Below are 111,931 nucleotides of genomic sequence, written 5' to 3'. Positions count from 1 at the left end.
GCCAGCTATGAAAAGAATGGTGAGACGCACCGGCCGGTGATGCATCTGCTGGCTGAACGCTACATGGGCGAAGAATACGCGCCCGAGGCGGTGGCGGAGCGGTGCGGCGTGAGTGCGCGGCGTATCCGGGCGATTGCGGCGGAGCTGGCAAGGGTCGCTTTCGAGGAAGAGATCGTGCTGGACCGCGAATGGACGGATTTCCGGGGCGTGACCCACAAGACTATGGTGGGTCGCCCGGTGAGCTTTCACGCGATGCGGGGGATCTCGGCGCATTCCAACGGGTTTCAGACCTGCCGGAGCCTGCACCTGTTGCAGATCCTGCTGGGCTCGGTCGAGGTTCCCGGGGGCTTCCGGTTCAAACCGCCTTATCCCAAGCCCGTCAGCATTCATCCGACGCCGCATTGCAAGGTGACGCCGGGCAAGCCGTTGGACGGGCCGCATCTGGGGTTCGTGCGCGGGCCGGAGGATCTGGCGCTGAAGGATGACGGGACACCGGCGCGGATCGACAAGGCGTTCACTTGGGAGAACCCGATGAGCGCGCACGGTATGATGCATATGGTCATCAGCAATGCCCATGCGGGAGACCCCTACAAGATCGACACGCTGTTCATGTACATGGCGAACATGGCGTGGAATTCCACGATGAATACGCGCGGCGTGATCGACATGCTGACCGACACCGACGAGAACGGCGAGTATGTCATTCCGCATATCATCTATTCGGATGCGTATAGTTCCGAGATGGTCGCCTATTCCGACCTGATCCTGCCCGACACGACCTACCTGGAGCGGCACGACTGCATCAGTCTGCTGGACCGCCCGATCTGCGAGGCGGATGCCGCCGCCGACGCGATCCGCTGGCCGGTGGTGGAACCGGACCGGGATGTGAAGGGGTTCCAGACGGCGCTGGTCCTGCTGGCCAACAAGATGGGGCTGCCGGGGTTCACCAACGAGGATGGCAGCGCCAAGTGGGTGGACTATGCCGATTACATCGTCAATCACGAGCGCAAACCGGGGATCGGCCCGCTGGCCGGGTGGCGCAAGGGCGAGGATGGGCTGACCCACGGGCGCGGCGCGCCGAACGAGGACCAGCTTGAGAAATATATCGAGAATGGCGGGTTCTTCGTGAACCATATCGCCGAGGAACACGCCTATATGAAGCCATGGAACATGGGCTATCAGGAGTGGGCGGTGGGTATGGGCCTGTATGACAGCCCGCAGCCTTATATCTTCGATCTTTATGCCGAGACGATGCGCAAGTTCCAGCTGGCCGCCGAGGGGCATGGGGAACAGCAACCACCCGAGCATTTGCGCGAGCGGATCAAGGCGACGCTGGACCCGCTGCCGGTGTGGTATCCGCCTTTCGAGGACGGGCATGTGGACCCGGTGGAATATCCCGTGCACGCGCTGACGCAGCGGCCGATGGCGATGTACCATTCCTGGGGGAGCCAGAACGCGTGGCTGCGGCAGATTCATGGGCGCAATCCGCTGTACCTGCCGACGAAGATCTGGGAGGCGGAGGGGTTTGCCGAGGGGGATTGGGCACGCGTCACGTCGGCCCATGGCGAGATCACGGTGCCGGTGGCGCATATGGCCGCGCTCAATGAGAATACCGTCTGGACGTGGAACGCGATCGGCAAGCGCAAGGGCGCCTGGGCGCTGGAAAAGGACGCGCCGGAGGCCACGAAGGGGTTCCTGCTGAACCACCTTATTCACGAGTTGTTGCCGCCCAAGGGCGACGGGCTGCGCTGGGCGAACAGCGACCCGGTGACGGGGCAGGCGGCGTGGTTCGACCTGCGCGTGAAGATCGAGAAGACGGCGGCGCCCGAAGAAGTGCATCCGACATTCGCGCCGATCCGGTCGCCGGTGGGGACCGGGCCGGACGAGCTGCGTTGGAAGGTAGGCAAATGAGCGCGGGAATTCTCGTGGAAGAAAATTGGCAAGACTTTTCGAAAAGTCTTGGCCGGAAAATGCGTATTTTCCGGCCCGTTTACCGCGCGGAAAATGGATGCGCGAGGATGAGACGATGAGCGGCAAGGGCCTGACACTGATCGTCATTCTGGCGTTCGTGATCTTTGTGGTCGTAACCTTCGTGTGGTTCATCGGCAAATGGAATTCGAGCGAGGACGTGAGCCGGAGCGGCGCCGTCCCGGCCAAGACAGAGGAGCGGCAAGCATGACGACGCTTCCCGAGACGACGCAGCGCAAGATGGGGCTGGTGATCGACCTGGATACCTGTGTGGGCTGTCACGCTTGCGTGGTCAGCTGCAAGGGATGGAACACCGAGAATTACGGAGCGCCGTTGAGCGATCAGGAGGCCTATGGGGCCGATCCTCGCGGGACGTACCTGAACCGGGTGCATTCCTACGAGGTGCAACCCCTGGCGGAAAGCGGCATGCCGCATCCGGCGGCGCAGCTCATTCACTTTCCAAAGTCGTGTCTGCATTGCGAGGACGCACCATGCGTCACCGTATGTCCGACTGGCGCCAGCTACAAGCGGGTTGAGGACGGGATCGTTCTGGTGAACGAGAGCGACTGCATCGGCTGTGGCTTGTGCGCCTGGGCCTGTCCCTATGGCGCGCGCGAGATGGACGCGGCCGAGGGCGTGATGAAGAAATGCACGCTGTGCGTCGACCGGATCTACAACGACAACTTGCCGGAGGTGGACCGGGTGCCGGCCTGCGTGCGGACATGCCCGGCAGGGGCACGGCATTTCGGAGATCTTGGCGATCCGGAGAGCGACGTGTCGAAGCTGGTCGAAGAGCGTGGCGGAATGGACCTGATGCCGGAACAGGGTACCAAGCCGGTGAACCAGTACCTGCCGCCGCGGCCCAAGGACCGCGTCATGGCGGCGCCGGATGAGCAGATCGACGTCCTGGCGCCGCTTTTGGCGCCCGTGGCCGAAGAACCCAAGGGTTTCATCGGCTGGCTCGACAAGGCTCTGGAGAAGATCTGATGCATCCTGCACCGTCCGTTATCGTATTCACCACGCTGTCGGGGCTTGGGTTCGGCCTGTTGTTCTGGCTGGGGCTTGGGGTTTTGGTGCCCACAGGCTGGGTCGCGTTTACCTTTTTCGTGATCGGCTACCTGCTGGCGGTGGGCGGGCTGACGGCCTCGACCTTTCACCTGGGCCACCCGGAGCGGGCGCTGAAGGCGTTCACGCAGTGGCGGTCTTCGTGGCTGAGCCGGGAAGGGGTTTCATCTGTCGCGGCGCTGATCGTGATGGCGATTTATGGCGCGGGACTGGTATTCTTCGATACGCAGTGGGTGCAGGTGGGGGTGATCGGGGCGGTTCTGTCGGCGGTGACGGTGTTCACCACCTCGATGATTTACACGCAGATGAAGACCGTGCCGCGGTGGAACACGCCGCTGACGCCGCTGCTTTACATGTCGACCTCGCTGGCGGGCGGCGCATTGCTGGCCGGGCAGGTGATGATCGCGCTGGTCATGCTACCCGTGGCGGCGGCGCTGCAGGTGTTGTACTGGCTGCGCGGGGACAACGCGCTGGAAAAGAGCGGCACGAACCTGGCGACGGCGACGGGGCTGGGGCATATCGGCAGCGTGCGGTCGTTCGAGCCGCCGCATACCGGCAACAACTACCTTTTGCGGGAGTTCGTCTACGTGGTGGGGCGCAAGCACGCGCAGAAACTGCGGATGATCGCGCTCTTGTTCGGATACACGGTGCCGTTCGTCCTGCTGCTGGTGCCGTTTTCGCATATCGCGGCGCTGGTGGCCGTGCTGGCACATCTGGGCGGGATCGCGGCGTCGCGCTGGCTGTTCTTTGCCGAGGCCGAGCACGTGGTGGGCCTCTATTACGGCAAGCGCTAGGGGTCTTTCCCGCCCTTACAGGCGGTCGCGGCCCGGTCGGGGGTCGGTCAGGCCCCATTCGTCTGTGACGGGATCAACCCGGCGTTCGCGGAAGCGCACCCATCGGGCGCGGATGGCCCAGACGAGGGCGGCCAGCAGCGTCAGGAAGATGATGTTGAACCACGGGATGATGGTGACGTTCGGGCCCTCGACGGGCTCGACCGAGATGGCGTTGGGGAAGATCGAGAAGAATTCGTTGCGCCAGCCGTAATGGGTGATCGAGACCCATTTGGGCGTCTCTGAGGTCGAGCGCAGGTCGGCCGCTTCGGCCTGAAGATTCGACGTGTCGAACTTGAAATAGGGCGGCCAGCCCCAGCCGGTATCCTCGTTGCGGTAGACCATGACGCCGCCGTCGGCGAGGCGGGTCTGGATGAAGAAGATATCGCGGTTGGCCGTGCCTTCGGCGTCGCCGGTGCCCACGTTGGACCAGAAGATCGAGTTTTCGCCGAAATCGATGCGCTTTTCATAGGTGTCGGTGACGCGCGCGATGTCGTGCTGGGGCAGGGTATAGTGCAGGAAGCCCGCGACCAGCAGCCAGAAGGCGGCGACGAAGATCCATTTGATGTAGTGCATGGCGACCCTCTTTGGCGTGTTGCCCTTATATCTAGGTTCGCAGGACTGAAGACAACAGCCAGAGGGACAGGGAGGCCCCGGCTCGGGGGCCGGGGCGGGGTTATGTCGTTTTGGAACGCGGGGTGTGTGACACTATGCCGACCACGTTGAACTCTGGCCCGTAGGGATAGCCGTTGATGTGCATCTAGGTGAGGACGGCGGCGGTGATGCCGTTTTTGACCATGATGCGGCGCGGCCGGCGAGGCGCTTTTCGCCGTTGTGGAAGCGGCAGAACGCGGGGCGGGTGCCCGTGACGTCGGTCTGGGTTTGGCAGGCAGTCATGGTGTGACCCTCCTAATCAAAGAAAGGTCCGGGCGTTCAGGATTGTTGAGATGTGAGACTCGTGGTTGGGGCGACGCCCTCGCCGGCGGGCCTGAGGCTGTTGTTGCAGAGCGGAATGGGTCTGGCAAGATGGTCTGCGACAGAATGAGGACTGGAACGGACCATGAGGGCAAGACCGGGAATGCGGAACCTGATCACGGATGTGCCGGGGATACTGGTGGGACAGGCCGAAGATGCGGCAGTGAAGACCGGGGTGAGCGTGGTGGTGGGCGATGCCCCGTTCACGGCGGGTGTGCACGTCATGGGCGGGGCGCCGGGCACGCGCGAGACGGATCTGCTGGCGCCGGACAGGGTGGTGGAGGAGGTCGATGCGCTGGTGCTGTCGGGCGGGTCGGTCTTTGGCCTGGATGCAGCGTCGGGCGTGGCGGACGGGTTGCGCGAGGCGGGGCGCGGCTTTGCCGTGGGCGGCCAGCGCGTGCCGATCGTGCCGGGGGCGATCCTGTTCGACTTGCTGAACGGCGGTGACAAGGACTGGGGGGAGAACCGGTACAAGCGGCTGGGGCGGGAGGCGCTGGCGGCAAGGGGCGAGGCTTTCGAGCTGGGCTCGTTTGGCGCCGGGACGGGTGCGGTGACGGCGGATTTCAAGGGCGGCGTGGGGTCGGCCTCGGTCGTGCTGGCGTCGGGTGTGACGGTGGGGGCGCTGGTGGCGGTGAATGCGCTGGGCTCGGCCGTGGCGGGCGAGCGCGGGGAGTTCTGGGCAGCGCCGTTCGAGATGGAGGGCGAGTTTGGCGGCTTGGGCGTGGCGCGGGATTTCGGGGATGTGCAGGAGCCTCGGACAAAGCTGGGGCAGCACGCGGCGACGACGATAGGGGCGGTTGCGACGGATGCAAAGCTGACCCAGGCGCAGTGCACGCGGATGGCGGTGTCGGCGCATGACGGGTTTGCCCGGGCGCTGCTGCCGTCGCACACGCCGATGGACGGGGATCTGATCTTTGCCGCGGCCACGGGGCACGGGGAGGCACCGGACGTGGCGGGGCAGTTGGCGCTGGGGCATGCGGTGGCGAGTTGCGTGGCGCGGGCGATTGCGCGGGCGGTTTACGCGGCAAGGCCTGCCGAGGGGGATGTGGTGCCGTGTTGGGTGGAGCGGTTCGGACAGGGATAAGACGCGGGGAGGCGCGGGTTTTCACCCACCCTACGCAGGGCCTTCGCGTCGGGCTCGTGGCGCGGCGGGTTGCGGCGAGAAAAAGCTGGGTGTGGGTCAACCGAGGATGTCTTGCATCAGCGGGCTGGCGGGGCCCTTGAGGGCGTCGATGATATCGAAATGATGGCGGCCTGCGTCGATGCGCAGAGGGCAGGACCAGGCGTCGGCCTGCCAGCGGGACTGGTCTAGGAAGACGGGGCGTTCCTCGGCGCCGACCCAGATGTGGGTGGGGATGGCGAGGCGGTCGGTCATGAGTGCGGGGCTTTCGGCAACGGCGGTGTCTTGTGTCAGTTGGAACCGGTCGTTCATCGACGTCTGCAGGAGCGGGCGCAGGTCGGAGACCGGCGAGATCGGGGTGATGGTGGTGATGCGGTCCGTGACATCGCCTGGCAGGAGGCCGGGCTGGGCCATGCGCGAGACGAGGTGGCCGCCGGCGGAGTGACCGGCAAGGGCGAGGGGGCCGGGTTCGGCGGCGGCGATCGTCTCTACCGCGCGGGCGATCTGGGTGGTGATGTCGGAGATGCGGACGTCGGGGCAAAGGTCGTAGGATGGCATGGCGACGGACCATCCCCGGGCCAGCGCGCCGGTGGCGAAGTGGGACCAGTAGCTGCGGTCGAAGCGGAGCCAGTAGCCGCCGTGGACGAAGATGAGGGTGCCTTTGGGTGTGACCTCGGGGCGGAAGATATCGTAGGCTTGGCGGGGTGTATCGCCGTAGGGCAGGTCGTGCTTGTCGCGCCCTGGCGTGCGCGCCTCGCGGAAAGCTGCCGCTTCCGCTGCCCAGCGCGGCGGGTAATCCTCGCCGCCGGGGATGTGGGGGACGTTGGCGTAGGCGTCGTCCAGTTTCATGATTTTCTCCTTTGGTCTGGCCCTAGACATTCCGTGCCCCAGATGCTTTGCCATGAGCAACAGTTTTTGCCGGAGGATGCGTCATGCTCGATACTGCCACCAATCTGAAATCGCTGCTGAAGGATCCCGACCTGCTGGCCGAGAAGGCTTATGCCGGGGGTGAGTGGATCGACGGCGCGGACGGCGCGACCTTCGAGGTTGTGAACCCGGCGCGACGGGACGTGATCGCCAACGTGGCGGACCTGGACCGCAAGCAGGTGGCTGATGTGATCGCGGGAGCCGCGAAGGCGCAGAAGGAATGGGCCAAGTGGACCGGCAAGGAGCGGGCCGCGGTGCTGCGCAAGTGGTTCGACTTGATGATGGAGCACCAGGAGGACCTGGGCACGATCCTGACCGCCGAGCAGGGCAAGCCACTGGCCGAGGCCAAGGGCGAGATCGCCTATGGCGCGTCGTTCATCGAGTTCTTTGGCGAGGAGGCCAAGCGGGTCTATGGCGAGATGATCCCGGGCCACCAGCGCGACAAGCGGATCATGGTGCTGAAGCAGCCCATCGGGGTGGCGGCATCCATCACGCCGTGGAATTTCCCGAACGCGATGATCACGCGCAAGGCCGCGCCCGCGCTGGCGGCGGGCTGTGCCTTCGTGGGTCGTCCGGCAGCGGAGACGCCCCTGTCGGCCACGGCGATGGGCGTGCTGGCCGAGCGGGCGGGGATCCCGGCGGGGGTGTTCAACATCGTGACCTCGTCGCGGTCCTCGGACATCGGCAAGGAGTTCTGCGAGAACCCGAACGTGCGCAAGCTGACCTTTACCGGGTCCACCGAAGTGGGGCGCATCCTGCTGCGGCAGGCTGCCGACCAGGTGATGAAATGCTCGATGGAGCTGGGGGGTAATGCGCCCTTCATCGTGTTCGACGATGCCGATGTGGATGCCGCCGTGGAAGGCGCCATCATGTGCAAGTTCCGCAACAATGGGCAGACCTGTGTCTGCGCTAACCGGATCTATGTGCAGGCGGGTGTGTATGATGCCTTTGCCGAGAAGCTGAAGGACCGGGTGAGCCAGATGAAGGTCGGCGACGGGCTGGAGGAGGGCACCGAGTTGGGGCCGCTGATCAACCCGGAAGCGTCCGAGAAGGTGGTGGAGCATATCGAGGATGCCAAGGCCAAGGGCGGCAATGTGATCCTTGGGGGTGCGGATGGCGAGATGGACGGCAACTTCTTCAAGCCGACGATCCTGACGGGCGTGACGCAGGACATGAAGGTGAGCCAGGAAGAGACGTTCGGGCCGCTGGCGCCGCTCTTCAAGTTCGAGGACGAGGATGACGTGATCGCCATGGCGAACGACACGATCTTTGGCCTTGCCAGCTATTTCTACGCCAAGGATTTGAGCCGGGTCTACAAGGTGGCCGAGGCGCTGGAATACGGGATCGTGGGGGTGAACACCGGCATCATCTCGACCGAGGTCGCGCCGTTCGGCGGCGTGAAGCAGTCGGGGCTGGGCCGGGAAGGCAGCCATCACGGGATCGAGGATTTCCTGGAGATGAAATACGTCTGCATGAGCGTGTGAGGCGCGGCATGGAGAACGGGTTTCACGGGGTCTTTCCCTACCTGGTGTCGCCGCTGAATGGCGAAGGCCGGGTCAACCGCGAGGTGCTGACGCGGCTTTGTGACGACCTGATCGAGGCGGGGGTGCACGGGCTGACGCCACTGGGGTCGACGGGAGAGTTCGCCTATCTCAGCTGGGCGCAGAAGCGCGATATCGTCGAGACGGTCGTGGCGGCCGCCAGAGGCCGGGTGCCGGTGGTGGCGGGTGTCGCGGCGACGACGACGCAAGAGGCCGTGCGGCAGGCGCGGGAATTCGCGGCGATGGGCTGTGATGGGATACTCGCTGTACTCGAGGCGTACTTCCCGGTGAGCGATGCGGGGATCAAGGACTATTTTACCGCCGTTGCGGCGGCGGTGGATCTGCCGATCGTGATCTACACCAATCCCAATTTCCAGCGCAGCGACTTGAGCGTGTCGCTGATCGCGGAGCTGGCGGAGGTGGAGAACATCCGTTGCCTGAAGGATGCGTCGAGCAACACCGGGCGGCTGTTGTCGATCATGGACCGGGTGGGTGACAAGCTCGATATCTTCGCCGCCTCGGCACATATCCCGGCCTGCGTGATGCTGATCGGGGGCAAGGGCTGGATGGCCGGGCCCGCGTGCATCGTGCCGAAGCAGAGTGTGAAACTGTATGAGCTGTGCAAGGTCGGGCAGTATCAGGCGGCGATGGAGTTGCAGCGCGAATTGTGGGCGCTGAACCAGGCGTTCGCGAAGTACAATCTTGCAGCCTGCGTGAAGGGTGGGCTGGAGTTGCAGGGGTATGCCGTGGGCGAACCGCTGCCGCCGCAGGACGGGTTGAGCGATGCGGGCCGGGCCGAGTTGAAGGCGGTGCTGGAACGGGTCGGGGCTCTGTAGACGGGATGACATCCTGCCGAGGGGGGATGGAAGCCCGTCAAGGTGGGATGAAATCCCACCCTACACCCGCTTTGAAGGCGTGAAATTTTTTCGCGCGTCGCCAAGAATTGACGCTTGGGCGGCGTCCTACAATCGTGATGCGCATGACAGTCAGCGACGAAACCCTGGCCCGAGCCGCCGCCGATGGCGATGCGGCGGCCTTCTCGACCTTGGTCGAGCGGCATTATGATGCCGTGTTCCGGCTGGCATTCCGACTGACAGGCGCGAGGGCGGAGGCGGAGGATTTGACGCAGGACGTGTGCGCGGCGCTGCCGGGAAAGCTGGGCGGCTTTCGTGGGGCGTCGAGGTACACCACCTGGCTGTGGCGAGTGGTGGTGAATGCGGCCCATGACCGGCGGCGCAGGGCGGCTGTGCGGGCGAGATACGCGGAAGGCTGGGGCGACTGGGAAGTGGACCGGCGGGCGGCGGAGGCGGAGGTGGCCGAGGCGGTGGGCTGGCTGACGCAAGCGATGCGGGCCCTGCCGGAGGAATTGCGGGACACGCTGGCGCTGGTGCTGGACGACATGAGCCATGCGGAAGCCGGCGAGGTGCTGGGCATCTCGGGCGGCACGGTGGGGTGGCGCGTTTCGGAGGCCAAGAAACATCTGCGCGCGATGCGCGCGCGAGAGGAGGACGCATGAGCGACGACCTCGACGATCTGAAGGCCATGATGCGGGCCGCGACGCCGAAGCCGGATGCCGACAGGAAGGCGGCGGATCTGGCCTTGGCGCGGAAAAATTTCGCCGATCTCCAAGAGGCGCGGGATGGTGCCCGTCAAACCTCTGATCGCCCGAGAAAGGGCCTTGTCAGAGGAGTGAGGGACATGTTGATGCGGATGAATACGCGCGGGGCGCTGACGGCAACGACGGCGCTGGTGGCGCTGGGGATGGTCGTGGTGGTGCCGGATTGGCAGAACGCGCCGGCGCTGCGGGGGCGCAGCCGGTGATGACCGAAGCGGATGACGGTCTGGCGGACATGGGCGTGCGCAGGGAAGCGCCTGCGCGGGAGGCGGCGGAGCAGATGGCGCTGGACGTCGCCCCGGCAGAGCCCGCGCCGGAGGTCGAGGCGCCACGGCCTGCGCCGGAGCCCCAGGTGGATCGACCGGAGTCAGGCGTTGCAAAGCAGAGGCAGATGGCCCCGCAGACGATGCAGTCGCAGGCCTTGTCCGATGCGGAGGGATATGCCGGGAGCGCGGCGAACACGACGCCGGTCGGACGGATCGCGCAGCCGGACGTGGATGGCGTGACGGACTTGTCCGAAAGCGATACCGAGGCGTTTCCCGAGGCGGAGCCGAACGCGCTGAAAATCACGAGTGAAGAGCCGGTTTCGACTTTCTCGATCGACGTGGATACGGCATCGTATGGTACGGTGCGGTCTTCCTTGCGAGCCGGTTTCCTGCCGCCGACGGAGGCGGTGCGGATCGAGGAAATGGTGAACTATTTCCCCTATGACTATGCCGCGCCCGAAGGCGAGGCGCCGTTCGAGCCGACGGTGAGCGTGACGGACACGCCGTGGAACCCGGACACGCAGCTGGTGCATATCGCGATCCAGGGCGAGGTGCCCCCGATGGCGGACCGCCCGCCGCTGAACCTTGTCTTCCTGATCGACACGAGCGGGTCGATGCAGGCGGCGAACAAGCTACCGCTGTTGAAGCAGTCCTTGGCGCTCATGCTGCCGCAGTTGAGCGAACGGGACAGCGTGGCGATTGTCACCTACGCGGGCAGTGCCGGGCAGGCGTTGGCGCCGACGGCGGCGACGGAGCGGGAGACGATATTGGGCGCGCTGGACCGGCTGGAGGCCGGAGGCTCGACCGCCGGGCAGGCGGGATTGCAGCAGGCCTATGCGCTGGCCGGAGAGATGGGCGCGGAGGGCGAGGTGTCGCGGGTGATCCTGGCGACGGACGGGGATTTCAACGTGGGGATCAGCGACCCGGAGGCCTTGAAGGACTATATCGCGGATCAGCGCGAGAGCGGTACCTACCTGTCGGTGATGGGGTTCGGGCGCGGCAACCTGGATGATGCGACGATGCAGGCGCTGGCGCAGAACGGGAACGGGCAGGCGGCCTATATCGACACGCTGAGCGAGGCGCAGAAGGTGATGGTGGATCAGGTGAGCGGGGCGCTTTACCCGATTGCCGATGACGTGAAGATCCAGGTGGAGTTCAACCCGGCGGCGGTGGTCGAGTACCGGCTGATCGGGTACGAGACACGCGCCTTGCGACGTGAGGATTTCAACAATGACCGGGTGGATGCGGGCGATATCGGGGCCGGGCACCAGGTGACGGCGCTTTACGAGATCACGCCGGTGGGCTCGCCCGCGCAGATGAGTGACCCGCTGCGCTATGGTGCGGCAGAGGCGGTGCGCGGGGATGCTGGCGAGCTTGGATATTTCAAGCTGCGGTACAAGGCGCCGGGCGAGGACGAGAGCCGGCTGATCGAGCAGGCCATCGTCGAGGAAGGCGAGGCCGGTGCGGATGCGCGGTTCGCTGCGGCGATTGCGGGGTTCGGTCAGTTGCTGCGCGGGGAGACGTACCTGGGAGACTGGGGCTATGCGGATGCGATTGCTCTGGCCAACGGCGCGAAGGGGGAAGACCCGTTCGGGTATCGGGCCGAGGCGGTGCAGCTGATGCGGCTGGCGGAGAGCCTGTCGCGGTAGGTGCAGCGCGGTATCGAGGCCGAAGGCCGCCGCGCTATCGTCATGCTGGAAGCATGCCTCCGGCATGACCCCACCCAGGGGGCGGCGATTTGGCTGCTCTTCGCCCTCGGTTCGACAGTCCGGCGGATTTGGCTGCGATAAAGTGCGTAGAAGGAATGACGGATCGCCACCCCGGGGGTCGACGACAGCGCGGCCCCAAACAAAAAACGCCCCGTGGAGGCCACGGGGCGTTTCTTATGAAATGAAGCGTCGCTTAGTTGACGGTCTCGGCGTCGACGACATCCTTGTGGGTGGATGTGCCGCTGGCGATCTCGATGCGGCGGGGCTTCAGCCGCTCGGGCACCTCGCGCACCAACTCGATATGCAGCATGCCGTCGGCATGGGTCGCGCCAGTGACCTTGACGTGGTCGGCCAGCTGGAACTTGCGTTCGAAGGCGCGGGTGGCGATGCCACGATGCAGGTAGGTGCGTTCGCCGTCCTCTTCGGCCTTGCGGGCCGAGACGATCAGGGCGCCTTCGCGCAGCTCGACGGACAGTTCGTCATCGCTGAAGCCGGCGACGGCGATTGAAATGCGGTAGGCATCGTCGGCCGTCTTTTCGATGTTGTAGGGGGATAGGTGGGGTGATTGACGTCACCGGCGAGGACGCGGTCCATCATGTCGGCAATCTGGTCAAACCCGATGGAAGCCCGGTAAAGCGGGGCAAGATCAAAGTTACGCATTGGAATCCTCCGTTGAGCGATACCTATGTGGATGCCTTCCCAACCGGGACAGGCGGTTTCCGCCGACCCGCGATGCGGCGTCGGACGACCGTTATCTGGGGAGGGAAAAAGCCGGTTTCAAGACCCCCGGCAAGGCTGAAATCACTGAAATTTCTCGAAGCGGGCGCCGGAGGCTTTGCCGCCACGGGTGATGTCGACCTTGCGAAAGCCGGTGCTGGCGGTCGCGGGGGTGCCGGACGCCTCCGCGCGCAGCTTGCGCTTGAGCGCCGCGACCGCGTCGGGCAGTTCCATGCCGTATGCGATGGTGGTGCCGTGCTCGGTCCTGTGGCCGCCGACGACGAGGCTGACGATACGGGCACGGTAGCCGCCGTCGGAGAAGACGGGCGCGCCGGAGGAACCGAAGGTCACGTTGCAGTTGAAGGAAATCAGGCCCTGCCCACGGCGCAGCACATCGCACTGACGTTCCCAGGACAAGGCGTCGTCGCGCTTGCGGCCGTAGGAGACCACGCTGACGTCGTCGCCCCGCGTGGGATTGTGGTGCAGCGCAAAGGGGCTGGCCGTGGCGGTGGGGATGGGGACGCTGAGCTCCAGCAAGGCAACGTCGCGGCGGACATTGGCGGCGGACATTCCGTCAGTGGGGCGATAGCCGTCGGCCACCACATAGCGGCTGACGTTCCGTGCGGCGATGGCCGCCCCGTCGCGCAGCCCGGCGCGGAAGACGATACGCTCGGGCAGGACCGGCGCGCCGCGATTGTCAAAGACGCAATGCGCCGCCGTCAGCACGAGGTTGTCGGCAATCAGGGTGCCGGTACAATAGCTGTCCTGGCCGAGGTCGATGCGGCCCACGGCCTCCCAACCCAGAAGGTCTTCGCGGTTGGTCAGGCGTATGAGATCGCTGGCGGGGGCCAGGCCGGGCAGTGCAAGCGTGAAGAGCAGAGTGAGGAGCGAAACCAGCCAGGCCATGGATCAATCCATGTCGGGCGAGGCGAATTTCGCCCCGGTGTCGCGGTTCTGGCCGGTCGAGAACATCTCGGACCGGGCCTGGTTTTCCAGGCGGGCGCCCCCTTCGAGCGCGTCGCGCATCATGGCGAGGGGGCGGTCGAGCGAGGCGCCGAGGGCGACCTTCTTGCCATGGATCTCGGCCATGGCGGAGACCACGGAGACGATGCGGGGGGCGCCGTCCTCGAAGGTGAAGACAGGGGCGCCGGACGCGCCGTAATCGACGTCGCAGGACATGACCAGCACGCCGCTGCGCTTTTCCAGAACCTGGCACATGTCCTGGAGCGAGGGCGCCTCGGAGCGTTCGCGGGCATAGCTGACCAGCCCGATACGTTCGTGCTTGCGCGGCTGCGTGTCGGTCAGGAACGGGGCGACGCCGGACTTGGCGATGGGATGGTGGAGTTCCAGCAGGGCGATGTCGTTGCGCACGCGGGCGGCGTCGATCCGATTGGAGAAATCGTAGTCAGGGTGCACCACGGCGCGACGGACCCAGCGATAGGCCGTGGCCCGGCCATTGCGCCAGCCGGCGAGGAACTCGATCTGCTGGGTGTCGACGGGCTTGCCGGTCGTGGCGTCGAACAGGCAGTGCGCGGCCGTCAGCACCAGATCGGGCGCGATCAGCGCGCCGGTGCAGAACCCGTTGCCGCCAATGTCGATACGGCCCACGGCCTGCCACTCGCGGCCGTCATCGGTGGTGTCCAGCCGCTGGAGCACCGCATTCTGCGCGGATGCGGACGACATGGACCAGAGCAGGGCAATGACCAGCCCTGTGAAACGCATGCTCTTGAACAAACCGGGTGCCTCGCTTGATTTGACAGCGTGCTACCGGCGCAATATGTCGAAAATAGGGCTGGCCCGGGGTTATTGCCGCAGCGCGGGCGGTTTCGGCCCGCCGGTGGCCCAGTCGAGCAGTTCGACGGTGTGCACCACGGGCACGCCGGTGCCCGAGCCGATCTGCATCATGCAGCCGATATTGCCGGCGGCGATGATGTCGGGCGACTTGGCCTCGAGCGTCTGAACCTTGCGTGTTTTCAACTGCTTGGAGATGGCGGGCTGCATCAGGTTGTAGGTGCCCGCCGAGCCGCAGCAAAGATGTGCGTCGGCCGGTTCGACCACCTCGAAACCCGCCTTTTTCAGCAGGGTCTTGGGATGGGTCTTGATCTGCTGGCCGTGCTGGAGCGAACAGGCGGCATGGTAGGCGACGCGGGTGTTCCTGGGCGTGCCCTCTGGCAGGTCGAGTTGCATCAGGAGTTCCGAGACGTCCATGGCGATGTCCGAGACGCGGGCGGCGTCCTCGGCCAGCGGCTCGGTGCGGAACATGTGGCCGTAATCCTTGACCGTCGTGCCGCAGCCGGAGGTGTTGATGACGATGGCATCCAGCCCGTCGCCGTCCATCTCGGCCGTCCAGGCGCGGATGTTGTGCGCGGCTGTCGCATGGCTTTCGCCAGTCTTGCCCATATGGTGCGTCAGCGCCCCGCAGCAGCCGGCGCCCTTGGCCACCACCACCTCGCAGCCCAGCCGGGTGAGCAGGCGGATGGTGGCGTCGTTGATGTCAGCGTTGAGCGCCTTTTGCGCGCAGCCGGTCATCAGGGCGACGCGTTTCACGGGTTTGTCCCTGGCCGGAAATGTTTGCGGGTCGTCATTGCGGCTGACCGGCGGGATGGTTTTGGGGGCCATTTCGATCATGGCGCGCAGGCGGGCGTCGGGCAGGGCCCATTTGAACGGTTTGGCGATCTTGGCGCCCAGCATGGCGACGCGGAACCGGTTTGGGTAGGGCAGGATGCGCGCGAGCGTCCAGCGCAGGGCACGCTCGAACATCGGGCGCTTGTAGCGGGCCTCGATATATTCGCGGGCGTGGTCGACGAGGTGCATGTAGTGCACGCCCGAGGGGCAGGTCGTCATGCAGGCGAGGCACGACAGGCAGCGGTCGATATGCTTCACGGTCTCGCGGTCCGGGTCGCGGTCGTTTTCCAGCATGTCCTTGATCAGGTAGATGCGGCCGCGGGGGCTGTCGAGCTCGTCGCCGAGGACCTGGTAGGTGGGGCAGGTGGCGGTGCAGAAACCGCAATGCACACAGGAGCGCAGGATCTCGTTCGAGCGCTGGATCGCGGGGGATTCGAGCTGTTCGGCGGTGAATTCGGTTTTCATACGGTTGGCAATCTACTCAGCGGTGCGAGGGCGGGGCGAAGGATGGGCGTGACCGTCACGCGGCGCGGCCCATCAGGCCGGGGTTGAGAATGCCGCGCGGGTCGAAGCGGGCGCGCAGCCCGTCCTGAAGCGCGGCGACAGGGGGCGAGAGCGGCTGGAACACGCCGCCGGCGGGGTTGCCGCGGATGAGCGTGGCGTGGCCGCCGGCGGCGTTCACGGCGGCGCGGATGGTGTCGCCCCGGGTGTCCTGCGGCACGCGCAGCCACACGAGCCCGCCGCCCCAGTCGTAAAGCGCCTCGGCCCCATCGACCTGGGCGACGATCCCGGGCGCGTCGGAGGGTTTGACGGACAGTCGCCAGACATCCCCCGGCCCGTCATGGAAACAGGCGACATCGCGGATGTCCTGCCAGAGGCTCGCGTTGGTGTCCGGGTCGGTTTCGATCTCGGCGGCACCGAGGTCGGCCAGAAGGGTCTGGATCCGGCCCGCACGGTAGGCGACGGATTTTTCGAAGCCTTCGATGCGCAGGCAGGTCTGCGGGCCGTTTTCGGTCTGGCGATGCGCGGCGCCGGTGATCTCGAAGGGCGAGCCGAGCGCGCGGGAGAGAGCGGCGACGGCGGTGGTGTCGTCGAGCCCGTCCAATGTGAGCGTGGCGGTAAGGTGGGACTTGGGCAGCACCTTGAGCGCCACCTCGGTCAGCACCCCGAGGGTGCCGTAACTGCCCGCCATGAGCTTGACCAGATCATAGCCGGTGACGTTCTTCATCACGCGACCGCCGTTGCGGGTGACCTGCCCCTGCCCGTCGACAAAGCGCACGCCCAGCAGGAAATCGCGCGCGGCGCCGGCCTGGATGCGGCGGGGGCCCGAGACGTTGGCGGCAAAGACGCCGCCGATGGTGGGCTCGCCGGTGGTGCCCAGAAGACCGCGATGGTCCATCGGCTCGAACGCGAGGCGCTGGCCTTCTGCGCCCAGGGTCTTGCGCACCTCTTCGACGGGAGTGCCTGCCTGGACCACCAGCGTCAGAGCGCCGGGTTCATAGAGGGTTACGCCCGAGAGGCCCGACGTTGTCAGCGGCTGGCCGTTGACCGGTACGCCGATGGGGCGTGTGCCGCCGCCCATGACTCGCAGGGGCTCGGAGGCGGAGGCGACCATCTCGGCCAGTTCGGCCTCGGAAGTGGGGGCAAGGGCTTTCATCGTTCCAAAAATACTCCGGGGTCCGGGGCAGCGCCCCGGGATGGTCATTCAGCCGCGATCCGGCGGGTGTCGGATGATGCGAGCGGGAACACCTTGGCCGGGTTCAGGAGCCACTTGGGATCGAACACGTCCTTGACCGCCATCTGGATTTCCAGATCGGGCGGGTCGTATTGATGCAGCATCAGGTCGCGCTTTTCGATGCCGACGCCGTGCTCGCCGGTGAGGCAGCCGCCGACTTCGACGCACAGTCTCAGGATATCGGCGCCCAGATCCTCGCAGAGTTCCAGGTCGCCTTCCTTGTTGGCGTCGAACAGGATCAACGGGTGCATGTTGCCGTCGCCCGCGTGAAAGACGTTGGCGACGTCGAGGCCGTATTCCCTGGACATCTCGCCGATGCGTTTCAGCACGTAGGGCAGTTCGTTGACCGGGATGGTGCCGTCGAGGCACATGTAGTCGTTGATCTTGCCCATCGCGCCGAAGGCGGACTTGCGGCCCAGCCAGATGCGTTTGCTTTCGTCGTCGGACGAGGATTGGCGCAGCTCCACGGGGTCGTGGCTGCGGGCGATCTCCATGATGGTTTCGAGTTGCTCGTCGATCTCGGCGTCGGAACCTTCGACCTCGACGATCAGAAGCGCCTCGCAATCGGGGTAGCCGGCGCCTGAGAAGGCCTCGGTCGCGCGGATGCAGGGGCGGTCCATGAACTCGATCGCCACGGGCAGGACGCCGGCCTTGATGATGTCCGACACGCACTGGCCCGCGACCTCGGAGGAATCGAAGCCCATCAGCACCGGGCGCGCGCCCTCGGGTTTGTGCAGGATGCGCAGGGTCGCCTCGGTGACGATGCCAAGCTGGCCTTCGGAGCCGCAGATGAGACCGAGAAGGTCCAGCCCGGCGGCATCGAGATATGCGCCGCCGATTTGGGTGACGGTGCCGTCCATCAGCACCATGGTGACGCCCATGAGGTTGTTGGTGGTGACGCCGTATTTCAGGCAATGCGCGCCGCCGGAGTTCATTGCTATGTTGCCCGCGATGGCGCAGGCCAGCTGGCTGGACGGGTCGGGGGCGTAGAAGAAGCCGTCCTCCTCGACCGCGCCGGTGACGGAAAGGTTGGTGCGCCCGGTCTGCACGCGGATGAAACGGTTGTCGTAGTCGGTTTCCAGCACCTCGGACATGCGGGCGACGCCGATGATGACGCTGTCCTCGGTCGGAAGCGCGCCGCCGGCGAGCGAGGTGCCGGCGCCGCGTGGTACCACGGGCACGCCCAGTTCATTGCAGACCTTGAGGGTCTCGGAAACCTCCCAGGTGGAGGCGGGCAGGACCACGGCCAGCGGCGGACATTTGTAGGCCGTCAAACCGTCGCATTCATAGGCGCGGGTCTCGGACGGATCGTGGATCAGGGCCTCGCGCGGGAGGAACGAGGCCAGCCGGTCGAGCAGTTGCGACTTGCGGGCAAGGATGGTCGGATTGGGCTTTGGCATATCCATGGCGTTCCTCCCGGAGAATTGGTAAGATAATATAACCAATTTCTGTTGCCCGCAAGTGCGGCATCCGTGACGCGGTCACAGGAACTGTTTGCACGGCACGCGGTTGTGAGTGCATGTGCTCTGCGGCTTGCGTATAATAACAGACATGAAGAGACTCGCTGCATTTTTCCTGGCCGCGCTGCTGGCCGCACCGGCCTTCGGCGACGAGCCGCAGGTTCTGGACGTGACCGTCGAAAAGGCGGGCATGGTGTGGAACATCCACGTGACGATTCGCCATCCGGACAGCGGTTGGGACCATTATGCCGATGGCTGGGAAGTCCTGGACGCGGCGGGCAACCGGCTGGGCTATCGAGAGCTGATGCATCCACACGTGAACGAGCAGCCGTTCACCCGGTCGCTGAGCGGTGTGGTGATCCCGGACGGGACGCGCGAGATTTTCGTGCGGGCGCGCTGTTCGGTCGACGGCTGGTCCGGATCGCAGAAACGCGTGGCGTTGCAACCCTGATAAAAGGGACGCGCCCTCGGGCGCGTACAGGTTTGTCTCGGGGTCGGACTTGCGTCCGACGCCTCGGCGGCCTGTGGCGGCGTGACGGGGTTATCCGGGCGTGTCGCGTGCGGCGAATGTGGGAGCCTCCGGCGGGGATATTTTGGGCCAGAGGAAGCGGAGCGGGATTACTGGCGGCCTTCGCGAAGCCAGCCGCCGACGATAAGGCTTGCTGCGAGGAGCAGGACCAGCCAGGCGGGCAGGAGTGGCGTCTGCGTGACCGAGCGGGTCTGGTAGGCGTCGCGGTCCAGAAGGCCGATCCAGCCCCGGCCCGACATGGCGCGGCCTTCGCGCACCGTGCGCAGGCGGGGCGGGCCGTCGGCCAGCGGGTGGATGCCGCCGCCGGTCTCGGTGATGTAAGGGTCCAGTGTTTCCGTGTCGGCAATCGTGTTCTCGAATTCCACCGGAGAGGCGGGGCCGAGACCGATGACCGCGCTGTGTTCGCCGTTTTCCAGCCGGTAGAGGCCGATGGTGGGGCCGTCGAAGAGGGCTTCGAACCGGCCGGGGGCGACTTCTTCGAGGTCCATCTCGATCTGTTCGCCGTCGGGTGTGGTGATGGTGACCGGGCCGACGGTGTCTTCGAGCGAGCGGCGGATAATGCGCATCTGCTGACCGGTGGCCTCGGCCCAGAGGGCCTCTTCTTCCAGTTCGGGTTCCTTCATCATCCAGTGGGCGAGACGGCGCAGGAGTTCCAGTTGCGGGCCGCCGCCCTCGAAACCGCGGTTCCAGAGCCAGGCGTGGTCGGAGGCCAAGAGCGCCACGCGGCCTTCGCCGACGCGGTCGAGGGTCAGGAGGGGCCGCTCGCCGACGCCGGTCATGACGGTGTCGCCGGAGGTTTCCTCGACCTCGATCTGGCGCATCCAGCGGCCCCATTCGCCGCCGAACTCCTGTTCCAGCCCCGAGGTGACGGGATGGCGCTGGCCCAGGTCGGTGATCGAGGGGCTGTAGCGTTCCTCGAGCACGCGGGCGGTGGGGCGGCCGGGCAGGATCGGCTCGAGCGGGGTGCGGTAGAGGCTGTCAGCGGCGGCATAATCCGGCCCTGCGGCGATCAGGACCGCGCCGCCGCCTTCGACGTAGTTGCGCACGTTATCGAGATAGAGCGAGGGCAGGATCCCGCGGCGTTTGTAGCGGTCGAAGATGATGAGGTCGAAATCGTCGATTTTTTCGAGGAAGAGCTCGCGGGTGGGAAAGGCGATAAGGGAAAGCTCGCGGACCGGCACGCCGTCCTGTTTTTCGGGCGGGCGCAGGATGGTGAAGTGGACGAGATCGACGGAACTGTCGGATTTCAGAAGGTTGCGCCAGGTGCGGCCGCCGGCGTGGGGTTCGCCCGACACCAGAAGCACGCTGAGACGGTCGCGGACGCCGTTGATCTGGACGAGCGCGGTGTTGTTGCGGTCGGTCAGTTCGCCCTCGACGGCGGGGGTGGAGAATTGCAGCACGTTGCGACCGCCATGGGGCAGGCGGAGGGGCAGGTCGATATCCTCGTTCAGGGGGACGTTGAAACGCTGCGGTTCCTCGCCATCGACCGAAACGTCGACGGGCACGGTTGTGGTGCCTTCGGGCGCGGCGCCGTCGTCGGTGATGCGCAGGGTCATCTGGATTTCCTCGCCCAGGATGGCGAAGGCCGGGGCGTTTTCGACCACCAGCTTGCGGTCCCAGTCCTCTTCGCGGCCGGTGTGCAGCAGGTGGAGGGGCGCGGGCATGTCGGGGGCGCGGTCGAGATCGTGCAGGCGGCCGTCCGACAGGACGATCGCGCCGGCGATCCGCGCGCGGGGTTCTTCGGCCAGCGCCTCGGACAGGGCCGTCATCAGTTGTGTGCCGGTGTTGTCGGCGCCGTCGGGGACGGTGATGCGGCGCAGTTCGGTGTTGTCGCGCGCGGCGATGTGAGCGGCAAGATCGTCGGCGGTTGTCCGGGTCAGGGCCGCGCGGTCGCCAAGCATCTGGCTGGCGCTTTCATCCTCGATCATCAGGACGATGTCGGTCAGCGGTTCGCGGTCCTCGGCCTGGTAGACGGGGTCCAGAAGGGCGGCGAGGACCACCAGCCCGGCCAGCGCGCGGAAAGGCCAGCCCGAGAGGCCGCGCCAGATGGCGAGCGCGGTTCCGGCCATCATCATGCCGGCCAGGGCTGCGATGAACCAGGGGTTCAGGAGGGGCTCGAAAACGATGCTGCCGGTCATTGGCCAAGCCTGTCGAGAAGGGCGGGCACGTGCACCTGGTCGGATTTGTAGTTTCCGGTCAGCACGTGCATCACGAGATTGACGCCGAAGCGGTAGGCCAGTTCGCGCTGGCGTTCCCCGGCAAAGCCGCGGCCCACGGGGAAGAGCGGATTGCCGCGTTCGTCCATGGCCCAGGCGGCGGCCCAGTCATTGCCGCCGATCACCACGGGCGTCACGTTGTCGTTGAGGTTGCGGAAGGGCATGCCCTCGACCTGTTCGGCGTCCGCTGGCGCGGATTCGACCCAGACGGAGCGGCCGGTGTGGCGGCCGGGGAAATCCTGCAGCAGGTAGAAGGTGCGGGTGAGCACGTGGTCCTCGGGGATGGGCTCAAGCGGGGGGATGTCGAGCGGGCGGGCGAGGCGTTGCAGCTTGCGGCCCGCCGGGGAGGAGGCGCCGAAGCCCGCAACATTTGCGTCGCGCGTGTCGAACAGGATCATGCCGCCGGTGCGCAGGTACTCGTTGAGCTTGACGTAGGCTTCTTCGGACGGGATCGGCTGATCGGGAGAGATGGGCCAGTAGAGGAACGGGTAGACCGAAAGCTCGTCGGTTTCGAGATTGACGCCGACCGGGTCTGCCGGTTCCACGGAGGTGCGGAAGAAGAGGGTTTCGCCAAGGCCGCGCAGGCCGGCCTGGGCGGCGTTGTCGAGACTACTGTCGCCGGTGATGATGTGGCCGAGCACGACCTCGGACGCGGCCATGAGGGCCTTTTCGTCGGCCTCGGTCATGGTGTCGTCCTGGGCGTCGGCCATCTGCGGGCTGAGCAGGAGCGCCAGAAGCAGCGCGGACAGAGTGGCGCGGGCGGGCATGAGGCGGCCCGAAAGCGCCAGCGAGGCGAGGATATCGGCCATCAGCAGCAACAGCGCCCCGGCCAGGAGCCAGCCGCCCAGGGCGGTTTCGGGCGGGCGCTCGAGACCGACGACAGTGAGGTCGGCGGGCCAGGTCACCGGGGTGAGCGTGGCGCCTGCGGGCAGGACGTTGAGCGCGAGGCGCCGGTCGGGACCGTCATAAAGGCCCGGGCGGAAATCTGGACCGGGAGCATCCTCGACAAAGCGGGTGCCGTCGACACCGGGCAGGTTGCCGGCGTCTTCAAGCACACCGAAGCCGGAGAGGACCTGCACCGGTTGCCAGGTGGTGCCTTCAAGCTCGGCCAGATCGGGCAGGGCGAGGCTGGAGGAGATGGCGAGGCGTTCGAGCATCTGCACGAAGAGGCCCGAGAGCGGGAGGGTGGACCATTCGGCATTGGCGGTGACGTGAAACAGCACGACCTGGCCCGCGCCGATGCGCTTGCGGGTCACCAGCGGCGTGCCGTCGCTGAGCTGGGCGATGACGCGCTCGGAGAGGGTCGGGTCGGGCTGGGCCATGACCTGTGCGGTGACGGTGACGTCGTCCGGCACGTCGAGGCCGAAAAAAGGGCTGGATTCGGGGAAAGACGCCAGTTGCTTGGGTTCGCCCCAGCTCATGGCGCCGCCGACGGAGCGGCCCCCCGGCGCGCAGGCGGACGGGCATCAGCGGGTCTTCGTCGCTGCGCGACACGTCCGAGGCGGCGAGGCGCGGGCCTGCGAACCGCAGGAGCATGCCGCCGCGGTCGGTCCAGTCGAGCAGGTCGGCCTGTTCGGCGCCCGAGAGCGTGGCGACATCGGCCAGCACGACCACATCGGGGTTGGCGGGCAGCACGTCGCTGAGGCTGCCGTCGAGCAGGTCGGCGGTGGGTTCGAGCGCCTGTTCGAGGTAGTGGAGCGGCGAGAGCAGTTCGAGGCCTTCGCGGTCTTCACGGCCGGCGATCAGGGCGACCTCGCGGCGCTTGAGGCTGTCGTCGGTCAGGGTGACGGCACCGGCATGGGACTGGCCGCCGATTTCGAACCGGGTGAGACGGGCGCGGAGTTCTGCGGGGAGGGAGAGGAGCGTGGTGGCTTCCTTGGTGCCTGCCTCGAAGGTCATGTCCTGTGTCGCCAGAAGGCGCTGGGCGCCGGAGGGATCGCGGCCATGCGCCTCGACCGTGATGTCGCGGGCGGGGCCGGGATTGGCGCGCGTGGCGGTGAGGCGCAGGGCCTCGTCCTCGACCACAGCCGGGGTCAGGGCGTAGATCGGCACGGCGCTTTCGTGGATGGTGACGGGGCCACGATCCTGAAGGGCGTCGAGCAGGGTCTGCCGGCCGTCGCGGGCAAGACCGTCGGAGAACCAGCGGGTTTCGAAATCCTCGTCGCCGAGCAGGTTGGCGGCGTCCTCGAAGGCGTCGGGCCGGGGCGACCACGCGGAAGGGGCCAGGCCGGTGAGGCGGGTCCGCCAGGAATCGGCGGACCTGAAGACCGGGGTTTCGGGGTCCGAAAGTTGCAGGATGCCGACGGGGCGGGCGTTGCGACCGGCCTCGGCAAGCAGGGAGTCGAGCAGGTCTTCCTGCGCGGGCCAGTCGCGGGCGCTGGCCCAGCTGGAATCGAGCACGATCAGCATGGGGCCGGTGCGATTGGCCTGGGCCTGGTCCTGCGGGTTGAGGATGGGACCGGCGAGGCCGATGATGACGGCGGCGACGGCCAGCATCCGCAGGAGCAGAAGCCACCAGGGCGTGCGGTCCGACACGCTGTCGTCGTCGCGCAGGCCCAGCAGAAGCGCCACGCCAGGGAAGCGGCGGCGGATGGGCGCGGGCGGCACGGCGCGCAGGATCAGCCACAGGATGGGCAGCGCGGCCAGCGCCACCAGAAGCCAGGGCGCGGCGAAACCGATGGGGCCGATCATCATCGTCCGTGCCCCCCGTCGAACGCGTTGTAGAGCCACAGGAGCGCGGATTGCGCGGAATCCGACGTGTGATGCGTACCGTAGAGCCAGCCGGTGGTGGCGCAGAGGTGGCGCAGGGCGTCTTTGCGGGCGGCGAGGCGTTCAAGGTAGCGGTCTCGTAGTTCCGACGCCTTGAGGGTTTCGTGCACCATGGTGCCGCCAACCGATTCGAAGATGGTGCGGCCGCGATAGGGAAAGCTTTCCTCGGCCGGGTCGAGGATCTGGTAGAGCACGCCGCGCACGCCGCGGTCGGCGGCGGCGGTCAGGGCGTTGCGCACCGGGTCGAGATCACCAAGGAAATCCGACAGGAAGAGCGCGCGACCGTGCGACAGCATCCCGGTCGTCTGGGGCGCGCCGTAGTCGTCGGGGCCGTCCTGACCAAGCGCCATGCCGAGGCGTTCGATCTGAGCGTCGCCGCGACGGGGGGGCAGGTCGGCGCCGGAAAGCCCGATGCGCTCGCCTGCGCGATTGAGAAGGATGGCGATGGCCAGAGACAGCAGGCGGGCGCGGTCGGCTTTTTGCGGCAGGCTGTCATCGGAGGCGAAGCGCATGGAGGCGGCGCCGTCGACCCAGAGGGTGACACTTTGGGCGATCTGCCATTCGCGCTGGCGCAGGAATTGCGTGTCCGAGCGGGCGGAGCGGCGCCAGTCGATATGGCGCAGTTCGTCCCCGGCCTGAACCGGGCGGTATTGCCAGAAATCGTCGCCCATGCCCGCGCGGCGGCGGCCGTGTTCGCCCAGCAGGACGGTCCCCGCCAGATGCTCTGCCCGCGCCAGAAGCGCGGGAAAGCGGGCGGCCTCGGCCTCGGACCGGGCGCGAAGAGGGGCGATCTGGGTCAAGCGGCGGCCTCGGTCCTCGTCACTTGGGCGACGGTGGCGGCGATGAGGTCGTCGAGGTTTTCACCGCGCGCACGGGCGGCGAAGTTGAGCGCCATGCGGTGGGTCAGGACGGGCTGCGCCATCGCCGCGATATCGTCGGCATCGGGGGCAAGGCGGCCCTGGATCATGGCGCGGGCGCGGACGGTCAGCATAAGCGCCTGCGCGGCACGGGGGCCGGGACCCCAGGCGACGTTTTCGCGCACCGTTTCGGAGGATGTGGCGTCGTCGGGTCGGAAGGCGCGGACAAGGTCGATGATCTGTTCCATTACCGCCTCGCCCACGGGCATCCGGCGCAGGAGGGTCTGCGCGCCGATGAGGTCTTCGGCGGTGAAGACCTGATGCGCCACATCCTCGGTCGCGCCGGTGGTGGCGAGCAGGATCGCGCGCTCGGTGTCGCGGTCGGGATGGGGCACGTCGATCTGTACGAGGAAGCGGTCAAGCTGGGCCTCGGGCAGGGGATAGGTGCCTTCCTGTTCGATGGGGTTCTGCGTCGCCAGCACATGGAAGGGCGGGGTCAGCGGGCGGTCCTCGCCGGCGACGGAAACCTGGCGTTCCTGCATCGCCTGCAAGAGCGCGGACTGGGTGCGGGGGCTGGCGCGGTTGATCTCGTCGGCCATCAGAAGCTGGCAGAAGATCGGGCCGGGAATGAACTTGAACGCGCGGGTGCCGTCGGCGCCGGTTTCCAGCACCTCGGACCCCAGAATGTCGGCGGGCATCAGGTCGGGCGTGAACTGCACCCGGTTCGAATCAAGTCCCATGACGACGCTGAGCGTTTCGACCAGACGGGTCTTGCCGAGGCCGGGCAGGCCCACCAGCAGGCCATGCCCGCCGCAGAGCAGCGCCGAGAGCGACAGGTCGACGACCCGTTCCTGCCCGATGAAGCGGCGGGTGATCGAGGCGCGGGCCTGGGCCAGCTTGTCTTCGAGGGCTTCGATCCCGGCCAGCAGGTCGGCGTCGTCGGTCATGGCAAAACTCCGGTATGGGCTATATCGCTTGGGTAGAGTGTATCGCGCACAAGCAAAATGGCAAAAGCAATGAGCAATAAATCGGTCACAACCCCGTCAGCGGAAAGCCTTGCCGAAACGGCACGCAGGGAAGGCGGCAAGGGCCTGCCACCCGTGCACCTGTGGAACCCGGAGTTTACCGGCGAGATCGATATGCGGATCGCGCGGGATGGGACATGGTACCACGAAGGCACGGTGATCCAGCGGCAGGGCCTTGTGCGGCTGTTCTCGACCATCCTGAAGAAGGAGGGCGATCGCTATTTCCTTGTCACGCCGGTGGAAAAGGTCGGCATCGTGGTGGAGGACGCGCCGTTCGTGGCGGTGGATTTCGAGGCGGAAGGCGAAGGAGCGGCGCAGATGCTGGTCTTCGTGACGAATGTGGAGGACCACGTTCTGGCGGGGGCGGACAACCCCATTCGCGTGGAGCGTGACCCCGACACGGGAGAGCCGTCACCTTATCTGCACGTGAGGGCGGGGCTTGAGGCGCTTATCGACCGCAAGTCGTTCTACCGGCTGGTGGATCTGGGCGTGCACGAGGATGGCTGGTTCGGGGTGCGGTCGGACGGGGTGTTCTTTCCGATGATTCCGTCAGAAGACCTGCCAGCGGAGTGAGCGCAGGCGGAATTCGCGACGTTACAAGACGCAAAAAAACCCGATGCGCGGAGCATCAGGCGGATTGGTCGTTTCGGTCATGAAGATGGGTATCCCGGGTCGAAGTGGGCACCCGAAGGTGCCATGCCCCGACCCGGGAAGACGTCGAAGATTAGTACTTCGTCGTTACGGGCTCAGGCTCAACCGGAACCACGACTTCTTCTTGTTGTTGCTGTGCACAGGCGGCCAGGCCGACGGTTGCGATGAGAGCAGCAATCATTGCGATCTTGTTTTTCATGTGAACAAATTCCTTCCATGTCACGCGCCCGATACTGTGTTTGAACGCGATTTGTTGTCAACACAAGAGCTTGCGCAAAAACGCGAATCTCCGGCTGCTATGGCTTCTAGGACAGCATTTTTATCACGTAAACGCCTTTTTGAGCGGGATTCCGCGATTTTCATCAGGTTTTGCGCTGTTGCAACTGTGTTACTTTTGCAATTCGCCTTTGAAAATCTGCTTTCCCGACGCGGCAATCGCCCTAATGCGCGGGCGCATGATTCCGGAGCGGCGTGCCTGGTTCCCAGGCGTTTTGCATGTCTCAGTGCGCTTCGGCCCAGTTGGTGCCGAAACCGGCGTCGACCACCAGCGGCACGTCAAGATGCAGTGCCGGGCGGGCGGCCTCTTCCATCACCCTGCGGGCGGCGTCGATCACCTTGTCTTCGTCACCAGTCGTCACCTCGAACAGCAGTTCGTCGTGGACCTGGAGCAGCATTTTGCACGGCAGGCCTTCGATGGCGTCGGGCATGCGAATCATCGCGCGGCGGATGATGTCGGCGGCAGTGCCCTGGATCGGCGCGTTGATCGCGGCGCGGCGGGCGAACCCGGCGCGGGGACCCTTGGCGCCGATCTCGGGCGTGTGGATCTTGCGGCCGAAGAGGGTCTGGACGTGCCCGTGCTCCTTGGCGAAGGCGACGGTGTCGTCCATGTAGGTGCGGATACCGGGGAAGCGTTCGAAATAGCGGTCGATGAAGGCCTGGGCGTCGGCGCGGGGAATGCGCAGGTTGCGGGCGAGACCGAAGCCGGAGATGCCGTAGATCACGCCGAAATTGATCGCCTTGGCGCGGCGGCGGATTTCGGGCGTCATGTCGTCCATCGAGACGTCGAACATCTCGCTTGCGGTCATGGCGTGAATGTCCTGACCGTCGCGAAAGGCGTCCTTGAGCGCGGGGATATCGGCGATATGGGCGAGGATACGCAACTCGATCTGACTATAGTCGAGTGCGACGAGGGTGTTGCCCTCTTCGGCCACGAAGGCCTCGCGGATGCGGCGGCCTTCCTCGGTGCGGATGGGGATGTTCTGCAAGTTCGGATCGGTCGAGGCGAGGCGGCCCGTGCTGGCCCCGGTTTGCACGTAGGAGGTGTGCACGCGGGCAGTTTCCGGGTCGATATGGTCTTGCAGCGCGTCTGTATAGGTGGATTTCAGCTTGCTGACCTGGCGCCAATCCATCACGCGGGCGGCAAGGTCGTGTTCGGTGGCCAGATCCTCGAGCACATCCGCAGGCGTGGAATACTTGCCGTTCTTGCCACGCTTGCCCCCCGGCAACCCCATCTTGTCGAAGAGGATGTCGCCCAGCTGCGCCGGGGAGCCGACATTGAATTTTTCGCCCGCAAGCTCGTGGATTTCAGCTTCGAGGCCGGCCATTTTCTGGGCGAAGGCGGCGGACATGCGGGACAGGGTGTTCTTGTCGACCTTGATGCCGTTGCGTTCCATCTGTGCCAGCACCGGAACAAGCGGGCGTTCGAGCGTCTCGTAGACGGTGGTGACCTTCGCGCGGTGCAGCTGCGGCTTGAAGCTGTGCCAGAGGCGCAGGGTGACGTCGGCATCCTCGGCGGCGTATTTTACCGCCTCGTCGATCGGCACGCGGTCGAAGGTGATGGCGGCTTTGCCAGTGCCCAGAAGGCCCTTGATGGGGATGCAGGTATGCGACAGGTAGCGTTCGGCGAGCGTGTCCATGCCGTGGCCGTGCATCCCGGAATAGAGCGCGTAGGACATGAGCATCGTGTCGTCGATGGGCGCCATGGCGATGCCGCAGCGGGCCAGGATCTTGGTGTCGTATTTCATGTTCTGCCCGATCTTGAGGATCGACGGATCCTCGAGCACGGGTTTCAGGACGCCGAGCGCCTGTTGCATCGGGATCTGCCCGTCGAGCAGCGTATTGGAGCCGAAGAGGTCGTCGGCATTGCCGTCCTTGTGGCCTAGCGGGATGTAGCAGGCCTCGCCCGGGTCGATGGAGAGGCAGATGCCGACAAGATCGGCCTGCATCTCGTTGAGCGAGGTCGTCTCGGTGTCGATCGCGACATAGCCGCGGGCGGTGATGCGCTCGATCCAGGTTTGCAGCGCGTCCATGTTCGACACACGCTCGTATTTCGAGGGGTCGATGGCGGGCCAGTCGGGGGCGCTGTCTTCCCCTGTTGCTGGCGCGGCGGGCTCGGGGATGGCGGGGGCGTCGACCTCCAGCGCGTCGGCGATGCGCTTGGTAAGGGTGCGGAACTCCATCTCTGTCAGGAAGGCCAGCAGCGTGTCGGGATCGGGATCGCGCACCTCGAGGTCTTCGAGAGTGAAATCGAGCGGGGTGGCGCAGTCGAGCTGCACGAGCTTCTTGCTGAGTTCGATCTGCTCGCGCTTTTCGATCAGGGTCTCGCGGCGCTTGGGCTGCTTGATCTCGCCAGCGCGGTCGAGAAGCTCTTCGAGGCTGCCGAATTCGTTTATCAGGAGCGCTGCCGTCTTGATGCCGATGCCGGGGGCGCCGGGAACGTTGTCGATGCTGTCGCCCGCAAGAGCTTGCACGTCCACGACGCGCTCGGGACCGACGCCGAATTTCTCCTCGACGCCTTCGCGGTCGATGCGGCGGTTCTTCATCGCGTCGAGCATTTCGACGCCGCCGCCGACAAGCTGCATCAGGTCCTTGTCGGAGCTTATGATGGTGACGCGCCCGCCGGCGTCGCGGGCCTGGACGGCAAGGGTGGCGATGATGTCGTCGGCCTCATACCCTTCCATTTCCTTGCAGGCGATGTTGAAGGCCTCGGTGGCGCGGCGGGTGAGCGGAATCTGCGGGCGCAGATCCTCGGGCATTTCCTCTCGGTTGGCCTTGTAGGCGGCGTACATGTCGTTGCGGAAGGTGTGGCTGCCCTTGTCGAAGATCACCGCGACATGGGTCGGCGCGTCGGCGCCGGTGCTGTCCTCGACATATTTCTGAAGCATGTTGCAGAAGCCGGAGACCGCGCCGATGGGCAGACCGTCGGACTTGCGTGTCAGCGGCGGCAGGGCGTGGTAGGCGCGAAAGATGAAGGCCGACCCGTCGATCAGGTGCAGGTGATGTCCCTTGCCGAATGCCATGTGCCGCGCCTTTCCTTGCTGTCGGGTTACGTATCTCACGCCCGCCATGGCAGTTCCAGCCTGACTTTTTGCCGGGCGTCAGCCGGGATGAAACCAGTGGTGCGAGAGGGTCACGGCATAGGGTGTCGGGGTCCAGGCGCCGAAGGGGATGCCGGCGTGGCGCAGGGTGCGGGAGACCCAGGTGTTGCAGGTGCGGAAGATGTGGAATCGGCCTTTTGCTGCAAAGAACAAGTCGGAGTCGGTGAAGCCGGGGGCCGGGAGAGGGAGGGCGTCGTGGTCCGCGTTCAGTTTCAGCTGTTTCAGGATCGCGTTCAGGAGCGCGGAATACTGCGCCGGGGTTATCGTCAGGACCGGGCTGTCGAATTCAACCGGCAGCGGCCCGATAACGTCGGCGCGCAGAACCGCGTCATCGCCGGTGACGGCGCGCCAGAGCGTGGCGGCGGGGACATCGCGATAGGGGCCTTCGTGTGTGTAGAACGCGCGGCTGCCCCAGCCGATCGCCAGCCATTCGGCCCGAGGGTCACCGAGGGGCAGGCCAGCCTGTTCGAGGTGCAAGAACCGGGACCGCGTGCGGGGTGTCAGTGGCAGGAGAAGGTCGTAGTGGATCGGGCTGGCCACGAGACGTATCTCGACCGTGGGGTCGTCGTCGGCCGGTACCGGCGAGAGTGGGCCAGGGATCAAGGCACCCGGAACGGAGGCAAGGAAATAGAGGCAGACCAGCGCGACGAGCCCGAGCGTGACGCGGACGACGGCCTTGCCGGCGGTCCGGAATGCGTGGCTCAGACCTTGCCCTCGAAATCGCGGTGCACCAGCTTGGCGTCGCAATAGGGGCATTCGACGAAACCGATGTCCCGCGGGATGGTCAGCCATACGCGCGGGTGGCCCAGTGCGCCTTCGCCGCCATCACAGGCCACGCGGTAGCTGTCGACGATGCGGGTTTCGGGGGCTTGGGTCACCATTGACGGCGTTCCTTTTGGCTGCAAGTAGGTCCGGGGAGACTATAGCCGAGATATCCTGGGGACAAGAGCCGCCATGCCGACAAATGCAATCGAAGTGAGAGGCCTGGAGAAGGTCTATGGCGGTGGCAAGCACGGCATGTCCAAACCGGCGCTGACGGGGGTGGATCTTGACGTGCCCAAGGGGTCGGTCTTTGGCCTGCTGGGGCCCAATGGTGCGGGCAAATCGACGCTGATCAACATCCTGGCCGGGCTGGTGACCAAGACCAAGGGGCAGGTGAAGATCTGGGGGTTCGACCAGGACGTGAACCCGCGGCAGAGCCGGGCGTCGATCGGCGTGATGCCGCAGGAGTTGAACCTGGACCCGTTCTTTGCACCGCGCGCGGCGCTGGAGGTTCAGGCAGGTTTGTATGGCGTACCCAAGAAGGATCGGCGCAGCGACGAGATACTGGAACTTGTTGGGCTGAGCGACAAGGCCGAGGCCTATGCGCGGACGCTGTCGGGGGGGATGCGGCGGCGGCTGCTGTTGGCCAAGGCGTTGGTGCATCACCCGCATATCCTGGTGCTGGACGAGCCGACGGCTGGCGTGGATATCGAGCTGCGTCAGATGCTGTGGCAGAACGTGCGCAAGCTGAACGAACAGGGGATGACGATCATCCTGACCACGCATTACCTGGAGGAAGCCGAGGAGATGTGCGACGAGATCGCCATCATCAACGAAGGCGCGGTCGTGGCACGGGACAGCACGGCGCATCTGCTGCGCCAGATGGACCGCCGGACCATGGTGATCGAGCCCGAGGCCGACCCGGTGGCGCTGCCCGAGGGCGATGGGCTGACGGTGGAGACGCGGCCCGGCGGGCAGGTGGCGATCAGCTATCGCTCGACCAAGATGTCGGCCGAAGCGGTGCTGGAGGCGGTGCGGGCCTCGGGGATGCGCATCCGGGACGTGCGGACCGAGCAGGCGGACCTGGAAGAGGTGTTTTTGGAACTCACGCGATCGCGCTAGGCGCCTATTTGTCCGAAAGCCGTTTCTCGATGGCGCGCAAGCGTTGCAGCACCTCTTCGCGGTAGTCGTCGGTACGCTCGTTGGCCTCGAGGTTGTGGGCGTCCTGCATCGAGTTCACGATGAGACCGACGACGAGGTTTACCACGGCGAATGTCGTGACGAGGATGAAGGGCACGAAGAACATCCACGCGTAGGGATAGACCTCCATCACCGGGCGGACGATGCCCATGGACCACGATTCCAGCGTCATGATCTGAAACAGGGAATAGCCCGAGCGGCCGATGGTGCCGAACCACTGGTCAAAGAGCGCGGCCTCTTCGGGCGTGCAAGCCGGGCAGCCGCCTCCGAACAGCTTGGTCGCCATGACCGAGCCGATGTAGAACAGGATGCCCATCAACAGAAAGACCGACCCCATGCCGGGCAGGGCGTTCATCAGCCCCTCGACCACGCGGCGCAGGGACGGCGTGACCGACAATATCCGCAGCAGCCGCAGGATACGCAGGGCGCGCAGGACCGACAGCCCCTGCGCGGCTGGGATGAGCGAGATGCCAACGATCACGAAGTCGAAGACGCTCCAGCCGTTGCGGAAGAAGGCGGCGCCGCGGGCAAAGAGCTTCAGTCCAATTTCGACCACGAAGATCGCGAGGCACACCTTGTCGAGCATGACGATCAGCGGGCCGGCGGCCTGCATCGCCCGGTCTGACGTTTCCAGACCCAGAACCGCGGCGTTGAAGAGGATCACCCCGAGGATGAAATTCTGGAAGCTCTTCCGGCTGACGAGGGCTTCGACTCGGGCGCGCAGGGATTGCGATTGGGTCTGGGTGGACTGGCTCATGGCGCTGGATATGGAGCAGGGCGCAGTCGGGCGCAAGATGCGTCCGAGGTCAGTCTTCGGCCTTGGCCAGCATCCGCCCGAGACCACAACCGCCCAGGATATGAAGGTGGTAATGCGGCACTTCCTGCACGCCGGCCTCGCCCGCGTTGGAGATGGTGCGGTAGCCCGGTTTGCCGTCGCCTGGCGATACGCCGGTCATGGCGCAGACCTGCGCGGTGACGCGCATGAAATCGACCAGTTCGGCCTCGGACGCCTCGGCGGCGAAATGATCGTGGCAGACGTATGGCCCCTTGGGGATCACCAGCACGTGCACCGGGGCCTGCGGCTGGATGTCGTTGAAGGCCAGCGTGTGCTCCGTTTCCAGCACGGTGTCGTTGGAGATCTCGCCGCGGATGATCTTGGCGAAAATGTTCTGGTCGTCATAGGCAAAGGACATGATGTGCGGCCTCAGTCGGCATAAAGGTGATCGGTTCTGGCAATCTCTAGCGCCTTGTCGGGCGCGATATCAAGGAAGCGCGCGATGAGGTGGGCGTTATCCTCGGGATCGCTGGACTGTTTCATGATGCGGTGATTCTCGAACTCCGCGTCGCGGATGCGGTCGGACTCGAAATTGATGTCGCCGCGGATCGTGGGCAGCAGGCGTTCCAGCGTTTCCTTGGGGGTCTGGGTTCCGGCCAGCCCAACGCGGCGAGCGTGGCCCACCAGGTAGGCATCGGAAAATTCACACTGGATTTCCAGAAGCTTGGTTGTGGAGCGGTCGTTGCAGAAATCCTCGAGCAGGTCGATATTGCCGGGGTCCATGCAGACGATCAGGCGGTCGGTCTCGAAGTAATCGAACAGCATCCGCATCAGCGCCCGGCGGTGGCGGGTGCGTTTGCCCAGCGTCGCCTGGATGCCGCCCAGATCGGGCAGGTGGGTGTTTTCCTCGTTGAAGAGGTACTCGATGGCCGGCACGTTGGTGACCTGGCGGATCTTGTCGATCATGCGCTTGGCGACGTGCCATTTCTTGCAGATGATGATCATCAATTCGCGTTCGCGGCCCAGGGTGCTTTCTGTTTCCCAGAAGCGCAGGGCGAAGCGGCGGCCGATGCGGCCCCGGCCGGTGAGGAACTTGAACAGGCTGCGCCCCTCGTCGGAGATGTTGAAGCGGGCGTTTTCGTCGGCGTAGAGCGCGCCGAGGCGGGTCTTGAGCTCGATCGCTTCGGGACTGATCTTGCGGGCGAAAAGGGCGTCCTGGCTGAGCAGCAGGTCGTAATGATCGTTGTAGAAGGTGACCGGCATCCCGTAATCGGTGAACATCAGGAAGGTCAGCGTGCGGGTGCGGATCTCGTTTTCCGGGACGAGATGGCGCACGAGGGTCTGAAAGAAGGTCTCGTCGGGGATCCAGGTGGTGCGGAAAAAACGCATCACGTCGCGGCGCTTGCGGGTGAAATCGAGAATCCACTCGATGGTGCGGCGGCGCAGGCACCACCACTGGCTGCCGATCTGGATCTGCAGGTCGGCGGGGATCTCACGCGTGAGGCGTAGTTTTCTCTGGAGGTTGAAGGAGGTGTAGAACAGCCATTTGTGGGTCCGTTCGTTGAAGAAATGGCGGTAGATCAGCCGCTCTTCCTTCATGCCGGTCTTGATCCAGTCTGACGAGAAGTAGTCGAAGCTTTCGATGTAATCGACATCGTGGGCGTCGAGGAAATCGTGGGCATAGCGGGCCGACTTGATCGCGGCGCAGTCGCCCGACAGCATGTAGAAATGCGTGGCGCGGGGGAACGCGTCTACCGCCGCCTCGATCGCGTGGAGCGTGGCCTGCACAAGCGACCACTCGCCCCAGCCGCACCTGACCCGCTTGCGGGCGAACGAGACGTTGGGATTACCCTTCAGCGCCTCGCGGATCTTGCGGTAATGCTCGGGCTTGGCGCGGGCGTCGAAGTGGATCGACATGTAATCGCCGGCGGCGGTCAGCATGTTGGCCTGTCCGATGATCGCATCGGGGTCCTTGTGGCACAGAAGAATGAAGGCGATCCTGGCCATGGGCGAAGCGATTGACCTGCTCTTTCGTCGATTGCTTATAGTGATAGAGATGAACAGCCGTTGAATAAACAGGCTTTCTTTGGTTTTTTTAACGGGTTAAATACGAATTGACCCGAGAAAAACCAAAGCGACGGGCATGGAGGCAGGTAAATGGGCTTTCCCGGTACATGGATGACGGAAAGCGAGAGCATGGTCTATCGCGTGGTGCCGAAATGCGCCTGCTCGACCATCGGGCAGATCATGTATTTTTCCGACCACGGGGAGTTCTTCGATGGCGATATCCACGACGCGACCGACGGGTTGCACAAGTGGGCCCGCGACGAGAGCCAGCCGCTGATCAAGGCCAATGTGCGGACGCACACATCCTATGCGTTTACCTGCGTGCGCAACCCCTATACCCGCATCCTGTCGTCGTTCTTTGACAAGATCTGCGGCATCCAGCGCAACGGCAAACGGTATCGCGGCAAGCTGGTGCCGCTGTTGATCCAGAAATACGGCATCGAGGTGGGCGGCGAGGATGGAAAGCAGGAGTTCGACCAGATCAAGAGCTTCCGGCGGTTCCTGCTGTTCGCGCGCGACACCATCCGCTGGAAACGGCCGATGGAGCCGGACATCCACTGGTCGTCGATGTCGGGGCATGTGTCGACCTTTATCGTGAACGGCGGCAGCTATGACAAGATTTTCTGGACGGAAGAGTTCAACGCCGGGATGGCGGATGTTCTGAAGGCGACCAAGACGCCGAAAGAGGTGGACCTGAAAAAGATCCCGCGTTTCAACGAGAGCGAGGGGCACGGGCCGAAACGGGCGCACCCGGTCGAGGATTATTTCGACGACCTGTCGATGCACCTGGTGAAAGAGATCTATCACCGGGATTTCGAGCTGTTCAAATACGATTTCGACGACCCGTCGAACAAGATGCCCATCGGTGAGATCGACCTGGACGAGGTGCACGCCAAGCTGGGCGAGTAGGCGGAGTGCGCGGTCCGCGCACGCTGTCTTGTCTCGTCGTCGTGCCTCCTCCTCGGGCGTTTGGCGGCGTGACGCTTCCTCCGACCGTCAAAGAGATGACGAGCCCGAAGATTCAGATACTCGGATGGCCGACGCCGGCCTTTCCTACGGCCGCGTGACGATTGCGCTGTCCGTCGGGACCGCGGCGGAAAATCTCATTTTCCGAGCCATTTTCTTCGAAAGAAAATGGCCCCGGTCAGATCAGCCCTTCTGCCTTGAAGAGCGCCTTTACATCGGCGTCGGGCCGCGCGCCATAATGACTGATCACTTCGGCCCCGGCGATGCACCCCATGCGGCCCGCCACGTCCAGCGAGACGCCGGTGGCCAGCCCGTAGAGGAACCCGGCGGCGAACTGGTCGCCGGCGCCGGTGGTGTCAACGGGTGTGACCTCATCGACGGGGACGGTCACGCTCTCTTCGCCTTTCACGATCACCACATCATGGCCCGAGCGGGTGCAGACGATCAGCCCGCTTTCGGAGGCGGCCTGTTCCAGCGCGGCACCGAGATCTTCGGTTTCGTACAGGGCGGACCATTCATGTTCATTGCCGATGACATAGTCGAGTTCGGTCACCAGCCTGCGAAAATCGGCGCGGTGCCGGTCGACGCAGAACGGGTCCGACAGGGTGATGCCGGCCATGCCGCCCGCCTCGCGGCAGGCGCGGGCGGCGGCGAGGAAGGCCGCCTTGCCCTTGTCCTTGTCGAAGAGATAGCCCTCGAGAAAAAGCAGGCCGGCGCCGCCGGCGACCGTATCGTCCACGTCGTCGGGGCCGAGTTCGGTCGAGATGCCGAGATAGGTGTTCATCGACCGCTCGCCATCGGGCGACACGAAGATCATCGAGCGTGACGTGGGCAGTTCGCCGTTGCTGGCGGGCGCGTTGACGAAATCGGCACCGGAATCCGCCATTTCGCGGGCGTAGTCGTGGCCCAGCGCATCGTCCGAGACCCGGCCGATGAAGGCAGTCGTGAGGCCCAGCGCCCCCAGCCCCGCGATGGTGTTGGCGACCGAGCCGCCCGCCATCTGGGTGCGGTTCTGCATGTTCTCGTAAAGGTGTTCGGCCCGATCCTGTTCGATCAGCTGCATGATGCCTTTCTCGATGCCCATGCGGGACAGGAAGGCGTCGTCGGCTTGCGAGATCACGTCGACGACGGCGTTGCCGATGCCGACGGCCTGGTACTTGGTCAAAGTCTTTTTTCCTCGAATTGGCACAGGTCACGGATGATACAGGTCTGGCACATCGGGGCGCGGGCCTTGCAGTGGTAGCGGCCGTGCAGGATGAGCCAGTGGTGGGCGTGCTGCTGGAAATCCACCGGCACGTTGTCCTCGATGGCACGTTCGACGGCGTCCACGTCCTTGCCCGGGGCGATCCCCGTGCGGTTGCCGACGCGGAAGATGTGCGTATCGACCGCTTGCGCGGGATAGCTCCACCACATGTTCAGCACCACGTTGGCGGTCTTGCGTCCGACGCCCGGCAGCGATTGGAGGGCGGCGCGCGAGTTGGGCACCTCGCCGTCGAACTTGTCGATCAGCATGCGCGACAGTTTCATCACGTTCTTGGCCTTGTTTCGGTAAAGGCCGATCGTCTTGATGTGCTCGATCAGCTCTTCCTCGCCGAGATCAAGCATCTTTTCCGGGGTGTCGGCGATCTTGAAGAGCTCGCGCGTGGCGCGGTTTACCCCGGCATCGGTCGCCTGCGCCGAAAGGGCCACGGCGACCAGAAGCGTATAGGCGTTCACGTGGTCGAGTTCGCCCTTGGGTTCGGCGGAGGCGGCCTGAAACCGGGTGAATATCTCGCGGATTGTCTGGTAGTCGAGTTGCTTGGCCATGACAGTCCTTGTGCCCGCTTTGGTGCGGATGCGCAACATTCGGGTCGCGGTGATCGGGGCGTGCGCGTACATTCCCTGCATCGAATGGAGACGTCACATGACTGCCGGGATCAACACCGAAATCCGCGACGGGTATCATTTCAACGTCATGCGCCGGGCGATCGACCTGATCGACGCGGGCGGGCCCGGTGTGCGCCTGTCGGATCTGGCCGGCGACATGAACATGAGCCCGGCGCATTTCCAGCGCCTCTTTACGCAATGGGTGGGCGTCAGCCCGAAGCGGTATCAGCAATACCTGGCGCTGGGCCAGGCCAAGGACCTGCTGGCCGAGCGGTTCACCACGCTGGATACCGCGAATGAGCTGGGTCTGTCGGGGACGGGGCGGCTGCACGACCTTTTCCTGCGGTGGGAAGCGATGAGCCCCGGCGAGTTCGCGCGGCGGGGTGCGGGGATGAAGATCTTCTGGGGGTGGTTCGACAGCCCGTTCGGCCTGGCACTGGTGATGGGCACAGAAAAAGGCATCTGCGGGATCGGGTTCGCCAGCGAGACCGGCGAAGAGGCGGCGATGGAGGACTTGATCTCTCGTTGGCCCAACGCCGACTTCGTCGAGGACCCGATGATGTTGCGCCCTTGGGTGTTGCAAGCCTTCGGCGCGGGCGATCAACAGGGCGAGAAAGTGCCGCTTTACATGATCGGTGCGCCCTTTCAGATCAAGGTGTGGGAGGCGCTGATGCAGATCCCCTCGGGCCATGTGACGACCTATTCGGAAATCGCGCAGTCCATCGGCAATCCGCGGGCCGTACGCGCCGTTGGCACGGCGGTGGGGCGCAACCCGGTCAGTTTCCTGATCCCGTGCCACAGGGCGCTGCGCAAATCGGGCGGACTTGGCGGGTATCACTGGGGCCTGCCGGTGAAACGGGCGATCCTGGCGTGGGAAAGTGCGCGGGCCGAGGCGGGGTGAGCCCCTTTTTGGCGCAGAGAATGGGCCAGGATGTGCATTTCCTGCCGGCCCCATGGCGGTCGGCCTGACGGTTTTGCGCGGATCATCGCCGGTTTCCCCGCAGAAATCGCTTGGGCCTTGGACACAAATTGCTTAGAATCATCGTCAGACCCGGCAAACGGGCATTTGAAACATGAGGCATCAGGATGAGCATTTCACACAAAACCGTCACTCTTGTTGCGGGCCTTTCGCTGATGGGCGTCACCGCCTGCACCAGCCCGTCTTACCTGGACGACACTGCCGTCGACCGGAACCAGAAGGCCAAGCAGGGCGCGTTGCTGGGCGGGCTGATCGGAGCCGGCGCGGGAGCGCTGGTGGCCGACAAGAAGGTCAAGGGCGCGCTGATCGGCGGTGCGGTCGGCGCGGCGGGCGGCGCTGTCGCGGGCAACATGCTGGACAAGCAGGAGGCCGAGCTGCGCAGCAACCTCGGCAATAACAACGTCGATATCCAGAACACCGGCGACCGTCTGATCGTGACGTTGCCGCAGGACATCCTGTTCGACGTGGACAGCGCGACGGTGCGGCCGGGGCTGCGCAGCGATCTGGCTGCGGTGGCACAGAACCTGCAGAATTACCCCGACAGCCGCGTGCAGATCGTGGGCCATACGGACAATTCCGGCGGGGCCGAGCATAACCAGGCCCTGTCCGAGCGGCGGGCCAATGCCGTGGCGGACGTGCTGATGAACGGCGGCGTGGCGTTCAGCCGGATCGATGCGTTCGGCCGGGGCGAGGACGTGCCGGTGGCGTCGAACCTGACCGAGGACGGCAAGGCGCAGAACCGCCGGGTGGAGATTGTGATCCTGCCCAACGCGGTCTGACGCCGGCAAAGATTATTCGTCGAATAATCCGGCGTTGAATTGAGTGGCCCCGCCGGATGGACCGGCGGGGCACTTGCGTTTCGGGCGGTGGCTTCAGCCGAAGACGCGGCCCAGGGCCTCGTCCACCGAGGCGACGATCTGGTCGATGTCGTCCTTGGTCGAAATGAGCGCGGGGGAGAAGCACAGCGTGTTGTTGAAGCCCGGGATCGAGCGGTTGGTCACGCCGATGATCGTGCCTTGTGCCATGCAGTCGGCGACGACGGCCTGCGCCTGTTTCTCGGGCACAGGCTCCTTGCTGGTGCGGTCCGAGACTAGCTCGGCCCCGAGGAAGAGACCCTTGCCGCGGACCTGACCGATGACGGCGTGCCTGTCGGCCAGCGCGTTCAGCTGGTCCGTCATGTAGTCGCCCATCTTCGTGGTGTTCTCGAGCAGGCCTTCTTCCTCGATGATGGCGACGTTTTCCAGCGCCGCGGCGGGGCCGGCGGTGCAGCCGCCGAAGGTCGAGATGTCGCGGAAGTAGTTGAGGGGGTCCTCGACGTCGTCCTTGAACATGTCGAAGACCTTTTCGTTGGTCACGCAGCAGGCGATGGCGGCATAGCCGGAGGCGACGCCCTTGGCCATGGTCACGAAATCGGGCTCGATCCCGTAATGCTGGTAGCCGAACCAGTGGGTGCCGGTGCGGCCCACGCCGCAGACGACCTCGTCGATATGCAGCAGGATGTCGTACTTGCGGCAGATCTCCTGCACGCGGGGCCAGTAGCCCTCGGGCGGGGTGATGACGCCGCCGCCGGCAGTGACCGGCTCAAGGCAGAGCGCGCCGACGGTGTCGGGCCCTTCGGCGAGGATGACTTCCTCGATCGCGTTGGCCGCGGCGATGCCGTACTCCTCGCCGGTCAGGTCCCATTGGGCGCGGTATTCAAGGCAGTGCGGCACGCGCACGAAACCGGGTGCGAAGGGGCCGTATTGCGCGTTGCGCTCGTCCTGGCCGCCCGCCGACATGGTGCCGATGGTCGAGCCGTGATAGTCGCGCTCGCGGTAGAGGATCTTGTATTTCTTGCCGCCATAGCGCTTGTGCGCGATCTGGCGGACCATCTTGAAGGCTTTCTCGTTCGCTTCGGAGCCGGAATTGGTGAAATAGACCCGGCTCATGCCCGGCATCTTGGAAATCAGCTTTTCCGAAAACATCGCGCCGGGGATCGAGCCCGCGGAGCCCGCGAAATAGGGCAGCTTGATCAGCTGGTCGCGAATGGCGTTGGCAATGCGCTCGCGGCCATAGCCCACGTTGACGGTCCAGACCCCGCCGGAGACGGCGTCGATATGTTCCTTGCCGTGCTGGTCCCAGACGCGCATGCCCTTGCCCTCGACGATGATCTTGGGGGCACCGGTCTGGAACGGCTGATGTTGAATCAGGTGGTGCCAGACATGGGCGCGGTCGGCGTCCACGACTTTGTCGATATCATTCAGCAGGTTGCCATCCATCGGAAACTCCATCGGGTCAGGCCCGGCACGGTGGCCGGGGGCGGATGAGTGCACATCGGTGCGATTGCCGTATAATCAGCCTCGAAACCGCGTCTGTCGATAGGGCCAGGCTGGTTCAATAATTAAGTCCAGGGAATGCCGCCGATGCCCAGCAGAAGGGTTAAATTGTGGCTATTCTGCTGATTTCTGAGACGGTTTTTCCGAAACTTCGGTTCAGAAAGGTGGAAGAAGCCCTGTCAGCCAGACAAAATCATTGATCGGAATCGTAAATTCGGCTCGGATGAGGCCGCATCTGCCATCGGGGGCAGCGTTGCGGCACCATGCTGCACGCCCCGCAAAGATGGCGCAAATAAGAAATGACACTCCAGGGAGACAAAGAAAAATGACACTCAAGTCAAAACTCATGGCGGCCACCACCGGCGTGGCGCTTATGGCGGGCGCTTCGGCTTCGGCGCAGGAGATCACGGTCGGCTATTTCCTCGAATGGCCGATGCCGTTCCAGTATGCCAAGGCCGAAGGCATGTATGACGAAGCGATGGGCATGACCGTGAACTGGGTCAGCTTCGACACCGGCACCGCGATGAGCGCCGCGATGGCGTCGGGTGATGTGCAGCTGGTGGTGAGCCAGGGCGTGCCGCCCTTCGTGGTGGCCACCAGCGCGGGCCAGGACCTGCAGATCGTCGACGTGGCCGTGTCCTATTCGGACAACGACAACTGCGTCGTGTCGGCGGCGCTTGAAATCGACAAGGACAGCGCGGACGAACTGGCCGGCAAGAAGGTCGCCGTGCCGCTGGGCACCGCGGCGCATTACGGGTTCCTGAAGCAGATGGACCATTTCGGCGTGTCGCTGGACAGCCTGACGGTGGTCGATATGGCCCCCGCCGAAGGGCAGGCCGCACTGGCGCAAGGCGCCGTGGACATGGCCTGCGGCTGGGGCGGCGCGCTGCGCCGCATGAAGGAAAGCGGCAACGTGCTGTTGACCGGCGCCGAGAAGGAGGAACTGGGCATCCTGGTGTTCGACGTGACGTCCGGCCCGGCGTCGTTCATCGCCGAAAACCCGGACGTGGTGTCGAACTTCCTCAAGGTGACGGCGGAGGCCAACGCCATGTGGGCGGACGAGGCCAACCACGAGAAGATGCTGCCGGTGATCGCCGAGGACGCGGGCATGTCGGAGGAAGACACGATGGCCACCATCGAGACCTTCGTCTTTCCGCCGGTGGACGAGCAACTGACAGAGAAATGGCTGGGCGGCGGCGCGCAGGAGTTCATGAAGGGCGTCGCGGACGTTTTCGTGGAGTCCGGCTCGATCGACGCGGCGAAAGCCTCTTACGAGACGAACGTGAACACCGGCCCGCTGGAAGCGGCCGCGCAATAACGCTTTGCACAAGACACCCGCGGGCCGCACGCCGGTCCGCGGGACCGCACCACACCAAAAATCCGAAAACGGAAGGGGGCAGGCATGTCGACATTGAAGATCGACAATATTTCCATGCGCTTCGATTTGCCGAATGGTGGTCATGTGCAGGCGCTCAAGGACGTCTCGCTGGAGTTGCAGAGCGGCGAATTGTTGAGCGTGCTGGGGCCGTCCGGCTGTGGCAAAACCACGCTTTTGAATATCGTCGCGGGATTTCTTGCGCCGACCGAGGGCAAGATCACGCTGAACGACCACAAGGTCACGGGACCGAACGCCGAACGCGGCATGGTTTTCCAGCAAGGCGCGCTGTTCGAATGGATGAGCGTGCGCGACAACGTCAGTTTCGGCCCCCGGATGAAGGGCGAAAGCAAGAAAACCTACACGCCGACCGTCAATCACCTGTTGGATGTAGTGGGCCTGAAGGACTTCAAGGAAAAGGCGATTTACGAATTGTCCGGCGGGATGCAGCAGCGCGTGGCGCTTGCCCGCTGCCTGGCCAACGATCCCGACGTGATCCTGATGGACGAACCCTTGGGGGCGCTCGACGCGCTGACCCGCGAAAAGATGCAGGGGCTGGTGCTGAAGCTCTGGAAGGAGACGGGCAAGACGATCATCCTGATCACCCACTCGGTCGAAGAGGCGCTGCTTTTGGGTGAACGTCTGTTGGTGATGGCGCCGCGGCCGGGGCGCATCCACAAGGAATATCGCCTGCCTTTCGCCGACCTCGGTGTGGGCAAGGACCTGCGCGAGGTAAAGAAACATCCCGAGTTCAGTGAGCGGCGTGAGGAAATCCTCGAGATGATCTGGAACATGGAAGAAGAGATCATGGGCCGGGTGGAGGAAAGCGCATGACCGGGTTCATCGTTCTCGCGCTCTATGTGGGCGCGTTTTTCATTGCCTATCTCGCGGTCTCGGCGCTGTACCGGGCGTTCTTTGCACGGATCGACTATACCGCGCTGAAAACCGTGACCTTCGGTGACGAAAGCGCCGTGCGCCCGAACCGGGCGGCCAGCGTGCTGTCGGTGATCACGATCTTTCTGCTGTGGGTGGCCTTTACCAACTCGAGCCTGCCGCTGCCGCAGGCCTCGTCGCCCTATCTGGGGGAGGTGACGTTCACCTATACCTCCACCCTGCCGGACGGGCGGGCGGACGATGCCGAGGTGACCGTGCTGGTCTACCGCGAGGATATCAGCCAGACCATGGACGCCGAGGGCAACCCGGGGCGTATCCCGGCGGCGCCCGAGGTGGAGCCGGGCGAGGGGTTTGCCAAGAACGACAGCGTCGTGGTGCCGCGCTACGGCTACAAGGTGATCAACGTTCTGGGCAATGACGAGCTGGGCCGGTCCGAGGATGCGGTAATCACCGCGCTCAACGGGACCGAGGTGCAGGCCGGTGAGATGATACGGCTGCCAGAGGGCACGGTGGGGCTGACCGACAAGGGCACGCCGACCTTCTCGCCCTCGACCGGCAACCGGATGCAGCGGTTGTACCTGCCCGCCCCCGAGGTGACGGTGGAGCGATTCTTCGAGCTGAACGAGGAAGGGTACCGCAACTATACCCTTTGGCAGCATACGTGGATTTCGCTGCAACGGGTCTTGCTGGGCTTCTTCTTCGGCGCGCTGGTGGGGATTCCGCTGGGCTATGCCATGGGCCTGACCAACTGGGCGCGCGGCTGGTTCGACCCGATCGTCGAATTCATGCGGCCGGTGCCGCCGCTGGCGCTGATCCCGCTGATGATCATCTGGTTCGGCATCGGAGAGCAGTCCAAGGTGATCCTGCTGTTCCTGGCGGCGCTCTGGATCATGGCGATCGCGGCACGGGCCGGTGTGTCCGGCGTGGCGATTTCCAAGGTCCACGCGGCCTACTCGCTGGGTGCCAGCAAGATGCAGGTGCTGACCAAGGTGATCATTCCCAACAGCCTGCCGGAGATCTTCACCGGGGCGCGTGTCGCGATGGGGGTCTGCTGGGGCACGGTCGTGGCCGCCGAACTGGTGGCTGCCGAACGGGGCCTTGGCATGATGATCATGGTCGCGTCGAAGTTCCAGCTGACGGATATCGTCATCGTCGGGATCATCCTGATCGGGATCATCGGGTTCCTGATCGACGTGGGCATCCGGATGCTGGAAAAATGGCTGGTGCCCTGGAAAGGGCGCGTCTGACGCCAGCGCCATGACAGAGACGCCCGGCCGACGCGCCGGGCGTTTTCCGTTTCACGCCCGCATGTCCTTGGGCGAGCCCATCACCACGAAGGAGGTGATGGCGTTGACCTGCGGCAGGGTGCCGATGACGTCGGTATGAAAGGACTTGTAGGCGGGCAGGTCGGCCACCTCGATCCGCAGCAGGTATTCGACCGAGCCGGTGATGTTGTGGCATTCCACCACCTCGGGGGCGACGGCCATGGCGCGTTCGAAGGCGATCCCGCTGTCCTTGGTGTGGGAGTTGAGGCCAACCGTGGCGTAGGCTACGAAACCGACGCCCAGCTTGGAGCGGTCGAGCACGGCACGAAAGCCGGTGATGATGCCGCGGCGCTCAAGATCCTGCACACGGCGCAGACAGGCCGAGGGCGACAGTCCGACGCGTTCTGCCAGGTCGAGATTGCTGATGCGACCGTCGCGCTGAAGTTCTTGCAATATCTTGTCGTTAATCTTGTCCATGACGCGCATGGATTGCACAATTTCACTTCGAACGCAAACAAACGCAATTTCACTGCGCGACTTCCGCCATATGGTTGCGTCCATGACACTCGAACTGCTTATCCTTCTCACCGGCTTTGCCCTTGCCACGGTGATCACGCCGGGGCCGAACAATCTGATGCTGATGGCCTCGGGCGCCAATTTCGGGTTTCGCCGGACAGTGCCGCACATGCTGGGGATCACCTTGGGATTTCCCTGCATGATCGTTCTGGTGGGGCTGGGGGTGATGCAGGTGTTCGACCTCTGGCCGCCGGCCTACATGATCCTGATGGCGCTGAGCGTCGTGTATCTGCTGTACCTGGCGTGGAAGATCGCCAATGCCGCGCCGCCGAAGGAGGCGAAGGCCGAAGGCAAACCGCTGACCTTTCTGCAATCGGCGGCGTTCCAGTGGGTGAACCCCAAGGCGTGGAGCATGGCGCTCTCGGCGATCACGCTTTACGCGACCAGCCGGGACCTTGGCGCTGTCCTGTGGGTGGCCGGGGTCTACGTGGTGGTCTCGGTCGTCAGCACCACAAGCTGGACCGTGCTGGGTCAGCAGATGCGCCGCTTTCTGACCAGCCCAAAGCGTTTGCGGATATTCAACCGGGTGATGGCGGCATTGCTGGTGGCGACGCTGGTCCTGGTGCTGCGCCAGCAGGGCGCGGGATAGGCGTGGACTTGCGTGATCGCGGCGTTGCTGCGATGACGGCGGCCATGACGATCACCTTACTTCATACCGCCGAGGCGCACCGGGAGCGGTTCGACCGCATCCGCGACCGGATTGCACCGGACCTGACGCTGAACCATGTGGTGCGGCCGCGATGGCTGAAGCGAGCGCAGGAGGGGCGCGGCGCGGCGCTAGAGGACGAGATCGCTGGTGTGGTGGCGCGGGCCGCCGGGCCGGTGCTGTGCACGTGCACAACGCTGGGGCCACTGGCCGAAAAGGCGGGGGCGATGCGCGTCGACTGGCCGATGATGCGGGCGGCGGCGCAGGCGCAGGGGCCAGTTGTGATGGCGTTTTGCCTTGAAAGCACCTTTGCGCCCAGCCTTGCGTTGCTGGAGCGGGCACTGGCGGAAGAGGGCGCGCCGCAGAAAGTGTACCCCCTGCCGTTGCCGCAATACTGGCCGCTGTTCGAGGCGGGCCAGGCGGAGGCCTTTGATGCCGTGATCGCCGGCGAGGTGCGTCAGGCCGTGGACGCGCAGGGCGACGTGGCGGCCGTGGTGCTGGCGCAGGCATCGATGGCGGGCGCGGCGGCGCGGCTGGAAGACCTGGTAGTGCCGGTATTGAATTCGCCGGAGCTTGCGTTGAGGGCAGTGCTGGACGTGACGCGCGGTTAAAGCCGTTTGTACATGTAGGTCGTGGAATGGAGGGTGCGCCCGTCCGGGTCGAGGGCGAAATCAGGGATGACGCCTCCCACTTCGAAGCCCACGGAGGCATAGAGCGACTGCGAGGCGTCGCCGCTGCGGGTGTCGAGCGTGACGTTGGTTTTTCCCAAGCTGCGGGCGTGGTTCAGCGCCGCGCGCAACACCATGCGACCAAGGCCGCGGCGGCGGGCGGTGGGATGTACCATCATCTTGGCGATCTCGGCCCGGTGCGGCTGGTTCGAGGGCATGGCGGTGACAAGCTGGACGGTGCCGGCAAGCGTGTTGTCCAGGTGGGCGGTAAACAGGTTGCGCCGGTTGGCGGTCACTTCGGGAAAGACGTCGGTTTGCCAGAAGGCACGGGCCGTCTCGGGGTCAAGCGTATGCAGGAAGCCCACGGCGGCGCCATCGGCCACGGTGTCGATCAGCAGGCGGGCAAGGTTGTCGAGGTTCCGGTCCAACGCGGGGCCGGTCAGCGCGGCGATCCGGGGCGCGGTCATGCGAGCGCCAGAAGGTAGCGGGCGCCGTCTGACCCGGCGCGAAACTCAGACACGCCGTTCAGGCGGTAGCGCAGGCAATCGCCTGGGGACAGGCTGTGGGTCTGACCGTCGACAGTGATCTGCAACGCACCTTCCAGCAGCACGAAGTGATGTTCGTGACCCGGAACGCTGGGATGGTCGTAAGAGATATGTGCGTCCGGTTCGAGGGTGGCCTCGACCAGCTCCATTTGCAGATCGGCGCTGGGGGGCGAGACGTTGCGGCGGCGAAAGCCATGGCTGGCGTCGTGATAAACCGGCTGGGCGGTGCGGGCCACGAAGGCCTGGAACCGGCTTTCCAGCGGCGAGATCAGCTGAGAGATCGGCAGGCGCAGGGCGGTGGAGAGCTTGGCAAGCGTGTCGGCCGTGGGGCTGACCTCGCCATTTTCGATGCGCGAGAGGCTGGCGCGGCTGACGGTGCTGGCCTCGGCCAGGTCCGCGAGCGTGAGGTTGCGCGACTGGCGCAGGTCGCGGAGATGCTGGGCCAGTGGAGGCGTGGGGGAGAGGGTCGATTCCATAATTGAGAATTAATCCCAAATTTGGGATTCAAGCAAGCCCTCACGTGCGAAGTCTGTTGAACCCCCCCGCCATTTCCATATATCCCGTTCGCCAAACAGGAGCATCGGCATGACCAACTACCTCGACTTTGAGAAGTCCCTGGCGGAAATCGAAGGCAAGGCGGAAGAGCTGCGCGCGATGGCGCGCACCACCGAGGGCATGGATGTCGAGGAAGAGGCCGGGGCGCTGGATCGCAAGGCGGCGGCGATGCTGACCGACCTTTACAAGGACCTGACGCCGTGGCGGAAATGCCAGGTGGCGCGGCACCCGAACCGGCCCCATTGCAAGGATTACATCGAGGCGCTGTTTACCGAATACACGCCGCTGGCGGGCGACCGGAACTTTGCAGACGACCACGCGGTGATGGGCGGGCTGGCGCGGTTCGGCGACACGCCGGTGGTGGTGATCGGCCACGAGAAGGGCAACGATACCAAGTCCCGGATCGAGCGGAACTTCGGCATGGCGAGGCCAGAGGGGTATCGCAAGGCGATCCGGCTGATGGACATGGCCGACCGGTTCAACCTGCCGGTGATTACGCTGGTGGACACACCCGGCGCATATCCCGGCAAGGGCGCCGAGGAGCGCGGCCAGAGCGAGGCGATTGCCCGCTCGACCGAGATGTGCCTGAAGGCCGGTGTGCCGCTGGTGAGCGTGATTATCGGCGAGGGCGGATCGGGGGGTGCTGTGGCGTTCGCCTCGGCCAACCGCGTGGCGATGCTGGAGCATTCGGTTTATTCGGTCATCAGCCCCGAGGGCTGTGCCAGCATCCTGTGGAAGGATTCCGAGAAGATGCGCGAGGCCGCCGAGGCGCTACGCCTGACGGCGCAGGACCTGATAAAGCTGGGCGTGATCGACCGGGTGATCGACGAGCCGAAGGGCGGCGCGCATCGTGATCCGACAGGCGCGATGGCGTCGGTGGGCGATGCGATCCGGGCAATGCTGGACGGTCTGAAGGACCTGTCGCGCGAGGAGCTGGTGCGCGACCGGCGCGAGAAGTTCCTGAAGATGGGATCGACCGGGCTGGCGGCCTAGAGCGCGACGCCCAGGCGTATGATGGCCCACGCCGCGCCGGCGATGTGGGCCAACGTGATCAGTACCGAGAAGAAGTGAAGAAGCTTGAAGCGCTTGGAGTGACCGGCGTCGGTTGCTGCGTTGATGCGTGGCATGAGCGACTGGCGCGCATAGAGCGTGGTAAGCGCGATCACGACGAGGATCACCGTGGACAACAGGTCGGTGAAGGCGGCGCAGACCGCCGCGAGGGCCGCCGTGCCCAGCACGAACAGGTAGAAATGCGGAAAAGCGCGGCGGATCAGGGGGCGGGCCGTCTCTTCGGGCAGGGCTCGCAGCACGAAGGCGGCGAAGCCGAAGGAATAGAGCGTCATGCCGCCGAAGAGAAGCGCGGTGAGAAGCAGGGCGAGTATATTCATGTCATGGCCTTCGGTTTCTGCGCGGTGCCGATATAGATCACCTGCTTGAGCGGCAGCACGCCGAACGTGAAATCGAGGCGGCGGCTCAGGCCGGTGGGGCCGAGGCCAGTCATCCTGCCGGGAGTGAGGCCGGCCCCTTGCAGTCTGTTCGTCAATTCATTGGGCTTGATGAACATTTCGGGATCGTGAGTGCCCCTGGGCAGCAGCCCTAGTATGTCCTCGGCCAGGGTAATGGTGGCCAGCCGCGAGACGAAGTTGCGGTTGATCGTGTCGTAAAGGAACAGCCCGCCGGGTTTCAGCACGCGGGCGACCTCATGCAGGACCTGTTGCAGGTCTGAGACATGCTCAAGTACGTCGACGCATACCACGGCATCGAACCTCGCCTCGCCATAGGGAAGCGCCTCGCCGGTGCCGGTGTCGTAGCGGATGGCAAGGCCGGATTGCGCGGCATGGCTGCGAGCCACGGCGATGGCCTCTTTCGCCGGGTCGATGCCGGTGACCTGCGCGCCGCGCTGCGCCATGGCCTCGGCCATGAAGCCGCCTGCGCAGCCGAGGTCGAGCACGTGTTTTCCCGCCCAGTCGATGTGCCGGTCGAAGTAGTTGAGACGGGCTGGCACAAGGTTTTTCAGCGTGCGGACCCAGCGCAGTTCGTCCGACCACCACTTGGCGGCGGCATCGTCGTAGATCTCTTGCGTGTTGCGGATTTTTGCAGTCATTGGCCGGAGATAGGCCGGCTGGAGCGTGCATCCAGAGGAGGCGTCAGGCCAGCAGCATCTTCAGCCCTTGCGTGACGTCAGAGCGCACGGCGAGGCGCAGGCCCGGTTCATCCCCGGCCTTGAGCGCCGAGATGATCAGGCGGTGATAGCGCGGCGGCTCTTTCTGCTGAAGCTTGCCGTAAAGCGCCCGCATCGTGGGGCCGAGTTGAAGCCAGACGGTCTCGGCCATCGCCAGCATCGCAGGCGCCTGGGCGCGCAGGTAGAGCGTGCGGTGGAACTCGAGGTTCGAGCGGATGTAGCCGACCGCATCCTGATGGGCGATATGGTCGGTGATCCGGGCGTTGATGGATTGCAGCCTGTCGATCAGCGCCATGTGGGCGCGGGGCAGGGCGCGGCTGGCCAGCTCGACCTCGATCAGGGCGCGCAGGGCCGCCAGTTCCTCTATCCGTTCGTTGCCAAGCTCGGGCGCGGCGAGGCGGCCGGAACTGCTGACCGTCAGGGCGCCCTCGGCGGAGAGGCGGCGTACGGCCTCGCGGGCGGGGGTCATGGAGACGTTGTATTCCGCGCCGACGCCGCGCAGGGTCAGGGCCTGGCCGGGGCGCAGCTCGCCATGCATGATGCGGCTGCGCAACCCCCGATAGACGCGGTCATGGGCCGACCCGGTGGGGGCGGCGCCGGTGGCCGGGGCAATCCCGGCTTCGGAACGCGGCGGAAAGTTCATGGCACATTTGTGATCACAGTTTGCCGAACGGTCAATCCCGTTGCGTCAGTCGAAGCGATAGCGGTGCAGTTCCGCGCCGTTTTCCCGTAGCCAGCGGCGTGGCGCATCATAGCCGGGGCAGATCCGTGCGACGATATCCCAGAAGGCGCGGGAGTGGTTCATCTCGACAAGATGCGCGACCTCGTGCGCGGCGACATAATCGAGCACCTCACGCGGGGCGAGGATCAGCCGCCAGGAATACATCAGCCCGGCATCGTGGGTGCAGGACCCCCATCGCGAACGCGTGTCGCGCAGGGTCAGACGGGCATATCCGCGGCCGACCGCCTGCGCGTGGTGATCCGACGCCGCGGCCAACTGATCGCGGGCGCGGGTCTTGAGCCAGGCCTGCACGCGCCGCGGCGCGGTCTCGGGCGGGCCGGGCACGGTGAGGGTGTCGTCGGTGAGTTGAATGCGGCGGCCCGCGCCGGGCGCGAGATGGCGCAGGCGGCCCTCGACGGGCAAGTCCGATCCGATTCGCACCTCCATCATGTCGGGCTGGCGCGACAGCTGCGTGCGCAGCCACGCGGCCTTTTCATTGGCGAAGTTCAGTGCCGTGCGCTCGGCCACGCCGGGGGGCATGGTCAGCGTCACGCGCCCGTCAACGCCCGACACCCTAAGCGAAATCCGCCGTGCCCGCGCCGAGCGGCGCAGGGTCACTTCGACCGGGGGTTGCCGGGCAGAACATATTGCCCCATATGCCGCTCACCTCTTGCAGCGCCGCGTTGCGCTTTATGCCTTTGACACCTGATACGTCTTATGGCAGGGGACGTCGAACGCCTGCAAGTCCACAGACACCGAAGGGGATAAGGATGCCCAAGGAAGAATGGGGTGTGAAGCGCGTCTGCCCGACGACCGGCAAACGGTTTTACGACCTGAACAAAGACCCGATCGTCAGCCCCTATACCGGGGAGGTGGTCGAGATGCACTCCGGCAAGAGCCGGTCCATCACCGCCGACGCGGAAGATGCCGAGACCAAGAAGATGAAGGGTAACGATGTCGACGAGGAAATCCTCGACGATGATGACGACGTCGATGTCGACCTGGGCGATGATGTTCTGGAAGACGATGACGATGATGACAACGTCTCGCTCGACGATATCGCCGACGTCGCGTCGGAGGACGACGAGAGCTGAACCAAGTTGTGACGGGGCGGGATTTTCCACTTGATCCCGCCTGCCGCTTTACCTAGAAGGCGGCGAATGACGGGCCCGGCGACGGGCCATCTGTCCGGGGCCTTAGCTCAGCTGGGAGAGCGCTTGCATGGCATGCAAGAGGTCAGGGGTTCGATCCCCCTAGGCTCCACCATCCCCTCGATTTGAACATACGATTTACGCAGATAGTTGTCGTGAACGGGTTGCAGAAGCGCCGCCCTGGCGGGGGACGCACTGTCCTGCTGGCCGGACTTGGCGGAACCTTGACCGAGTGCGCACGTTGACCGGAGAGGCTTGCGGGCATCGCAGGCCGTAACCCGTGAAAGGAGCGTTCCGATGTTTCTGCTGCATTTGGTCGTGGTGGCCCTGGCCCGCCTCGGCGCACCCCTACAACCGCAGAAAGCCCTGCCCGCGCGGATGCGTATCGGCGCAGGCCGCGACGCGCCGCGGTGACTGCAGCCGACCGGACGGCTCGGCTGGACCGACTGGACCGGATGGCTAGGACCCTGGACACCAAGTTCCGGCTTCCAGTGCTGGGCGTACCAGTGGGTTGGGATTCGATCCTCGGGCTGATACCGGGGCTTGGCGATCTGGTCACTGTCGGACCGGGTGCCTGGATGATTCTCGAAGGGCACCGGATGGGCGCGCGCAAACGCGTGCTGGGACGAATGGCGCTGAACACCGGCATCGACACGGTTCTGGGCGGCATTCCGTTGCTGGGCGATGCCTTCGACCTGTTCTTCAAATCCCACCGTCGCAACGTTGCGTTGCTGCGGCGTGAACTGGACGTCCTGCCCACCACGGATGAGCGCGCGGCCTCCTTGTAACGGATCCGACCCGGCTCTCGGGCGCACCGCGCCAGAGCCGTTCTGGCAGAAAATCGCGATGGTTGGCGCGCCCGTTATCCGCTAGGCTTGTCGCGTCAGGAGATCGCATGGCAGAGCACGGTGACTTCCCTATTGTCGGTATCGGTGCCTCGGCCGGTGGGCTGGACGCCTACAAGCGATTTCTGCACGCATTGCCGGACGATACCGGCGCCGCATTCATCCTTATTCAGCACCTGGACCCGAACCATCCCAGCATGATGGCGGACCTGTTGACGCGGCAGACCGCGATGACCGTGGTGCAGGCCGAGGATGACATGCTGCTGGCGCGCGACACCGTCTACGTCATCCCGCCAGGCAAATTCATCCGCCTGACCGACCGCAAGCTCAGCCTCGATGCACCGGTCGAGGAAAATGGGATACGGATGGCCATCGACTATTTCTTCCGGTCGCTGGCAGAGGAGCGTGGGGAGAAGGCGATCGGCATCGTGCTGTCGGGCACCGGCAGCGACGGGACCTTGGGGTTGCGGGAGATCAAGGCGGCCGGCGGCATGGCGATGGCACAGGATCCGAACGAGGCGGAGCACGACGGGATGCCGCGCAGCGCCGTCAGTACAGGATTGGTGGATTTCGTTCTGCCGGTAGCGGAGATGCCGGAGCGGCTGAAACAGTTCTTTCAGCATCCCTATCTGCGCGAGTCCAATGAGGCCGAAACGCCGCTGTCGCAGCAAACGCCTGACGGGTACAACGAGGTTCTGCGGCTGTTGCGGTCGCAGACCGAGTATGACTTTCGCGACTACAAGCGCGGCACGGTCGAGCGGCGCATACAGCGGCGCATGGGGCTGGGCCAGTTCCGGGAACTGTCGGACTATGTGGAACACCTGAACGAGACACCCGAGGAAGTGCACAGCCTGTTCCGTGACCTGCTGATCGGCGTAACCCGCTTTTTCCGCGAGCCCGACGTCTGGGAGGTGCTTGCCGACAAGGTGATAGAGCCGATGCTGGACGGCAAGAACACCAAAGACGGAATACGTGCCTGGGTACCGGGATGCGCCAGCGGGGAAGAGGCCTATACCCTGGCCATGACGATCTTTGATCGGCTGGACAGACGCCGCGCCGACCTTCCGGTCCAGGTGTTTGCCACCGATCTCAATTCGCGGGCCATCGATGTGGCCCGGACCGGGCGATACCCGGTCGCAGCGCTGCCGGACATACCCGAGCCGATGCGGCGCAGTTTCATCACCGAGGAGGACGAGACGTTCCAGGTCAGCAAGCGGCTGCGCGAAACCGTGGTCTTTGCGACGCAGAACGTGATTTCGGACCCACCCTTTTCGCGACTGGACATCATCAGTTGCCGTAACGTGATGATCTATCTCGAACCCGACGTACAGCAGCGGATGATCGAGATGTTCCACTTCGCGCTGAGCGAGAACGGGCACCTGCTCTTGGGCAATTCCGAGAATGCGGAGCGGCCCGGGCGGTTGTTCTCGCCGGTCGAGAAAAGCAGCCGGATCTATCGCAAGGCGATCAACAGCCGGGTCCGGCCGGGAAAGTTCCCGGTTCCGCCGAGCGGGACGCAAGACGGAATGAAACTGCCGTCGCGCACGCGCTCTTTCGCCCCGGTGGCCGAGACCGCACGGCGCCAGCTTATGGAGCGTTTCGTGCCGCCCTGCGTGGTGATCAGCAGCAGCATGGAGGCGCTCTATTTTCACGGAGCGGTGCGTGACTATCTGCAGTTTCCGGATGGCGAGCAGACAAGCCGATTGTCGGATATCGTGGTGCCCGAACTGCGCGGCAAGCTGCGCACGGTGCTAAATACCTTGCGGACGGGGGGCAAGGAGGCGGAGGCGTTGGCGCTGAACGTGCCGCGCGGAGACGGCCAGATCAGTGTCCGGATCCTTGCCGAAGCTGTCGTCGGCGACGATGGCGAGCGGACCTACCTTGTCTGTTTCAACGATGCCTCTGACGTGCGTGACACGGATGCCGAGGACGCCGCACGGGCCAAGGCGCTGAAAGAGGCCGGGCCGGACGAGCGGGATGCGGTGGAAACGCTGGAATACGAACTGCAATCCACTCGCGAAGACCTGCAATCGATCATCGAAGAGATGGAGACCTCGAACGAAGAGCTCAAGGCGTCGAACGAAGAAGTCATGAGCATGAACGAGGAGCTTCAGTCGACCAACGAGGAGTTGGAGACGTCGCGCGAAGAGTTGCAATCGCTCAATGAGGAACTGTCGACCGTCAACAACCAGCTCGAGGACAAGATCGAGGAACTGGAGGAGACCAACAACGACCTCAACAACCTGCTGACCTCGATCGACATTGGCGTGATCTTCCTGGATACCGACCTGCTGATCCGGCGGTTCACCCCGGCGATGAAGGACGTGATGCGCATCATCGACGGCGATGTCGGTCGCCCGGTCGAGGATATCGTGATGCGGGTGCAGGACCCGGACCTGATAGAGGATGCGCGCACCTGCCTTGAAAAGCTCACAGACATGGAAGCGGAGATCAGCACCGACGACGGCAGGCACCGCATTCGGCGCCTGCGCCCCTATCGCACCTCGGAGAACGCGATCCAGGGCGTGGTCGTTAGCTATACCGACGTCACCAACCTGCAAAAAGCGCGGGCCGCCGCGCGCCGACGTGAGGCGCAGCAGGAGGCGGTGGCCGAACTGGGCCGGGCCGCTCTGTCGGGGGCGGATCTTCAGGACGTGTTTGACATGGCGGTGCGCGAGTTGTCGGAGCACATGGGCGCGCGGTATACCAAGGTGCTTCAACTTGACCCCGGCGGCGGATATCTGACCCTGCGCGCCGGTGTGGGCTGGACCGAAGCGACAGTGGGGGAATCCACCGTCGGCTCGGGCGTCGAGAGTCAGGCGGGGTATACCCTGCAACAGCGCGGCGCCGTGGTTGTGCGCGACTTTCGCGAGGAGAAGCGGTTCACCGCGCCAAGGCTGCTGAAAGACCACCACATCCTTTGCGGTGCAAGCGTGATCATCGGACCGAATGACGCGCCCTGGGGCGTTCTGGGGGTGCATGAAAGCGACTTTGACCGCTGCAGCTTCAACGCCGACGACATCAATTTTCTTCAGGCGGTCTCGAATGTTCTGTGGCTGGTTATCGCGCGGGGCCGGGCGTTGGACAACATCGAGGAGGAGCGACGGCAGTTGCGCGACATGGCTGACAGCCTTCCGATCCTGTTCGCGGTGATAGATGCCGACCAGCGCTACGAGTTCGTCAACAAGGCCTACGAGTTCTGGGGGCGGACGGCCGAAGAGATCGAAGGGATGCGGGTTTCGGATCTGGTCAATCCCGACGCCTACGAGACCATTGCGCCCTACGTCGCCAACGCGCTGCGCGGCGAGGTGCAGAACTTCGAGGTGAGGATCGGCCCGGCGTCGAGCGACAACCGTCGCGATGTGCTGGCCAGCTATGCCCCGCGACGGGATGCAGCGGGTGCGGTGACGGGGTTCTATTCCGCCGCGCTTGACGTGACCGAGCGCAAGCGATTGGAGCGCGACCTTGCTGAGCGGTTCGACCAGTATCGCACGCTGGGTGAATCGATTCCGTTCGGTGTGTGGATCAACGATGCGGAGGGCAAGCTGACCTATGTAAGCCCGGCCTTTCTGGACCTGGTCGGCAAGACGCTGGAAGAGGCCAGGGCCGGAGGCCTGAGCGATAGTGTCGCCCCGGCGATGCGCCAGGAGGTTCAGGAATTGTGGCGGGAAACCTTGCGGACGGGAACGCCCTGGGAACGCGAACTGGACATCATCGGCAAGGACGGGAAGACCTATCACACGCTGGCCCTTGGACGACCGATCCGCGATGCCTCGGGGCGGATCACCTCGTGGGTTGGCCTGAACCTCGATATCACCGATCGCAAGGCGGAGGCGCAAAGGCTGGCGGTCATCTCGGCCGAACTCGAGCACCGGGTGAAGAATATCCTGGCCACGGTCTCGACCATCTCGCGGATGACCGGGCGGTCGTCGAAAACCCTAGAGGAGTACCGCGATGCGCTCCAGGCGCGTATCCGGGCGATGGCGGCGGCACACCGGCAACTGGCGGATGCCAAGTGGCAGGGCATGTCGCTGAAGCAACTGATCGAGACCGAGATCGACCCGTATCGCGCGAGCCGTATCGATGCGATCCACCTGGGGGGCCCCTACGTGGAGTTGCCCCCGGTCTCGTGCAGACGCTGGCGCTGGGATTTCACGAGCTGACGACGAATTCCAGCAAATACGGCGCCCTGTCGAGCGAGGACGGACGACTGGACATCACCTGGAAGACCGAGGGGGTTTGCAGATAGACTGGATCGAATCCGGCCTTACGGGCGTTGAGGCACCGACGACGAGTGGTTTTGGCACCACCTTGCTGACGCGCATCCTTGCAGCGCAAGGCGCGGCAGTGACGATAGACTATCGCGACACGGGTATTCATGTCAGGATATCCCTCGCAGATTTGGCGTGAGACCGCGCCGGGAAGGACCGGTAATGAAGGTTCTGGTTTTGGAAGACGATCCGCTCTTGCAGGTCGATCTGGCGGAGATGCTGGAACAGATGGGGCACGAGGTTGTCGGCCCCTTCAGCGCCGAGGCCCCCGCTATGCAATCCTGCGACGGGTCGCTTCCGGATGCGGCCTTCGTCGATTACAATCTCGGCAAGGACAAGAACAGTACCGGACTGGCGCGGCGTCTGTATCATGACGGCGTGCAATTTGCGTTTCTGACGGCTCATGGGCGACAATACCTGCCGCCTGACCTGCACGAGGTGCTGGTGATCGAAAAGCCGTATACGGAAGCGCAGCTGGAGCAGTTCCTAGGGAGTGTCCGCCACTGACCTCGACGCGGCCGGGGCGGACATCCCGCGCGGCATACGCGACAGCGTCTCGATCACGATCTCGGCGGGCTCGGTCTTGTCGATGGTGATCGCGGAGGGGTCGATATCGAGGATGCGACCCTGTTCGCCGAGGATGCCGCTATAGACCACCGTGGATACGCCGCGGGATTTCAGCACGGCCAGCAGGCGTTTGCCTTCGGGCTCGTTCAGGAATGCACCGGAAAAGGTATTGCCCAGATCCAGGTCGAGAATGCAGTAATCGAACGCGTCGGCGTTGATTGCCGCAAGCGCGTCCTGGTAGCAGCATACGCTTTGCAGAGACTCGCAGCCGGCGTCATCCAGCGCGATCTCGAGACCGACGCGGATGACCGGATCGTCTTCTACGACAAGAACCGATGACAGGGAAATAGGACTAACCTCAGAGTTTTTCTGTTCGCTCGGTACCGTACCATGAACGCTTCTGTCGCGCAATTTCCGGCGCGAGGATGAGCGGCCCGCCGCCCGTGTAGATGCCGTTCGGCGCCGGGCTGGCAGGGCGGATTGAATCGCGGCTCAGACAAACTGTTGCAGAAGGATCTGCGTGGCGCGATCGGCCGGCAGGAACTGTGTATGGACCTTGAGGCCGGCATCGGTGGCTGGCGCAGGGTGAGCGGTGGAGCGGGCGAGCGGAGGATCGGTGCGCGGGGTCATGATGGGTGTCCTTTCCATTGCGTGATCATGGGTCGACCGCAGATGTGTTTCCGTTCAATCACGCCTGCGCGTTCAGGGCTTGCAAAGCGCCGGGGACAGGCCATTTCTCTTGAGAAAGCAAAAGCGGGGGTATCCATGACCTACCAGAAGACCGAAGACGCGGTGGCGCGGCTGACGCCGGAGCAATACCGCGTGACGCAGGAGAACGGCACCGAGCGGCCCTTTACCGGCGAATACAACGATCACAAGGCCAGCGGCATCTATGTCGACATCGTGTCGGGCGAGCCTCTGTTCGCGTCGTCCGACAAGTTCGAAAGCGGCTGTGGCTGGCCGAGTTTTACCAAGCCGATCGCGCCCGCGCACGTGACCGAGCTGCGCGACGACACGCTTGGCATGGTTCGCACCGAAGTGCGCAGCGCCCATGGCGACAGCCATCTGGGTCACGTCTTTCCCGACGGGCCGCAGGACCGGGGCGGGCTGCGATACTGCATCAACTCGGCCTCGTTGCGGTTCATCCCGCGTGACGAGATGGAGGCCGAGGGCTATGGTGACTATCTGGATCAAGTGGAGGACGTATAATGGCTGAAGAACGTGCAGTGCTGGCAGGCGGATGCTTCTGGGGCATGCAGGAGCTGATCCGCAAGATGCCGGGCGTCGGCAAGACCCGGGTAGGCTATACCGGGGGTGACGTGCCCAATGCCACCTACCGCAACCATGGCACCCATGCAGAAGGCATCGAGATCTGGTTCGATCCCGACAAGATCAGCTATCGGCAGATCCTGGAGTTCTTCTTTCAGATCCACGACCCGACCACGCTGAATCGTCAGGGCAATGACGTGGGCATGAGCTATCGCTCGGCGATCTATTACGTGAACGAAGAGCAAAAGGCGGTGGCCGAGGACACGATTGCCGATGTGAACGCGTCCGGCCTTTGGCCGGGCAAGGTGGTGACCGAGGTCGAGCCCGTGGGCGATTTCTGGGAAGCCGAGGCCGAGCATCAGGACTATCTGGTGCGGTTTCCGGCGGGCTATACCTGCCATTTCCCGCGCCCCGATTGGGTGTTGCCGCGGCGCGACGCTGCGGAATAGGGCGCAGGAAACTACCTGCCGATCCGCCGTAGAGAGCCGTCCCATCCGGGCCGGCTTTTTCGGTTTGCCGAATATCTACCCAAAAATACCCTGTTGCGTCGTGGGTCGAGACACTTAGTATTCCCGCCACAAACAGGGAGAGAACCAATGAACAAGATGATCGGAGCCGGCGTCACCGCCGCGCTGTCCTTTGCTTTTGCCGGAGAAGCCTTGGCTGTGGAATGGAACGTCTCGGTCTGGGGCAAGCGCCGCGCCTTCACCGAGCATGTCGAGAAGCTGGCCGAGTTGGTCGCCGAGAAGACCGACGGCGAGTTCACCATGAACGTCAGCTATGGCGGGCTGTCCAACAACAAGGAAAACCTGGACGGGATTTCCATCGGCGCCTTCGAGATGGCGCAGTTCTGCGCGGGCTATCACCCCGACAAGAACCGCGTGATCACCGTGCTGGAGCTTCCGTTCCTGGGTGTCAGCAACCTCGAGGAAGAGATGGCGGTTTCGACGGCCGTCTACAACCATCCCGCCGCAACGGAGGAGATGGAGCAGTGGAACGCCAAGCTGCTGATGACATCGCCCATGCCGCAGTACAACCTGGTCGGAACCGGCGAGCCGCGCGACGAGCTGGCCGACTTCGAAGGCATGCGCGTGCGGGCCACAGGCGGTCTTGGCGAGGCGTTCAAGGCGGTCGGCGCGGTACCGACATCCGTTACCGCGACCGAAGCCTATCAGGCGATGGAATCGGGCGTGGTCGACACGGTGTCTTTCGCGCAGCACGCGCACCTGTCGTTCGGCACGATCAACCAGGCGGACTGGTGGACGGCCAACCTGAACCCCGGCACGGTGAACTGCCCCGTGGTGGTGAATATCGACGCCTATGAAGGGCTGAGCGACGAGCACCGCGAGGCGCTGGACAGCTCGGTGCCCGAGGCGCTGGACCATTACCTTGCCAACTACGGCGAGCTTCTGAAGCGCTGGGACAGCGTTCTGGAGGAGAAGGGCGTCGAAAAGGTGATGATCTCGGACAGCGTGAAAGAAGAGTTCAAGGCCCAGGCCGCGGACCCCGCGCGCGAAGCCTGGATCGAGGAGATGGAAGCGCAGGGCCTGCCGGGCCAGGAGCTTTACGACCTCGTGCAGAGCACGCTTGAAGAGCAGCGCGCCTCCAACTGATCGCATATGATCTGCACCGCCCGGCGTCGCGCCGGGCGGTGCTGTATTCCTGACGGGGGAGGATCGGATGGCCGGGGCATCGACCGTTCTGAGCGACAGCAGCCTGCTAAGCCGGCTTGATCGCGCGCTGCTTCCCCTGGAGCGGTTCATGGCGCTGTTGAGCGGGATCGCGGCGTTTTCCCTAATGTTTCTGGCGGCTTACTCGGTTTCGGGGCGAAAGTTCTTTGACGCGCCGCTGGCGGGATATGTCGATTACATCGAGGTGCTGATGCCGCTCATTGCGATCATGGGCGTGTCCTATGTTCAGCGCGAGGGCGGGCATATCCGCATGGACATCCTGATCGGGAACCTGAGCGGGCGCCTGCTGTGGTTTCTGGAACTGTTGACGGTGCTGCTGGTGCTGGTGTTGATCGTGGCTCTGGTCTGGGGCTCCTGGGCGCATTTCGACCGGTCGTTCGATTGTGCACGGCCCCTGTGTTCGCGGGACAGCACCATCGACATCGGGCTGCCGGTCTGGCCGGCGAAACTGGTCGTGCCGGTGGCGCTGGGCGTGCTGGTGGTCAGGCTGGTGTTGCAGGCCGTCGGCTATGGCCGCGCCTTCCTGCGTGGGCTGGAGCGACCCGTCGCGGTGCCACTGGCCCTGTCGGTCGCCGAGCAAGCCGCGCTTGAGGCCGAGCAGCTGGAAGGGCGGGATTGATGGACCCGATCACCATCGGCCTCTGGACCACCGGCTTCATGCTGGTGATGGTGGTCATCGGGATGCGCGTGGCCTTTGCCGCCGGGCTGGCGGGGTTCCTGGGCCTTGTGTGGCTGCGCTGGAACGGGTTCGACTATGACCCCGCCCGGCTGTGGAAAGCGGTGGAGATCAGCGTCAAGGTCGCGGGACAGGTGCCGCACTCCAAGGTTTCGGCGAACGCACTTTCCCTGATCCCGACCTTCATCCTGATCGGGTATCTGGCCTATTACGCGGGCCTGACGCGCGCCCTGTTCGAGGCCGCCAAGCGGTGGATCGCCTGGGTGCCCGGTGGTCTGGCCGTGTCGACGGTGTTCGCCACCGCCGGTTTCGCGGCGGTGTCGGGGGCGTCGGTGGCCACGGCGGCGGTGTTTGCCCGCATAGCTATCCCCGAAATGCTTAAAATTGGGTATAACAAACAGTTCGCTGCCGGTGTCGTGGCCGCCGGGGGCACCTTGGCGAGCCTCATTCCGCCCTCTGCCATCCTGGTGATCTACGCGATTATCGTGGAGCAGGACGTCGGCAAACTGCTGCTTGCCGGGTTCATTCCGGGGGCGTTTTCGGCCATCGTCTATGCCACGCTGATCATCGGGATCGCGGTCATTTTCAAGTCCGTGGGGCCGCCGGTGGGCGGGTTCACCTGGCGCGAGAAATTCGCCGCGCTGCCGGCCGCGCTGCCTATCGTGGCGGTGGTCGTGATCATCATCTTCTTCGTCTACAACCCGTTCGGCGATGCTTGGGGCACGCCCACCGAAGGCGGCGCGGTGGGGGCGTTCATCGTGTTCCTGATGGCGCTCTATCGGGGTATGCGGCTGGGCGAGTTGAAGTCGGCGCTGATCGAGACCGCGAAGCTGACGGTGATGATCTTCACCATCATCTGGGGCGTGCTGATTTACGTGCGATTCCTAGGGTTTGCGGACCTGCCGGGGGCGTTTGCCGACTGGATCACCTCGCTGACCGTGTCGCCGATGCTGATCCTGATCTGCATCCTGCTGGCCTATGCCGTGCTGGGCATGTTCATGGATGCGATCGGGATGCTGCTGCTGACGCTGCCGGTGGTCTATCCGGCGGTCATGGCGCTGAACGGGGGCGAGTTCGTCAGTGTCGAGGACAGCGCGTTCGGCATGTCGGGCGAGATGTGCGCGATCTGGTTCGGGATCCTGGTGGTGAAGATGGCGGAGTTCTGTTTGATCACGCCGCCCATCGGCCTGAACTGTTTCGTGGTGGCGGGCGTGCGCCCGGACCTGAGCGTTCAGGACGTGTTCAAGGGGGTGATGCCGTTCTTCATCGCGGATGCGGTGACGATCGGGCTGCTGGTGGCGTTTCCGATCATCGTGCTGTGGCTGCCGGGGCTGGCGTGACCGCGGGACGCGAAGGTTAACGGGGCGGAAAAGGCGAAAACGACGTCGGTATCGTGTCGGTATTTCGACTGTATCGCTGCGGTGCCATCGTCCGAAGGCCCGGATGAACAGGGCGGGCGTTGCGCCCTGTGGCCCGCGTGGCGATTTCGAGTATTTCTGGAACGATGAAAGCCGGGGTCGTCTAGTCGCGGCAGAGGGTGCGCGCGGTGGTGAGGATCGAGTCGGCGCTTGGCATGGTGGAGGCATAGGCCGGGCCGGTAGCGATGAAGCTGTCGGTGGCGGTGAGGCGGCTGTGGGGGATGTCCGTGTGCTCGGTGAAGAGCGCCATCAGCGCCTCGGCCACGCCGCCGGAGTGGCGGGTTTCGTCCACGATCAGGATACGTTTGCAGCCCTTCACGGCGTCGATAAGGGCGGGGCCGGGGAGCGGGGAGAGCCAGCGCAGGTCGATGACGCGGGTCTTGATCCCGTCGGCGTCAAGCTGGGCTTGCGCCTGGCGCGAGAGGTGGTGGCCGTTGCCGAAGGTGACGATGGCCAGATCGGTGCCGTCGCCGTGCTGGCCGACCTGGCCCAGGGGAATGGTCTCGGACGGGTCGGGGTAGGTGGTGAGCCAGCCGTTGTCGCCCGCCTCCGTGAGGTCGCGCATGGGGTAGAGGGCGATGGGTTCGAGGAAGACGACGAGGCGCTGTTCCTCGCGCGCGAGACGGACGCATTCGCGCAGCATCATGGCGGCGTCGGCACCGGTGGAGGGGCAGGCGAGGATCAGGCCGGGAATGTCGCGCAGGACCGCGACGGAATTGTCGTTGTGGAAATGCCCGCCAAAGCCTTTCTGATAGCCCAGGCCTGCGATGCGGATAACCATTGGGTTGGTGTATTGGCCGTTCGAGAAGAAAGGCAGGGTGGCGGCCTCGCCGCGCAACTGATCCTCGGCATTGTGGAGATAGGCGAGGAACTGGATTTCGGGGATCGGCAGGAAGCCGTTATGGGCCAAGCCAAGCCCGAGACCGAGGATCGAGGTCTCGTCGAGCAGGCTGTCGATCACGCGGTCGGGGCCGAAGCGGTTTTGCAGCTTTTGCGTGACGCCGTAGATGCCGCCCTTGCGGCCCACGTCCTCGCCCATCAGCGTGATCTCGGGGTGGGTGAGCATGAGGTCGGTGAGCGCCCAGTTGATGTGGCGTGACAGGATCTGCGGCTCATTCATCGCCTTGAGGTCGGGGCCGAAGGCTGCGGCGCGGGCCTCGGGCGTGGGGCCGTTGGTGGGGGCGCATTCGCGTTTGGGCGGGATGAGGGAGGCCATGACATCCTGCGCGGTTTGCAGGCGGGGGCGGGTGGCAGCCTTGTCGCAGGTCTTTTCGACCTCGGCGCAGGTGTCGGTGTAGAGGGTGCGGGCGTCCGGCGGGGTCAGGATGCCGGAGCTGTCCAGCAGGCGGACGGAATGCAGGAGGGGGTCGTTGGCCTCGTCGGCCTCGACCTCGGATTTGGGCAGGTATGTGGTGGGCACGTCGGCGCCGGCATGGCCGTAGAGGCGCACGGTGCGGATGTGCAGGAAGACCGGCTGGCGGTGGGTGCGGGCGTGGTGGGCGGCGCGCTGCGCCGTGGCAAAGGTGTCGTAGATGTCGAGCCCGTCGCAGGCCATGTAGGTCAGGCCCGGGCGGTGCGCGAAATTGGCGGCGATCCAGCCCTTGGGCGTTTTCACGGAGATGCCGATGCCATTGTCCTCGCAGACGAAAAGCATTGGCAGGGGGACGTTCTGGTAGGCGGTCCAGGCGGCGGTGTTGAAGGCGGCCTGGGCGCTGGCGTGGTTGGCCGAGGCGTCGCCGAAGCTGGCCATGACGATGCTGTCGCGGGGCAGCTGTTCATGCTCGGGCGCGTGGCGGCGGGCGAGGCCGAGGGAATAGGCGGTGCCGACCGCCTTGGGCAGGTGGCTGGCGATGGTGGAGGTCTGGGGCGGGATGTTGAGCGCCTTTGACCCAAGCACCTTGTGGCGGCCGCCGGAGATGGGATCCTCGGAGGAGCAGGCGAAGGAGAGGGCCATGTCCATGGCGATATCGTCGTGGCCGGTCTGCAGGGCGCGGGCGATCTGGAAGGCGGCGTCGCGGTAATGCAGGAAGGCCATGTCGGTGAGGCGCAGGGCGGCGGCGACGGCGGCCATGCCTTCGTGCCCCGAGGAGCCGATGGTGTAGTAGCCCTGACCGGCCTTTTGCATGACGCGCGCCTGGGCGTCGAGCGCGCGGGAGAGGCATTGGGCGCGGAAGATGAGTCGGGCGGTGTCGGGGTCGAGCGGACCGACAGGATCGCGCCCCGGGGGCAGATCGCCCGCATCGGTGCGGGACAGGAAGTTTTCGTGCACGATCTGGGCGCGGTCCATGGGCGGGCTCCTTCTTGTGAGGGAAGGCGTAGCCAAGCGGCGCGGGAATGGGAAGGGTCAGGTGCCGGGAACGTGGCGGGTGACGCCGCCGATGGCCGTGGTGAGGTCGGTCGCGGCCTGCATCACGGCGGCGCTGAGGCGGTCTATATCGCCGGTGCCGACGCGGCTGGTGGGGCCGGAAACGGAGAGGCCGGCGACGGGCTCGTTGTTGAAATCGAAGACCGGGGCGGCGATGCAGCGCATCCCGATGTTCTTTTCCTCGCCGTCGATGGAATAGCCGCGGGCGCGGGTGCGGGCGAGTTCGGCCCGCAATATGCCGGCGTCGGTGATGGAGTGCTCGGTATAGGCGGTGAGGGTCTGACCCTGGAGCAGGCGGGCCAGGCGGGCGTCGTCCATTTCGGCCATCAGCGCCTTGCCGATGCCCGAGGCGTGCATCTGCGAGAGCGTGCCGGGCGGGAAGAAGGCGCGGATGCTGGCATGGGTTTCGACCTGGCTGACGAAGAGGACCTGGCCGGAGGTTTCGACGCCCAGGTTGGCGGTTTCGCCGGTCGCCTCCATCAGGCGGCGCAGGATGGGGCGGGCGCGTTCGACAAGCGTGGTGCGGCGCAGGAAGCGGGCGCCGATGATGAAGGCCTGCGGGCCGATATGCCAGGCCTGTTCCTCGGGGTCGAACTCCACCAGGCCGCGCGTTTCCAGCGTGACGAGCACGCGGTAGAGCGTGGCGGGGGACTGGTCCATCTCGGTGGCGAGTTCGGAAAGCGCCTTGCCCTGGTGCTGGCTGACGTAGTCGAGCACTTCCATGGCGCGGTCGAGGGATTTGATGGTGTTCTGATCGGTCTTGTCGTCCCAGCCGCGGGGGCGGCCGCGGGCGCGTCGGGGCGAGGGATTCGGCTCGGCCATTTGATGCCTCGGTGTAATTTTGAAATATTACTTCACATTATGAAAAATATAAGCGTCTGACAAGTATAAATAAATCAACTCAAATCAAAAATGAAAAATGATTTCAAAAAAATTTTCAAGCGTGAGCAAGCCCTGTACACAGGCGGTGAGTTTTGGAGGAGACGAACATGAGTTTTCAGAATCCCGTTTTCATTCCCGGCCCGACCAACGTGCCGGAGAGCCTGCGCAAAGCCTGCGACATGCCGACGATCGACCACCGGTCGGCCATCTTCGGAGATATCCTGCACCCCGCCCGCGCGGGCGTGCAAAAGGTGCTGAAGTCGACCTCGGCGGAGGTGTTCATCTTTCCGTCGACCGGCACGGGCGGTTGGGAAACCGCGCTGACCAACACGCTGTCGCCGGGCGACAAGGTGCTGATTGCGCGCAACGGCATGTTCAGCCACCGCTGGATCGACATGTGCGAGCGGCACGGGCTTGACCTGGTGATCGACGAGACCCCCTGGGGCGAGGGCATTTCCGCCGAGCGGTATGGCGAGATCCTGACCGCCGACAAGGGGCACGAGATCAAGGCGGTGCTGGCCACGCATAACGAGACGGCGACCGGCGTGAAGTCGGACATCGAAGCGATCCGCAAGGCGATGGACGCCGCCGGCCACCCGGCGATGCTGTTCGTGGACGGCGTCAGCTCCATCGGGTCGATGGATTTCCGCATGGACGAGTGGGGCGTGGACGTGGCCGTGACCGGCTCGCAGAAAGGGTTCATGCTGCCTGTCGGCCTGGCCATCGTCGGGTTCAGCAAAAAGGCGATGGAGGCGACGAAGTCGGCCAAGCTGCACCGGACGTTCTTTGATGTGCACGATATGCTGAAAGGCTACGCGGCCAGTGCCTATCCCTATACGCCGGCCGTGGGATTGATGAACGGTCTGAAAGTGTCCTGCGACATGCTGCTGGACGAAGGGCTGGAGGCGGTTTTCGCCCGGCACACGCGCATTGCCGATGGCGTTCGCGCGGCGGCGAAGGCATGGGGAATGCCGCTTTGTGCCAAGTCGCCGGAGGTTTACTCGGATACGGTAAGCGCTATCTGCACGCCTGAAGGCTTTAACGCGACCGAGATCGTGACCCATGCGGCGGATGCCTATGGCATGGCGTTCGGTGTGGGTCTTGGCGAGGTCGCGGGCAAGGTGTTCCGCTTTGGTCACCTTGGAAGCCTGACGGATGCGATGGCCCTGTCCGGCCTTGGCACGGCGGAAATGTGCATGGTGGACCTGGGTCTTGATATCGAACTTGGGTCCGGTGTGGCCGCGGCACAGGATGTGTGGCGCCGGCGCCCGGCCCAGAGCCAGAAGGACGCTGCCTGATGAAGGACGCCACGGAGATGTATATCCCCACATACCAGGACATGCTGGACGCGCATGAGCGGATCAAGCCGCATATCAACCGGACGCCGGTGCTGCGGTCTGACTATCTGAACGAACTGACCGGCGCAGAGCTGTTCTTCAAATGCGAGAACTTTCAGGAGCCGGGGGCGTTCAAGGTCCGTGGCGGATCGAATGCCGTGTTCGGCCTGAGCGACGAACAGGCGGAAAAGGGTGTGGCCACGCATTCGTCCGGCAACCACGCGCTGTGCCTGAGCTATGCGGCGGGGCGGCGGGGCATCCCGTGCAACGTGGTGATGCCGCGCACCGCGCCGCAAGCCAAGAAGGACGCCGTGCGGCGCTATGGCGGGACGATTACGGAGTGCGAGCCGTCCACGTCAAGCCGCGAGGCGGTGTTCGCCGAGGTGCAGGAAAAGACCGGCGGCGAGTTCGTGCATCCCTATAACGACCCGCGCGTGATTGCCGGGCAGGGGACGTGTTCCAAGGAGTTCATGGAGCAGGTCGATGGCCTCGAGATGATGGTCGCGCCCATCGGGGGTGGCGGCATGGTTTCGGGCACCTGCCTGACGCTGTCGAACCTGGCACCCGAGGTGAAGATCATCGCGGCCGAGCCGGAGCAGGCGGATGACGCCTATCGCAGTTTCAAGGCCGGGCACATCATCGCCGACGACGCGCCGGACACCATCGCGGACGGGCTGAAGGTGCCGCTGAAGGACCTGACATGGCATTTCGTGTCGAACCACGTGAGCGAGATGTATACCGCCAGCGAGGAAGAAATCATCGAGGCGATGAAGATCACGTGGAAGTACCTGCGGATCGTCATGGAACCCAGCTGTGCCGTGCCTCTGGCGGTGATCCTGAAGAACCCGGCTGCCTTCCAGGGCAAGCGCGTGGGTGTGATCGTGACCGGCGGCAATGTCGATCTGGACAAGTTGCCGTGGATGACGTGATTCCTTTGCACCCGGTTGTGGTTTCCGATAGGAAACTTACGTAGACGATATGAGCCGGCAGGGCGGCGAGGCCCTGCATGACAGTCAAATCAATTGGATAGGGAGAGATCCGATGAAAGACATGAGCAATCTCGACGATTTCGAAGTGGGCTTCGACATTCCGGCCAAGCCGGGGATGGACGAATCCGAGATCCAGACGCCCTGCCTTGTGCTGGACCTCGATGCGCTGGAGCGCAACATCAAGAAGATGGGCGATTACGCCAAGGAACACGGCATGCGCCACCGCACCCACGGCAAGATGCACAAGTCCGTGGACGTGCAGAAGCTGCAGGAGCAACTGGGCGGCGCGTGCGGCGTCTGCTGTCAGAAAGTATCCGAGGCCGAGGTGTTCGCCCGTGGCGGCATCAAGGACATCCTGGTCAGCAACCAGGTGCGCGACCCGGCCAAGATCGAACGACTGGCCAAGCTGCCGAAGCTGGGCGCGCGGACGATCTGCTGCGTGGACGACCTGGCCAACGTGGCCGACCTGTCGGCGGCGGCGCAGAAGCACGGCACCGAGATCGAGTGCCTTGTCGAGATCGACTGTGGCGCGGGCCGCTGCGGCGTGACAACGACGCCCGAAGTGGTGGAGATCGCCAAGGCGATCGACGCGGCAGACGGGCTGAAGTTTTCGGGCATCCAGGCCTATCAGGGCGCGATGCAGCACATGGACAGCTATGACGACCGCAAGGAAAAGATCGACATCGCCGTGGCGATGGTGAAGGACGCGGTCGACACGCTGAAGGCCGAAGGGCTGGACTGCGATATCGTCGGCGGTGGCGGCACCGGATCGTATTACTTCGAGTCGAACTCGGGCGTGTATAACGAGCTGCAATGCGGCTCCTACGCCTTCATGGACGCCGATTACGGCCGCATCCTCGACAAGGAAGGCAAGCGGATCGACCAGGGCGAGTGGGAGAACGCGTTCTTCATCCTGACCTCGGTCATGTCCCACGCCAAGGCGGACAAGGCGATCGTCGACGCGGGCCTGAAGGCGCAGTCGGTCGACAGTGGCCTGCCGGTGGTGTTTGGCCGCGATGACGTCGAATACATCAAATGCTCGGACGAGCATGGCGTGGTGAAGGATCCCGGCGGCGCGCTGAAGGTCAACGACAAGCTCAAGCTGGTGCCGGGCCACTGCGACCCGACCGCCAACGTGCATGACTGGTACGTGGGTGTGCGGAACGGCAAGGTGGAAACCGTCTGGCCGGTGTCGGCCCGCGGCCACGCGTACTGAACCCAATTCTTCCTGTGGACTGTCGGGGTTGGCATTTCGCTGACCCCGCTTTTTTGAAAGGCCCCGAAACATGATCATTGTTCCCGAGCGCGAGATTGCCGACCTGATGACCCGAGAAGCGGCGTTCGATGCCGTCGAAAAGGTGTTTGCCGCGATGGCGGCGGGTGACGCGTATAACTTTCCCGTCGTCCGCGAGGCGATCGGGCACGAGGACGCGCTTTACGGCTTCAAGGGCGGGTTCGACAAGGCGGGTCTGACGCTGGGGCTGAAGGCCGGGGGTACTGGCCCAACAACCTGGAGAAGCGGGACATCATCAACCACCAGTCGACGGTGTTCCTGTTCGATCCCGACACCGGCAAGGCCAAGGCGATGGTGGGCGGCAACCTGTTGACCGCGCTGCGCACTGCCGCCGCCTCTTCGGTGTCGATCAAGCATCTTGCGCGCAAGGATGCCAAGGTGATCGGCATGGTCGGCGCAGGGCACCAGGCGACGTTCCAATTGCGCGCGGCGCTGGAGCAGCGCCAGTTCGAGAAGGTGATCGGCTGGAACTATCACCCCGAGATGCTGCCCAATATCGAGAAGGTCGCCAAGGAAGCCGGCGTGGCTTTCGAAGCGGTCGAATTGGAGGGTATGACGGAGGCGGACGTGATCATCTCGATCACTTCGTCGTTCAATGCCACGCTGATGGCCGACCATGTCGGTGCGGGCTGTCACGTGGCCTGCATGGGCACCGACACCAAAGGCAAGCAGGAGGTCGAGGCGGCACTTTTGCAAAAGGCGACGGTTTTCACCGACGAGGTGGCGCAGTCGGTCAGCATCGGCGAGGCGCAGCACGCGGTGAGCGAGGGCCTGATCACGGAAGGCGACGTGCACCAGATCGGCGCGGTGATCAACGGCACCCATCCGGGGCGGACGAGCGATGAGGAGATCACGCTGTTCGACGGCACCGGTGTGGGGTTGCAGGATCTGGCCGTGGCCGCGAGCGTCGTGGACCTGGCCGTGGAGCAGGGCCGCGCCATCGAGGTGGATTTCTGAGGCGGACGTTTCGCCCCTGGGCCAGGCCCAGTTAGAGGCGCGGGGGAAACTTCGCGCCTTTTGCTTTGGCCTGGACCTTTGGCTGGAAGGGCCCGGACAGGGCCGCGTAATCCGGGATCTATTGCATCGCAGCGACGGGGAAAGAGCCCGTCTACCGGGACGAACCCGTAGCCGGGTGGAGTCGGTCAGGCGCTGATCGCGCCGGCAACGACTCATCGCTTGCTGTCGGCTGCATGAGAGCGCTTCGAAAGCGGCTGATCCAGTCTTTGAAATCAGACTTATCGATCAGCGTTCACGGCCCGGATCGGGCCTGGCGGGCCTCTTGGGAACGGGATGTGCGGATGCCTGTATCGAGCTCGACGCGCAATGTGAGATCGAGGAACGATCGTTTCCAGATGGCGTTGGTTCCGGTGGAGGATGTCGCGGTATGAGGGAAGAAGAAGGCGCTTTAAGTGACGTCCTTGAAGAGCTCGAAAAAGCTCTCGAGGGAAGAGATTCGGTTGAGGCAGGCCGTTTGATCGATGCGCTCGATCATCGTGGATACGGACCCGCATTGGCCACTCTGCCCCTGCTCGAACTCACTCCCATCGGCGGCATTCCGGGTTTCCCGACATTCCTCGCGCTCACGCTCGCCATTCTCACTATTCGACTGCTGGCGGGCTATGAGCATTTCTGGGCTCCCGACTGGCTCCGTCGACGCAAGCTCAGGTCGGAACGCGTGGTCAAGTCAGTTGATTGGTTGAAGCCTCTATCGCTTCGGATCGATGCAAAGCTTCAGGAGCGCCTGTCAGGTTTCGCGGGCTCGACTGCAAGGCGGGCGGCCTGCATCGTGATCCTGGGGCTTCTCCTTATGGTGCCGCCTCTCGAGGTTGTTCCTTTCGCCACGTCCGGCCCCATGATCGTTGTTGCGATTTTCGGCCTCGGCCTGCTCTACCGCGACGGTCTTCTCATGCTCTTGGGTTTTACAGGAGCGGTCTTTGCGGTTGTTTTCGGATTTTGGGGCCTTGTCGGTTCAGGGGGCTCCTCGGGCTGAATCCAAGCGGGCGCACGCCGGAGTCGAGGCCGTATTCGTTCCTGCTTAATCACCCGAGGGCGGGCCGAGCGGCCGATCATTCAGGGCGCGCACCCTTCGCCCTGCGGCCGTAAAGCATCACGCCGGGGCTGGCCGTTACCCCATGCAGCAGCACTGAAACCGCGACTACGGCGCTCGCCATCGTCCAAATGCGGGGATCGTGAAGGGTTTCTTCGGCATGAAGGGCATAGTAGATCGCTGCCACACCGACCGGTCCGAACCAGCCAAAGAACACTGCGTCGCGACGACTGATCTTCAGAAACGGGACCAGAAGCAGGATCGCCAGCGGCCGGCGCAACACCAGAACTGCCAAAGCGAAAACGAGCAGTGTCCAGCCACGATCAAGCCACGCGTTCCACGGCAACAGAGCCCCGGTCAGCACGAAGACTGGCAGGGTGAACAGCTTGGTGACGGCCTCCTGCACGTTCTCGTCCTCCAGCTCGGCCTCGCGATCGACAAGCGTATTGAAAGCCACGCCGGCGGCGAAAGACGCCAGTATACCATCCGAGCCCACGGCGTGCGCGCCGGCCACCGCCAGCAGCGCCAGAGCCACCGAGAGGCTCAGAAGCGAGCTGTGCTCCACCCAGCCGCGCCGATCGCCGACGCGCAGCGCCACGCCCGTCAGCCCACCAAGCGTCGCCCCTATCCCGACCGCGAGCAGGAGGTCGACAGGGATGACATGGGTGATCACCTGCGTCAGCCCCGCCTCGCTTCCTTCTGTCATCATCAGGAGAGGCAGGAGCACCAGCAGATAGGCCAGCCCGTCATTGGCGCCTGATTCCGCTGACAGGATGCTCCGGCTCTTTTGCGGCAACTCGGCCTCGGCGACATGCCCGGTGACGATCGAGGCCGCGACGACCGGATCGGTCGGCGTGAGGGCCGCTCCGAGGCTCATCGCCAGCAACGGCGCCAGCCCGAATGCCAGCCACGCCAGACCGCTGGAGACCGCCCACATCAGCAACAGCCCCGGTCCAAGCAGGATAAGCAGAGGCCGCCGCAACTCCAGGAGGTCCCTTATCGGCACACGCAGGGCCACACCCATCACGGAGATCGCCAATGTCAGCCGTGCGGCCTCTTTCAGGATCGCATGCGGCGCTCCCCATTCGTCCGGGCGCAGTAAGCCCGCGCCTGTAGGTCCTGCAGCAATTCCGACGCAAAGTGCCAGCAGAGGTCGAGAAACCGGTAGCTTCTGCAAGGGGCCCGAGGTGAGGCCCAGCAGAACCACCGTGAGTGCTGATATTGCCATCGTCAGATAGAGCTGCTGCATGATCGTTCACCGTTCCCCGTGTTCGACGCTGGGGAGAGTTTAACGAAGATCTAACGTTTTTCGCCCCGAAGGCCGCCGTGGTCCGACATCAAAACGGATAACTCCATCTTTGAATCGGCGAAAGGGTGGTTGAACCTATCGTTGTTCTATCGGTCACCACTGAGGCAAACGCCAACGCGACGCCGAAGGAAGAACGGAATGCGAAGCAGATCGACCCCGCCGATGCGCCCTGGATCGCACGAGGTGCAGATATGACAAAGTCGAGACGGGAACGAATTGTCCCTTGTGTGGCACACTGTGTCAGCGTTTGGAGCAGCTGTGTTCCGATTCTTGGTCACTCAAGCTTTCAGATGCCGCAGAGGTAGGCACCCCTGAACACGGCGGCCCATCAAAAGGTAGAACGGTGACCTGCCAAGTCCTTGAAAAGTGGTGAGCCGTGCAGGATTCGAACCTGCGACCCACTGATTAAAAGTCAGTTGCTCTACCAACTGAGCTAACGGCCCACTAGGCGGCCTATCTAGAAAGAGGGCGCAGGGGGTCAAGCCCGAATCGAAGGGAATTTTCCGGTGTGGCTGGATTCGTCGAGACGGGGGCTTTATATGCGCGGCCATGAGCGATGCACAGGACACCGGGTTGCCCTTCATGAAGATGCACGGGCTGGGAAACGACTTTGTCGTCGTGGATGCGCGTGTGCGCGCGCTGGAGGTCACGCCGGGACTGGCGCGGGCCATCGGGGACCGGCATCGCGGGATCGGGTTCGATCAGATGGCGGTGATGCACGCGGGCGCGGGGGATGCGCATCTGGAGTTCTGGAACAACGACGGGACGCAGGCCGCGGCCTGCGGGAACGCGACGCGGTGCATCGCGCGGTATCTGTTGGACGAATCGGGCAAGGAGAGCCTGCACCTGACCACGGCACGGGGGGATCTCTATGCGGTGGACGCGGGCGATGGGCTGACCTCGGTCAACATGGGGGCGCCGTTCCTGGAGTGGGACGGGGTGCCGCTTGCCGAGGAAATGGACACGCTGGAACTGCCCATAGAGGGCGGGCCTGTGGCGACGGGGATGGGTAACCCGCATTGCACCTTCTTCGTCGAGGATGCCGAGGCGGTGCCGATGGAGAGTTTCGGGCCGCGCTACGAGCATCATCCACTGTTTCCCGAGCGGACCAACGTGCAGGTGGCCAGCATTGTCGGCCCCAATCACATCCGGATGCGGGTTTGGGAGCGGGGCGTGGGTTTGACGCTGGCTTCGGGGTCGTCTTCATGTGCGGTCGCCGTGGCGGCGGCACGGCGGGGGCTGACGGGGCGCAAGGTGCGGATCGACCTGGATGGCGGCACGCTGCGGGTGGAGTGGCGCGAGGATGGCGTCTGGATGACCGGGCCGACGATGCATGTCTGCGACGGGGTGCTGACGGCGGATTTCCTGAGGGCCGCGTCATGAGCGCGCCGGTCTTCACCACGCTGGGCTGTCGGCTGAACGCGTACGAGACGGAAGCCATGAAGGAGCTTGCCGGCGCGGTTGGGCTGGAGAATGCCGTGGTGGTGAACACCTGCGCGGTGACCGCCGAGGCGGTGCGCAAGGCGCGGCAGGAGATTCGCAAGCTGCGGCGCGAGAACCCCGAGGCGCGGCTGATCGTGACGGGCTGCGCGGCGCAGACGGAACCCGAGACGTTTTCGGCCATGGCCGAGGTGGATGCCGTGATCGGCAACACCGAAAAGATGGTGCGCGACACCTGGGCGGGTCTTGCCGCCGATTTCATCGGCGAGACAGAGGCGGTGCAGGTCGACGACATAATGAGCGTCACCGAGACGGCAGGGCATCTGATCGACGGGTTCGGCACGCGGAGCCGCGCCTATGTGCAGGTGCAGAACGGGTGCGACCATCGCTGTACGTTCTGCATTATTCCCTACGGTCGGGGCAACTCTCGCAGCGTGCCGGCGGGGGTTGTGGTGGATCAGATCAAGCGGCTGGTCGATCGGGGCTATAACGAAGTGGTGCTGACCGGCGTGGACCTGACAAGCTGGGGCGCGGACCTGCCGGCGGAACCCAAGCTGGGCGATCTGGTGATGCGTATCCTGAAGCTGGTGCCGGATCTGCCGCGGTTGCGGATTTCCTCGATCGACTCGATCGAGGTGGACGAGAACCTGATGCGGGCGATTGCCACCGAAGCGCGGCTGATGCCGCATCTGCATCTGAGCCTGCAGCATGGCGACGACCTGATCCTCAAACGGATGAAGCGGCGGCATTTGCGGGACGATGCGATCCGGTTTTCCGAGGAGGCGCGTGCGCTGCGGCCCGATATGACCTTTGGCGCGGATATCATCGCCGGGTTCCCGACCGAGACAGAGGCGGCGTTCGAGAACTCGCTGCGGCTGGTCGAGGAGTGTGGGCTGACCTGGCTGCATGTCTTCCCCTACAGCCCGCGCCCGGGCACTCCGGCGGCGCGGATGCCGCAGGTGGACGGGCGGGCGATCAAGGAGCGGGCGGCACGGTTGCGGGCGGTGGGCGCGGCGCGCGTGGCGCGGCATCTGGACGAACAGCAGGGGCGGGTGCACAGGGTTCTGCTGGAAAATGCCCGGATAGGGCGGACCGAGCAGTTCACCGAGGTGACGTTCGGCAGTGACCAACCCGAGGGGCAGATCGTGTCGGCCCGCGTGACCGGGCATGATGCGGCGCGGCTGACGGCAGACCCGGCCTTGTGCTAGACTGTATGCGGTCGGCCGGGGGAGGCGCGCATGCGTACGGAAGAGATTATCGAAAAGGCAGTGACGGCGTATTCCAGCGGCGACACGGGCGCGCTGGATGCGTTTTTGGCCGACAACCTTTGCTATTGGATCAACGGTCAGCCGGAATGTGGGAAGTTCACCTGTGACGTGACGGGAAAACCGGCGTTCTCTGATGCTGTGGGCGCGATACTGGAACGGTGGGACATCAGCGACTACCGGATCGTCGACCTGATCGTGAGCGGCGATCTGGCGGCGGCGCAAGTGGCGCACGGGGCGACGCACAAGCAGACGGGGCGGCAGTTCGACACGCGGCTGGCTCTGTTCTTTGCGGTCAGGGACGGGCAGATCACCGAGATTGTCGAGTATCACGATACCGCCGCCTTCGCCCGGGACCCCTGAGCCGCGATTGTGACGGGGACAATTCTTTGCTGGCCTTGAGGCCCGGCGCCGCGACATGGTGGGCGCAAAAGGAGCCATGCCATGCATCCCAATCCGATCTTTCGCCAGACGCCCGACGCGCGGAACATCGCGTTCGCGCGGGCGCAAGGCTTTGGCGTGCTGGCGTTGGCGAGCGAGGGCGCGCCGCTGATGAGCCATATCCCGTTCCTGTTGTCGGAGGACGGGGCGGTGGCGGAGTTTCACCTTGTGCGCTCGAACCCGATCGCGCGGGCGCTCTCTGCGCCTTTGCATGCGCGGATCGCTGTCGTTGGGCCGTATTCCTATGTCTCGCCGGACTGGTACGGGGTGGAGAACCAGGTGCCGACGTGGAATTACGTGGCGGTGCATCTGCTGGGGGAAGTGGAGCTGCGGCCACAGGCCGAGATGCGCGATTTGCTGGACCGGCAATCGGCGCAGTTCGAGGAACAGTTGCTTCCGAAGGCGCCGTGGACGGCCGACAAGATGACGCCGGACGTGATGGACCGGACGATGCGGCAGATCGTGCCGTGCCGGATGCGGGTGGACGAAATAGCCGGCACATGGAAGCTGAACCAGAACAAGGCCGACGAAGTGCGCCTGCGGGCCGCCGAGGCGGTGGAGGCATCGGGGATGGGCGTGCAGACCGGGGCGCTGGGCGCGCTGATGCGGGAGGCGGGCAGCTAGACCTTGGCGGATCGGCGGCGTAGCCTGTGAGAAAATCGGAAAGGGATATGCGATGCAACTGATCTCTGCCAAGCCGTCGCCCTATGGGCGCAAGGTGAAGGTGACCCTGATCGAGACCGGGCTGATCGACGAGGTCGAGATGGTCGAGGTGACGACCACGCCGGTGGCGACCGATGCGATGGTGGCAGCGGCGAACCCGGTAGGCAAGATTCCGGCGCTTGTTCGCAATGACGGGCCGACGCTGTACGATAGCCGGGTGATCTGTCGCTACCTCGATGCGCGGGCGGGCACGACGCTGTACCCGCAGGGCCGGATCTGGGAGACGCTGACGCTGGAGGCGACGGCGGACGGGATTCTGGATGCGGCGCTGGCGATGGTCTACGAGCGGCGGGTAAGGCCCGAAGCCATGGTCTACGAGCCGTGGATCGAGGCGCAGTGGGAAAAGGTCGCGCGCAGCGCGGCGGCGATCAATGCGCGGTGGATGAGCCATCTGCGCGGGCCGCTGGATGCGGGGCAGATCGCGGTGGGCTGTGCGCTGGGCTATCTTGATTTCCGGCTGGACGATCGGGGCTGGCGCAAGGGCAATGACGCGCTGGCCGACTGGTTCGCGGCGTTTGCCGAGCGCGAGAGCATGACGGCCACCGCGCCCGTCTGAGTCAGAAGATGAAGTCGTCGGCGGCGAGCGGCGCTTCGAGGCCGGTGAAGATGATCGAGTCGCCATTGCCGAGGTCGATCAGCGCCTGATCGCCGGAATAGGTGATAAGGCCTTCGATGTCGGCGAAGGACGTAAAGCCGAAGCCGCCGATGCCGACCTGGTCGATCCCGGTCTCGAAATTGTCGATCACGTCATTGCCGTTGCCTTGCACGAAGTAGACGCTGTCCACGTCGCCGTCGTCGGTCAGGAAGATGAAATCGTCGCCCGTGCCGCCGAAAACGATATCGGCGCCTTCGCCGGTGTGGATGCTGTCGTCGCCGGCCTCGCCATAGAGGTTGTCGTCGCCCTCGCCGCCCACGACCACGTCATCGCCGCCATTGGCGATGATCACGTCATTGCCCAGCCCGCCGAAGACGCTGTCATTTCCCGCGCCGGTTTCGATCGTGTCGTCGCCGGCGAAGCCGTAGTATCGTGAGCCGTCCGCGGTATTGGTGTCGAAGATATGGTCGTCGCCTTTCGTGCCATGCACCTCGCCGGGCAGGACGCGGCCGCCGGGGGCGCCATCGTGGCTGTCTTCGCCATCGGTGAAATCGCCGGGCAGGTCGGGGCGTCCGGCGAAGCTGAATACACCCTTATTTGTAGAGGTGCTGGCGGTGAAATCGTGGGTGGCACTGTCGATGAACTGGAAGCTGTCGCGTTTCATTGTGTGGTCCTCTGCGTTGAACATGACCATGTGTCGGGTCGCGGAAGCGCAGCGTTCAAAGAAAGCGGCCCGGGGTGGAGAGACCTCGGGCCGTTTCATGTGGCTCAGGTCAGCAGGCGCCGCAGCGGCGGGATGCGGGAAATCACCAACACGTCGAGCGCGATGACCCCGATCAGCGTCAGGCCAGCCAGGGGGAAGGCCAGGGACACCAGCAGACCCACCAGCACTGCGCCGGACCAGAGCGGCATGTTGGCGGGCATCGGCGGCGGGGCGAGGCGCAGGGTGCCCGAGGGGCGGCGTTTCCACCACATCACCACCGCCGTGACGCAGAGCATCAGCACCGTCAGGCAGAAGGCGGTGTTGGCCAGAACGCTCCAGAGGCCCAGCGTGCCCATGTGAAGGGCGATGCCCACGGCCATGGCCTTGCCGGCCAGCGAGTAGTCCTCGTAGCGGATATCGGCGAGGATCTTCCCGGTATATCGGTCCACGTGGGTGGTACGGTCGGTGGTGGGGTTCACGTCATCGGTGTTCATCGAATCCCGCCCGAAGGTGTAGACGCCGGTTTTGCCCGAGGGCAGGTTCATCTGGTAGCGCCCGTCAAAGCCGATCTGGCGGGCCAGCGCGTCCATGCTGTCGATGTTGACCAGCGTGCCGGGGGCGAGGCCGTCGGTGCCGGCTTGGCTGCCAGAGGCGGGCAGGGGCGTCTGCTCCAGCACCCAGGGCACGTCGGCGCGGCCGGCGTTGAGGCTGGCATGGGTGGTGTCGGAAAGGGGGACATTGTCCCACTTCTCAGCGGGGAACTGGCTCCAGGCCTGGACCATCTTGGCGCCCCAGATTCCCGTCCAAGAGAGGCCCGAGAGCAGGAAGAAGATGAGGATGATGGAGATCCAGAAGCCCGCTGCGCCGTGCAGAGCACGCCAGCCGGCGCGGCCCCGGCCCAGGCGGGGCAACAGAGCCTCGCGCCAGGTGCCGCCGCCACGAGGCCACCACATGTAAAGGCCTGTGGCAATCAAGACCATGCCGATGGAGGCGGCGATTTCCAGCATCCGGTCGCCGGTGACGCCAAGCCTGATGTCGCTGTGCAGGCTGTCGGCAAAGTCGTACCAGCCGCTGCGGCGCGGCCAGCTTTGGATGACCCGAGCCGTGTAGGGATCGACGGCGTCCATTTGCGGGCCGGTGGCATCGTCGACGCGGAAGACGGCGGCGACATCGTCGGTGCGGGGCGCGATGTAGGCGCGCAGCTCGCCCTCGGGGACGGCGGCGAGGGCTGCCTTGGCCTGATCCGAGACGGCCGTGGGTGCCTCCAATGCGGTGACGGGGATGCGTTCGCCGTCGCGGCCGTCGATATGAGCGATTCAGAGCATCATCAGGCCGGTGATGGCCAGAAGGGCGAAGAAGGGGATGACGTAAAGCCCGGCGTAGAAGTGCCAGCGCCACGCGGCGCGGTAGAGTTTTTGCGGGTCATGCGCAGCGGTCTGGGCCGCGCCCATGGGGGTAGGGTCGGAAACCATGACGGTTCTCCTTTGATGTGAAGCAATTGGGTAAGTGCAGTCAGATCAAAGGTATGCGGGGGTGCGCGGGGTTGCGCCGGGGGAACCCGGGGCGCGGGAGCGGGGCTGCCGCGTGAACGAGAACGGCGTCGCGATGGGTGGCGCGGATCGGGCGCGCGGCAAGGATCGGGGCGACGGCCGGATCGGCGGCCTTGGCGTGTGTGACCCAGGGGCAGGGCACGTCCTCGGCCTCGACGGGGGTGCCGTTTTCATCGACGGTGATGCTGCGCTCGGCATCGCCGGTACAGAGCACGACCGTGATGCCGCCGGGCTGGAACTGGGGCATGGTGCCCGGTGCGAAGGAGGAATAGGCGGTGAAGACGACAAGAAACGCCCAGAGCAGCATCAGGCCGATGCCGCGGTTCGCGCCGGAGCGGTGTAGGCGTTTCGTGGTCATGACAGGTCAATAGCGCGCCCCGGGGGCGCGCGCCAGACCCTAGAAGCTGTAGCTGATGCCGAAGTTCAGCGCGTGGGTCAGCAGGTCGGTGCTGAGGCGGCCGTCGGGCTGGCCGGGGTCGCCGTCGATGGTGATGTCGTTCTCGGAATAGGTCATCTGGTATTCGCCGAAGAGCGCCCAGCGGTCGGTGAAGTCGTACTTGATGCCGGCGATGCCGCGCACCGCGACGCCGGTGTTCTCGTAGTCGTAGGTGCGGTTGGTGGCGCCCACGGCCAGCGCATCGACATGCGGAACCGCGACGCCGAGGCCACCGCCGACATAGGGCGTGAAGCGGCCCTGGTTGAACGCGCCGGGCCAGCGTTTCATCACGTTGGCGGTGAAGATATTGTGGCCGTCCGAAAGCTCGAACCGGGTGAGGCCGACGGCGGCGGCGTCGCCCGCCGGCATGTAGGCCTTGGTGTGCGTGCCCTCGAGCCCGAAGCCCCAGTTGGTATCGGTCCAGTACATGATGCGGCCGCCGTAGTAGATCGGCGCATCGAAGGGTTTGCCGTCCCAGCCGATGTTGCGGCTGAAGCCGCCGCCGCCGTTGGGCAGCGTGCCGCTGGCGGTGCTTTCGGTCACGCCCTGGGCGCCGAGATAAAAGCTGAGCTCGATCTCGGCGGCGGCGGGGCTGGCCATTGCGAGGAGGGCGAACAGGGAAACACGAACGGAATTCAGCATGATACGGGCCTTTTCAAGAAACAGCGCGGGTTGGCTCGTGCTTACACCCGCGGCGGGACCGTCACAAGCGCGACAGATGAGCACCCTCTTCAAATGATTGGCATTGTGCACTGGACGCCTCAGGCAAGCTTGGATAAATACGCGCATGATCGCGGTGAGGGGAGTCGTCCGTCTGCCGCATACGGGGATTTGCCTAGAAGGCTCAGACAGATTGGAGATTGGCTCGTGTCCCACGCAGAAGACCACGAAGGTACACGCAGAGATTTCATTTATTACGCGACCGCCGGCGCGGGTGTCGTGGCGGTCGGTGCAGCGGTTTGGCCGCTGGTCAACCAGATGAACCCCTCTGCCGACGTTCAGGCGCTCAGCTCGATCCGGGTGGACGTGTCCGGTATCGAACAGGGTTCGCAACTGACGGTGAAATGGCTGGGCAAGCCGGTCTTCATCCGCCGCCGCACCGAGGCCGAGATCGAGGCCGCGCGCGAAGCGGACGTCTCCAGCCTGCCCGACCCGATCGCGCGGAACGAGAACCTGCAAGGCGAGGTTCCCGCCTCGGACGAGAACCGGGCGCTGGATGAAACCGGCGAGTGGCTGGTGCAGATCGGTGTGTGCACGCACCTGGGCTGCGTGCCGCTGAGCAATGCCGGCGATTACGTGCTGGACAGCGGCGTGGGTGGCTGGTTCTGCCCCTGCCACGGGTCGCACTACGACACGGCGGGACGGATCCGCAAAGGCCCCGCGCCGACGAACCTGCCGGTGCCGATTGCCGAGTTCGTCGACGAAACGACCGTGAAACTGGGATAAGGAATAACAACAATGTCTGGAATTCCTCACGACCATTACGAGCCGAAAACCAGTGGCGAGAAGTGGCTGAACCGCCGCCTTCCCATTGTCGGTCTTCTGTACGACACGATCATGATCCCCACGCCCAAGAACCTGAACTGGATGTGGATCTGGGGCATCGTGCTGACCTTCTGCCTGGTGCTGCAGATCGTCACCGGTATCGTCCTGGCGATGCACTATACGCCGCATGTGGACGAGGCGTTCGCGTCGGTCGAGCACATCATGCGCAACGTCAACGGCGGGCACATGCTTCGCTACCTGCACATGAACGGCGCCTCGCTGTTCTTCTTTGCGGTCTACCTGCATATCTTCCGCGGTCTTTACTACGGCTCCTACAAGGCGCCGCGCGAAATCACGTGGATCATCGGGATGCTGATCTACCTGCTGATGATGGGCACGGCCTTCATGGGCTACGTGCTGCCCTGGGGTCAGATGTCGTTCTGGGGAGCCACGGTGATCACCGGGCTGTTCGGGGCGATCCCGCTGATCGGTGAGCCGATCCAGACATGGCTGCTGGGTGGTCCGGCGGTGGACAACGCCACGCTGAACCGCTTTTTCAGCCTGCATTACCTGCTGCCCTTCGTGATTGCCGCCCTCGTGGCCGTGCATATCTGGGCGTTCCACACCACGGGCAACAACAATCCCACGGGTGTCGAAGTGCGCCGCACCTCGAAGGCCGAGGCCGAGAAGGACACCGTTTCGTTCTGGCCCTATTTCGTGATCAAGGACCTGTTCGCACTGGCCGTGATCCTGGCGGTGTTCTTTGCCATCGTGGGCTTCATGCCGAACTACCTGGGCCACCCCGACAACTATATCGAGGCCAACGCCCTGGCGACGCCGGCGCATATCGTGCCCGAATGGTATTTCCTGCCGTTCTACGCGATCCTGCGGGCGTTCACGTCGGACGTGTGGGTGGTGCAGTTCGCATCCTTCATCACCGGCGGCATCATCGACGCCAAGTTCTTTGGCGTGCTGGCCATGTTCGGCGCGATCGCCGTGATGGCGCTGGCGCCGTGGCTGGACACCTCGATGGTGCGCTCGGGCCGGTATCGCCCGATGTTCAAATGGTGGTTCTGGCTGCTGGCGGTCGACTTCGTGCTGCTGATGTGGCTGGGCGCCCGCCCGGCGGAAGAGCCCTATGCGACCTACTCGCTGATCGCCTCGACCTATTGGTTCGCCTACTTCCTGGTGATCCTGCCGCTGTTGGGCGTGATCGAGAAACCGTTGCCGATGCCCGAGACCATCGAAGAGGATTTCGAGGCGCACAAGGCGGCGACCGGCGGCACGACCACCGTTGCCAGCCCGGCCGAGTAAGAGAAAGGATCAGGCAAATGATGAAGACATTCGCGATCAGCGCAGTCACGGCCCTGGCCCTTTCGACCGGTGGCGCGTTCGCCGCCGGTGAGGGCGGCCACACCAAGGATGTCGACTTTTCCTTCGAGGGACCGTTCGGCAGCTTCGACCAGGCACAGCTTCAGCGCGGACTGCAGGTCTATACCGAGGTCTGTGCGTCCTGCCACGGGCTGCAATACGTGCCGCTGCGCACGCTGGCCGACGAGGGCGGGCCGCATTTCTCGGAAGCCGAAGTGCGTGCCTATGCCGAACAGAACTTCGAAGTGTTCGACGAGGAACTGGACGATTTCCGTGCGGCACGCCCGGTCGACCATTTCCCCGGGTCCAACCTGGAAAACGCGCCCGACCTCAGCCTGATGGCCAAGGCCCGTGCCGGGTTCCACGGTCCCGCAGGGACGGGGATCAACCAGCTTGTCAAAGGTATGGGCGGGCCGGAATACATCTATTCTCTGCTGACCGGGTATACCGGCGAGACCAAGGAAGAAGCGGGAACCACGCTTTACGAGAACACCGCTTATCCGGGAACCTGGATCGGGATGGCGCCGCCGCTTTACGGCGAGGACGTGGAATATGCCGATGGTCACGCGAACGACCTGAGCGCGATTTCCAAGGATGTCGCGGCGTTCCTGATGTGGACGGCGGAGCCCAAGATGATGGACCGCAAGCAGGCGGGCCTGACCGGGGTGATCTTCCTGACGCTGCTGTCGGTGCTGCTGTACCTGACAAACAAGCGGATCTGGAAGCCGATCAAGAAGAAATACGAAAGCTGAGGGACCGGCCTTCGCTGAACTTTGAAAGCCCCCGTTGCCATGCACCGGGGGCTTTTTGCTGTGGGCAAGGGGCCGAGCGTCACACCTGAGGTGGGCCCCGGAACCTCAGACGGTTGCCTGTTTCACCGCGCCGACGACATCCTCCAGCACCGTGTCCAGCAGCGCCGGATCGACGGACTCTCCCATGACGCGTATGAGCGGTTCGGTCCCGGACTTGCGGATCAGCAGGCGTCCGTCGCTGCCCAGCTTCTTTTCGCCGTTGGCGATGGCCTGCTGCACCACGTCGGCCTCGAGCGGGGTCTGGCCGGACTGGAAGCGGACGTTCACGAGCTTTTGCGGGACGGGTGTGAAGACACGGGCAAGCTCGCTGGCCTTCTGGCCGGTTTCCACCATCGAGGCGAGGAATTGCAGGGCGCCGATCAGGCCGTCGCCGGTGGTGGCGTAATCGGTCATGACGATATGGCCGGATTGTTCGCCGCCCAGATTGTGGCCACAGGCGCGCATTTCCTCGACCACGTAGCGGTCGCCGACCTTGGTGCGCTTGAGGCCGATCCCCTTGGCGGCGAGGTGCCGTTCCAGCCCGAGGTTGGACATGACCGTAGCGACCAGCGTATCGCCCTTGAGCCGGCCTTCGGCGGCCCAGCGGGTGGCGATGAGGGCCATGATCTGATCCCCGTCGGCGATATGCCCGGTTTCGTCGATCAGCACGAGGCGGTCGGCATCGCCGTCCAGGCAGATGCCCAGATCGGCGCGGGTTTCCAGCACCTTGCGTGCCGCCGCGTCGGGATGGGTGGAGCCGCATTCGAAGTTGATGTTGGTGCCGTCGGGCTCGATCCCCAGAGGGATGACATCGGCACCAAGTTCCCACAGGACGGCGGGCGCGGTCTTGTAGGCGGCGCCGTTGGCGCAGTCGACCACGATGCGCAGCCCTTCGAGCCGGCCGCGATAGGGGAAGGTCGTCTTGGCGTATTCGACATACCGGCCGCGGGCGTCCTCGAACCGCTTGGCGCGGCCGATGTTTTCCGGCTTGGCCAGGCGCGCTCCGTCTTGCAGCAATTGTTCGATTCCCGCCTCGGAGTCGTCCGACAGCTTGAAGCCGTCGGGACCGAAAAGCTTGATCCCGTTGTCGCTGGCGGGGTTGTGACTGGCAGAGATCATGACGCCGACATCTGCGCGCAGTGAGTGCGTGAGGTAGCCCACGGCGGGCGTGGGCACGGGGCCGAGCAGGAAGACATCCATGCCGGTCGAGGCGAAACCGGCGGTCAGGGCGTATTCGATCATGTAGCCCGACAGGCGGGTGTCCTTGCCGATCACCACGCGGTGTTCCTGGTTGTCGCGGCGGAAATGCCGCCCGGCCGCGGCGCCGAGTTTCAACGCAAGTTCGGCGGTCATGGGCCATGTGTTGGCCTCGCCCCGGACGCCGTCGGTTCCGAAGAGTTTGTCAGCCATGCACACGCACCTTTTGCCCCGTGACGTTTTTATGACCATCCTCATACAAGCGCCGCCGCGCCCTGTCCAATGGTGCGCGGCGGCATAAGCCATTTGTGGCATGGAACGCATGGTGCCGCGCCTCTATGCGGGTCCGGGGTATGTTCGGGGGCGGAATCGCCGAGGCGTTTGGGGCCTGATTCACCCTGTCCGTGGCAGAACGAGGATCGCGCGGAAATCATTGACGTTGGTGAGCGTCGGGCCGGTCACGACCTGATCGCCGATGCGCCCGAAGAAGCCGTGCGCGTCGTTGATGGCCAGCGCGTCGGCGGCGTCGGGGGCTTTCGTGAGAGTGTCGGGCGAGATGACCGCGCCGGCCACTTCCGCCGCGCCGTCGACGCCGTCGGTATCGCAGGCCAGGGCGTGAATGCCGGGCGCGCCGTCGAGGGCGATGGCGAGGGCGAGGCAGTATTCGGCGTTGGGGCCGCCGATGCCGTTGCCGCGACGGGTGACGGTGAGTTCGCCGCCCGACAGGAGGAGGACGGGTTTGTTGCCCTGGGCCTTGCGCGCGAGGGTCGCGTGCTTGGCGGCGACGTCGCGGGCCTCGCCTTCGAGGGCGTCGCCGAGGATCTGCACCTCGATGCCTTCCGCTTCGGCGATTTCGGCGGCGGCGGCCAGCGATTGCGAGGGGGCGGCGTAGATTACGTTTTCCACCGTCGAGAGGCGCGGGTCGTCGGGAGGCAGGGGATTGCCGCCGGCATTGAGGTAGTCGGTGATCGAGGGCGAGGGCGTCACGTTCCAGCGGTTGAGTGTTTCCAGGGCACGGGCCTGAGTGCCGGTGTCGCCCACGGTGGGGCCGCTGGCGATGTCGCCGGGGTTGTCGCCGGGCACATCGGAGATCAGGAGCGCGAGCATTCTGGCCGGGTGGGCGGCGGCGGCGAGTTTGCCGCCCTTGACCGCCGAGATCTGTTTGCGGATGCCGTTTATGGCGCCGATGGGCGCGCCTGAGGCCAGAAGCGCGTCGGTGAGCGCCTGTTTCTCGTTGAGGGTGATGCCGGTCGCCGGGGCGCAGAGCAGCGCGGAGCCGCCGCCGGAGATGAGCGCCAGCACGGTGTCGCCTTCGCCGCAGGTGTCCAGCAGGGCCAGCATCCGACGGGTGGCGTCGACGCCGGCCTGATCCGGGACGGGATGCGCGGCCTCGACGATCTCGATGCCGTCGCAGGGGCGGGCGTAGCCGTAGCGGGTGATCACCAGACCCTCGCAGGGGCCATAGGCGGCCTCGACCGCTTCGGCCATGCGGGCGCTGGCCTTGCCGGCGCCGATCACCACGAGGCGCCCCTCGGGGCGGGGCGGTAGGTGGGCTGCGAGGCTTTGCATCGGGTCGGCCACTTCCACGGCACGGTCGAAAAGGCGGCGCAGGAAGCTGTCGGGGTTTTGCATGGCGGGCTCCGGGTCTTTGGGTCGGCGCAGGTTAGCGTTGCGGGCGGCACATGCAAGCGCGGCCTGCCCAGCTTGACAAAGCCGGGGGCAGAGGCGACAGACGCGGCCATGTGGATGACCTTTCTTCAGGTGGGCCTTGGCGGCGCCATGGGCTCGATGCTGCGCTTCGGCGTGGGGCTGGCCGCGGCGCGACATGTCAGCGGCGGTCTGCCGCTGGGCGTGCTGCCGGTGAATATCGTGGGGTCTTTCCTGATGGGGATGGTGGTGGTTTACACGTTCCAGAAGGACCTGACGCATCTGAACCCGTTTCTGATGGCGGGGGTGCTGGGCGGGTTCACGACCTTTTCGGCCTTCTCGTTGGAGGCGTTCACCCTATATGAGCGGGGCGCGGTGGGGACGGCGGCGCTTTACGTGATCCTGTCGGTGGGTCTGTCGATCATCGGGCTGGCGCTGGGGATATGGCTGGCGCGGGGGATCTGGGCATGAGCGGTGTGCAGACATTGACGGTCGAGCCCGGCGAGGGCGACCAGCGGTTGGACCGCTGGCTGCGGCGGCGGTTTCCGCACGTGGCGCAGGGCCGGATCGAGAAGATGTGCCGCAAGGGTGAGCTGCGCGTCGATGGGGGGCGGGTGAAGGCAAACACGCGGCTGGAAGAGGGCCAGCAGGTGCGTGTGCCGCCGCTGCCGGAGCCGGGCGAGGTGGAAAGCGCGCCCGTCGAGAAACAGAAGACGAAGATTTCGGACGCCGACGCGAAGATGATCCGGGACGCGGTGATCTATCGCGACGATCACATCATCGCGCTGAACAAGCCGCCGGGCCTGCCGGTACAGGGGGGCAGCAAGCTGACCCGGCACGTGGACGGGCTGGCCGATGCGCTGCGGTTCGGGTTCGAGGACTCGCCGCGGCTGGTGCACCGGCTGGACAAGGATACGTCGGGTGTTCTGATCCTGGCCCGCACGCGCGCGATGGCGGCGGCGATGACGCAGGCGATAAGGCACCGCGAGACGCGCAAGATCTACTGGGCCGTGGTAGCCGGTGTGCCGACGCCCTACCTGGGCGAGATCAAGTACGGGCTGGTCAAGGCCGGGGGGCATGGCGCACGCGGCGAGGGCGAGAAGATGGTCTGCATCCATCCCGGCGAGGTGGACCGCACCAAGGGTGCCAAGCGGGCGATCACGCAGTATGCCACGCTTTACCGGGTGGCGAGCCGTGCGTCCTGGGTGGCGATGGAGCCGATCACGGGCCGGACACACCAGTTGCGCGCGCATATGGCCGAGATCGGACATCCCATCGTGGGCGACGGCAAGTATGGTGGGTCGAGCCAGGAGAACCTTGGCGATGGCTGGGGGGCCAAGCTGGGCGGGATCATCTCGAACAAGCTGCACCTGCACGCGCGCACCATGGCGTTCGAGCATCCGGTGACGAAAAAGCCCGTGGTGATCGACGCCGAGTTGCCCGAGCACATGGCCAACACGTTCGAGACGCTGGGCTGGACGCCGGACCTGGCCGCCGAAGACCCGTTCGAGGCGCTGCGATGAGCGCGCTGCGGCTGGTGATCTTCGACGTGGACGGCACGCTGGTGGACAGCCAGGCGGATATCGTCGCGGCGATGACCCATGCCTTTGCGAGAGCCGGGCGCGAAGCGCCGTCGCGCGATACGATCCTATCGATCGTCGGGCTGTCGCTGGACCGGGCGATCGCCTTTCTGGCGCCGGACCTGCCGCCGGAAATACAGAGCCGCATGGTGGAATGGTACAAGGACGCCTATGTCGCCCTGCGGGCCGAGATCGGGGCGGCGCAATCCTCGCCGCTTTATCCCGGGGCGCGGGAGGTGCTGGAGGCGCTGCACGCGCAGCCCGAGACGCTGCTGGGCGTGGCGACGGGCAAGTCGCGGCGAGGGCTGGACAAGCTGCTGGAGGGGCACGGGCTGGAGCGCATGTTCATCACCCAGCAGGTCAGTGATCACCACCCGTCGAAACCGCATCCGTCGATGATTCGCGCGGCGCTGGCCGAGACCGGGCTGGAGCCGCACCAGGCGGTGATGATCGGCGACACGAGTTTCGACATGGAGATGGCCGCGGCTGCGGGCGTTACGGGCATCGGCGTCGGCTGGGGCTATCACCCGCGCGAGGCGTTGGGCGCGGCGCGGTACGTGATCGAGAGCTTCGACGCGCTGCCGCCCCTTCTGCAACAGATATGGGAGACCGCGGCATGAGCGAGTGGAAGGCCAAGCGGTTCTGGAAAGAGGCCGCCGTTGTCGAGGACGCGGGCGGGTTTGGCATCCGCTTGGACGGCCGGCCTGTCAAGACCCCTGCCAAGGCCGCGCTGGTGGTGCCGTCGCGCCCGCTGGCCGAAGCGATTGCCCAGGAGTGGGACGCGCAGGACGAGCTGATCCGGCCAGACACGATGCCCAACACGCGCTCGGCCAATGCGGCCATCGACAAGGTGCAGCACCAGCACGCCGAAGTAGCCGAGATGCTGGCCGGTTATGGCGACACCGACCTGTTGTGTTATCGCGCGGACAGCCCCGACAGCCTTGTCGCGCGTCAGGCGGAGGCCTGGGATCCGCTGCTGGCCTGGGCGGAGGCGCGATACGGGGCGCGGTTGGTGCCGGTGGCCGGCGTGATGCACCGCCCGCAGGACCCGGATGCATTGGCGCTTTTTTCAGCAGTCGTGCACGGGATGGACAATTTCGCCCTGACGGCCTTTCACGATCTCGTGGGTCTGTCCGGCTCTCTCGTGATCGGGCTTGCCGCAATGGAAGGCGCCTGCCCCGCCGGGGATTTGTGGGAGGTTTCGCGTCTGGACGAGCGCTGGCAGGAAGAACAATGGGGCATTGACGAGCAGGCCCGCGCGACCGAGGCGATCAAACAGGCCGAGTTCCTGCACGCCAAGCGCTTTCACGATCTGGCTCAGGGGGCCGGGACAGAGGCTTAAACAGCGGTTTCCCAAACGGAAACATTGCCCCGAGGCGATCGTTTTTCGTGACACGGGTCTTGACCTTCAGGAATGAATCCACACACACTTATGCACACTGACGTGGGGGAACCCCTTTCACAGTATCGCTCCGGTCCTTTGGGACCGACCAAACCGCCCTGCAACGGGCGGATACATCAGGAAGAGGTAAACATGAAAAAATCCGTATTTCTAGGCGCGCTGACGGTGGCCGGCCTTACGGCTGGCGCAGCTGCGGCCGCGACGCTTGACGATGTCAAGGCACGCGGCACGCTGAACTGTGGCGTGACCACGGGTCTGGTCGGCTTTGCCGCGCCGGATAACAACGGGAACTGGGATGGCTTCGATGTCGGCGTCTGCCGTGCCGTTGCCGCCGCCGTGCTGGGGGATCCGCAAGCTGTCGAATTCGTGCCCACCACCGGCAAGACGCGCTTTACCGCGCTGGCCTCGGGCGAGATCGACATGCTGGCCCGGAACACGACCTGGACCTTCTCGCGCGATGTCGACCTGAAGTTCGAGTTCGTCGGCGTGAACTACTACGACGGCCAGGGCTTCATGGTTCCGAAAGAGCTGGGCGTGTCCTCGGCCAAGGATCTGGACGGCGCGACCGTCTGCATCCAGACCGGCACCACGACCGAGCTGAACCTGGCGGACTACTTCCGCAAGAACAGCATGAACTACGAGCCCGTGCCGATCGAAACCAATGCCGAAGCGCAGCAGCAGTACCTGGCCGGTGCATGTGACGTCTACACCACCGACGCCTCGGGCCTGGCCGCAACGCGCGCCGCGTTCGAAGATCCGTCGGCGCATGTCCTGCTGCCCGAGATCGTCTCGAAAGAGCCGCTGGGCCCGCTGGTCCGTCACGGCGACAACGAGTGGGGCGACGTGGTTCGCTGGACCCTGAACGCGCTGATCGCGGCCGAAGAGCTGGGTGTCACGAGCGCCAACATCGGCGACATGGCCGGAACCGCCGGCGACAGCCCGGAGATCAACCGCCTGCTCGGCACCGAGGGTAACCTTGGCGAGATGCTGGGCCTCGAGGCCGACTGGGCCGTGAAGGCCATCTCGGCCGGCGGCAACTACGGCGAGCTCTTCGAGAAGAACATCGGTGAGACCACGCCGATCGGCCTGGCGCGCGGTCTGAACGCGCAATGGACCGATGGTGGCCTGCTCTACTCGCCGCCGTTCCGGTAAGATACCAAGTCGAAGGGCGCGGATCACTCCGCGCCCTTCGCGCATCTAACCAAGGACAGGCCCACCCGCGCAAAAGCGCAAACAAAAATCCGGGCCGCCAACGGGGACACTCCAGATGACAATTATGACCGACCCTCAACAGGAGTCGTTTCGACCGTCTATGCTGTTGAACGATACGCGGTATCGTTCCTATACATTCCAGTTCATCGCCCTGATCGTGCTGATCGCGATCATCGCCTACCTGGGCTATAACCTGGTTCTGAACCTTCGGGCAGCAGGTCTGAACATCTCCTACGAGTTCCTGGGCGAGCCGGCCGGGTACGACATCAACCAGACGCTGGTGGACTATACCAGCCGAAGTTCGCACCTGACCGCCGCCATCGTGGGGATCCTAAACACGCTTCTGGTGGCGTTTCTCGCCTGTCTGACTGCGACGATCTTCGGCGTGATCGCTGGCGTGCTGCGCCTGTCGAACAACTGGCTGGTGCGCAAGCTGATGGCCGGCTACGTCGAGGCGTTCCGCAACGTGCCGGTGCTGATCTGGATCATCATTATCTTCACGATCATGACGGCCGTGCTGCCGGCGCCAAGGGCGTTTCGCGGAGATGACCCCGACGCGTCGATGATCCTTGGATCGGTCGCCTTTACCAACCGGGGGTTTATGTGCCGATGCCGGTCTGGGGGCCGGGGTCGATGGTTGTCGTGGTGACTTTCATCCTGTCGGTCATCGGCGTCTTCGCCTATCGGCGCTATGCCAAGAAGCTGCTTTACGCCACTGGCAAGCTGCTGCCGATGGGGTGGCCGTCACTGGCGATCCTGTTCGTGCCGTCGATCCTGGTGTTCTTCATCATGGGACAGCCGATCTCGCTCGACTATCCCGAACTGGGCGGCTTCAACTTCAGCGGCGGGCTGCAGATCGGGGCGCCGCTGATCGCGCTGTGGTTCGCGCTGTCGATCTATACCGGCGCTTTCATCGCAGAGAACGTGCGGGCCGGTATCCTGGCCGTCAGCAAGGGCCAGACGGAGGCCGCGGCAAGCCTGGGCCTGCGTCCGCGCCGGATCATGAACCTGGTGGTCCTGCCGCAGGCGCTGCGGGTGATTATCCCGCCGCTGATTTCGCAGTACCTCAACATCACCAAGAACTCTTCGCTGGCGATTGCGGTGGGCTATGCCGACATCACCGCGACGCTGGGGGGTATCACGCTGAACCAGACGGGCCGCGCCATCGAATGCGTGCTGCTCTTGATGCTGTTCTACCTGCTGATCAGCCTCGGGATCTCGGCGGTGATGAACCTCTACAACAACGCCGTCCGGCTGAAGGAGCGCTGAGATGTCTGACACACATGCAGAATCCGTCGCTTATGTTCGTGAAACAATGCTGCCGGAAACGCCACCTCCGGCGGCTGAAACCGGCATCACCAAGTGGATGAAACAGAACCTCTTCGCGACTGTCCCCAACGCGGTTCTGACCGTGGCGGCGATCGTGGTGATCTACTTCCTGCTTGCCGCAACGCTGCCCTGGATCCTGAACGGGATCTGGAATGCAGCCTCGATCCGCGAATGCCGCGAGATACTGGACGGCGCGACGGGGGGCTGCTTTGCCGTGCTGAGCGACCGCTGGAACCAGCTTTTGTTCGGGTTCAAGTATCCCAGCACGGAATACTGGCGCCCGGCGCTGGCCTTCCTGCTGTTGTTCGTGGCGGCGGCGCCGGTGATGTTCTTCAAGTACCTGCCACGGAAGATGTTGCTCTTTACGGCCGTTTACCCCTTCCTGGCGTTCTGGCTGATCTGGGGCGGCTCCATCGTGCCGCCGCTGGTTCTGCTGCTTGGGTTCGTCGCGGCCTATGTCGCCTTCAAGACGCTGGAGAAGAGAGGCTTCGGCGTCGCGGTGCTGGGAGGCCTCGGGGTGCTCATCGTCGCGATCATCCTGGCCGGCAGCATCGGCAAGATCGAGGTGCTGAGACTGGAACAGGTGCAGTCGCGCGATATGGGGGGCTTCATGCTCAACATGATCCTGGGCACGGTCTGTATCTCGCTGTCGATCCCGATCGGCATCGCGCTGGCGCTGGGGCGGCAATCGGACATGCCGATCATCAAGTGGATCTGCGTCGTGTTCATCGAGTTCATCCGGGGCGTGCCACTGATCACGCTTCTGTTCGTGGCGAACGTGGTGCTGGCCTATTTCCTGCCGCCGGGCACGACATTCGACCTGATCATCCGGGTGATCATCATGATCACGGCCTTCGCCTCGGCCTATATCGCCGAGGTGATCCGGGGGGGGGCTCGCCGCCCTGCCGCGCGGTCAGTACGAGGCCGGCGACAGTCTGGGGCTGGACTATGCCCAGGCGATGCGGCTGATCATCCTGCCGCAGGCGCTGAAGATCTCGATCCCGGGCATCGTGAACGTGGCGGTGGGCCTGTTCAAGGACACCACGCTGGTCTCGGTGATCTCGATGTTCGACCTTGTCGGCATGATCCGGGGTCCGATCCTGGCCTCGACCGACTGGAACGGGGTCTACTGGGAGCTGTTCGGGTTTGCCGCGCTCCTGTTCTTCGTCGTCTGTTATGGCGTGTCTCAATATTCGCAGTGGCTTGAGCGCGAGCTCAACACTGATCACAGGTAAGGGGAGGGTTCTCCATGGCGGAAACCGCTCAAATGCAGGTCTCGGACGAAATCGCGATCCGGATCGAGAACATGAACAAGTGGTACGGCACGTTCCACGTCCTGCGCGACATCGACCTGTCGGTGCACCGGGGCGAGCGCATCGTCATCGCGGGCCCGTCGGGGTCGGGCAAGTCGACGCTGATCCGGTGCATCAACGCGCTGGAAGAGCACCAGAAAGGCCGGATCGAGGTGGACGGGACGGTGCTGTCGTCGGACATCAAGAACATCGACAAGATCCGGTCCGAAGTCGGGATGGTGTTCCAGCACTTCAACCTGTTCCCGCACCTGACGATCCTTGAGAACTGCACGCTGGCGCCGATCTGGGTGCGCAAGATCCCCAAGCGGCAGGCCGAGGAAACGGCGATGCATTTCCTTGAAAAGGTGAAGATCCCGGAACAGGCCGACAAGTATCCCGGGCAACTGTCGGGCGGTCAGCAGCAGCGGGTCGCCATCGCGCGGTCGCTGTGCATGAAGCCTCGGATCATGCTGTTCGACGAGCCCACCTCGGCGCTGGACCCCGAGATGATCAAGGAAGTGCTCGACACCATGGTCAGCCTTGCCGAGGAAGGCATGACGATGCTCTGCGTGACCCACGAGATGGGCTTTGCCCGGCAGGTGGCGAACCGGGTGATCTTCATGGATCAGGGCCAGATCGTGGAGCAGAACGAACCCGAGGAGTTCTTCAACAACCCGAAAAGCGACCGGACGAAGCTGTTCCTCAGCCAGATCCTGGGCCACTGATCGGGGGTCTTCGAGGCCTTACACCCAAACGCGCCGCCGGGCCTGCATAACCTGCACCCGGCGGCGTATTTCGTTCTGCACGGGGCCGTGGCGGGGCGTGTCGCGGAGCGTTTCGACGAGGTGATCCGGCCGGTCGCCGCGCTGGCGCGTCCAACTGAGCGCCGCGAGGACAGACCGGGCGCGCTCGGGCAGGCGGTCGGGTATCTCGAAACCATTGAGCGTGGCCCAGACGCCGGACCAGAGCCGGCCCACGGTCCACGGGTTGTAGCCGCCCCCGCCGAGGACCAGCAGGCGCGACGCCATCTGCTTCAGCACCGTGACGACCTGCCAATGCGCGTTGTTGGACAGGGCCAGCCGGGCAAGAGGATCTTCCAGCACGGCGTCGGCCCCGCATTGCAGGACGATCACTTGCGGGTGCCAATCCTGCACGGCGGGCAGGAGGACTTCGTCGCACAGTAGCGCGAAATCGTCGTCATGGGTGCCGCGCGGCAGGGGCAGGTTGATGGCGTGACTGCCGGCGCGGTCGTCGAGCGCGCCGGTGAAGGGCCAGCGGGCCTCTTCGTGGGTTGAGATCATCAGCACACGCGGATCGCCGTGAAAAGCGGCGGCAACGCCGTCGCAGTGATGCGCGTCGATATCGACATAGGCGATGCGCGTGAGGCCCTGCTCGAGGAAGGCCTTGATGGCCAGCACCGGGTCGTTGAGGTAGCAAAAGCCTGCCGCGTGGTCGGCCATGCCATGATGCGTGCCGCCGCCCGGGTTGTAGACGATGCCGCCCTGCGCCAGCAGATCCGCCGCCAGCAGCGAGCCGCCCGCCGCGGTGGCCGGGCGGCGATAGATCTCGGGGAAGATCGGGTTGGAGAGCGTGCCGATCCTGTGGCGCTGACGAGTCGCTTCGTCGACCATGCCGGCCGCTTCGGCCTTTTGCAGGGCGGTGATGTAGGCGGGTGTGTGAAAGCGCGTCAGCGCGGTGGGTTTGGCGCGCGGGCTGACACGGAACCGGTCGCGGGGCAGCCAGCCCATCGCGCGGCACAGATCCATCACCGTGGGCACGCGCGGGATGCTCAGCGGATGGTGCGCGCCGTAACTGGAGCCGCGGTAGATCTCGGACCCGATGAAAAGGGGATGAGGCCCCGCCCCGGTCACTCGATCAGGTCGCGCGGGACGATGAACGCCTCGAACCTGCCCGTGCCGGGGTGCAGCGCCTGCCAGTCGTCGATGTCGAACCGCGCAACGAGGGTTGCGCCGGTGGGGTAATCCTCGAAGCGGGGATGGTCGGGCTGTGCCAGCATCAGATCGCGGGCGAACGAGGCGATGCCGGGGTTGTGGCCCAGCATCAGAACGGTCTGGCCGGTGGCGCGGGACCTGAGCACCTTGAGCATGTCGCCGGAGCCGGCGTGGTAGAGCGGGTCCAGCACCTGGCGGTCGCAGTCGATCTTGAGCCTTTGCATGGTCTCGACCGTGCGGACGGAGGACGAGACCAGCGCCTCGTCCACCACGATGGTCTGAGCCCGCAACCAGTCGCCCAGGGCTTTGGCCGAGCGTTTGCCGCGCTTGTTCAGCGGGCGGTCGTGGTCGTCAAGGCCGGGGTCGCCCCAGCTGGACTTGGCGTGACGCATCAGGACGAGACGTCTCATTTGAAGGCCCTCATATGGAAGGCGGACTGGTTTTCCAGCCGCCCGTAGGACTGGCTGACCGGGCAGGCCCGGCGCACCGCACATCCTTTTGACATACAATCATTTTCCGGTCTGTCCAAGTCTGCCTTGCAGGCGGCGATGTCGTAAGTGCCGCTGGCGAAGGCATCGACGGGGCAGGCGGTCAGGCAGGGCCGGGTGGCACAGCTGTCGCACGGGTTGGGCGGCGGGACGGGAATGTTCAGCCTGTCGGCAAAGCCGAGCGCTCCGCGATAGGAAATCATCAGCCCGGCGGTGTCATGCACCAGCAGTCCGACAGGCGAGCCATGCGCCCGCCCGCTGGCCTTGGCCCAGGAGATGAAAGGCTGATAGGGCGGGCCGCCGAACGGAAAGAACGCGGTCGCGTCGAGGTTTTGCGCAAGGCCGCCGATCACGCGCGACGACCAGCGATCCATCGGGTCGGGCGCCGCGTCGGCATATTCCGGCGAAGCGGTGAAGGCGGGCCAGAAGCCGGGCTCGCGCGGGCCGAGCAGGACGAGCGTGCCGATCCCCTTGGGCGTTTCTGCCCCGGTCACCGTGCCGAAGACGGCAAGGTGGTGCGGGGCGGCGGCCCGTTCGATGGTGTCGAGCGTGATCATTTGCGGATAAACGGCAGGCCCAGCGACCAGCCGAGCCGCGAGGGGCGGTCATCCTGCCACTCGAGGCCGATCGTCATACCGTCATGCCCCTTGGCCGGTTGGGCAAGATAGGTGCCGAAGATACGATCCCAGATCGACAGGGCGAAGCCGTAATTGCTGTCATGTTCGCTGCGCTGGTCGGAATGGTGGACCCGGTGCATGTCGGGTGTCACCAGCACTTTGCGCAAGGCGGCATCCAGGCCCAGCGGCAGCTTGATGTTGGCGTGGTTGAACATGGCGGTGCCGTTCAGGATGATCTCGAAAAGGATGATGCCGAGGGCGGGCGGGCCGAGCAGGTAGACAAGCCCGATCTTGAGCAGCATCGAGAGCGCGATTTCCACCGGGTGAAACCGGATCGCGGTGGTCACGTCGATGTCGCGGTCGGCGTGGTGGACCCGGTGGATGCGCCACAGCAGCGGCACCTTGTGGGTCACCAGGTGCTGTGCCCAGATGGCGAGGTCGAAGATCAGCACGGTCAGCACCACGGCGATCCATCCGGGGATGTCGACGGCGTTCATCAGGCCCCAGCCGTTGGCCTCGGCATCGACGGCGGCGCCCACCGCCAGCAGGGGCAGGGCGAGTGCGAGGGCGCGCAGGGTCAGCGTGTCGAGCAGAACGATGCCCCAGTTGGTGATCCAGCGCCGGTTGCGCGGCTCTGTGCGCACACGCCGCGGGGCCCTGGCCTCGATCAGGGCCAGGACCGCGAAAAGCCCGATGAAGACGGACAGGCGGATCAGCAACTCGTTTTCCATGCGGTCTATTTATTGCATCCGCATGTGTCGGCAAAGGGACGAAGGGTCACAAGGGAGTGACGCGGTTTCGTCCCTTCAACCCGCCCGGATCAGAGAGCCGGAGCCGTGTTCGGTGTAAAGTTCCAGCAGCACGGCGTTGTCCAGGCGCCCGTCGAGGATGACCACGCCCCGCACCCCGTAGGAGAGCGCATCGAGCGCGGTTTCCGTCTTGGGGATCATGCCGCCCGAGATGATCCCCTGGTCGGTCAGCGACTTGATCTGCGAGGCGGTGAGTTCGGTGAGGATGTTGCCGTCGCCGTCGCGCACGCCGTCCACATCCGTCAGCAGCAGCAGGCGGTCGGCCCGAAGTGCCGCGGCAATGGCCCCGGCGGCGGTGTCGCCGTTGATGTTGAACGTCTCGCCGTTATGGCCCGCGCCGAGCGGGGCGATGACGGGAATGGCATCGTCGTGAAAGAGCGTGTGCAGGATCGAGGGATCGACCTTGTCGGGGTGCCGACGAAGCCGAGCTTGGGGTCGGTGGGCACGCAGGTAATAAGGCCCGCATCCTTGCCCGACAGGCCCACGGCCTTGCCGCCCTGGGCATTGATCGCCTGTACGATGCTCTTGTTGACGCGGCCCGAGAGGACCATCTCGACCACTTCCATCGTGGCCTCGTCGGTGACCCGCTTGCCGTTCACGAAATCGGACTTGATGTTCAGTTTTTCCAGCATCTGGTTGATCATCGGGCCGCCGCCATGAACGATCACGGGGTTCACGCCGACCTGCCGCATCAGCACGACGTCGCGGGCGAAGGTGGCCATCGCCTCGTCGCTGCCCATGGCGTGACCGCCAAGCTTGATCACGACGATGGCGTCGTCGTAGCGCTGAAGATAGGGGAGCGCCTCGCTGAGGGTGCGAGCGGTGGTGATGTTGTCGCGGGTCATGTCTCGGGTCTTCATGGCCGTGGTCCTTGTTCAGGGGCGTTATCACCGCACGAGCGCTGACGCGCAAGACATTAGGTGACCCCACCCTCACCCTCCCCTCGGGGGAGGGAAGCCGTGTGGCGGGCCTACCCCGCTGAAGGAGCGGGGCGCCTGTGGTCGCGTTCGTGCATGAGTATTTGCGGCAAGAAAAAGCCGGGGGCGATCCCGGACTATTCCAGCGTGGCGATGATGGCGCGCAGGGTGGCGATGCCGTCGCCCTTTTCCGAGGACGTCAGGACGATCTCGGGGAAGGCGGCGGCATGGGTCGCGAGGCGGGTGCGGACCTGCGCCAGCATCCTGTCGCGCTCGGCGGCCTTGACCTTGTCGGCCTTGGTAAGCACGCATTGGAACGTCACGGCGGAGCTGTCGAGCAGGGCCATGATCTCTTCGTCCACGGGTTTGATGCCGTGGCGGGCGTCGATCAGCACGAAGGCGCGGCGCAGGGTGGCGCGGCCCGAGAGGTACTGTTTCAGCAGGGCCTGCCATTTTTCGACCTTCGCGAGCGGCGCGTTGGCGTAGCCATAGCCGGGCAGGTCGACGAGATAGGTCTGCCCGCCGAGGTCGAAATAGTTGATTTCCTGTGTGCGGCCGGGGGTGTTGGAGGCGCGGGCCAGCGCCTTGCGACCCGTCAGCGCGTTGATCAGGCTGGATTTTCCGACGTTGGAGCGCCCGGCGAAGCACACCTCGGGGCGGTCGGCGGGGGGCAGGCCGGACATGGCCACCACGCCCTTGACGAAAGTGACCTCGCCGGCAAAGAGCTTGCGACCGGATTCGGCGGTCGTGTCGCTGGCCAGCTCGGCTAGGGGAAAGGGGAGCGCCATCAGAGAAGCTCGACCCTGTCGCCGACGCGGAGCGTGCCGGTTCGGGTGACGGTGGCGTAGATGCCGAAATTCTGATGGCCGAAACGGGTGTTCAGCGTGCCGAGCGTGTCGGCGTCGCGTTCGCCCGTTTGAGGGTTGGCAGTGGTGGCAAGGCAGCGCTTGATCGGTTCCCGCACGATCAGTTCGGCGTCGCCGATGCGCAGGGTCTGGCCGACCCAATCGAACTCGGCCCATGCGTCCAGCCCCGCCAGATGGATGTTGCCGCGCCAACGCAGGGGCGAGATGTCCTGCTGCATCGCGTCGGTCATGGCGTCGTTGGAGGCGAGGTTGATCAGGCTGATCGAGGGGTAGTCGGAGTCGGTCATGCCGCGCCCGGGCACATGTACGAGCCGGGCCGATTGGGCGCGGTCGGGGGGCATGAGCGGGCGCACCCAATCGAGAAAGGTATCCTGGTCCCGTTCGGGATCGAAGGTCAGGGCGGGCCGGTCGGGATGGGTAAGCGTGACGCTGCCAGACTGCTCGTCCACGCTCGCCGAGATGGCCATGAGCGTGCCGGTCTTCGCCCCGCGCGAGAAGTTCGCGCACGGCACCCACTCGGTCCCGTCGGCCCTGGACATTTCGTGCGCCACGGCCCAGCGGCGGTCCCATGGCATGGTCTGGCCTTCGGTCAGGGTGACGGTGTCCAGCGCTTCGCGGCCGTGCCCCTTGATCGGGTGACGCCAGAGCGCGGCAACCTGCGCGGTCATTTTTTACCGTCCCCGGATTTCTTCTCGGGCGCGGCCTTCTTCTTGAAACCGGCCTTGATGTTGCCGAAGACGTCCGGCTTGTAGCCCTGGCTGCGCATGATCAGATATTGCTGCGAGAAGGTGATGACGTTGTTGGCGATCCAGTAGATCACAAGACCCGACGCGAAGCTGCCCAGCATGAACATGAAGACCCAAGGCATCCAGGCGAAGATCATCTGTTGCGTGGGGTCGGTGGGGGCCGGGTTCAGTTTCTGCTGCAGCCACATGGACACGCCGAGGCAAAGCGGCAGGATGCCGATGAAGATCAGCGCCAGGATCGAGCCCGGTTCGGGCGCGGCCCAGGGCAGCAGGCCATACAGGTTGTAGAGTGACGACGGATCGGGTGCGGACAGGTCGTCGATCCAGCCGATCCAGGGCGCGTGACGCAGTTCGAGCGTGACGAAGATCACCTTGTAGAGCGAGAAGAAGATCGGGATCTGCAGCAGGATGGGCAGGCAGCCCGACGCCGGATTGACCTTTTCCTTCTTGTAGAGCTCCATCATCTCTTTCTGGAGCTTCTGGCGGTCGTCGCCCGACTTCTCCTTGATCTTCTCCATCTGCGGCTGAAGTTCCTTCATCTTGGCCATGGAGACGTAGGACTTGTAGGCCAGCGGCAGCAGAACCGCCTTGATGATGAGGGTCAGCGCGATGATCGCCCAGCCCATGTTGCCGATCAGCTGATTGAGGTTGTGCAGAAGCCAGAAGATCGGCTTCGTCAGGAAGAAGAACCAGCCCCAGTCGATCGAGTCGATGAACTTGGTCACGCCTTCCTCGTTCTGGTAGTGGCGGATGGTTTCCCATTCCTTGGCACCGGCGAAGAGGCGGGTCTGGATGGTGACTTCCTGGCCGGGCGCGACGGTTTCCGTGCGCTGCTTGATGTTGGTCTGGTAGATGTTGCGGCTGGTGTCCTGGAAGGTCGAGAAGGTCGAGCCCTCGGCCTGGCCGGGGATGAGCGCGGTCATCCAGTAGTGATCGGTGAAACCGGACCAGCCGGCCTCTTGCAGGGCGATGTTTTCATGTGCGCCGGCGGACTCGAAATCGTCGTAGTCGATCTCGCGCAGCTCGCCGTCGGTCAGGCTGATGCCGCCTTCGTGCAGGATGAAGAAGTTCTTGAGGTCCGGCGGCAGACCGTGGCGCGCGAGGATGCCGTAGGGCGCGACGGAGGCGGCGCTGTCGCCGGTGTTCTCGACCGATTGGGTGACGGTGAACATCGAGCGGGCGTCGACCGACATCTCGCGGCGGAAGGTCAGGCCCGCGCCGTTGTCCCAGGACAGGACCAGCGGGTTATCGGGGGTGAACGGACCATCGGACTCCACCTGCCAGACGGTGTTCGCGCCGGGAACCTGCTCCGGCGTCAGGCCGCTGCCCGGGGCCCAGCCGAAGAGCGCGTAATAGGCGCGGTCGGTGCCCACGGGCGACAGGAGCGTGACGATCGGTGCGTCGGGTTCGAGCGTTTCGCGGTAGTTCTTGAGTTGCAGGTCGTCGATGCGGCCGCCGCGCAGAGAAACCGAGCCTTGCAGGGTGGGCGTGTCGATCTCGACGCGGGGGGTGTCGTCGGCCTCTGCTTCGGCCTGCTGCGCCTGGGGGGCTGTCGCGGTGTCACCGGCCGTGCTGGGCACGATGGCGGTGTCGCCCGCCGGTTCGGACGGGGTGGTGCCGGTCTCTGACTGGGTCGTGCCGGTGGTGGTCGCCTCCGGCGTCTCTTCCGGCTCGGGCGGCGGGAACAGCAGGAACCAGATAAGGATCACCAACAGGCTGAGGCCCGTCGCCAGCAGGAGATTGCGGTTCTGTTCGTCCATCGCGGATGGCCACCCGTGCAAGTTTCAATCGCTTGGGGGTTCAACAGAGTGCAGCGCCAAAGGTCAAGGGGGCAGCGCAGATTCGTGGGCTGTAGGAAAGCGGTTTCGCACGTTGCATAGAACCCCGCCGAAAGGTCTGCGGCAAAGAGCCTCGGCAAAGGGGCGGCGAACGGTCGGCCTAGCCGGCGTTGTGGCCGATGCGTGGCGGGGCCTGGACCCGCGCGATGTGATCGGCAATCCACCCGATGGTGTCGGTTGCCGGCATGGGACGTGCGATGCCGAAGCCCTGAACGTGGCCGACCCCCAGTTGGGCCAGCATCGCGTGTTCGCCGGCGTTCTCGACGCCTTCGGCGATGGTATCGAGATCAAGATGTTCGGCCATCAGCTGAATCGCGTTGACCATGCGTTGCTGCTCCACGTCGCGGTCGAGTTTCTTGACGAAGGAGCGGTCGATCTTGAGCCGGTGCACGGCGAAGCGTCGAATCGAGGAGATCGACGCGTGGCCGGTTCCGAAATCGTCCAGGTCGATGTGGCAGCCAAGCTCGGCCATGCGGCGGATGTTGCGCACGATCGTGTCCTCGGGCGAGTAGGCGACGACGGTTTCGAGGATCTCGACCGTCAGGCGCGTCGGCGCCAAGTCAAAGCGGTCAAGCTCCCAGGTCAGGCGGTCGACCAGCTTTGGGTCACGCAACTCGTCGGCGGAAAAGTTCACGCCGACCTGGGGTATGTGGAACCCGGCATTGTCCCACGACTTGAGAGCCGCAAGCGCGTCTTGCAGAATTTTGGCGCCAAGCACATCGGTTCTGCCGAGTTTCTGCAACAGCGGCAGGAATTCCCCGGGCGGGATCAGGCCGCGCGCGGGATGTTCCCATCGCGCCAGCGCCTCGAACCCGGAAATGTTGCCGGTATCGGTGGAAATCTGCGGTTGGAACCAGGCGCGGATCTGGCCGTTGGCCAGGGCGGTCAGTATTTCTGTCGCGTTGCATTCGGGCATGGGGCCAAAGCGCTGCAACTCGGGGCTGTAGGCCCGGATGGCCGAAGGCGCGTTGCGGCGCGCCTCGATCAGGGCGATGCCGGCGGCGTCGGACAATTCGCGCCCAGTGCCGCCCCGCACGAAGCTGTCGAGGCAGAAGCCGACCGAGGCGGAGACATAGATCGTGGCGGAATCGAGGGAAATCGGCTCTTCCACAGCTGCCTGCAAACGCGTGACCAGTTTCAGCCCCGCCTCGGAATCGAGTTGGCGAACGGGGGCAAGGACAACCCCGAACTGTCCTTTGGAAAGCGGCAGCAGCACGTCATGTTCGCGCAGGACGGTTTTCAGCCGGTCGGATACGCATTTTCCCACCTGCTCTGCCGCTGCGATACCGTGCCGGTCGAGCAGTGTATCGTAGTCGTCGATCTCGATGATCGCACAGCCCGTGCGGCGCAGGCAGTTGCGGGCAAGATCGAGGGTTTCCTGCATCTTCCGCTCGAACTCATCCTCGCGTTCCCGGCGGGGCGGCGGCGCGGAATGGCGCAGCCACGCCAGCCCGATAGGCACGGCCAGTGCGATGGTCAGCAAGACAGGTTCGCCGCCAAGCCAGAAGCCGCCCAGCACCAGCGCCGGCAGAAATGCCAGTGCCTGTGGGCCGGTCAGCACGGTCGCGAGCGAGAAGCGAAATGAGGATACGTAGTTGCGCAAGGGCGTGGTCCGGGTCCGGGGCAGTCGAGTGGACGCTATCCCGAGTTGTTCAATAGCCCCTTAACGCAACTTCGGCAGACCCTCGTCATTTCGTTCTGATTTTATCTTTTCCCGACTCAGCCCTTCGAAATCAAAGAGTTTCGGGTCGAGCAGGTGTGAGGGCCGGGCGTTCATCAGGGCCCGGAACATGACCTGACGGCGGCCCGGGCTGTTGGCCTCCCAGCCGTCGAGGATCTGCTTGACCTGCTGGCGTTGCAGCCCGTCCTGCGAGCCGCAGAGATCGCAGGGAATGATGGGGTAGTTCATCGCGCGGGCAAACCGGTCGCAATCGGCCTCGGCCACGTGGGCCAGCGGACGGTAGACGAAGAGGTCGCCTTCCTCGTTCACCAGCTTGGGCGGCATCGTGGCCAGCCGCCCGCCGTGAAAGAGGTTCATGAAGAACGTCTCGAGAATGTCGTCGCGATGATGGCCCAGCACCACGGCGGAACAGCCTTCTTCGCGCGCGATGCGGTAGAGATGGCCACGGCGCAGCCGCGAGCAGAGCGCGCAATAGGTCCGGCCCTGCGGCACCTTGTCGACGACCACGGAATAGGTGTCCTGATACTCGATCCTGTGGGGCACGCCCATGTCCTCCAGGAACTTGGGTAGGACGGTCGCCGGAAAGCCGGGCTGGCCCTGGTCGAGGTTGCAGGCCAGGATGTCGACTGGCAGCAATCCGCGCCACTTCAGTTCGTGCAGAACGGCCAGAAGCGTGTAGCTGTCCTTGCCACCCGACAGGCAGACAAGCCAGCGGGCATCTTTCTCGACCATGCCGTATTGCTCGATCGCCTCGCGCGTTTGGCGCACGACACGTTTGCGCAGCTTGCGGAACCCCGTGGTTTTCGGAGCGCCTGCAAAGAGCGGATGGATATCGTCGGCATCGTCAAGCATGCTTGCGCGTTTAGAGCGATTCACGCCACCGGGCAAGCGCAGCCGTCAGGCCCCGGCGTCGATCAGCGTTTGCAGGATGGCCTTGGCGCTGTCGGAACTCCAGTCGGCGTCCCCCTGAAGGCGGGCGATCTCGTTCCCCTCACGGTCGAGGATGACGGTGACGGGCAGGCCCAGCACCCCCATCTGGCGCGAGAGGCCCATTTTCGGGTCGGCGTGAAGCGGCAGGTTGTCGACGCCGATCTCGTCGAAGAACTTTTTCATGGCGGCAGGCGCGTTGCGGCCCGAGGCAATGGTGACGACCTCGAACTCCTCGCCGCCAAGCTGGTCTTGCAGGTCCGACAGCATCGGCATCTCATGGCGGCAGGGGGCGCACCACGTCGCCCAGAAGTTGACCAGGGTGATCTTGCCCTCGTAGTCCGACAGGGTCATGTCGCCGCCATCCTCGGATTTGAACGCCTCGGAAGGCACTGGCTTTGCCTCGGAATGCACCACCAGCTTTTTCATGTCGCTGTCGCGCAGGTCGGCAATATCCGCGGTTTGCGCCACTGCGCCGTTTGCACCGGCTGCGAGGGCCATATAAAGGACGATGGACTTCAGCGAATTCATAGCGCCTCCGAAGAGTTGGGACATGACAGACAAGACCTCTAATCAGATGTGGGGCGGTCGGTTCGCCGCCGGGCCCGATGCGATCATGGAGGCAATTAATGCCTCGATAGATTTCGACAAGCGCCTCGCCGCGCAGGATATCGCCGGGTCGCGCGCCCATGCGGCCATGCTGGCCGCGACGGGTATCGTCAGTGATAGCGATGCCGACGCGATGCGGGAAGGCCTGCTCACGGTGTTGTCAGAGATCGAACGCGGGGAGTTTCCGTTCTCGAAGTCGCTGGAGGACATTCACATGAATGTCGAGGCGCGGCTGAAAGAGGTGATCGGCGAGCCGGCCGGGCGACTGCACACGGGGCGCAGCCGGAACGACCAGGTGGCGACGGATCTCAAGCTGTGGGTGCGCGATCAGCTGGATGCCTGTGATACGGCATTGGTGGCGCTGATGAAAGCGTGCCTTGCGCAGGCGGAAGCCGGGGCGGATTGGGTAATGCCGGGGTTCACGCATCTGCAGGTGGCGCAGCCGGTGACGTGGGGCCATCACATGATGGCCTATGTCGAGATGTTCGGGCGCGACCTGTCGCGCGTGCGCGACGCGCGCCGCCGGATGAACGAATGCCCGCTGGGCGCGGCAGCCCTGGCCGGGACCTCTTTTCCGATCGACCGGGACATGACCGCGAAAGAACTGGGCTTCGACCGCCCTGCGGCCAACAGCCTCGATGCCGTAAGCGACCGGGATTTCGCGTTGGAGTTCCTGTCGGTGGCCAGCATCTGCGCGATGCACCTGAGCCGAATGGCCGAGGAACTGGTGATCTGGTCCTCGGCGCAGTTCCGGTTCGTGAGCTTGAGCGACAGGTTTTCCACCGGGTCGAGCATCATGCCGCAGAAGAAGAACCCGGATGCCGCCGAACTGATCCGGGCCAAGATCGGGCGCATCTTCGGGGCGAACGTGGCGCTGACGTTGGTGATGAAGGGGCTGCCGCTGGCCTATTCGAAGGACATGCAGGAGGACAAGGAGCAGGTTTTTGACGCTGCCGACAACCTGATGCTGGCGCTGGCGGCCATGGACGGGATGGTCCGCGACATGACCGCCAACAAAGAGGCGCTGGAAGCGGCGGCGGGAGCCGGATTTTCGACCGCGACGGATCTGGCCGACTGGTTGGTGCGGGTACTGGGCCTGCCGTTCCGCGACGCGCATCACGTCACCGGCGCGCTGGTGGCGAAGGCCGAGGCCAAGGGGTGCGACCTGCCGGAGTTGAGCCTGGAGGAGATGCAATCCGTGCATGGCGAAATCGACGAAACGGTCTATGATGTGCTGGGTGTGCACAACTCGGTCGCCTCGCGCACGAGCTATGGCGGGACTGCGCCCGAGCAGGTGCGCATGCAGGTTGGTCGCTGGAAGGAGATTCTGGGATGAAACGCATTTTGGCCTGTCTGAGCCTGGTGATCCTTGCCGGCTGTGGCGTGGATGGTGAGCCGATCCCGCCGGGCAGTGAGCCGGACAATACCGTCGCGCGCAACGATCCGACGCAGGTTCGTCCCAATATCAACGGCGCGCTGACCGTGGGCACCAACGGGTCGAGTGCCAGTGTCGGCACCTCGATCGTCAGCGGCAATGTCTCGGTCCACGTGGGCACTGTCTTTTGAAGTATCTCTTCCTGGCTTTGGCCGTCTGGGGCGCGATCCACCCGATGGCGTGGTTCATCACGTGGTTCAACGCCAACGGCTATGACCTGATGGCGATGGTGGATGCCTGGCATGCCAATGCGGCGACCAGCGGACTGGTGTGGGACCTGACCATTGCGGCGGTGGCACTGACGATATGGGTGATCTGGGAGACGGCAAATGCGCGCGACTGGCTGCGCCTGATTGCGATACCGGCGACCTTCTGCATCGGTGTCAGTTGCGGTTTGCCGCTTTATCTGTTTCTGAGGATGCGGCGCGGGTAGGACCCGCCGACTCTGGAGTATTTTCAGCTAGAAAAAGCGGGCGATGGATCATTTTCTTTACCGTGACGGCGAGCTTCATGCCGAGGATGTGCCGGTGGCCGAGATCGCGGCGCAGGTGGGCACGCCGTTCTATTGCTATTCGACCGCCACGCTGACGCGGCATTTCCGGCTGTTCGACGAGGCGCTGGACGGGATGCCGCACCTGGTGTGCTACGCGATGAAGGCGGCGAGCAACCAGGCGATCCTTAAGACGCTGGCGGGGCTTGGCGCGGGGATGGACGTTGTCTCTGGCGGCGAATACCTGCGGGCGCGCGCGGCCGGCGTGCCGGGCGAGAAGATCGTGTTTTCCGGCGTTGGCAAGACCCGTGAGGAAATGCGCATCGCGCTGGAAGGCGGCGTGCGGCAATTCAACGTCGAGAGCGAGCCGGAGATGGCCGCGCTGTCGGAGGTGGCGGTGTCGCTGGGCGTGGAGGTGCCGATCACGGTGCGGGTGAACCCGGACGTGGACGCGAGAACCCACGCCAAGATCGCCACCGGCAAGAGCGAGAACAAGTTCGGCATTCCGATCGCGCGAGCGCGGGACGTCTATGCCGAGGCGGCGCGCTTGCCGGGCCTGAAAGTCATCGGGATCGACGTGCATATCGGCAGCCAGCTGACCGATCTGGAGCCGTTCAGGATGGCCTACGAGAAAGTGGCGGAGCTGACCGAGGTGCTGCGGGCGGATGGGCACGAGATATCGCGCCTCGATCTGGGCGGCGGGCTTGGCATACCCTACGAGCGGTCGAACGCCGCGCCGCCGCTGCCGACGGATTACGGGGCGCTGATCCGCGAAACGGTCGGGCATCTGGGCTGCGAGGTCGAGATCGAGCCGGGGCGGCTGGTGGCGGGCAATGCCGGGATCCTGGTCAGCAAGGTGATTTACGTGAAGTCGGGCGAGGGGCGCGACTTTCTGATCCTCGACGGGGCGATGAACGACCTGATCCGCCCCGCGATGTACGACGCCTATCACGATATCGTCCCAGTGAGAGAACCAGCACCGGGCGTGGAGCCTGCCAAGTACGACATCGTCGGCCCGGTCTGCGAATCGGGCGATACCTTCGCGAAGGAGCGGGTGATGCCGGCGGTGGGCGAAGGCGACCTTGTGGCGTTCCGCAGCGCGGGCGCATATGGCGCGGTCATGAGCAGCGAGTACAATACAAGGCCGCTGGTTCCGGAAGTTCTGGTGCATGAGCATCAATTTGCCGTCATCAGGCCCCGGCCGACCTTTGACGAGATGATAAATCGCGATACCATCCCCGCATGGTTGTAACGCGGCGGTCGCGTGGGCAACCCAAGCGCAGGGATGCATGGCACAATCGGATAACTCCACCTTCAACAAGGTTATCGGGCGGCTGAAGCGTCCGTTGAGGCTGACCTGGGCCGGGCTGATCGCCGAGCGCCTGGTGCGGGCGTTCTGGCCGCTGTGGAGCGTGGTCATTGCCGTCTGCGCCGCGTTGATGCTGGGGCTGCACGATCTTGCTCCGGTGGAGCTTGTCTGGGTGATCGCGGTTTTTTCGGGGCTGGCTGCTCTGGGATTTGCCGTGCATGGCTTGCGCCGGTTCGACTGGCCGTCGCGGGAAGAGGCCATCCGGCGGATGGATGGCGTGTTGCCGGGGCACCCGTTGGCCACGCTTGCGGACAGGCAGGCCATCGGCGAAGGCGACGCTGGATCCCAGGCACTTTGGCGCGCGCATATCGCGCGGATGGAGGCCCGCGCCGCCGGGGCGAAAGCGGTCGAACCGGACCTGAGGCTGTCGCGCCGGGATCCGTTCGGGCTGCGCTATGTCGCCCTGCTGGCGCTGGTCGTGGCGGTTCTGTTCGGCTCTGTCTGGCGCGCCGGCACGGTGTCGCAGATGGCGCCCGGGAGCGGCGCGGCGCTGGCCAGCGGACCGACATGGGAGGGCTGGATCGAGCCGCCGGCCTATACCGAGTTGCCGAGCCTCTACCTGAATGATCAGGACGGGGCGTTCAGCGCCCCCGAAGGCAGTCTTGTGACCTTGCGCTTTTACGGCGAGGTGGGCGCGCTGAGCGTGACCGAGACGGTCTCGGGCCGCACCGAGGATATTCCGCCGGCCACGGACATAGAACAGAGTTTCGAGATCGCGCAGGACGGGACCTTGCGCATCGACGGCCCGGGCGGCGAGGAATGGCGGATCACGGCGCTGCCCGACGCACCGCCCGAGGTGTCGATTTCGGACGGGCTGGAGGTCACGTTCGACGGGCAGATGAGCCAGCCTTTCGCGGCCAGCGACGATCATGGTGTGACCGGCGGCAAGGCGACCTTCGAGTTGGCGCTGGACGAGGTCGACCGGCGCCATGGTCTTGGCGCCGACCCCGATCCGCGCGATCCGATCGTGCTGGATCTGCCGCTGCCGATCACCGGCGGCCGGGACGATTTCACCGAGACCCTGATCGAGAACCTGTCGGAGCATCCGTGGGCGCATCTTCCCGTGCGCCTGACGCTGACCGTGCGGGACGAGCGCGACCAGGCGGGGCAGAGCGCGCCGATGGTGATGGACCTGCCGGCGCGGCGGTTCTTCGACCCGATGGCCGCGTCGGTGATCGAACAGCGGCGTGATCTCCTTTGGGCGAAATCCAACGCGCGTCGGGTGAGCCAGATGCTGCGCGCGGTGTCGCACAATCCCGAACCGGGGCTTTTCAAATCCGAGACGGCCTATCTGAAGCTGCGGGTGATCTTGCGGCGGCTGGAGACCTTCATCGACCATGACAGCCTGACCGACGAGACGCAGGACGAACTGGCGCAGGCGTTGTGGGATCTGGCCGTGCTGCTGGAGGATGGCGATATCGGCGACGCGCTGGAACGGATGCGGGCGGCGCAGGAGCGACTGAGCGAGGCCATGCGCAACGGTGCCAGCGAGGAAGAGATCGCGCGGCTGATGCAGGAATTGCGCGACGCGACGCAGGATTACCTTCGCCAGAAATCGCAGATGGCGCAGCGCGAGGGCGATCAGACGGACGAACCCGACCAGGACCAGTCAGAGAACATGCAGACCCTGACCGACCAGGATTTGCAGGACATGATGGACCGTATCCAGGAGCTGATGGAGCAGGGCCGCTTCGCCGAGGCGCAGCAGGCGCTGGAAGAGTTCCAGAAGATGATGGAGAACCTGCGCGTGACCGAAGGTCAGCAAGGGCAGGGCGGCGACAATCCCGGCCAGCAGGCGATGGAAGGCCTGGCCGAAACGCTGCGTGACCAGCAGGGCCTGTCGGACGAGGCGTTCCGGGATTTGCAGGAACAGTTCAATCCCGGCGCACAGGCCGGGGAATCGCAGGGCAACGAGGGCCGCAACGGTGGCCAGGGCCAGGGCCAGCAGCATTCGCAACAGGACCAGGGGCAGCAACCGGGTCAGCAGCAAGGGCAGGGCCAGGGCCAGCAACAGGGTCAGCAACCCGGGCAGGGCCAGGGCAATCAATCCGCCCAAGGCCAGCAGGGCGGCCAGGCCGGCAACCTTTCGGAACGGCAGGAAGCGCTGCGGCGCGAGTTGGAGCGCCAGCGGCAGGGTCTGCCCGATGTCGGCGGTCAGGCCGGCGAGGACGCCCGCGAGGCGCTGGACCGGGCGGGACGCGCCATGGAAGGTGCCGAGGAAGCGCTGCGCGGCGACGACCTTCCCGAGGCGATCGACCGGCAGGCCGAGGCGATGGATGCCCTGCGCGACGGGATGCGCAGCCTGGGCGAGGCGATGGCCGAGAACAGCCAGTCCCAGCCGGGCCAGGGCCAGGCGCAAAGCCAGACACCGGGGCAGTTCGGCGAGCAGGATCCGCTGGGCCGGTCACAGCGCGGGCTGGCCGGAGACCAGGGCGAATTCACCGCGCGGGAAGACGTGTATCGCCGGGCCGGAGAATTGCTGGACGAAATCCGCCGCCGGTCGGGCGACGCCGCGCGGCCCGAAGTCGAACTCGACTATCTGCGGCGGCTTCTGGACAGGTTCTGAGCCGGCACGGCGGGCCGGCGCGTTGCGCGATCAGCCGTCCGCGGCGGCGTCTTCGGATAGCGAGGCTGCCATGCTCTGGATCAGGTCGTTGAGACCGGCGCGCCAGCCGTTCACCATCTCGACATAACCCGTGAGTGGCCCCGCCAGCTGCGGGACGGCATCGGAGAGTTGCGGCGCGAACACGTAGATTACCAGCGCCAGCACCGCAAGGACGACCGCCAGCCGGAACCCGGAGCGAAAGCCGCTTTTGACTGACGCATCAGTGTTGTCGTCGGCGGCCGATATGGGGCGCGGCTCTTCCTTTCTGCCATCGGAATCGAGCGATGAGTTGATCTCGTCGATATCGGGAAGCAGGTTGCTGCGCGATGCGGGGTCGATCTCTTCGATTTCGGCATCGGTCTTGCGCGCCTCGGGTTCGCCGCGCAGGCGTGCCATGCGCGCGCGGGCCTCTGCCGAGCGTCGCCGGGCGTCGTTATCGGCTTCCTGAAGCCCTAGTTCCTGCTGCGTCTCGACAGTGCCGCGATGATCTTGTTCGCGCGCGCGGGCTTCCCGCTCGGCCTCTTCTCGCAGGACGTCGGCCACGGCAGGGTCGATTTCGCGTCGCTTCGGGTCGGTCGCGGGTGCGATGCGTTCTTCCGGGAAGTGCTCATCCTCAGGGGCGTCGTCTTCGAACGCCATGTCCGCATCATCCTGGGACGGATCTTCGGCGCGGGGTGCGTCGTCTTCATCCTCTTCCGCGCCATAGTCGGCGTCCGGCTCGGGCCAGGAGGGCGTTTCTTCCGCGGCGCCGTCATCCTGGAGGGGCGTGTCGGTCTGAGCCGCTTCCGGTTCCTCGGCGGGGTGGTCTGGATGGTTCTGAAACCAGGTCGTTCCGCAATCGGAGCACTGCACGTCGCGCCCGCTTGTGGGAATAACCTCCGTCGGGACTTCGTATTGTGCCCCGCAATTCGGGCATATCAATCGCATTGTGCCACCCGCTGCCTGTCGTCCGACCAGCATACCTAGCCTATTGTTTGGAATACCTTACGCACAAACACCGGACCGGAAAAGAGGCAATCAAGGAAGTGCCGTAGTCGTTGCACAAGTGTGTCCTGTGCGGCATGAAGGGCAAAATGCATTGGGGGCCGAAGTGATCGAGCTGGAAAACGTCGCCTACAGCTACGGCGGGGGAGAGCTGCTGAGTGATATCTCGCTCAAGCTGCAGGCCGGGTCATTCCATTTCCTGACCGGCCCGTCGGGGTCGGGCAAGACCACGCTTCTGAAGCTGTGTTACGGGGCGTTGATGCCCACGGCCGGCGAGGTTCGGCTGTTCGACACGGATGTGCGCGGGATGGAGCGGGACGACATCGCCTATGCAAGGCGACGGATCGGCGTGGTGCACCAGGATTGCCAGTTTCTCGATCACATGAGCGTGGCCGACAACATCTCGTTGCCGCTGATGGTGTCGGGGCGTGACCTTTGAGCGAGTCCGCGAACCTGAAGGAACTGATCGGCTGGGTGGGCCTCAAGGCGCGCGCCGAGGCGCTGCCGCCGGAGTTGTCGGGCGGGGAACGGCAGCGCGCGGCGCTGGCGCGGGCGATCATCATGTCGCCCGACGCGGTGCTGGCCGACGAGCCCACGGGCAACGTCGACTGGGACATGTCGCAGCGCTTGCTGCGGCTGCTGATCGAACTGAACCGGATGGGCAAGACCATCATGGTGGCCACCCACGACCTTG

General features: G+C 64.8%; 101 protein-coding genes, 2 tRNA genes and 9 pseudogenes (2 of these 112 running past the window's edge). 58 read left to right on the top strand and 54 right to left on the bottom strand.

Annotated features, from left to right (window positions below):
• The 4 genes from ACSQ76_RS20760 to ACSQ76_RS20745 form a co-directional block, all read left to right on the top strand.
• Positions 1-1,911: the 3' portion of a molybdopterin oxidoreductase family protein gene (locus ACSQ76_RS20760; RefSeq protein ID WP_437158049.1), read on the top strand. Its footprint begins 915 nt before the window's first position; the window shows 1,911 of its 2,826 coding nt (coding positions 916-2,826); its start codon lies beyond the left edge, outside the window; the stop codon is at positions 1,909-1,911.
• Positions 1,912-2,008: 97 nt separating this feature from the next.
• Positions 2,009-2,179: a hypothetical protein gene (locus ACSQ76_RS20755; RefSeq protein WP_437158048.1), complete on the top strand. Its 171-nt coding sequence runs from the start codon at positions 2,009-2,011 to the stop codon at positions 2,177-2,179.
• On the top strand, positions 2,176-2,955 hold the full coding sequence (locus ACSQ76_RS20750; RefSeq protein ID WP_437158047.1) for a 4Fe-4S dicluster domain-containing protein: 780 nt from the start codon (positions 2,176-2,178) through the stop codon (positions 2,953-2,955). Before ACSQ76_RS20755 ends, ACSQ76_RS20750 begins: the two co-directional genes overlap by 4 nt.
• Positions 2,955-3,827: a dimethyl sulfoxide reductase anchor subunit family protein gene (locus ACSQ76_RS20745; RefSeq protein WP_437158046.1), complete on the top strand. Its 873-nt coding sequence runs from the start codon at positions 2,955-2,957 to the stop codon at positions 3,825-3,827. The genes ACSQ76_RS20750 and ACSQ76_RS20745 overlap by 1 nt, the downstream gene beginning before the upstream one ends.
• Before the next feature lie 15 nt (positions 3,828-3,842).
• Here ACSQ76_RS20745 and ACSQ76_RS20740 read toward each other — a convergent pair whose 3' ends face one another.
• Positions 3,843-4,439, bottom strand: coding sequence for a DUF1523 family protein (locus ACSQ76_RS20740; RefSeq protein WP_306127418.1), 597 nt, complete (start codon positions 4,437-4,439; stop codon positions 3,843-3,845).
• Between the two features lie 502 nt (positions 4,440-4,941).
• Here ACSQ76_RS20740 and ACSQ76_RS20735 point away from each other — a divergent pair.
• Positions 4,942-5,922, top strand: coding sequence for a P1 family peptidase (locus ACSQ76_RS20735; protein ID WP_437158045.1), 981 nt, complete (start codon positions 4,942-4,944; stop codon positions 5,920-5,922).
• A gap of 96 nt (positions 5,923-6,018) precedes the next feature.
• Here ACSQ76_RS20735 and ACSQ76_RS20730 read toward each other — a convergent pair whose 3' ends face one another.
• Positions 6,019-6,807 (bottom strand): alpha/beta hydrolase, encoded by a 789-nt coding sequence (locus tag ACSQ76_RS20730; protein ID WP_437158044.1) that lies wholly within the window; start codon positions 6,805-6,807, stop codon positions 6,019-6,021.
• 83 nt (positions 6,808-6,890) lie between these two features.
• Here ACSQ76_RS20730 and ACSQ76_RS20725 point away from each other — a divergent pair, with 83 nt between their 5' ends.
• From ACSQ76_RS20725 to ACSQ76_RS20710, 4 genes and pseudogenes are all read left to right on the top strand, one after another.
• Positions 6,891-8,369 carry an NAD-dependent succinate-semialdehyde dehydrogenase gene (locus ACSQ76_RS20725; protein WP_437158043.1) on the top strand — a complete coding sequence of 493 codons (1,479 nt, stop codon included), beginning with the start codon at positions 6,891-6,893 and terminating at the stop codon, positions 8,367-8,369.
• Positions 8,370-8,377: 8 nt separating this feature from the next.
• Positions 8,378-9,262, top strand: a complete 885-nt coding sequence (locus tag ACSQ76_RS20720; protein WP_437158042.1) for a dihydrodipicolinate synthase family protein — start codon at positions 8,378-8,380, stop codon at positions 9,260-9,262.
• Positions 9,263-9,405: 143 nt separating this feature from the next.
• The gene (locus ACSQ76_RS20715) at positions 9,406-9,942 is read left to right on the top strand and encodes an RNA polymerase sigma factor (RefSeq protein ID WP_437158041.1); all 537 of its coding nucleotides are present in this window, start codon (positions 9,406-9,408) and stop codon (positions 9,940-9,942) included.
• Positions 9,939-11,956: pseudogene (locus tag ACSQ76_RS20710) on the top strand (vWA domain-containing protein). The gene ACSQ76_RS20715 and the pseudogene ACSQ76_RS20710 overlap by 4 nt, the downstream one beginning before the upstream one ends.
• 253 nt (positions 11,957-12,209) lie before the next feature.
• Here the strand turns inward: ACSQ76_RS20710 and ACSQ76_RS20705 are convergent.
• The 6 genes and pseudogenes from ACSQ76_RS20705 to ACSQ76_RS20680 all read right to left on the bottom strand — a co-directional run bounded on the left by ACSQ76_RS20705 (position 12,210) and on the right by ACSQ76_RS20680 (position 18,499).
• Positions 12,210-12,676: pseudogene (locus ACSQ76_RS20705) on the bottom strand (Hsp20 family protein).
• A gap of 141 nt (positions 12,677-12,817) precedes the next feature.
• Positions 12,818-13,639, bottom strand: a complete 822-nt coding sequence (locus ACSQ76_RS20700) for a trypsin-like serine peptidase (RefSeq protein WP_437158040.1) — start codon at positions 13,637-13,639, stop codon at positions 12,818-12,820.
• A 3-nt stretch (positions 13,640-13,642) separates the two neighbouring features.
• Entirely contained in the window at positions 13,643-14,455 is an 813-nt protein-coding gene (locus tag ACSQ76_RS20695; RefSeq protein ID WP_437158039.1) for a trypsin-like serine peptidase, read from the bottom strand.
• Between the two features lie 81 nt (positions 14,456-14,536).
• Entirely contained in the window at positions 14,537-15,823 is a 1,287-nt protein-coding gene (gene glcF / locus ACSQ76_RS20690) for a glycolate oxidase subunit GlcF (protein WP_437158038.1), read from the bottom strand.
• 55 nt (positions 15,824-15,878) lie between these two features.
• Positions 15,879-17,015 carry a glycolate oxidase subunit GlcE gene (gene glcE, locus ACSQ76_RS20685; protein WP_437158037.1) on the bottom strand — a complete coding sequence of 379 codons (1,137 nt, stop codon included), beginning with the start codon at positions 17,013-17,015 and terminating at the stop codon, positions 15,879-15,881.
• Between the two features lie 44 nt (positions 17,016-17,059).
• Complete coding sequence (locus ACSQ76_RS20680; RefSeq protein ID WP_437158036.1) at positions 17,060-18,499, bottom strand: FAD-linked oxidase C-terminal domain-containing protein; 1,440 nt, start codon at positions 18,497-18,499, stop codon at positions 17,060-17,062.
• Positions 18,500-18,644: 145 nt separating this feature from the next.
• Between ACSQ76_RS20680 and ACSQ76_RS20675 the strand changes: the two genes are divergently transcribed.
• Positions 18,645-19,004, top strand: a complete 360-nt coding sequence (locus tag ACSQ76_RS20675) for a hypothetical protein (protein ID WP_306127431.1) — start codon at positions 18,645-18,647, stop codon at positions 19,002-19,004.
• Between the two features lie 167 nt (positions 19,005-19,171).
• Here ACSQ76_RS20675 and ACSQ76_RS20670 read toward each other — a convergent pair whose 3' ends face one another.
• From ACSQ76_RS20670 to ACSQ76_RS20655, 4 genes and pseudogenes are all read right to left on the bottom strand, one after another.
• A complete protein-coding gene (locus tag ACSQ76_RS20670; RefSeq protein WP_437158035.1) occupies positions 19,172-21,220 on the bottom strand; it encodes a hypothetical protein in 2,049 nt (682 codons plus the stop codon).
• Positions 21,217-23,992: pseudogene (locus ACSQ76_RS20665) on the bottom strand (DUF4159 domain-containing protein). Before ACSQ76_RS20665 ends, ACSQ76_RS20670 begins: the two are co-directional and overlap by 4 nt.
• Complete coding sequence (locus ACSQ76_RS20660; RefSeq protein ID WP_437158034.1) at positions 23,989-24,867, bottom strand: DUF58 domain-containing protein; 879 nt, start codon at positions 24,865-24,867, stop codon at positions 23,989-23,991. Before ACSQ76_RS20660 ends, ACSQ76_RS20665 begins: the two are co-directional and overlap by 4 nt.
• On the bottom strand, positions 24,864-25,871 hold the full coding sequence (locus ACSQ76_RS20655) for an AAA family ATPase (RefSeq protein ID WP_437158033.1): 1,008 nt from the start codon (positions 25,869-25,871) through the stop codon (positions 24,864-24,866). The genes ACSQ76_RS20660 and ACSQ76_RS20655 overlap by 4 nt, the downstream gene beginning before the upstream one ends.
• A 69-nt stretch (positions 25,872-25,940) precedes the next feature.
• Between ACSQ76_RS20655 and ACSQ76_RS20650 the strand changes: the two genes are divergently transcribed.
• Complete coding sequence (locus ACSQ76_RS20650) at positions 25,941-26,522, top strand: DUF1285 domain-containing protein (RefSeq protein WP_437158032.1); 582 nt, start codon at positions 25,941-25,943, stop codon at positions 26,520-26,522.
• A gap of 151 nt (positions 26,523-26,673) precedes the next feature.
• Here ACSQ76_RS20650 and ACSQ76_RS20645 read toward each other — a convergent pair whose 3' ends face one another.
• The 4 genes from ACSQ76_RS20645 to ACSQ76_RS20630 form a co-directional block, all read right to left on the bottom strand.
• Complete coding sequence (locus ACSQ76_RS20645; protein WP_261391446.1) at positions 26,674-26,799, bottom strand: hypothetical protein; 126 nt, start codon at positions 26,797-26,799, stop codon at positions 26,674-26,676.
• 301 nt (positions 26,800-27,100) lie between these two features.
• The gene (gene polA / locus ACSQ76_RS20640) at positions 27,101-29,899 is read right to left on the bottom strand and encodes a DNA polymerase I (RefSeq protein WP_437158031.1); all 2,799 of its coding nucleotides are present in this window, start codon (positions 29,897-29,899) and stop codon (positions 27,101-27,103) included.
• 78 nt (positions 29,900-29,977) lie between these two features.
• Positions 29,978-30,580: a DUF2459 domain-containing protein gene (locus tag ACSQ76_RS20635; RefSeq protein WP_437158030.1), complete on the bottom strand. Its 603-nt coding sequence runs from the start codon at positions 30,578-30,580 to the stop codon at positions 29,978-29,980.
• A gap of 98 nt (positions 30,581-30,678) precedes the next feature.
• Entirely contained in the window at positions 30,679-30,858 is a 180-nt protein-coding gene (locus tag ACSQ76_RS20630; protein WP_437158029.1) for a zinc-finger domain-containing protein, read from the bottom strand.
• A 73-nt stretch (positions 30,859-30,931) separates the two neighbouring features.
• Here ACSQ76_RS20630 and ACSQ76_RS20625 point away from each other — a divergent pair, with 73 nt between their 5' ends.
• Positions 30,932-31,861, top strand: coding sequence for an ABC transporter ATP-binding protein (locus tag ACSQ76_RS20625; RefSeq protein WP_437158028.1), 930 nt, complete (start codon positions 30,932-30,934; stop codon positions 31,859-31,861).
• A gap of 4 nt (positions 31,862-31,865) precedes the next feature.
• On the opposite strand, the gene ACSQ76_RS20620 is transcribed toward ACSQ76_RS20625, so the two are convergent.
• From ACSQ76_RS20620 to ACSQ76_RS20610, 3 genes are read right to left on the bottom strand one after another with little or no spacing between them, the layout of a single operon-like run.
• Entirely contained in the window at positions 31,866-32,696 is an 831-nt protein-coding gene (locus tag ACSQ76_RS20620; RefSeq protein ID WP_437158027.1) for an ion transporter, read from the bottom strand.
• Positions 32,697-32,745: 49 nt separating this feature from the next.
• Complete coding sequence (locus ACSQ76_RS20615) at positions 32,746-33,132, bottom strand: HIT domain-containing protein (protein WP_437158026.1); 387 nt, start codon at positions 33,130-33,132, stop codon at positions 32,746-32,748.
• An 11-nt stretch (positions 33,133-33,143) separates the two neighbouring features.
• A complete protein-coding gene (locus tag ACSQ76_RS20610; protein WP_437158025.1) occupies positions 33,144-34,721 on the bottom strand; it encodes a DUF5928 domain-containing protein in 1,578 nt (525 codons plus the stop codon).
• 150 nt (positions 34,722-34,871) lie between these two features.
• On the opposite strand from ACSQ76_RS20610, the gene ACSQ76_RS20605 reads away from it, so the two are divergent.
• Positions 34,872-35,690 carry a sulfotransferase family protein gene (locus tag ACSQ76_RS20605; protein WP_437158024.1) on the top strand — a complete coding sequence of 273 codons (819 nt, stop codon included), beginning with the start codon at positions 34,872-34,874 and terminating at the stop codon, positions 35,688-35,690.
• A gap of 235 nt (positions 35,691-35,925) precedes the next feature.
• Here the strand turns inward: ACSQ76_RS20605 and ACSQ76_RS20600 are convergent, their stop codons facing one another.
• Positions 35,926-36,912, bottom strand: coding sequence for an adenosine kinase (locus ACSQ76_RS20600; RefSeq protein WP_437158023.1), 987 nt, complete (start codon positions 36,910-36,912; stop codon positions 35,926-35,928).
• Positions 36,909-37,553, bottom strand: coding sequence for an endonuclease III (nth, locus tag ACSQ76_RS20595; protein WP_306127445.1), 645 nt, complete (start codon positions 37,551-37,553; stop codon positions 36,909-36,911). The genes ACSQ76_RS20600 and nth overlap by 4 nt, the downstream gene beginning before the upstream one ends.
• Before the next feature lie 97 nt (positions 37,554-37,650).
• Here nth and ACSQ76_RS20590 point away from each other — a divergent pair, with 97 nt between their 5' ends.
• The gene (locus ACSQ76_RS20590; protein WP_437158022.1) at positions 37,651-38,514 is read left to right on the top strand and encodes a methylated-DNA--[protein]-cysteine S-methyltransferase; all 864 of its coding nucleotides are present in this window, start codon (positions 37,651-37,653) and stop codon (positions 38,512-38,514) included.
• Between the two features lie 185 nt (positions 38,515-38,699).
• Positions 38,700-39,371, top strand: coding sequence for an OmpA family protein (locus ACSQ76_RS20585; protein WP_437158021.1), 672 nt, complete (start codon positions 38,700-38,702; stop codon positions 39,369-39,371).
• A 93-nt stretch (positions 39,372-39,464) separates the two neighbouring features.
• Here ACSQ76_RS20585 and ACSQ76_RS20580 read toward each other — a convergent pair whose 3' ends face one another.
• A complete protein-coding gene (locus tag ACSQ76_RS20580; protein WP_437158020.1) occupies positions 39,465-40,850 on the bottom strand; it encodes an aminotransferase family protein in 1,386 nt (461 codons plus the stop codon).
• A gap of 382 nt (positions 40,851-41,232) precedes the next feature.
• Here ACSQ76_RS20580 and ACSQ76_RS20575 point away from each other — a divergent pair, with 382 nt between their 5' ends.
• From ACSQ76_RS20575 to ACSQ76_RS20565, 3 genes are all read left to right on the top strand, one after another.
• Positions 41,233-42,225: a taurine ABC transporter substrate-binding protein gene (locus ACSQ76_RS20575; RefSeq protein WP_437158019.1), complete on the top strand. Its 993-nt coding sequence runs from the start codon at positions 41,233-41,235 to the stop codon at positions 42,223-42,225.
• Between the two features lie 84 nt (positions 42,226-42,309).
• A complete protein-coding gene (locus tag ACSQ76_RS20570; RefSeq protein ID WP_306127450.1) occupies positions 42,310-43,116 on the top strand; it encodes a taurine ABC transporter ATP-binding protein in 807 nt (268 codons plus the stop codon).
• Positions 43,113-44,423, top strand: coding sequence for an ABC transporter permease (locus tag ACSQ76_RS20565; protein WP_437158018.1), 1,311 nt, complete (start codon positions 43,113-43,115; stop codon positions 44,421-44,423). Before ACSQ76_RS20570 ends, ACSQ76_RS20565 begins: the two co-directional genes overlap by 4 nt.
• Positions 44,424-44,474: 51 nt before the next feature.
• Here ACSQ76_RS20565 and ACSQ76_RS20560 read toward each other — a convergent pair whose 3' ends face one another.
• Positions 44,475-44,927, bottom strand: coding sequence for an Lrp/AsnC family transcriptional regulator (locus ACSQ76_RS20560; protein ID WP_437158017.1), 453 nt, complete (start codon positions 44,925-44,927; stop codon positions 44,475-44,477).
• Positions 44,928-45,000: 73 nt separating this feature from the next.
• Here ACSQ76_RS20560 and ACSQ76_RS20555 point away from each other — a divergent pair, with 73 nt between their 5' ends.
• Together ACSQ76_RS20555 and ACSQ76_RS20550 are read left to right on the top strand one after the other, a co-directional pair.
• On the top strand, positions 45,001-45,606 hold the full coding sequence (locus ACSQ76_RS20555) for a LysE family translocator (protein WP_437158016.1): 606 nt from the start codon (positions 45,001-45,003) through the stop codon (positions 45,604-45,606).
• 44 nt (positions 45,607-45,650) lie between these two features.
• Entirely contained in the window at positions 45,651-46,274 is a 624-nt protein-coding gene (locus tag ACSQ76_RS20550) for a hypothetical protein (RefSeq protein WP_437158015.1), read from the top strand.
• On the opposite strand, the gene ACSQ76_RS20545 is transcribed toward ACSQ76_RS20550, so the two are convergent.
• Positions 46,271-46,798, bottom strand: coding sequence for a GNAT family N-acetyltransferase (locus ACSQ76_RS20545; protein WP_437158014.1), 528 nt, complete (start codon positions 46,796-46,798; stop codon positions 46,271-46,273). The genes ACSQ76_RS20550 and ACSQ76_RS20545 overlap by 4 nt on opposite strands.
• Entirely contained in the window at positions 46,795-47,352 is a 558-nt protein-coding gene (locus ACSQ76_RS20540; RefSeq protein ID WP_437158013.1) for a helix-turn-helix domain-containing protein, read from the bottom strand. The genes ACSQ76_RS20545 and ACSQ76_RS20540 overlap by 4 nt, the downstream gene beginning before the upstream one ends.
• A gap of 109 nt (positions 47,353-47,461) precedes the next feature.
• Between ACSQ76_RS20540 and ACSQ76_RS20535 the strand changes: the two genes are divergently transcribed.
• The gene (locus ACSQ76_RS20535; RefSeq protein WP_437158012.1) at positions 47,462-48,424 is read left to right on the top strand and encodes an acetyl-CoA carboxylase carboxyltransferase subunit alpha; all 963 of its coding nucleotides are present in this window, start codon (positions 47,462-47,464) and stop codon (positions 48,422-48,424) included.
• Here the strand turns inward: ACSQ76_RS20535 and ACSQ76_RS20530 are convergent.
• From ACSQ76_RS20530 to ACSQ76_RS20515, 4 genes are read right to left on the bottom strand one after another with little or no spacing between them, the layout of a single operon-like run.
• Positions 48,421-48,819 carry a DUF4149 domain-containing protein gene (locus ACSQ76_RS20530; RefSeq protein ID WP_437158011.1) on the bottom strand — a complete coding sequence of 133 codons (399 nt, stop codon included), beginning with the start codon at positions 48,817-48,819 and terminating at the stop codon, positions 48,421-48,423. The two genes, ACSQ76_RS20535 and ACSQ76_RS20530, sit on opposite strands and share 4 nt — an antisense overlap.
• A complete protein-coding gene (ubiG, locus tag ACSQ76_RS20525) occupies positions 48,816-49,535 on the bottom strand; it encodes a bifunctional 2-polyprenyl-6-hydroxyphenol methylase/3-demethylubiquinol 3-O-methyltransferase UbiG (RefSeq protein ID WP_437158010.1) in 720 nt (239 codons plus the stop codon). Before ubiG ends, ACSQ76_RS20530 begins: the two co-directional genes overlap by 4 nt.
• Before the next feature lie 43 nt (positions 49,536-49,578).
• The gene (locus ACSQ76_RS20520) at positions 49,579-50,256 is read right to left on the bottom strand and encodes a GntR family transcriptional regulator (RefSeq protein ID WP_306127460.1); all 678 of its coding nucleotides are present in this window, start codon (positions 50,254-50,256) and stop codon (positions 49,579-49,581) included.
• A 45-nt stretch (positions 50,257-50,301) separates the two neighbouring features.
• Entirely contained in the window at positions 50,302-50,907 is a 606-nt protein-coding gene (locus tag ACSQ76_RS20515) for a M48 family metallopeptidase (protein WP_437158009.1), read from the bottom strand.
• Between the two features lie 197 nt (positions 50,908-51,104).
• On the opposite strand from ACSQ76_RS20515, the gene ACSQ76_RS20510 reads away from it, so the two are divergent.
• The 4 genes from ACSQ76_RS20510 to ACSQ76_RS20495 all read left to right on the top strand — a co-directional run bounded on the left by ACSQ76_RS20510 (position 51,105) and on the right by ACSQ76_RS20495 (position 56,493).
• Positions 51,105-51,428: a TIGR02300 family protein gene (locus tag ACSQ76_RS20510; protein ID WP_306127462.1), complete on the top strand. Its 324-nt coding sequence runs from the start codon at positions 51,105-51,107 to the stop codon at positions 51,426-51,428.
• Between the two features lie 96 nt (positions 51,429-51,524).
• Positions 51,525-51,600 (top strand) — tRNA-Ala (locus tag ACSQ76_RS20505).
• Between the two features lie 295 nt (positions 51,601-51,895).
• Positions 51,896-52,273, top strand: coding sequence for a DUF4112 domain-containing protein (locus ACSQ76_RS20500; RefSeq protein ID WP_437158008.1), 378 nt, complete (start codon positions 51,896-51,898; stop codon positions 52,271-52,273).
• Positions 52,274-52,380: 107 nt separating this feature from the next.
• Positions 52,381-56,493: a chemotaxis protein CheB gene (locus ACSQ76_RS20495; protein ID WP_437158007.1), complete on the top strand. Its 4,113-nt coding sequence runs from the start codon at positions 52,381-52,383 to the stop codon at positions 56,491-56,493.
• On the opposite strand, the gene ACSQ76_RS20490 is transcribed toward ACSQ76_RS20495, so the two are convergent.
• The gene (locus ACSQ76_RS20490) at positions 56,483-56,710 is read right to left on the bottom strand and encodes a hypothetical protein (protein ID WP_437158006.1); all 228 of its coding nucleotides are present in this window, start codon (positions 56,708-56,710) and stop codon (positions 56,483-56,485) included. The genes ACSQ76_RS20495 and ACSQ76_RS20490 overlap by 11 nt on opposite strands.
• A 53-nt stretch (positions 56,711-56,763) precedes the next feature.
• Here ACSQ76_RS20490 and ACSQ76_RS20485 point away from each other — a divergent pair, with 53 nt between their 5' ends.
• Entirely contained in the window at positions 56,764-57,108 is a 345-nt protein-coding gene (locus ACSQ76_RS20485; protein WP_306127465.1) for a hypothetical protein, read from the top strand.
• Here the strand turns inward: ACSQ76_RS20485 and ACSQ76_RS20480 are convergent.
• Both ACSQ76_RS20480 and ACSQ76_RS20475 read right to left on the bottom strand, forming a co-directional pair.
• Complete coding sequence (locus tag ACSQ76_RS20480; protein ID WP_437158005.1) at positions 57,088-57,579, bottom strand: response regulator; 492 nt, start codon at positions 57,577-57,579, stop codon at positions 57,088-57,090. The genes ACSQ76_RS20485 and ACSQ76_RS20480 overlap by 21 nt on opposite strands.
• Before the next feature lie 81 nt (positions 57,580-57,660).
• A complete protein-coding gene (locus tag ACSQ76_RS20475) occupies positions 57,661-57,798 on the bottom strand; it encodes a hypothetical protein (protein WP_437158004.1) in 138 nt (45 codons plus the stop codon).
• 135 nt (positions 57,799-57,933) lie between these two features.
• Here ACSQ76_RS20475 and msrB point away from each other — a divergent pair, with 135 nt between their 5' ends.
• The 5 genes from msrB to ACSQ76_RS20450 all read left to right on the top strand — a co-directional run bounded on the left by msrB (position 57,934) and on the right by ACSQ76_RS20450 (position 62,144).
• Positions 57,934-58,377 carry a peptide-methionine (R)-S-oxide reductase MsrB gene (msrB, locus tag ACSQ76_RS20470; RefSeq protein ID WP_437158003.1) on the top strand — a complete coding sequence of 148 codons (444 nt, stop codon included), beginning with the start codon at positions 57,934-57,936 and terminating at the stop codon, positions 58,375-58,377.
• A complete protein-coding gene (gene msrA, locus ACSQ76_RS20465) occupies positions 58,377-58,886 on the top strand; it encodes a peptide-methionine (S)-S-oxide reductase MsrA (RefSeq protein WP_152473310.1) in 510 nt (169 codons plus the stop codon). Before msrB ends, msrA begins: the two co-directional genes overlap by 1 nt.
• 147 nt (positions 58,887-59,033) lie before the next feature.
• Positions 59,034-60,050, top strand: coding sequence for a C4-dicarboxylate TRAP transporter substrate-binding protein (locus tag ACSQ76_RS20460; RefSeq protein WP_437158002.1), 1,017 nt, complete (start codon positions 59,034-59,036; stop codon positions 60,048-60,050).
• A gap of 67 nt (positions 60,051-60,117) precedes the next feature.
• A complete protein-coding gene (locus ACSQ76_RS20455; RefSeq protein WP_306127470.1) occupies positions 60,118-60,747 on the top strand; it encodes a TRAP transporter small permease subunit in 630 nt (209 codons plus the stop codon).
• On the top strand, positions 60,747-62,144 hold the full coding sequence (locus tag ACSQ76_RS20450; protein WP_306127471.1) for a TRAP transporter large permease: 1,398 nt from the start codon (positions 60,747-60,749) through the stop codon (positions 62,142-62,144). Before ACSQ76_RS20455 ends, ACSQ76_RS20450 begins: the two co-directional genes overlap by 1 nt.
• A 181-nt stretch (positions 62,145-62,325) precedes the next feature.
• Here ACSQ76_RS20450 and ACSQ76_RS20445 read toward each other — a convergent pair whose 3' ends face one another.
• Together ACSQ76_RS20445 and bhcR are read right to left on the bottom strand one after the other, a co-directional pair.
• Entirely contained in the window at positions 62,326-64,509 is a 2,184-nt protein-coding gene (locus tag ACSQ76_RS20445; RefSeq protein WP_437158001.1) for a dehydrogenase E1 component subunit alpha/beta, read from the bottom strand.
• Between the two features lie 57 nt (positions 64,510-64,566).
• A complete protein-coding gene (bhcR, locus tag ACSQ76_RS20440) occupies positions 64,567-65,409 on the bottom strand; it encodes an HTH-type transcriptional regulator BhcR (protein ID WP_437158000.1) in 843 nt (280 codons plus the stop codon).
• Positions 65,410-65,576: 167 nt separating this feature from the next.
• Here bhcR and bhcA point away from each other — a divergent pair, with 167 nt between their 5' ends.
• The 5 genes and pseudogenes from bhcA (at position 65,577) to ACSQ76_RS20415 (ending at position 71,079) form a co-directional block, all read left to right on the top strand.
• Positions 65,577-66,767 carry an L-aspartate--glyoxylate aminotransferase BhcA gene (gene bhcA, locus ACSQ76_RS20435; protein WP_437157999.1) on the top strand — a complete coding sequence of 397 codons (1,191 nt, stop codon included), beginning with the start codon at positions 65,577-65,579 and terminating at the stop codon, positions 66,765-66,767.
• Entirely contained in the window at positions 66,767-67,735 is a 969-nt protein-coding gene (gene bhcB, locus ACSQ76_RS20430) for a beta-hydroxyaspartate dehydratase BhcB (protein WP_437157998.1), read from the top strand. The genes bhcA and bhcB overlap by 1 nt, the downstream gene beginning before the upstream one ends.
• Positions 67,736-67,847: 112 nt before the next feature.
• On the top strand, positions 67,848-69,011 hold the full coding sequence (bhcC, locus tag ACSQ76_RS20425; RefSeq protein ID WP_437157997.1) for a 3-hydroxy-D-aspartate aldolase BhcC: 1,164 nt from the start codon (positions 67,848-67,850) through the stop codon (positions 69,009-69,011).
• Between the two features lie 70 nt (positions 69,012-69,081).
• Positions 69,082-70,046: pseudogene (bhcD, locus tag ACSQ76_RS20420) on the top strand (iminosuccinate reductase BhcD).
• A 427-nt stretch (positions 70,047-70,473) separates the two neighbouring features.
• Entirely contained in the window at positions 70,474-71,079 is a 606-nt protein-coding gene (locus ACSQ76_RS20415) for an exopolysaccharide biosynthesis protein (RefSeq protein WP_437157996.1), read from the top strand.
• Between the two features lie 76 nt (positions 71,080-71,155).
• On the opposite strand, the gene ACSQ76_RS20410 is transcribed toward ACSQ76_RS20415, so the two are convergent.
• Both ACSQ76_RS20410 and ACSQ76_RS20405 read right to left on the bottom strand, forming a co-directional pair.
• Complete coding sequence (locus ACSQ76_RS20410) at positions 71,156-72,385, bottom strand: cation:proton antiporter domain-containing protein (RefSeq protein WP_437157995.1); 1,230 nt, start codon at positions 72,383-72,385, stop codon at positions 71,156-71,158.
• Positions 72,386-72,812: 427 nt separating this feature from the next.
• Positions 72,813-72,888, bottom strand: a tRNA-Lys gene (locus ACSQ76_RS20405).
• A gap of 106 nt (positions 72,889-72,994) precedes the next feature.
• Here ACSQ76_RS20405 and dapF point away from each other — a divergent pair.
• The 5 genes from dapF to ACSQ76_RS20380 all read left to right on the top strand — a co-directional run bounded on the left by dapF (position 72,995) and on the right by ACSQ76_RS20380 (position 76,870).
• Complete coding sequence (dapF, locus tag ACSQ76_RS20400) at positions 72,995-73,828, top strand: diaminopimelate epimerase (protein ID WP_437157994.1); 834 nt, start codon at positions 72,995-72,997, stop codon at positions 73,826-73,828.
• A complete protein-coding gene (gene mtaB, locus ACSQ76_RS20395; protein WP_437157993.1) occupies positions 73,825-75,093 on the top strand; it encodes a tRNA (N(6)-L-threonylcarbamoyladenosine(37)-C(2))-methylthiotransferase MtaB in 1,269 nt (422 codons plus the stop codon). Before dapF ends, mtaB begins: the two co-directional genes overlap by 4 nt.
• Before the next feature lie 30 nt (positions 75,094-75,123).
• Positions 75,124-75,513 carry a nuclear transport factor 2 family protein gene (locus tag ACSQ76_RS20390; RefSeq protein ID WP_437157992.1) on the top strand — a complete coding sequence of 130 codons (390 nt, stop codon included), beginning with the start codon at positions 75,124-75,126 and terminating at the stop codon, positions 75,511-75,513.
• A gap of 81 nt (positions 75,514-75,594) precedes the next feature.
• Positions 75,595-76,215 (top strand): FMN-binding negative transcriptional regulator, encoded by a 621-nt coding sequence (locus ACSQ76_RS20385; protein WP_437157991.1) that lies wholly within the window; start codon positions 75,595-75,597, stop codon positions 76,213-76,215.
• Positions 76,216-76,267: 52 nt separating this feature from the next.
• Positions 76,268-76,870, top strand: coding sequence for a glutathione S-transferase (locus tag ACSQ76_RS20380; RefSeq protein ID WP_437157990.1), 603 nt, complete (start codon positions 76,268-76,270; stop codon positions 76,868-76,870).
• 1 nt (position 76,871) lies between these two features.
• On the opposite strand, the gene ACSQ76_RS20375 is transcribed toward ACSQ76_RS20380, so the two are convergent.
• The 4 genes and pseudogenes from ACSQ76_RS20375 to ACSQ76_RS20360 all read right to left on the bottom strand — a co-directional run bounded on the left by ACSQ76_RS20375 (position 76,872) and on the right by ACSQ76_RS20360 (position 80,240).
• Positions 76,872-77,573 carry a calcium-binding protein gene (locus ACSQ76_RS20375; RefSeq protein WP_437157989.1) on the bottom strand — a complete coding sequence of 234 codons (702 nt, stop codon included), beginning with the start codon at positions 77,571-77,573 and terminating at the stop codon, positions 76,872-76,874.
• Positions 77,574-77,677: 104 nt separating this feature from the next.
• Positions 77,678-79,063, bottom strand: a pseudogene (locus tag ACSQ76_RS20370) (PepSY-associated TM helix domain-containing protein).
• Positions 79,064-79,124: 61 nt separating this feature from the next.
• The gene (locus ACSQ76_RS20365; RefSeq protein WP_437157988.1) at positions 79,125-79,520 is read right to left on the bottom strand and encodes a hypothetical protein; all 396 of its coding nucleotides are present in this window, start codon (positions 79,518-79,520) and stop codon (positions 79,125-79,127) included.
• A gap of 39 nt (positions 79,521-79,559) precedes the next feature.
• Complete coding sequence (locus ACSQ76_RS20360) at positions 79,560-80,240, bottom strand: outer membrane protein (RefSeq protein WP_306127488.1); 681 nt, start codon at positions 80,238-80,240, stop codon at positions 79,560-79,562.
• Positions 80,241-80,465: 225 nt separating this feature from the next.
• On the opposite strand from ACSQ76_RS20360, the gene petA reads away from it, so the two are divergent.
• From petA to ACSQ76_RS20345, 3 genes are read left to right on the top strand one after another with little or no spacing between them, the layout of a single operon-like run.
• A complete protein-coding gene (gene petA / locus ACSQ76_RS20355) occupies positions 80,466-81,044 on the top strand; it encodes a ubiquinol-cytochrome c reductase iron-sulfur subunit (protein WP_306127489.1) in 579 nt (192 codons plus the stop codon).
• Positions 81,045-81,056: 12 nt separating this feature from the next.
• A complete protein-coding gene (petB, locus tag ACSQ76_RS20350) occupies positions 81,057-82,397 on the top strand; it encodes a cytochrome b (protein WP_437157987.1) in 1,341 nt (446 codons plus the stop codon).
• 17 nt (positions 82,398-82,414) lie between these two features.
• Positions 82,415-83,206, top strand: a complete 792-nt coding sequence (locus tag ACSQ76_RS20345; RefSeq protein ID WP_306127491.1) for a cytochrome c1 — start codon at positions 82,415-82,417, stop codon at positions 83,204-83,206.
• Positions 83,207-83,311: 105 nt separating this feature from the next.
• Here ACSQ76_RS20345 and glmM read toward each other — a convergent pair whose 3' ends face one another.
• The gene (gene glmM, locus ACSQ76_RS20340; protein WP_437157986.1) at positions 83,312-84,655 is read right to left on the bottom strand and encodes a phosphoglucosamine mutase; all 1,344 of its coding nucleotides are present in this window, start codon (positions 84,653-84,655) and stop codon (positions 83,312-83,314) included.
• 180 nt (positions 84,656-84,835) lie between these two features.
• On the bottom strand, positions 84,836-86,074 hold the full coding sequence (locus ACSQ76_RS20335) for a glycerate kinase type-2 family protein (protein WP_437157985.1): 1,239 nt from the start codon (positions 86,072-86,074) through the stop codon (positions 84,836-84,838).
• 108 nt (positions 86,075-86,182) lie between these two features.
• Between ACSQ76_RS20335 and crcB the strand changes: the two genes are divergently transcribed.
• The 8 genes and pseudogenes from crcB to ACSQ76_RS20295 all read left to right on the top strand — a co-directional run bounded on the left by crcB (position 86,183) and on the right by ACSQ76_RS20295 (position 93,629).
• A complete protein-coding gene (crcB, locus tag ACSQ76_RS20330) occupies positions 86,183-86,560 on the top strand; it encodes a fluoride efflux transporter CrcB (protein ID WP_437157984.1) in 378 nt (125 codons plus the stop codon).
• The gene (locus ACSQ76_RS20325; RefSeq protein ID WP_437157983.1) at positions 86,557-87,612 is read left to right on the top strand and encodes an RluA family pseudouridine synthase; all 1,056 of its coding nucleotides are present in this window, start codon (positions 86,557-86,559) and stop codon (positions 87,610-87,612) included. The genes crcB and ACSQ76_RS20325 overlap by 4 nt, the downstream gene beginning before the upstream one ends.
• A complete protein-coding gene (locus ACSQ76_RS20320; protein ID WP_437157982.1) occupies positions 87,609-88,289 on the top strand; it encodes an HAD-IA family hydrolase in 681 nt (226 codons plus the stop codon). Before ACSQ76_RS20325 ends, ACSQ76_RS20320 begins: the two co-directional genes overlap by 4 nt.
• On the top strand, positions 88,286-89,011 hold the full coding sequence (locus ACSQ76_RS20315) for an ATP12 family chaperone protein (protein ID WP_437157981.1): 726 nt from the start codon (positions 88,286-88,288) through the stop codon (positions 89,009-89,011). The genes ACSQ76_RS20320 and ACSQ76_RS20315 overlap by 4 nt, the downstream gene beginning before the upstream one ends.
• Before the next feature lie 192 nt (positions 89,012-89,203).
• A complete protein-coding gene (locus ACSQ76_RS20310; RefSeq protein WP_437157980.1) occupies positions 89,204-90,223 on the top strand; it encodes an amino acid ABC transporter substrate-binding protein in 1,020 nt (339 codons plus the stop codon).
• 115 nt (positions 90,224-90,338) lie between these two features.
• A pseudogene (locus ACSQ76_RS20305) lies at positions 90,339-91,552 on the top strand (amino acid ABC transporter permease).
• A gap of 1 nt (position 91,553) precedes the next feature.
• A pseudogene (locus ACSQ76_RS20300) lies at positions 91,554-92,847 on the top strand (amino acid ABC transporter permease).
• 14 nt (positions 92,848-92,861) lie between these two features.
• On the top strand, positions 92,862-93,629 hold the full coding sequence (locus tag ACSQ76_RS20295) for an amino acid ABC transporter ATP-binding protein (RefSeq protein WP_103763501.1): 768 nt from the start codon (positions 92,862-92,864) through the stop codon (positions 93,627-93,629).
• A gap of 18 nt (positions 93,630-93,647) precedes the next feature.
• On the opposite strand, the gene ACSQ76_RS20290 is transcribed toward ACSQ76_RS20295, so the two are convergent.
• From ACSQ76_RS20290 to ACSQ76_RS20240, 11 genes and pseudogenes are all read right to left on the bottom strand, one after another.
• Positions 93,648-94,775, bottom strand: a complete 1,128-nt coding sequence (locus tag ACSQ76_RS20290; protein WP_437157979.1) for an acetoin utilization protein AcuC — start codon at positions 94,773-94,775, stop codon at positions 93,648-93,650.
• Positions 94,772-95,266 (bottom strand): SixA phosphatase family protein, encoded by a 495-nt coding sequence (locus tag ACSQ76_RS20285; RefSeq protein ID WP_437157978.1) that lies wholly within the window; start codon positions 95,264-95,266, stop codon positions 94,772-94,774. The genes ACSQ76_RS20290 and ACSQ76_RS20285 overlap by 4 nt, the downstream gene beginning before the upstream one ends.
• Positions 95,263-95,901: a ferredoxin gene (locus ACSQ76_RS20280; RefSeq protein ID WP_306127503.1), complete on the bottom strand. Its 639-nt coding sequence runs from the start codon at positions 95,899-95,901 to the stop codon at positions 95,263-95,265. Before ACSQ76_RS20280 ends, ACSQ76_RS20285 begins: the two co-directional genes overlap by 4 nt.
• The gene (locus tag ACSQ76_RS20275; protein WP_437157977.1) at positions 95,898-96,692 is read right to left on the bottom strand and encodes a sterol desaturase family protein; all 795 of its coding nucleotides are present in this window, start codon (positions 96,690-96,692) and stop codon (positions 95,898-95,900) included. Before ACSQ76_RS20275 ends, ACSQ76_RS20280 begins: the two co-directional genes overlap by 4 nt.
• A gap of 75 nt (positions 96,693-96,767) precedes the next feature.
• Positions 96,768-97,630, bottom strand: a pseudogene (argB, locus tag ACSQ76_RS20270) (acetylglutamate kinase).
• A gap of 194 nt (positions 97,631-97,824) precedes the next feature.
• Positions 97,825-98,475, bottom strand: a complete 651-nt coding sequence (yihA, locus tag ACSQ76_RS20265) for a ribosome biogenesis GTP-binding protein YihA/YsxC (RefSeq protein ID WP_437157976.1) — start codon at positions 98,473-98,475, stop codon at positions 97,825-97,827.
• Positions 98,475-99,221, bottom strand: a complete 747-nt coding sequence (locus ACSQ76_RS20260; protein ID WP_437157975.1) for an MOSC domain-containing protein — start codon at positions 99,219-99,221, stop codon at positions 98,475-98,477. The genes yihA and ACSQ76_RS20260 overlap by 1 nt, the downstream gene beginning before the upstream one ends.
• Positions 99,218-101,059, bottom strand: a complete 1,842-nt coding sequence (gene yidC, locus ACSQ76_RS20255) for a membrane protein insertase YidC (protein ID WP_437157974.1) — start codon at positions 101,057-101,059, stop codon at positions 99,218-99,220. The genes ACSQ76_RS20260 and yidC overlap by 4 nt, the downstream gene beginning before the upstream one ends.
• Before the next feature lie 178 nt (positions 101,060-101,237).
• A complete protein-coding gene (locus ACSQ76_RS20250) occupies positions 101,238-102,740 on the bottom strand; it encodes a putative bifunctional diguanylate cyclase/phosphodiesterase (RefSeq protein ID WP_437157973.1) in 1,503 nt (500 codons plus the stop codon).
• A 60-nt stretch (positions 102,741-102,800) separates the two neighbouring features.
• Positions 102,801-103,670: a tRNA 2-thiocytidine(32) synthetase TtcA gene (gene ttcA, locus ACSQ76_RS20245; protein WP_437157972.1), complete on the bottom strand. Its 870-nt coding sequence runs from the start codon at positions 103,668-103,670 to the stop codon at positions 102,801-102,803.
• Between the two features lie 45 nt (positions 103,671-103,715).
• Entirely contained in the window at positions 103,716-104,276 is a 561-nt protein-coding gene (locus tag ACSQ76_RS20240; protein ID WP_437157971.1) for a TlpA family protein disulfide reductase, read from the bottom strand.
• 22 nt (positions 104,277-104,298) lie between these two features.
• Between ACSQ76_RS20240 and argH the strand changes: the two genes are divergently transcribed.
• The 5 genes from argH to ACSQ76_RS20215 are packed head-to-tail and all read left to right on the top strand — an operon-like array spanning position 104,299 to position 110,214.
• On the top strand, positions 104,299-105,690 hold the full coding sequence (gene argH, locus ACSQ76_RS20235; RefSeq protein WP_437157970.1) for an argininosuccinate lyase: 1,392 nt from the start codon (positions 104,299-104,301) through the stop codon (positions 105,688-105,690).
• The gene (locus ACSQ76_RS20230) at positions 105,687-105,920 is read left to right on the top strand and encodes a hypothetical protein (RefSeq protein WP_306127513.1); all 234 of its coding nucleotides are present in this window, start codon (positions 105,687-105,689) and stop codon (positions 105,918-105,920) included. The genes argH and ACSQ76_RS20230 overlap by 4 nt, the downstream gene beginning before the upstream one ends.
• The gene (locus tag ACSQ76_RS20225; protein WP_437157969.1) at positions 105,917-106,222 is read left to right on the top strand and encodes a DUF2834 domain-containing protein; all 306 of its coding nucleotides are present in this window, start codon (positions 105,917-105,919) and stop codon (positions 106,220-106,222) included. Before ACSQ76_RS20230 ends, ACSQ76_RS20225 begins: the two co-directional genes overlap by 4 nt.
• A 43-nt stretch (positions 106,223-106,265) precedes the next feature.
• Positions 106,266-107,531 carry a diaminopimelate decarboxylase gene (gene lysA / locus ACSQ76_RS20220; RefSeq protein ID WP_437157968.1) on the top strand — a complete coding sequence of 422 codons (1,266 nt, stop codon included), beginning with the start codon at positions 106,266-106,268 and terminating at the stop codon, positions 107,529-107,531.
• A 37-nt stretch (positions 107,532-107,568) separates the two neighbouring features.
• Positions 107,569-110,214, top strand: a complete 2,646-nt coding sequence (locus ACSQ76_RS20215) for a TIGR02302 family protein (RefSeq protein ID WP_437157967.1) — start codon at positions 107,569-107,571, stop codon at positions 110,212-110,214.
• Between the two features lie 30 nt (positions 110,215-110,244).
• On the opposite strand, the gene ACSQ76_RS20210 is transcribed toward ACSQ76_RS20215, so the two are convergent.
• On the bottom strand, positions 110,245-111,180 hold the full coding sequence (locus ACSQ76_RS20210; protein ID WP_437157966.1) for a zinc-ribbon domain-containing protein: 936 nt from the start codon (positions 111,178-111,180) through the stop codon (positions 110,245-110,247).
• Positions 111,181-111,343: 163 nt separating this feature from the next.
• Between ACSQ76_RS20210 and ACSQ76_RS20205 the strand changes: the two are divergent.
• Positions 111,344-111,931: pseudogene (locus ACSQ76_RS20205) on the top strand (cell division ATP-binding protein FtsE) (it continues 89 nt past the right edge of the window).

The organism is Roseovarius sp. B08, assembly GCF_051417955.1.
Taxonomy (GTDB): domain Bacteria; phylum Pseudomonadota; class Alphaproteobacteria; order Rhodobacterales; family Rhodobacteraceae; genus Roseovarius.
This window is presented reverse-complemented; position numbering and strand designations above follow the sequence as displayed.

Excerpts from the sequence above, each read along its gene's own strand:
- ACSQ76_RS20490 (WP_437158006.1), bottom strand. The coding sequence starts at position 56,710 with ATGAATACCCGTGTCGCGATAGTCTATCGTCACTGCCGCGCCTTGCGC.
- ACSQ76_RS20740 (WP_306127418.1), bottom strand. The coding sequence starts at position 4,439 with ATGCACTACATCAAATGGATCTTCGTCGCCGCCTTCTGGCTGCTGGTC.
- ACSQ76_RS20550 (WP_437158015.1), top strand. The coding sequence starts at position 45,651 with ATGACGATCACCTTACTTCATACCGCCGAGGCGCACCGGGAGCGGTTC.
- bhcC (WP_437157997.1), top strand. The coding sequence starts at position 67,848 with ATGAAAGACATGAGCAATCTCGACGATTTCGAAGTGGGCTTCGACATT.
- ACSQ76_RS20615 (WP_437158026.1), bottom strand. The coding sequence starts at position 33,132 with ATGTCCTTTGCCTATGACGACCAGAACATTTTCGCCAAGATCATCCGC.
- ACSQ76_RS20455 (WP_306127470.1), top strand. The coding sequence starts at position 60,118 with ATGGCCGGGGCATCGACCGTTCTGAGCGACAGCAGCCTGCTAAGCCGG.
- ACSQ76_RS20210 (WP_437157966.1), bottom strand. The coding sequence starts at position 111,180 with ATGCGATTGATATGCCCGAATTGCGGGGCACAATACGAAGTCCCGACG.
- ACSQ76_RS20730 (WP_437158044.1), bottom strand. The coding sequence starts at position 6,807 with ATGAAACTGGACGACGCCTACGCCAACGTCCCCCACATCCCCGGCGGC.
- ACSQ76_RS20260 (WP_437157975.1), bottom strand. The coding sequence starts at position 99,221 with ATGACCGCGCAGGTTGCCGCGCTCTGGCGTCACCCGATCAAGGGGCAC.
- polA (WP_437158031.1), bottom strand. The coding sequence starts at position 29,899 with ATGGCATTCGGCAAGGGACATCACCTGCACCTGATCGACGGGTCGGCC.
- yihA (WP_437157976.1), bottom strand. The coding sequence starts at position 98,475 with ATGGCGCTCCCCTTTCCCCTAGCCGAGCTGGCCAGCGACACGACCGCC.
- ACSQ76_RS20680 (WP_437158036.1), bottom strand. The coding sequence starts at position 18,499 with ATGGATATGCCAAAGCCCAATCCGACCATCCTTGCCCGCAAGTCGCAA.
- ACSQ76_RS20410 (WP_437157995.1), bottom strand. The coding sequence starts at position 72,385 with ATGCAGCAGCTCTATCTGACGATGGCAATATCAGCACTCACGGTGGTT.
- ACSQ76_RS20390 (WP_437157992.1), top strand. The coding sequence starts at position 75,124 with ATGCGTACGGAAGAGATTATCGAAAAGGCAGTGACGGCGTATTCCAGC.
- ACSQ76_RS20450 (WP_306127471.1), top strand. The coding sequence starts at position 60,747 with ATGGACCCGATCACCATCGGCCTCTGGACCACCGGCTTCATGCTGGTG.
- ACSQ76_RS20295 (WP_103763501.1), top strand. The coding sequence starts at position 92,862 with ATGGCGGAAACCGCTCAAATGCAGGTCTCGGACGAAATCGCGATCCGG.
- ACSQ76_RS20320 (WP_437157982.1), top strand. The coding sequence starts at position 87,609 with ATGAGCGCGCTGCGGCTGGTGATCTTCGACGTGGACGGCACGCTGGTG.
- ACSQ76_RS20230 (WP_306127513.1), top strand. The coding sequence starts at position 105,687 with ATGAAACGCATTTTGGCCTGTCTGAGCCTGGTGATCCTTGCCGGCTGT.
- ACSQ76_RS20630 (WP_437158029.1), bottom strand. The coding sequence starts at position 30,858 with ATGGTGACCCAAGCCCCCGAAACCCGCATCGTCGACAGCTACCGCGTG.
- ACSQ76_RS20745 (WP_437158046.1), top strand. The coding sequence starts at position 2,955 with ATGCATCCTGCACCGTCCGTTATCGTATTCACCACGCTGTCGGGGCTT.
- ACSQ76_RS20735 (WP_437158045.1), top strand. The coding sequence starts at position 4,942 with ATGCGGAACCTGATCACGGATGTGCCGGGGATACTGGTGGGACAGGCC.
- glmM (WP_437157986.1), bottom strand. The coding sequence starts at position 84,655 with ATGGCTGACAAACTCTTCGGAACCGACGGCGTCCGGGGCGAGGCCAAC.
- msrB (WP_437158003.1), top strand. The coding sequence starts at position 57,934 with ATGACCTACCAGAAGACCGAAGACGCGGTGGCGCGGCTGACGCCGGAG.
- ACSQ76_RS20565 (WP_437158018.1), top strand. The coding sequence starts at position 43,113 with ATGACCGGGTTCATCGTTCTCGCGCTCTATGTGGGCGCGTTTTTCATT.
- ACSQ76_RS20510 (WP_306127462.1), top strand. The coding sequence starts at position 51,105 with ATGCCCAAGGAAGAATGGGGTGTGAAGCGCGTCTGCCCGACGACCGGC.
- ACSQ76_RS20700 (WP_437158040.1), bottom strand. The coding sequence starts at position 13,639 with ATGGCCTGGCTGGTTTCGCTCCTCACTCTGCTCTTCACGCTTGCACTG.
- ACSQ76_RS20475 (WP_437158004.1), bottom strand. The coding sequence starts at position 57,798 with ATGACCCCGCGCACCGATCCTCCGCTCGCCCGCTCCACCGCTCACCCT.
- ACSQ76_RS20650 (WP_437158032.1), top strand. The coding sequence starts at position 25,941 with ATGAGCAATAAATCGGTCACAACCCCGTCAGCGGAAAGCCTTGCCGAA.
- ACSQ76_RS20310 (WP_437157980.1), top strand. The coding sequence starts at position 89,204 with ATGAAAAAATCCGTATTTCTAGGCGCGCTGACGGTGGCCGGCCTTACG.
- ACSQ76_RS20580 (WP_437158020.1), bottom strand. The coding sequence starts at position 40,850 with ATGGATGGCAACCTGCTGAATGATATCGACAAAGTCGTGGACGCCGAC.
- ACSQ76_RS20575 (WP_437158019.1), top strand. The coding sequence starts at position 41,233 with ATGACACTCAAGTCAAAACTCATGGCGGCCACCACCGGCGTGGCGCTT.
- ACSQ76_RS20750 (WP_437158047.1), top strand. The coding sequence starts at position 2,176 with ATGACGACGCTTCCCGAGACGACGCAGCGCAAGATGGGGCTGGTGATC.
- petB (WP_437157987.1), top strand. The coding sequence starts at position 81,057 with ATGTCTGGAATTCCTCACGACCATTACGAGCCGAAAACCAGTGGCGAG.
- ACSQ76_RS20460 (WP_437158002.1), top strand. The coding sequence starts at position 59,034 with ATGAACAAGATGATCGGAGCCGGCGTCACCGCCGCGCTGTCCTTTGCT.
- ACSQ76_RS20675 (WP_306127431.1), top strand. The coding sequence starts at position 18,645 with ATGAAGAGACTCGCTGCATTTTTCCTGGCCGCGCTGCTGGCCGCACCG.
- ttcA (WP_437157972.1), bottom strand. The coding sequence starts at position 103,670 with ATGCTTGACGATGCCGACGATATCCATCCGCTCTTTGCAGGCGCTCCG.
- ACSQ76_RS20520 (WP_306127460.1), bottom strand. The coding sequence starts at position 50,256 with ATGAACTTTCCGCCGCGTTCCGAAGCCGGGATTGCCCCGGCCACCGGC.
- ACSQ76_RS20325 (WP_437157983.1), top strand. The coding sequence starts at position 86,557 with ATGAGCGGTGTGCAGACATTGACGGTCGAGCCCGGCGAGGGCGACCAG.
- yidC (WP_437157974.1), bottom strand. The coding sequence starts at position 101,059 with ATGGACGAACAGAACCGCAATCTCCTGCTGGCGACGGGCCTCAGCCTG.
- nth (WP_306127445.1), bottom strand. The coding sequence starts at position 37,553 with ATGGCCAAGCAACTCGACTACCAGACAATCCGCGAGATATTCACCCGG.
- ACSQ76_RS20315 (WP_437157981.1), top strand. The coding sequence starts at position 88,286 with ATGAGCGAGTGGAAGGCCAAGCGGTTCTGGAAAGAGGCCGCCGTTGTC.
- ACSQ76_RS20610 (WP_437158025.1), bottom strand. The coding sequence starts at position 34,721 with ATGGCCAGGATCGCCTTCATTCTTCTGTGCCACAAGGACCCCGATGCG.
- ACSQ76_RS20335 (WP_437157985.1), bottom strand. The coding sequence starts at position 86,074 with ATGCAAAACCCCGACAGCTTCCTGCGCCGCCTTTTCGACCGTGCCGTG.
- ACSQ76_RS20275 (WP_437157977.1), bottom strand. The coding sequence starts at position 96,692 with ATGGAAAACGAGTTGCTGATCCGCCTGTCCGTCTTCATCGGGCTTTTC.
- ACSQ76_RS20280 (WP_306127503.1), bottom strand. The coding sequence starts at position 95,901 with ATGATCACGCTCGACACCATCGAACGGGCCGCCGCCCCGCACCACCTT.
- dapF (WP_437157994.1), top strand. The coding sequence starts at position 72,995 with ATGAGCGATGCACAGGACACCGGGTTGCCCTTCATGAAGATGCACGGG.
- ACSQ76_RS20725 (WP_437158043.1), top strand. The coding sequence starts at position 6,891 with ATGCTCGATACTGCCACCAATCTGAAATCGCTGCTGAAGGATCCCGAC.
- crcB (WP_437157984.1), top strand. The coding sequence starts at position 86,183 with ATGTGGATGACCTTTCTTCAGGTGGGCCTTGGCGGCGCCATGGGCTCG.
- ACSQ76_RS20670 (WP_437158035.1), bottom strand. The coding sequence starts at position 21,220 with ATGACCGGCAGCATCGTTTTCGAGCCCCTCCTGAACCCCTGGTTCATC.
- ACSQ76_RS20605 (WP_437158024.1), top strand. The coding sequence starts at position 34,872 with ATGGGCTTTCCCGGTACATGGATGACGGAAAGCGAGAGCATGGTCTAT.
- ACSQ76_RS20485 (WP_306127465.1), top strand. The coding sequence starts at position 56,764 with ATGAAGGTTCTGGTTTTGGAAGACGATCCGCTCTTGCAGGTCGATCTG.
- ACSQ76_RS20555 (WP_437158016.1), top strand. The coding sequence starts at position 45,001 with ATGACACTCGAACTGCTTATCCTTCTCACCGGCTTTGCCCTTGCCACG.
- mtaB (WP_437157993.1), top strand. The coding sequence starts at position 73,825 with ATGAGCGCGCCGGTCTTCACCACGCTGGGCTGTCGGCTGAACGCGTAC.
- ACSQ76_RS20545 (WP_437158014.1), bottom strand. The coding sequence starts at position 46,798 with ATGACCGCGCCCCGGATCGCCGCGCTGACCGGCCCCGCGTTGGACCGG.
- ACSQ76_RS20380 (WP_437157990.1), top strand. The coding sequence starts at position 76,268 with ATGCAACTGATCTCTGCCAAGCCGTCGCCCTATGGGCGCAAGGTGAAG.
- bhcB (WP_437157998.1), top strand. The coding sequence starts at position 66,767 with ATGAAGGACGCCACGGAGATGTATATCCCCACATACCAGGACATGCTG.
- ACSQ76_RS20215 (WP_437157967.1), top strand. The coding sequence starts at position 107,569 with ATGGCACAATCGGATAACTCCACCTTCAACAAGGTTATCGGGCGGCTG.
- bhcR (WP_437158000.1), bottom strand. The coding sequence starts at position 65,409 with ATGGCCGAGCCGAATCCCTCGCCCCGACGCGCCCGCGGCCGCCCCCGC.
- ACSQ76_RS20285 (WP_437157978.1), bottom strand. The coding sequence starts at position 95,266 with ATGAGACGTCTCGTCCTGATGCGTCACGCCAAGTCCAGCTGGGGCGAC.
- ACSQ76_RS20360 (WP_306127488.1), bottom strand. The coding sequence starts at position 80,240 with ATGCTGAATTCCGTTCGTGTTTCCCTGTTCGCCCTCCTCGCAATGGCC.
- ACSQ76_RS20585 (WP_437158021.1), top strand. The coding sequence starts at position 38,700 with ATGAGCATTTCACACAAAACCGTCACTCTTGTTGCGGGCCTTTCGCTG.
- ACSQ76_RS20655 (WP_437158033.1), bottom strand. The coding sequence starts at position 25,871 with ATGACCGACGACGCCGACCTGCTGGCCGGGATCGAAGCCCTCGAAGAC.
- ACSQ76_RS20530 (WP_437158011.1), bottom strand. The coding sequence starts at position 48,819 with ATGAATATACTCGCCCTGCTTCTCACCGCGCTTCTCTTCGGCGGCATG.
- ACSQ76_RS20415 (WP_437157996.1), top strand. The coding sequence starts at position 70,474 with ATGAGGGAAGAAGAAGGCGCTTTAAGTGACGTCCTTGAAGAGCTCGAA.
- ACSQ76_RS20540 (WP_437158013.1), bottom strand. The coding sequence starts at position 47,352 with ATGGAATCGACCCTCTCCCCCACGCCTCCACTGGCCCAGCATCTCCGC.
- ACSQ76_RS20535 (WP_437158012.1), top strand. The coding sequence starts at position 47,462 with ATGACCAACTACCTCGACTTTGAGAAGTCCCTGGCGGAAATCGAAGGC.
- ACSQ76_RS20365 (WP_437157988.1), bottom strand. The coding sequence starts at position 79,520 with ATGACCACGAAACGCCTACACCGCTCCGGCGCGAACCGCGGCATCGGC.
- lysA (WP_437157968.1), top strand. The coding sequence starts at position 106,266 with ATGGATCATTTTCTTTACCGTGACGGCGAGCTTCATGCCGAGGATGTG.
- ACSQ76_RS20495 (WP_437158007.1), top strand. The coding sequence starts at position 52,381 with ATGGCAGAGCACGGTGACTTCCCTATTGTCGGTATCGGTGCCTCGGCC.
- ACSQ76_RS20625 (WP_437158028.1), top strand. The coding sequence starts at position 30,932 with ATGCCGACAAATGCAATCGAAGTGAGAGGCCTGGAGAAGGTCTATGGC.
- ACSQ76_RS20755 (WP_437158048.1), top strand. The coding sequence starts at position 2,009 with ATGCGCGAGGATGAGACGATGAGCGGCAAGGGCCTGACACTGATCGTC.
- bhcA (WP_437157999.1), top strand. The coding sequence starts at position 65,577 with ATGAGTTTTCAGAATCCCGTTTTCATTCCCGGCCCGACCAACGTGCCG.
- ACSQ76_RS20590 (WP_437158022.1), top strand. The coding sequence starts at position 37,651 with ATGACTGCCGGGATCAACACCGAAATCCGCGACGGGTATCATTTCAAC.
- ACSQ76_RS20620 (WP_437158027.1), bottom strand. The coding sequence starts at position 32,696 with ATGAGCCAGTCCACCCAGACCCAATCGCAATCCCTGCGCGCCCGAGTC.
- ACSQ76_RS20345 (WP_306127491.1), top strand. The coding sequence starts at position 82,415 with ATGATGAAGACATTCGCGATCAGCGCAGTCACGGCCCTGGCCCTTTCG.
- ACSQ76_RS20720 (WP_437158042.1), top strand. The coding sequence starts at position 8,378 with ATGGAGAACGGGTTTCACGGGGTCTTTCCCTACCTGGTGTCGCCGCTG.
- ACSQ76_RS20385 (WP_437157991.1), top strand. The coding sequence starts at position 75,595 with ATGCATCCCAATCCGATCTTTCGCCAGACGCCCGACGCGCGGAACATC.
- ACSQ76_RS20715 (WP_437158041.1), top strand. The coding sequence starts at position 9,406 with ATGACAGTCAGCGACGAAACCCTGGCCCGAGCCGCCGCCGATGGCGAT.
- msrA (WP_152473310.1), top strand. The coding sequence starts at position 58,377 with ATGGCTGAAGAACGTGCAGTGCTGGCAGGCGGATGCTTCTGGGGCATG.
- ACSQ76_RS20560 (WP_437158017.1), bottom strand. The coding sequence starts at position 44,927 with ATGCGCGTCATGGACAAGATTAACGACAAGATATTGCAAGAACTTCAG.
- ACSQ76_RS20240 (WP_437157971.1), bottom strand. The coding sequence starts at position 104,276 with ATGAATTCGCTGAAGTCCATCGTCCTTTATATGGCCCTCGCAGCCGGT.
- ACSQ76_RS20375 (WP_437157989.1), bottom strand. The coding sequence starts at position 77,573 with ATGAAACGCGACAGCTTCCAGTTCATCGACAGTGCCACCCACGATTTC.
- ubiG (WP_437158010.1), bottom strand. The coding sequence starts at position 49,535 with ATGACTGCAAAAATCCGCAACACGCAAGAGATCTACGACGATGCCGCC.
- ACSQ76_RS20445 (WP_437158001.1), bottom strand. The coding sequence starts at position 64,509 with ATGGACCGCGCCCAGATCGTGCACGAAAACTTCCTGTCCCGCACCGAT.
- ACSQ76_RS20695 (WP_437158039.1), bottom strand. The coding sequence starts at position 14,455 with ATGCGTTTCACAGGGCTGGTCATTGCCCTGCTCTGGTCCATGTCGTCC.
- glcE (WP_437158037.1), bottom strand. The coding sequence starts at position 17,015 with ATGAAAGCCCTTGCCCCCACTTCCGAGGCCGAACTGGCCGAGATGGTC.
- ACSQ76_RS20570 (WP_306127450.1), top strand. The coding sequence starts at position 42,310 with ATGTCGACATTGAAGATCGACAATATTTCCATGCGCTTCGATTTGCCG.
- argH (WP_437157970.1), top strand. The coding sequence starts at position 104,299 with ATGACAGACAAGACCTCTAATCAGATGTGGGGCGGTCGGTTCGCCGCC.
- ACSQ76_RS20645 (WP_261391446.1), bottom strand. The coding sequence starts at position 26,799 with ATGAAAAACAAGATCGCAATGATTGCTGCTCTCATCGCAACCGTCGGC.
- glcF (WP_437158038.1), bottom strand. The coding sequence starts at position 15,823 with ATGAAAACCGAATTCACCGCCGAACAGCTCGAATCCCCCGCGATCCAG.